This is a genomic window from Flavobacterium erigeronis, from assembly GCF_054075165.1.
This window is the reverse complement of sequence record NZ_JBSKGP010000011.1, coordinates 57,672-173,014: the sequence shown is the minus strand read 5'-3', so window position 1 is coordinate 173,014 and position 115,343 is coordinate 57,672. Positions and strand designations below refer to the sequence as shown.

98 protein-coding genes and 3 tRNA genes (2 of these 101 cut by a window edge) are annotated in these 115,343 nt (G+C 34.9%); 58 read left to right on the top strand and 43 right to left on the bottom strand.

Going from position 1 to position 115,343, the window contains the following annotated elements; all coding sequences use genetic code 11:
* The 7 genes from ACWA1F_RS20730 to ACWA1F_RS20700 form a co-directional block, all read right to left on the bottom strand.
* A protein-coding gene (locus tag ACWA1F_RS20730; protein WP_456896539.1) for a protease complex subunit PrcB family protein crosses the window boundary here: on the bottom strand, positions 1-69 show its start. It extends 354 nt beyond the left edge of the window; the window shows 69 of its 423 coding nt (coding positions 1-69); the start codon lies at positions 67-69; the stop codon falls past the left edge of the window.
* Positions 70-85: 16 nt separating this feature from the next.
* Positions 86-1,231, bottom strand: coding sequence for an N-acetyl-alpha-D-glucosaminyl L-malate synthase BshA (gene bshA, locus ACWA1F_RS20725; RefSeq protein WP_456896537.1), 1,146 nt, complete (start codon positions 1,229-1,231; stop codon positions 86-88).
* Between the two features lie 373 nt (positions 1,232-1,604).
* Positions 1,605-2,087 (bottom strand): ABC transporter ATPase, encoded by a 483-nt coding sequence (locus ACWA1F_RS20720; RefSeq protein ID WP_306160465.1) that lies wholly within the window; start codon positions 2,085-2,087, stop codon positions 1,605-1,607.
* Positions 2,088-2,182: 95 nt separating this feature from the next.
* Complete coding sequence (locus tag ACWA1F_RS20715; protein ID WP_306160467.1) at positions 2,183-2,974, bottom strand: (Fe-S)-binding protein; 792 nt, start codon at positions 2,972-2,974, stop codon at positions 2,183-2,185.
* 97 nt (positions 2,975-3,071) lie between these two features.
* A complete protein-coding gene (locus tag ACWA1F_RS20710) occupies positions 3,072-4,409 on the bottom strand; it encodes a 4Fe-4S dicluster domain-containing protein (protein ID WP_456896535.1) in 1,338 nt (445 codons plus the stop codon).
* A gap of 6 nt (positions 4,410-4,415) precedes the next feature.
* Entirely contained in the window at positions 4,416-5,381 is a 966-nt protein-coding gene (locus ACWA1F_RS20705) for an MlaD family protein (protein WP_306160471.1), read from the bottom strand.
* A 50-nt stretch (positions 5,382-5,431) separates the two neighbouring features.
* A complete protein-coding gene (locus ACWA1F_RS20700; RefSeq protein WP_456896533.1) occupies positions 5,432-6,553 on the bottom strand; it encodes an N-acetylmuramoyl-L-alanine amidase family protein in 1,122 nt (373 codons plus the stop codon).
* Positions 6,554-6,635: 82 nt separating this feature from the next.
* Here ACWA1F_RS20700 and ACWA1F_RS20695 point away from each other — a divergent pair, with 82 nt between their 5' ends.
* Positions 6,636-9,350 carry a putative LPS assembly protein LptD gene (locus ACWA1F_RS20695; RefSeq protein ID WP_456896531.1) on the top strand — a complete coding sequence of 905 codons (2,715 nt, stop codon included), beginning with the start codon at positions 6,636-6,638 and terminating at the stop codon, positions 9,348-9,350.
* A gap of 28 nt (positions 9,351-9,378) precedes the next feature.
* Entirely contained in the window at positions 9,379-9,759 is a 381-nt protein-coding gene (locus tag ACWA1F_RS20690) for a RidA family protein (protein WP_306160477.1), read from the top strand.
* Here ACWA1F_RS20690 and ACWA1F_RS20685 read toward each other — a convergent pair.
* The 5 genes from ACWA1F_RS20685 to ACWA1F_RS20665 form a co-directional block, all read right to left on the bottom strand.
* On the bottom strand, positions 9,740-10,114 hold the full coding sequence (locus ACWA1F_RS20685) for a methylglyoxal synthase (protein WP_306160575.1): 375 nt from the start codon (positions 10,112-10,114) through the stop codon (positions 9,740-9,742). The genes ACWA1F_RS20690 and ACWA1F_RS20685 overlap by 20 nt on opposite strands.
* A gap of 10 nt (positions 10,115-10,124) precedes the next feature.
* On the bottom strand, positions 10,125-10,976 hold the full coding sequence (locus ACWA1F_RS20680) for an N-acetylglucosamine kinase (protein ID WP_456896529.1): 852 nt from the start codon (positions 10,974-10,976) through the stop codon (positions 10,125-10,127).
* Between the two features lie 131 nt (positions 10,977-11,107).
* A complete protein-coding gene (gap, locus tag ACWA1F_RS20675; protein WP_125722828.1) occupies positions 11,108-12,112 on the bottom strand; it encodes a type I glyceraldehyde-3-phosphate dehydrogenase in 1,005 nt (334 codons plus the stop codon).
* Between the two features lie 92 nt (positions 12,113-12,204).
* Positions 12,205-13,191, bottom strand: coding sequence for a 6-phosphofructokinase (gene pfkA / locus ACWA1F_RS20670; protein ID WP_306160482.1), 987 nt, complete (start codon positions 13,189-13,191; stop codon positions 12,205-12,207).
* 309 nt (positions 13,192-13,500) lie between these two features.
* Positions 13,501-18,039, bottom strand: coding sequence for a translocation/assembly module TamB domain-containing protein (locus tag ACWA1F_RS20665; protein ID WP_456896526.1), 4,539 nt, complete (start codon positions 18,037-18,039; stop codon positions 13,501-13,503).
* 195 nt (positions 18,040-18,234) lie between these two features.
* Between ACWA1F_RS20665 and tsaD the strand changes: the two genes are divergently transcribed.
* The 8 genes from tsaD (at position 18,235) to ACWA1F_RS20625 (ending at position 25,486) form a co-directional block, all read left to right on the top strand.
* Complete coding sequence (tsaD, locus tag ACWA1F_RS20660) at positions 18,235-19,251, top strand: tRNA (adenosine(37)-N6)-threonylcarbamoyltransferase complex transferase subunit TsaD (RefSeq protein WP_456896524.1); 1,017 nt, start codon at positions 18,235-18,237, stop codon at positions 19,249-19,251.
* Positions 19,252-19,253: 2 nt separating this feature from the next.
* Positions 19,254-19,958: a 16S rRNA (uracil(1498)-N(3))-methyltransferase gene (locus ACWA1F_RS20655; RefSeq protein WP_456896522.1), complete on the top strand. Its 705-nt coding sequence runs from the start codon at positions 19,254-19,256 to the stop codon at positions 19,956-19,958.
* Between the two features lie 157 nt (positions 19,959-20,115).
* A complete protein-coding gene (locus ACWA1F_RS20650; protein WP_456896520.1) occupies positions 20,116-20,754 on the top strand; it encodes a DUF4159 domain-containing protein in 639 nt (212 codons plus the stop codon).
* A 10-nt stretch (positions 20,755-20,764) separates the two neighbouring features.
* On the top strand, positions 20,765-21,262 hold the full coding sequence (locus tag ACWA1F_RS20645; protein WP_456896518.1) for a TrmH family RNA methyltransferase: 498 nt from the start codon (positions 20,765-20,767) through the stop codon (positions 21,260-21,262).
* 310 nt (positions 21,263-21,572) lie between these two features.
* Complete coding sequence (locus tag ACWA1F_RS20640; RefSeq protein ID WP_306160493.1) at positions 21,573-22,532, top strand: zinc metalloprotease; 960 nt, start codon at positions 21,573-21,575, stop codon at positions 22,530-22,532.
* A 106-nt stretch (positions 22,533-22,638) separates the two neighbouring features.
* Positions 22,639-23,730, top strand: coding sequence for an AI-2E family transporter (locus ACWA1F_RS20635; RefSeq protein ID WP_456896516.1), 1,092 nt, complete (start codon positions 22,639-22,641; stop codon positions 23,728-23,730).
* Between the two features lie 3 nt (positions 23,731-23,733).
* Complete coding sequence (locus tag ACWA1F_RS20630) at positions 23,734-24,915, top strand: THUMP-like domain-containing protein (RefSeq protein ID WP_456896514.1); 1,182 nt, start codon at positions 23,734-23,736, stop codon at positions 24,913-24,915.
* 4 nt (positions 24,916-24,919) lie between these two features.
* Positions 24,920-25,486 (top strand): hypothetical protein, encoded by a 567-nt coding sequence (locus ACWA1F_RS20625; protein ID WP_456896512.1) that lies wholly within the window; start codon positions 24,920-24,922, stop codon positions 25,484-25,486.
* Here ACWA1F_RS20625 and ACWA1F_RS20620 read toward each other — a convergent pair whose 3' ends face one another.
* Complete coding sequence (locus tag ACWA1F_RS20620; protein ID WP_456896510.1) at positions 25,487-26,134, bottom strand: M15 family metallopeptidase; 648 nt, start codon at positions 26,132-26,134, stop codon at positions 25,487-25,489. It abuts the gene before it with no gap.
* 187 nt (positions 26,135-26,321) lie between these two features.
* Between ACWA1F_RS20620 and ACWA1F_RS20615 the strand changes: the two genes are divergently transcribed.
* Positions 26,322-26,843 (top strand): hypothetical protein, encoded by a 522-nt coding sequence (locus tag ACWA1F_RS20615; protein ID WP_456896508.1) that lies wholly within the window; start codon positions 26,322-26,324, stop codon positions 26,841-26,843.
* Positions 26,844-26,901: 58 nt separating this feature from the next.
* Here the strand turns inward: ACWA1F_RS20615 and ACWA1F_RS20610 are convergent, their stop codons facing one another.
* Together ACWA1F_RS20610 and ACWA1F_RS20605 are read right to left on the bottom strand one after the other, a co-directional pair.
* Positions 26,902-28,005 (bottom strand): fatty acid desaturase family protein, encoded by a 1,104-nt coding sequence (locus tag ACWA1F_RS20610; protein WP_306160504.1) that lies wholly within the window; start codon positions 28,003-28,005, stop codon positions 26,902-26,904.
* Positions 28,006-28,176: 171 nt separating this feature from the next.
* The gene (locus ACWA1F_RS20605; RefSeq protein ID WP_306160506.1) at positions 28,177-28,506 is read right to left on the bottom strand and encodes a helix-turn-helix domain-containing protein; all 330 of its coding nucleotides are present in this window, start codon (positions 28,504-28,506) and stop codon (positions 28,177-28,179) included.
* A 119-nt stretch (positions 28,507-28,625) separates the two neighbouring features.
* Here ACWA1F_RS20605 and ACWA1F_RS20600 point away from each other — a divergent pair, with 119 nt between their 5' ends.
* The 4 genes from ACWA1F_RS20600 (at position 28,626) to ACWA1F_RS20585 (ending at position 31,887) form a co-directional block, all read left to right on the top strand.
* Positions 28,626-28,895, top strand: a complete 270-nt coding sequence (locus tag ACWA1F_RS20600; RefSeq protein WP_456896506.1) for a hypothetical protein — start codon at positions 28,626-28,628, stop codon at positions 28,893-28,895.
* A gap of 46 nt (positions 28,896-28,941) precedes the next feature.
* Positions 28,942-29,145, top strand: a complete 204-nt coding sequence (locus ACWA1F_RS20595; protein ID WP_456896504.1) for a hypothetical protein — start codon at positions 28,942-28,944, stop codon at positions 29,143-29,145.
* Positions 29,146-29,324: 179 nt separating this feature from the next.
* Positions 29,325-31,094, top strand: a complete 1,770-nt coding sequence (locus tag ACWA1F_RS20590) for a glycoside hydrolase family 9 protein (protein WP_456896502.1) — start codon at positions 29,325-29,327, stop codon at positions 31,092-31,094.
* A 19-nt stretch (positions 31,095-31,113) separates the two neighbouring features.
* Entirely contained in the window at positions 31,114-31,887 is a 774-nt protein-coding gene (locus ACWA1F_RS20585; protein ID WP_456896500.1) for a ThuA domain-containing protein, read from the top strand.
* A 41-nt stretch (positions 31,888-31,928) separates the two neighbouring features.
* Here ACWA1F_RS20585 and ACWA1F_RS20580 read toward each other — a convergent pair whose 3' ends face one another.
* Entirely contained in the window at positions 31,929-32,447 is a 519-nt protein-coding gene (locus ACWA1F_RS20580; RefSeq protein WP_456896498.1) for an STM3941 family protein, read from the bottom strand.
* A gap of 460 nt (positions 32,448-32,907) precedes the next feature.
* On the opposite strand from ACWA1F_RS20580, the gene hmpA reads away from it, so the two are divergent.
* The 3 genes from hmpA (at position 32,908) to ACWA1F_RS20565 (ending at position 35,858) form a co-directional block, all read left to right on the top strand.
* Entirely contained in the window at positions 32,908-34,119 is a 1,212-nt protein-coding gene (gene hmpA, locus ACWA1F_RS20575) for an NO-inducible flavohemoprotein (RefSeq protein WP_456896496.1), read from the top strand.
* Position 34,120: 1 nt separating this feature from the next.
* A complete protein-coding gene (locus ACWA1F_RS20570; protein WP_371878226.1) occupies positions 34,121-34,324 on the top strand; it encodes a DUF2798 domain-containing protein in 204 nt (67 codons plus the stop codon).
* Between the two features lie 256 nt (positions 34,325-34,580).
* The gene (locus ACWA1F_RS20565; protein WP_456896493.1) at positions 34,581-35,858 is read left to right on the top strand and encodes an MFS transporter; all 1,278 of its coding nucleotides are present in this window, start codon (positions 34,581-34,583) and stop codon (positions 35,856-35,858) included.
* Positions 35,859-36,140: 282 nt separating this feature from the next.
* Here the strand turns inward: ACWA1F_RS20565 and ACWA1F_RS20560 are convergent, their stop codons facing one another.
* The 4 genes from ACWA1F_RS20560 to ACWA1F_RS20545 all read right to left on the bottom strand — a co-directional run bounded on the left by ACWA1F_RS20560 (position 36,141) and on the right by ACWA1F_RS20545 (position 37,365).
* Positions 36,141-36,932 carry a Fic family protein gene (locus ACWA1F_RS20560; protein ID WP_456896491.1) on the bottom strand — a complete coding sequence of 264 codons (792 nt, stop codon included), beginning with the start codon at positions 36,930-36,932 and terminating at the stop codon, positions 36,141-36,143.
* A gap of 155 nt (positions 36,933-37,087) precedes the next feature.
* Positions 37,088-37,161 (bottom strand) — tRNA-Arg (locus ACWA1F_RS20555).
* A gap of 31 nt (positions 37,162-37,192) precedes the next feature.
* A tRNA-Pro gene (locus ACWA1F_RS20550) sits at positions 37,193-37,267 on the bottom strand.
* A gap of 14 nt (positions 37,268-37,281) precedes the next feature.
* Positions 37,282-37,365, bottom strand: a tRNA-Ser gene (locus tag ACWA1F_RS20545).
* Between the two features lie 239 nt (positions 37,366-37,604).
* On the opposite strand from ACWA1F_RS20545, the gene ACWA1F_RS20540 reads away from it, so the two are divergent.
* The 3 genes from ACWA1F_RS20540 (at position 37,605) to ACWA1F_RS20530 (ending at position 40,697) form a co-directional block, all read left to right on the top strand.
* A complete protein-coding gene (locus tag ACWA1F_RS20540; RefSeq protein WP_456896489.1) occupies positions 37,605-38,783 on the top strand; it encodes an acetyl-CoA C-acyltransferase in 1,179 nt (392 codons plus the stop codon).
* A gap of 69 nt (positions 38,784-38,852) precedes the next feature.
* Positions 38,853-39,614 carry a C40 family peptidase gene (locus ACWA1F_RS20535; RefSeq protein ID WP_456896487.1) on the top strand — a complete coding sequence of 254 codons (762 nt, stop codon included), beginning with the start codon at positions 38,853-38,855 and terminating at the stop codon, positions 39,612-39,614.
* A 24-nt stretch (positions 39,615-39,638) separates the two neighbouring features.
* On the top strand, positions 39,639-40,697 hold the full coding sequence (locus ACWA1F_RS20530) for an SMI1/KNR4 family protein (protein WP_456896485.1): 1,059 nt from the start codon (positions 39,639-39,641) through the stop codon (positions 40,695-40,697).
* A gap of 232 nt (positions 40,698-40,929) precedes the next feature.
* Here ACWA1F_RS20530 and ACWA1F_RS20525 read toward each other — a convergent pair whose 3' ends face one another.
* Positions 40,930-41,775: an AraC family transcriptional regulator gene (locus tag ACWA1F_RS20525; protein WP_456896483.1), complete on the bottom strand. Its 846-nt coding sequence runs from the start codon at positions 41,773-41,775 to the stop codon at positions 40,930-40,932.
* A 116-nt stretch (positions 41,776-41,891) separates the two neighbouring features.
* Between ACWA1F_RS20525 and ACWA1F_RS20520 the strand changes: the two genes are divergently transcribed.
* The 3 genes from ACWA1F_RS20520 to ACWA1F_RS20510 all read left to right on the top strand — a co-directional run bounded on the left by ACWA1F_RS20520 (position 41,892) and on the right by ACWA1F_RS20510 (position 44,101).
* On the top strand, positions 41,892-42,878 hold the full coding sequence (locus tag ACWA1F_RS20520) for an aldo/keto reductase (protein WP_456896481.1): 987 nt from the start codon (positions 41,892-41,894) through the stop codon (positions 42,876-42,878).
* 336 nt (positions 42,879-43,214) lie between these two features.
* A complete protein-coding gene (locus ACWA1F_RS20515; protein ID WP_456896479.1) occupies positions 43,215-43,820 on the top strand; it encodes an NAD(P)H-dependent oxidoreductase in 606 nt (201 codons plus the stop codon).
* Positions 43,821-43,822: 2 nt separating this feature from the next.
* Positions 43,823-44,101: a putative quinol monooxygenase gene (locus tag ACWA1F_RS20510; RefSeq protein WP_456896477.1), complete on the top strand. Its 279-nt coding sequence runs from the start codon at positions 43,823-43,825 to the stop codon at positions 44,099-44,101.
* A 115-nt stretch (positions 44,102-44,216) separates the two neighbouring features.
* Here ACWA1F_RS20510 and ACWA1F_RS20505 read toward each other — a convergent pair whose 3' ends face one another.
* Positions 44,217-44,924 carry a class I SAM-dependent methyltransferase gene (locus ACWA1F_RS20505; RefSeq protein WP_456896475.1) on the bottom strand — a complete coding sequence of 236 codons (708 nt, stop codon included), beginning with the start codon at positions 44,922-44,924 and terminating at the stop codon, positions 44,217-44,219.
* Positions 44,925-45,239: 315 nt separating this feature from the next.
* Between ACWA1F_RS20505 and ACWA1F_RS20500 the strand changes: the two genes are divergently transcribed.
* Positions 45,240-46,118, top strand: a complete 879-nt coding sequence (locus tag ACWA1F_RS20500) for a LysR family transcriptional regulator (RefSeq protein ID WP_456896473.1) — start codon at positions 45,240-45,242, stop codon at positions 46,116-46,118.
* 176 nt (positions 46,119-46,294) lie between these two features.
* Positions 46,295-47,584 (top strand): DUF2130 domain-containing protein, encoded by a 1,290-nt coding sequence (locus ACWA1F_RS20495; protein WP_456896471.1) that lies wholly within the window; start codon positions 46,295-46,297, stop codon positions 47,582-47,584.
* Positions 47,585-47,845: 261 nt separating this feature from the next.
* Here ACWA1F_RS20495 and ACWA1F_RS20490 read toward each other — a convergent pair whose 3' ends face one another.
* Positions 47,846-48,628, bottom strand: coding sequence for an META domain-containing protein (locus ACWA1F_RS20490; RefSeq protein ID WP_456896469.1), 783 nt, complete (start codon positions 48,626-48,628; stop codon positions 47,846-47,848).
* 269 nt (positions 48,629-48,897) lie between these two features.
* On the opposite strand from ACWA1F_RS20490, the gene nirB reads away from it, so the two are divergent.
* The 11 genes from nirB (at position 48,898) to ACWA1F_RS20435 (ending at position 61,622) form a co-directional block, all read left to right on the top strand.
* The gene (nirB, locus tag ACWA1F_RS20485) at positions 48,898-51,411 is read left to right on the top strand and encodes a nitrite reductase large subunit NirB (RefSeq protein WP_456896467.1); all 2,514 of its coding nucleotides are present in this window, start codon (positions 48,898-48,900) and stop codon (positions 51,409-51,411) included.
* A 374-nt stretch (positions 51,412-51,785) separates the two neighbouring features.
* A complete protein-coding gene (gene nirD, locus ACWA1F_RS20480; RefSeq protein WP_306160548.1) occupies positions 51,786-52,163 on the top strand; it encodes a nitrite reductase small subunit NirD in 378 nt (125 codons plus the stop codon).
* A 222-nt stretch (positions 52,164-52,385) separates the two neighbouring features.
* On the top strand, positions 52,386-52,970 hold the full coding sequence (locus tag ACWA1F_RS20475; RefSeq protein ID WP_456896464.1) for a DUF4202 domain-containing protein: 585 nt from the start codon (positions 52,386-52,388) through the stop codon (positions 52,968-52,970).
* A 6-nt stretch (positions 52,971-52,976) separates the two neighbouring features.
* Positions 52,977-54,788 carry an ATP-binding protein gene (locus ACWA1F_RS20470; RefSeq protein WP_456896463.1) on the top strand — a complete coding sequence of 604 codons (1,812 nt, stop codon included), beginning with the start codon at positions 52,977-52,979 and terminating at the stop codon, positions 54,786-54,788.
* 713 nt (positions 54,789-55,501) lie between these two features.
* Positions 55,502-56,161 carry a response regulator transcription factor gene (locus tag ACWA1F_RS20465; RefSeq protein ID WP_306160553.1) on the top strand — a complete coding sequence of 220 codons (660 nt, stop codon included), beginning with the start codon at positions 55,502-55,504 and terminating at the stop codon, positions 56,159-56,161.
* Between the two features lie 98 nt (positions 56,162-56,259).
* Positions 56,260-57,744, top strand: coding sequence for an MFS transporter (locus tag ACWA1F_RS20460; protein ID WP_456896460.1), 1,485 nt, complete (start codon positions 56,260-56,262; stop codon positions 57,742-57,744).
* 97 nt (positions 57,745-57,841) lie between these two features.
* A complete protein-coding gene (locus tag ACWA1F_RS20455; RefSeq protein ID WP_456896458.1) occupies positions 57,842-59,101 on the top strand; it encodes an alginate export family protein in 1,260 nt (419 codons plus the stop codon).
* Positions 59,102-59,239: 138 nt separating this feature from the next.
* Positions 59,240-59,605 (top strand): hypothetical protein, encoded by a 366-nt coding sequence (locus ACWA1F_RS20450; protein ID WP_306160559.1) that lies wholly within the window; start codon positions 59,240-59,242, stop codon positions 59,603-59,605.
* A 156-nt stretch (positions 59,606-59,761) separates the two neighbouring features.
* Positions 59,762-60,475, top strand: coding sequence for an exonuclease/endonuclease/phosphatase family protein (locus ACWA1F_RS20445; protein ID WP_456896456.1), 714 nt, complete (start codon positions 59,762-59,764; stop codon positions 60,473-60,475).
* 4 nt (positions 60,476-60,479) lie between these two features.
* Entirely contained in the window at positions 60,480-61,103 is a 624-nt protein-coding gene (locus tag ACWA1F_RS20440; RefSeq protein WP_456896454.1) for a class I SAM-dependent methyltransferase, read from the top strand.
* Between the two features lie 9 nt (positions 61,104-61,112).
* A complete protein-coding gene (locus ACWA1F_RS20435; protein ID WP_456896452.1) occupies positions 61,113-61,622 on the top strand; it encodes a hypothetical protein in 510 nt (169 codons plus the stop codon).
* Between the two features lie 49 nt (positions 61,623-61,671).
* On the opposite strand, the gene ACWA1F_RS20430 is transcribed toward ACWA1F_RS20435, so the two are convergent.
* Positions 61,672-62,376 carry a Crp/Fnr family transcriptional regulator gene (locus ACWA1F_RS20430; protein ID WP_456896450.1) on the bottom strand — a complete coding sequence of 235 codons (705 nt, stop codon included), beginning with the start codon at positions 62,374-62,376 and terminating at the stop codon, positions 61,672-61,674.
* Positions 62,377-62,554: 178 nt separating this feature from the next.
* Here ACWA1F_RS20430 and ACWA1F_RS20425 point away from each other — a divergent pair, with 178 nt between their 5' ends.
* The 3 genes from ACWA1F_RS20425 (at position 62,555) to ACWA1F_RS20415 (ending at position 68,488) form a co-directional block, all read left to right on the top strand.
* A complete protein-coding gene (locus ACWA1F_RS20425; protein WP_456896448.1) occupies positions 62,555-66,073 on the top strand; it encodes a molybdopterin-dependent oxidoreductase in 3,519 nt (1,172 codons plus the stop codon).
* A 212-nt stretch (positions 66,074-66,285) separates the two neighbouring features.
* The gene (locus tag ACWA1F_RS20420) at positions 66,286-67,716 is read left to right on the top strand and encodes a rubredoxin (RefSeq protein ID WP_456896447.1); all 1,431 of its coding nucleotides are present in this window, start codon (positions 66,286-66,288) and stop codon (positions 67,714-67,716) included.
* A gap of 139 nt (positions 67,717-67,855) precedes the next feature.
* Entirely contained in the window at positions 67,856-68,488 is a 633-nt protein-coding gene (locus ACWA1F_RS20415) for a hypothetical protein (protein WP_456896445.1), read from the top strand.
* 78 nt (positions 68,489-68,566) lie between these two features.
* Here ACWA1F_RS20415 and moaA read toward each other — a convergent pair whose 3' ends face one another.
* The 16 genes from moaA to ACWA1F_RS20335 all read right to left on the bottom strand — a co-directional run bounded on the left by moaA (position 68,567) and on the right by ACWA1F_RS20335 (position 84,168).
* Positions 68,567-69,574 (bottom strand): GTP 3',8-cyclase MoaA, encoded by a 1,008-nt coding sequence (moaA, locus tag ACWA1F_RS20410; RefSeq protein ID WP_456896443.1) that lies wholly within the window; start codon positions 69,572-69,574, stop codon positions 68,567-68,569.
* Entirely contained in the window at positions 69,561-70,475 is a 915-nt protein-coding gene (gene moaCB, locus ACWA1F_RS20405) for a bifunctional molybdenum cofactor biosynthesis protein MoaC/MoaB (RefSeq protein ID WP_456896441.1), read from the bottom strand. The genes moaA and moaCB overlap by 14 nt, the downstream gene beginning before the upstream one ends.
* 9 nt (positions 70,476-70,484) lie before the next feature.
* Positions 70,485-70,916, bottom strand: coding sequence for a molybdenum cofactor biosynthesis protein MoaE (locus ACWA1F_RS20400; RefSeq protein ID WP_066034044.1), 432 nt, complete (start codon positions 70,914-70,916; stop codon positions 70,485-70,487).
* Between the two features lie 106 nt (positions 70,917-71,022).
* Complete coding sequence (locus tag ACWA1F_RS20395) at positions 71,023-72,117, bottom strand: ThiF family adenylyltransferase (protein WP_456896438.1); 1,095 nt, start codon at positions 72,115-72,117, stop codon at positions 71,023-71,025.
* Positions 72,118-72,127: 10 nt separating this feature from the next.
* Positions 72,128-72,367: a MoaD/ThiS family protein gene (locus ACWA1F_RS20390; protein WP_306159896.1), complete on the bottom strand. Its 240-nt coding sequence runs from the start codon at positions 72,365-72,367 to the stop codon at positions 72,128-72,130.
* Positions 72,368-72,369: 2 nt separating this feature from the next.
* Positions 72,370-73,158, bottom strand: a complete 789-nt coding sequence (cobA, locus tag ACWA1F_RS20385) for a uroporphyrinogen-III C-methyltransferase (RefSeq protein ID WP_456896436.1) — start codon at positions 73,156-73,158, stop codon at positions 72,370-72,372.
* A gap of 5 nt (positions 73,159-73,163) precedes the next feature.
* On the bottom strand, positions 73,164-73,736 hold the full coding sequence (locus ACWA1F_RS20380) for a molybdenum cofactor guanylyltransferase (protein ID WP_306159900.1): 573 nt from the start codon (positions 73,734-73,736) through the stop codon (positions 73,164-73,166).
* A 332-nt stretch (positions 73,737-74,068) separates the two neighbouring features.
* Positions 74,069-74,815, bottom strand: coding sequence for a sulfite exporter TauE/SafE family protein (locus ACWA1F_RS20375; RefSeq protein ID WP_456896434.1), 747 nt, complete (start codon positions 74,813-74,815; stop codon positions 74,069-74,071).
* Between the two features lie 175 nt (positions 74,816-74,990).
* Positions 74,991-76,163, bottom strand: a complete 1,173-nt coding sequence (locus tag ACWA1F_RS20370; RefSeq protein ID WP_456896432.1) for a molybdopterin molybdotransferase MoeA — start codon at positions 76,161-76,163, stop codon at positions 74,991-74,993.
* 165 nt (positions 76,164-76,328) lie between these two features.
* On the bottom strand, positions 76,329-76,577 hold the full coding sequence (locus ACWA1F_RS20365; RefSeq protein ID WP_306159906.1) for a DUF6755 family protein: 249 nt from the start codon (positions 76,575-76,577) through the stop codon (positions 76,329-76,331).
* A gap of 15 nt (positions 76,578-76,592) precedes the next feature.
* Positions 76,593-77,105, bottom strand: coding sequence for a QcrA and Rieske domain-containing protein (locus tag ACWA1F_RS20360; protein ID WP_456896429.1), 513 nt, complete (start codon positions 77,103-77,105; stop codon positions 76,593-76,595).
* A 10-nt stretch (positions 77,106-77,115) separates the two neighbouring features.
* The gene (locus ACWA1F_RS20355; RefSeq protein WP_306159910.1) at positions 77,116-77,685 is read right to left on the bottom strand and encodes a 4Fe-4S dicluster domain-containing protein; all 570 of its coding nucleotides are present in this window, start codon (positions 77,683-77,685) and stop codon (positions 77,116-77,118) included.
* A 17-nt stretch (positions 77,686-77,702) separates the two neighbouring features.
* A complete protein-coding gene (locus ACWA1F_RS20350) occupies positions 77,703-79,919 on the bottom strand; it encodes a molybdopterin oxidoreductase family protein (protein ID WP_456896427.1) in 2,217 nt (738 codons plus the stop codon).
* 85 nt (positions 79,920-80,004) lie between these two features.
* A complete protein-coding gene (locus ACWA1F_RS20345) occupies positions 80,005-81,054 on the bottom strand; it encodes an MFS transporter (protein WP_456896425.1) in 1,050 nt (349 codons plus the stop codon).
* Positions 81,055-81,081: 27 nt separating this feature from the next.
* Entirely contained in the window at positions 81,082-82,674 is a 1,593-nt protein-coding gene (locus ACWA1F_RS20340; RefSeq protein WP_456896423.1) for a magnesium transporter MgtE N-terminal domain-containing protein, read from the bottom strand.
* A gap of 15 nt (positions 82,675-82,689) precedes the next feature.
* Positions 82,690-84,168 (bottom strand): MFS transporter, encoded by a 1,479-nt coding sequence (locus ACWA1F_RS20335; protein WP_456896421.1) that lies wholly within the window; start codon positions 84,166-84,168, stop codon positions 82,690-82,692.
* 924 nt (positions 84,169-85,092) lie between these two features.
* Here ACWA1F_RS20335 and ACWA1F_RS20330 point away from each other — a divergent pair.
* From ACWA1F_RS20330 to ACWA1F_RS20290, 9 genes are all read left to right on the top strand, one after another.
* Positions 85,093-88,224 (top strand): SusC/RagA family TonB-linked outer membrane protein, encoded by a 3,132-nt coding sequence (locus ACWA1F_RS20330; protein ID WP_456896419.1) that lies wholly within the window; start codon positions 85,093-85,095, stop codon positions 88,222-88,224.
* Positions 88,225-88,234: 10 nt separating this feature from the next.
* Positions 88,235-89,707, top strand: a complete 1,473-nt coding sequence (locus ACWA1F_RS20325; protein ID WP_456896417.1) for a RagB/SusD family nutrient uptake outer membrane protein — start codon at positions 88,235-88,237, stop codon at positions 89,705-89,707.
* A 282-nt stretch (positions 89,708-89,989) separates the two neighbouring features.
* Positions 89,990-91,906, top strand: coding sequence for an arylsulfatase (locus ACWA1F_RS20320; RefSeq protein WP_456896415.1), 1,917 nt, complete (start codon positions 89,990-89,992; stop codon positions 91,904-91,906).
* Between the two features lie 244 nt (positions 91,907-92,150).
* Positions 92,151-93,209 carry a sterol desaturase family protein gene (locus tag ACWA1F_RS20315; RefSeq protein WP_456896413.1) on the top strand — a complete coding sequence of 353 codons (1,059 nt, stop codon included), beginning with the start codon at positions 92,151-92,153 and terminating at the stop codon, positions 93,207-93,209.
* A 10-nt stretch (positions 93,210-93,219) separates the two neighbouring features.
* Entirely contained in the window at positions 93,220-93,936 is a 717-nt protein-coding gene (locus ACWA1F_RS20310; RefSeq protein ID WP_456896411.1) for a thioredoxin domain-containing protein, read from the top strand.
* Positions 93,937-94,141: 205 nt separating this feature from the next.
* Positions 94,142-95,761: a sulfatase-like hydrolase/transferase gene (locus tag ACWA1F_RS20305; protein WP_456896409.1), complete on the top strand. Its 1,620-nt coding sequence runs from the start codon at positions 94,142-94,144 to the stop codon at positions 95,759-95,761.
* Positions 95,762-96,638: 877 nt separating this feature from the next.
* Positions 96,639-99,686 (top strand): SusC/RagA family TonB-linked outer membrane protein, encoded by a 3,048-nt coding sequence (locus ACWA1F_RS20300; protein WP_456896407.1) that lies wholly within the window; start codon positions 96,639-96,641, stop codon positions 99,684-99,686.
* Between the two features lie 10 nt (positions 99,687-99,696).
* Positions 99,697-101,148, top strand: coding sequence for a RagB/SusD family nutrient uptake outer membrane protein (locus ACWA1F_RS20295; RefSeq protein ID WP_456896404.1), 1,452 nt, complete (start codon positions 99,697-99,699; stop codon positions 101,146-101,148).
* A gap of 372 nt (positions 101,149-101,520) precedes the next feature.
* Complete coding sequence (locus tag ACWA1F_RS20290) at positions 101,521-103,173, top strand: arylsulfatase (RefSeq protein WP_306159934.1); 1,653 nt, start codon at positions 101,521-101,523, stop codon at positions 103,171-103,173.
* Between the two features lie 137 nt (positions 103,174-103,310).
* Here ACWA1F_RS20290 and rocD read toward each other — a convergent pair whose 3' ends face one another.
* A complete protein-coding gene (rocD, locus tag ACWA1F_RS20285) occupies positions 103,311-104,564 on the bottom strand; it encodes an ornithine--oxo-acid transaminase (RefSeq protein ID WP_456896402.1) in 1,254 nt (417 codons plus the stop codon).
* Positions 104,565-104,787: 223 nt separating this feature from the next.
* Here rocD and ACWA1F_RS20280 point away from each other — a divergent pair, with 223 nt between their 5' ends.
* The 4 genes from ACWA1F_RS20280 (at position 104,788) to ACWA1F_RS20265 (ending at position 108,187) form a co-directional block, all read left to right on the top strand.
* Positions 104,788-105,240, top strand: coding sequence for an Lrp/AsnC family transcriptional regulator (locus ACWA1F_RS20280; protein WP_456896400.1), 453 nt, complete (start codon positions 104,788-104,790; stop codon positions 105,238-105,240).
* Between the two features lie 109 nt (positions 105,241-105,349).
* The gene (locus ACWA1F_RS20275; RefSeq protein ID WP_456896398.1) at positions 105,350-106,123 is read left to right on the top strand and encodes a dienelactone hydrolase family protein; all 774 of its coding nucleotides are present in this window, start codon (positions 105,350-105,352) and stop codon (positions 106,121-106,123) included.
* A 37-nt stretch (positions 106,124-106,160) separates the two neighbouring features.
* Positions 106,161-107,162 (top strand): DUF3667 domain-containing protein, encoded by a 1,002-nt coding sequence (locus tag ACWA1F_RS20270; RefSeq protein WP_456896396.1) that lies wholly within the window; start codon positions 106,161-106,163, stop codon positions 107,160-107,162.
* An 8-nt stretch (positions 107,163-107,170) separates the two neighbouring features.
* A complete protein-coding gene (locus tag ACWA1F_RS20265; RefSeq protein WP_456896394.1) occupies positions 107,171-108,187 on the top strand; it encodes a M28 family peptidase in 1,017 nt (338 codons plus the stop codon).
* A 159-nt stretch (positions 108,188-108,346) separates the two neighbouring features.
* On the opposite strand, the gene rho is transcribed toward ACWA1F_RS20265, so the two are convergent.
* Positions 108,347-110,191 carry a transcription termination factor Rho gene (gene rho / locus ACWA1F_RS20260; RefSeq protein WP_456896392.1) on the bottom strand — a complete coding sequence of 615 codons (1,845 nt, stop codon included), beginning with the start codon at positions 110,189-110,191 and terminating at the stop codon, positions 108,347-108,349.
* 181 nt (positions 110,192-110,372) lie between these two features.
* Here rho and ACWA1F_RS20255 point away from each other — a divergent pair, with 181 nt between their 5' ends.
* The 3 genes from ACWA1F_RS20255 to ACWA1F_RS20245 all read left to right on the top strand — a co-directional run bounded on the left by ACWA1F_RS20255 (position 110,373) and on the right by ACWA1F_RS20245 (position 112,517).
* Entirely contained in the window at positions 110,373-110,783 is a 411-nt protein-coding gene (locus ACWA1F_RS20255; protein WP_456896390.1) for a DUF4293 domain-containing protein, read from the top strand.
* A 148-nt stretch (positions 110,784-110,931) separates the two neighbouring features.
* The gene (locus ACWA1F_RS20250; RefSeq protein WP_456896388.1) at positions 110,932-111,591 is read left to right on the top strand and encodes a response regulator; all 660 of its coding nucleotides are present in this window, start codon (positions 110,932-110,934) and stop codon (positions 111,589-111,591) included.
* A gap of 11 nt (positions 111,592-111,602) precedes the next feature.
* Positions 111,603-112,517: a sensor histidine kinase gene (locus ACWA1F_RS20245; protein ID WP_456896386.1), complete on the top strand. Its 915-nt coding sequence runs from the start codon at positions 111,603-111,605 to the stop codon at positions 112,515-112,517.
* Here ACWA1F_RS20245 and ACWA1F_RS20240 read toward each other — a convergent pair whose 3' ends face one another.
* Positions 112,518-113,012: a metallophosphoesterase family protein gene (locus ACWA1F_RS20240; protein ID WP_111285481.1), complete on the bottom strand. Its 495-nt coding sequence runs from the start codon at positions 113,010-113,012 to the stop codon at positions 112,518-112,520.
* Between the two features lie 476 nt (positions 113,013-113,488).
* Here ACWA1F_RS20240 and truA point away from each other — a divergent pair, with 476 nt between their 5' ends.
* Both truA and ACWA1F_RS20230 read left to right on the top strand, forming a co-directional pair.
* On the top strand, positions 113,489-114,235 hold the full coding sequence (gene truA, locus ACWA1F_RS20235; protein WP_456896384.1) for a tRNA pseudouridine(38-40) synthase TruA: 747 nt from the start codon (positions 113,489-113,491) through the stop codon (positions 114,233-114,235).
* A 138-nt stretch (positions 114,236-114,373) separates the two neighbouring features.
* On the top strand, positions 114,374-115,343 hold the 5' portion of the coding sequence (locus ACWA1F_RS20230) for an ABC transporter ATP-binding protein (protein ID WP_456896382.1). Its footprint extends 785 nt past the window's final position; only the first 970 of its 1,755 coding nucleotides appear in the window; its start codon is at positions 114,374-114,376; its stop codon lies off the right edge, out of view.

Sequence of the window (115,343 nt, the reverse complement as noted above, 5' to 3'; positions counted from 1 at the left end):
AGCAGAAGCCTTCTTAGCTCCGCAGGAAATCAAAACAAAAACTGCTAAAATCGAAATTACTTTTTTCATTTACTTCTTTTTAAAATTATTGTTTTTCATATTTATAATCGTCAATTGCTTTTTGATATAAAGCCTCGTATTTCGGAAGAATGTTATGAATATCAAACTTCTTCGCCACTTCGAACGCATTAGCTTTAAACTGATTCAAAACGGCATCGTCTTTCAAAATTTTAATCGCATTCTCTGCCATTTCCTCTACATTTCCTACATTGCTTAAATAACCCGAAAATCCGTCAAAATTTACTTCTGGAAGACCGCCCGAATTACTCGAGATAACTGGAACTCCCAGAGCCATGGCTTCAAGCGCCGCCAAACCAAAACTTTCTGTTTCAGAAGGAAGCAGAAATAAATCGGTCATGCATAAAATTTTATCAATTTCATGACTGTTTCCGAAGAAAATCACTTTGTCTAAAATGCCTAATTCCTGACATAAAATTTCCGCTTTTTCTTTTTCAGGTCCGTCTCCAACCATCATCAGCTTAGCCGGAAGTTCTTTCTGAATATTATAGAAAATCTTAATAATATCTGGAATGCGTTTTACCTTTCTAAAGTTACTGATATGCGTTATAATGCGTTCATTTTCATTCGCCATCACATAACGATGGCAAGGCGCACCAGGATCTTTCTTTACTTTATTCAATTCGATAAAGTTCGGAATCACCTTGATTTTGTTTTTAATTTTAAACAATTTCAACGTATCATCTTTCAAACTCTGAGAAACCGAAGTCACATAATCTGACTTATTGATACTGAAAGTTACCGCAGGCTTATAAAACGGATGATTTCCAACTAATGTAATATCAGTCCCGTGAAGTGTTGTAATCATCGGCAGATTAATTCCTTCGTTTTTCAGCATTTGTTTTGCCATATAACCTGCATAAGCATGAGGAATAGCATAATGCACGTGCAGAAGCTCTATTTTGTACAATTTAACCATATCGACCAACTTGCTCGATAACGCTAATTCGTAAGGCTGATAATGAAATAAAGGATATTCAGGAACATTTACTTCGTGATAATGAACATTCGGATTTAAAAGTGCCAATCTAACCGGCTGGCTGTATGTGATAAAATGTATTTCGTGTCCTCTTCTGGCTAATTCGAGACCTAACTCTGTGGCTACTACACCACTACCTCCAAAAGTAGGATAACAAACAATTGCTATTTTCATGGATAAAATTTAATTCTACGAAAATACTCAAAAATAGCGTTTCATCAGGCTTTTAAATTGTTAGTTTTTTGACAAAATTAGATTAATCCGGTTGATAAATATTTTTAGAAGCAGAACTAAAAGTTTCAAAAGAACACCTGTCCCGCTGTCCGCTATATCTTTTTCTGTCTCGTTTTTTGAGAACGAGACCAGAAAAAGGATACCGCTCCCATCGGGGCTAATTTAGAAGTTTTGTTTTTCAATAGAAATCACATCACCTAAAAACAACTTTGTCAAAGTTTGAAATTTTGACAAAGTTTAATGTTGACGTTACTAAACCTGAAACAAAAAAAAGCGAAACACAAGTTTCGCTTTTTTTTATCTCTTATATATTTTAGAAAAATCTGCTATGCCAGCTGTCTGCTGCGGGAACTTCCCAAGCATCATTAAATTCTTCAATATTATTAACCAGATTATTAAATACAATTGTATTTGCCGTTACTGCTTTGTCTTTAACCATTTTCTTAAAGTCAATTAATGGTTTGTGCGCAATATGATCTCCAAGCTTAAAAGTAACGTTCATTTTGTCTAGTAAATCAACGTTATATTTCTTTTCTAATCCTTGAATAAATTCAACAGAACTATCAATAGAACAGCCTGTAGCAGCTTGCACATCTTGGTTAACTGCCAATATAATAAAACGGTTATATTTCAATAAAAACGAAGCTTCAAGACTTGTGCCGTGTGCAGCCCATTGTTCCACAAAAGCTTTTAAATCTGTTTCGATTTCAGAAAACTCTTCCTCAGAAAATTTTCTGTTCGATTGGTAAATCCAGACTCTAGATTCACCTGGTAAATTTTCAAAAGGTATATACATTTTTTAATTTTAAATTTTGTTTTTTCTTGTTTCAGGTTTCAAGTTTAAAGTCCAAAAACTTAGCAGCTCAAAAGCTTAGCAACTTAGAACCTCTTTTACAAATCCTGTGCATTAGCAATTAATTCTGCGATATCCAGAACTTTTACCTGGCCTTCTTTTTCTTTATTTTTAATTCCGTCTGTTAACATCGTATTACAGAAAGGACAACCTGCTGCGATAATATCTGGCTGCGTTTCCAAAGCATCTTCTGTACGAAGAACGTTCACTTCTTTATTTCCAGGTTCAGCATCTTTAAACATTTGAGCTCCTCCTGCTCCACAGCATAATCCGTTTGCTTTAGAACGCTTCATTTCAACTAATTCAACATCTAGCTTCTGAATCAAATCTCTTGGCGCTTCATAAACTTGATTTGCTCTTCCTAAATAGCAAGGATCGTGGAAAGTGATTTTTTTACCTTTAAATTGTCCGCCCTCAACAGTCAATCTTCCATCATCAATTAATGATTTTAAAAACTGTGTATGATGAATAACTTCGTAATTACCTCCTAATTCTGGATATTCATTTTTCAGCGTATTAAAACAGTGAGGACAAGCTGTAACAATTTTTTTAGCTTCATAAGCATTCAAAACCTCGATATTCATCATGGCCTGCATTTGAAACAAAAATTCATTTCCAGCCCTTTTTGCAGGATCACCCGTACAACTCTCTTCTGTACCTAAAACTGCAAAAGAAACATTGGTACGATTTAAAATTCGTACAAACGCTTTAGTAATTTTTTTTGCTCTATCATCAAAACTTCCTGCGCAACCTACCCAAAACAAGACCTCTGGCTGTTTTCCTTCGGCAAGCATTTCTGCCATTGTTGGCACTACTAAACTTTCTGACATCTCTCTTTTTTTTGTTAAATCGGTTTCCTCACAGTAAACCTCAATATATTTTAAAATCGAATAAACAGTTAAAGACTAACCGATTAAACAATAAATTTTAATTCTCGTTTTTCCAATTTAAACGGTCTTGTTGGCTATACTGCCAAGGCGCGCCGTTGTTTTCAATATTAGTCATCATTGCGTTTAATGACATTGGCGCAGCACTTTGCTCCATTACCAAAAAGCGTCGCATATCCATAATAATAGACAGCGGACTGATATTTACAGGACATTCTTCAACGCATGCATTACAAGAGGTACAAGCCCATAATTCTTCTGGCGTGATATAATCGTTTAGTAATGTTTTATTATCTGGCACAAAAGTCCCTTTGTTTGCATCAATATTTTTACCTACTTCTGTCAAACGGTCTCTCGTATCCATCATAATTTTACGCGGAGACAATTTTTTTCCGGTTTGATTCGCTGGACAAGAAGAAGTACAACGTCCACATTCCGTACAGGTATAAGCATTTAATAGCTGAACCCAGTTTAAATCCTGAACATCACTTGCTCCAAACTTAGCCGGATGCGCATTTTCATCAGCTGGAGCCGCCGCAAATGGATCTGCATTTGGATCCATCATTAATTTTACTTCTTTTGTAACCGAAGCTAAATTATCAAACTTCCCTTCTGGTTCAAGATTTGCAAAATAGGTATTTGGGAATGCCAAAAGAATGTGCAAATGTTTTGAGAAGTATAAATAGTTCATGAAAACTAAAATACCTGCAATGTGCAGCCACCAGAAAACTTCGAAAAGCAATCCTACAGTTTCATTTGACACACCATTAAAAATTGGTGCGATAAACTGGCTAATCGGATAACTTCCTGCTTTATGAAAATGAGAATATCCTCCTGGCACATTTTGTAAATGCAAATCGGAAGCATTCATCAATAAAAACAGAATCATCAAAACGGTTTCAAAATACAAAATGTAATTGGCATCACTTTTTGGAAATCCAGCTAAATCAGAATGGATAAAACGTTTTAATCGGATAAAATTTCTTCTAATCCAAAAAGTAACTACGGCAATAATCACCAATATTGCCAATATTTCAAATGAAGCAATTAGAACATCATACACTACACCTAAATACGGCGCAAAAATTCTATGCGTTCCAAAAAGTCCATCAATAATGATTTCTAATAATTCGATATTAATTATTATGAACCCTACATACACAAAAATATGAAGGATTCCGGCAACAGGGCGTCTCACCATTTTTGACTGCCCAAGAGCAATCAAAGCCATGTTTTTCCAACGAGCTTTAGGATTATCTTTTCGATCTACATCAACTCCAAGATTAATGTTTCGGTAGATTTTTTTTACGCTCGCTGCAAAAAAGCCGAAACCTACTATAAGAAGTATGGCAAATAAAATATTATCTAAATAACTCATTTATAATTATTTTTTATCAGTTGAGTTTGTTTCTTCTGTTGGTGCTACATACGGTTTATTTTTCTTTCCGAAAAGAGAAACGTTTACGTAACGGGTTGGATAAAGACGAACATCTTGCAATAACAATTCAAGCTCTTTTGAAGTTTTTGCCAGATTATTGTACAATGCATCATCGTTCAATAATTTTCCTGCTGTTCCTTTTCCTGAATTCAAGTTCGCCATTAAACCATCAACTTTAGCTAAAGTCTGGTTTAGGTTTCGAACCGTTTTTCCTAAATCTGCTTTGTTTAATGAATCAGAAATTTTGTTAAAGTTGCTAGATACTTTATTAAAATTAGAAACCATTCCATTAATCTGTCCTTTATTGGTATCTAGGATATTGTTTAAACTACCTGAAGCTTTATGAAATTGTGTCATTGTTTGGCTCAACTCAGCAATTGTTTTCTTTAGATTTTCTTGAGTATTCTTATCTAAAGTATTATTCAATCCTGAAACCAGAACGTCAATATTGACAAGCATTTTTTCTAGCTTTTGCTGAATTGGCTCCAGTTTTCCGCCTAAAGATTCTGTCAATCCCAATTCGACAGTAGAAGTTAATTTCTGTCCGTCTTCTACCAATTCTTTACTAGTAAAATCTGGAATGATTTTAATTTGTTTCCCAGCAATTAATCCAGGAGAATAAATTGCAGCTGTACTGCTTTTTGTAATTGGAAAATCTGTTTTAAGCTGAAGTTCTACTAGTAATTTACCAGTCACTTCATTAATTGTAATTTTATTTACTTTACCAATCGCAAGTCCGTTTAGCGTTACTGGCGCTGATGGTGATAAATCTTCAACATTATCATATTCAGCATATAAAATGGTATAATTAGTAAAAAGATCTCTGCCTTTTAAAAAACTATATCCCCAGATAAATAATAAAATAGACGCGATGACTAAAATAGCCGTTTTAATTTCTCTTGTTAGTTTCAAAATTCTAAGTGTTTGTACAAAATTAATATAAATATTCGAACTTGCGCTGATTATTTAATCGCGTCCTGAATACTGATTTTTTCTCCATCTTTAGTTGCCACTAAAAATGCAGCACCATATCCTTTACTTTTAGCTTCTTGCAGGTATTTTTGAGCTGTTTCGTAACTTGGAGTTTCTTCGTAGAAATATTTATAAATATTATTTTCGTATACCATCGATACATTTTTAAGCCCTTTAAAGTTTTTAGGTTCTAAAGGTGTTTTTTTAATACTTGCAATAAGCTGCACTTTAAAGAAAGTTCCTTTTGGAGCATTTTTTGCTACTGCAACTGGAGTGGCTGTTTTTGGTTTTGCAGGCGTAGTATCTCTTACGGGCCGACTTTCAGTAGCTTCCGCTCCTGTCCCAAAATATTCGCGTTTGTAACTTAAGATTGCTTCTGCGATTGCTCTTGCGATATCATCTTGGCCTTCTTCAGAATTCAGAATGTTTCCTTCTGTCGGATTCGATACAAATCCTGTTTCAACCAAAACCCTAGGCATATAAGCTTTATGAAGTACCATGAAAGGCGCTTGCTTTACACCTCCCTGACGAAGTTTTTTTCCTAATTTTTCAAAGTTATCTTCAATTTTAGTAGCAAGCGAAATACTGTTATCTAAATATTCTTCCTGCATTAAAGTCATACCAATCATCGATTCTGGAGAATTCGGATCGTATCCTTCGTATTTACGTTTATAATCTTTCTCAAGTGTAATTACAGAGTTCTCCTTTTTTGCCGCTTCAAGGTTCGATGCTACCTTACTCAAACCCATTACATATGTTTCGGTTCCGTCGGCTGCTGTATTTTTGTTGGCATTACAGTGAATAGAGACAAAAATATTCGAATTGGCTCTGTTGGCAATGTTAGCCCTTTCAACCAAATCTATAAAAACGTCTGTTTTTCGAGTATAAATAACATTAACATTCGGATTAAGCTCTAAAATCTTCCCTACTTTCAAAACAATAGCTAAAGCAATATTCTTTTCGATCCGTCCGCTATAAACAGCTCCAAAGTCATGATCTCCGTGTCCGGCGTCAAGTGTCACCTTAAATACATTTGACTGACTATGAGCACAAAAGGATGAAATTATTAGAAATAAAGTAAATATTACCTTAAATTTGTTAATTCTATTCATAAATCTAAAAGTTAATTTTAATAAAATGCAGCTGTTATAATTTTTAGAATTGATTATTTTTGCCAAAAAATTATATGTAAGTTTGACATGTCAAAAAACAAGCCATAATTTTACAAAAATAGCATTTAAACCTTTGCACACAAACTTATTTAATATCGTTTTAATATCATTTTTCCTAACTATAGGTTGTGGTAATTTATATTCGCAAGAGATAAAAAACAAAAAAAAGTCTTTACCTGCTGGAAAACAAATAGATAAAACTACTTCTGTAGAAAAACCAGCTATAATTCCAACAGACACTATAAAATTAGATACTGTTAGACCTAAAAAAACTTTTTTGGATGGAAAAGTAAGATACGTAGCGAAAGATTATGCTAAAATCGACCAGAAAAACAAACTGATCACTTTATATAATGAAGCAGAATTATACTATAAAGATGTTGAATTAAAATCGGGTATAATTGTTCTTAATTATGAAAAAGATGAAGTTTATGCCGGAAGAATTAAAGATTCTGCTGGGGTTTTAACGCAATATCCTAACTTTAAACAAGGATCAAGCGAAGTCCAGCCAGATTCTATCCGATTTAATTTTAAAACTAAAAAAGCCTTAATCTACAATTCTAGAACAGAACAAGGCGAATTTAAAATTAAAGCTGCCGTTACTAAAAAAGAAAACGATTCTGTTTACTTTTTAAAAGGTGCACGATTTACCACTTCAACAGATGTCGATCATCCTGAATACTATTTCCAAACGAGTAAAGTTAAATTTATACCTGGAAAAAAAGTAATTACAGGTTTAACGAATATGGTAATTGCTGATGTTCCTACTCCTTTGGCATTGCCTTTTGCGTATTTCCCAATGAGTCAGGAGAAAAGCGTTTCGGGTATTATCATTCCAAGTTATAACGATTCTAACACAAGAGGTTTTTCATTACAGAATGGAGGTTATTACTTTGCACTGAGCGACAATTATGACTTAACCGTCCTCGGAGATTATTATACCAACGGAAGTTACGCCATGCGATTCGAATCGGCGTATGCAACGCGATATAAATACAGAGGAAACGTGAATATCCGTTTTGAGAATTTAATTAGTAGCGAACGCGGTTATCCTGATTACTCTAAACAAAGCATTTACAACATTCAGTGGTCGCATTCTAAAGACACAAAATCGAATCCGAATTCTACTTTCTCAGCTTCTGTTAACATGGGTAGTAGTAAATACTTCAAACAATCGATCAACCAAGCCAATATTGGATCGAACTTGAACAATACTTTAAGTTCTTCTATTTCATACAACAGAACCTTTAATACCATTCCTGGTTCACGTATTTCGTTATCTGCAACTCATAGCCAGAATACGCAGACAGAAGATATTATTATGACGCTTCCGTCTTTGCAAGGTAGTATTGACCGTATTTATCCTTTTGTTGGAAAGAATGGCGTAAAGAAAGGATTGATTAAAAACATCAACTTACAGTACAATGTAAGCGGTAAAAACTATTTCAAAACAAAAGATTCATTGTTCTTCAAACCTCAGATGTTTAATGATGCGCAGTTAGGATTACAGCAAACTATTCCGTTGAGCACCAACTTCAAAATTTTTAAATACTTCAGTGCTGGAGCTTCTACAACTTATCAGGAAACATGGGTAAACAAAACCATCAAAAAAGTTTACGATCCTGCCGAAGGAGAAACAGTCAACCAAACGGTTAATGGTTTTGATGCTTTTAGAACATACAATTTCAGCACCAATTTAGGTACGACGATTTACGGAACTTTTAATTTCGGAGAAGACAAAAAAATTCAATCTATTAGACACGTAATGCGTCCGAGTATTACGTACGCTTACACGCCTAGTTTTGAAAAATATTACGATACCTATGCTGTAGATGCCTCTGGAAGAATCACATCTGAATATACCCGATTTGAAAACGGATTGTACGGAGCGCCAGGAAAAGACAACTCTAATATTGTTGGTTTTGCTTTGAGCAATACTTTTGAAGCTAAAGTAAGAGACCGAGACAGCACAAAAACAGAGCCTAAGAAGATAATGCTGTTAAACAACTTAAACTTCAGTACAAGTTACAATTTCAATGCTGACGGTAAATCAACATTTGGATGGCAGCCTGTTTTAGTTAGTGGTGGAACGCAGTTTTTTGATAATAAAATGAATATGAACTTTGGTGCCACATTAGATCCGTATGCTATTGATAATGGCGGTAACAAAATTGATAAATTCAACATTGATAATGGCGGAAGTTTATTTAGAATGACCAGTGCCAATGTAACCGTAAACTACTCGTTCTCGAATAAAGGAACTGGGAAAGAAAAAAATACGCAGAGTCAGCGGAATGGTGGACGAAGCGATGACTTGTTTGGTACTAATACCGACTTAAATGACAGCCGTAACAGTCAGTTTGCAAATGAACCTGAGAAAGAAGATGTCATTACAGAATTCTTTAATTCTAAAGTTCCGTGGGATATGACGCTTGCCTATTCATTAACGTATTCAAACATTAAACGAGAAAGCACGATTTCTGGAAACTCTATCATGGTTTCTATCAATACCGACCTTACTCCTAAGTGGAAAGCTGGGGTTTCTACGGGTTACGATTTTGTACAAAAAGGAGTTACCTTTACGCAATTCCGTTTTGAAAGAGATTTATTAAGCTGGAGAATGGCTTTTAACTGGCAACCATTAGGAACAAACTCTAACTGGAATTTCTTTATCGGAATTAAATCTGGTATGCTTAGCGATATCAAATGGAACAAACGAAGCGTTTCAAATAGATAAACTACTTTCGAATCCAAATACTTTCATTATGAAAAAAATAATTTTTACCGAGAAAGCTCCAGCTCCAATCGGACCTTATAATCAAGCCGTATTATCTGGAAACACACTTTATGCTTCTGGGCAAATTGCAATCAATCCTACATCTGGAGAATTGATTACAGAGAACATTAATGACGAAACACACCAAGTAATGCAAAACATTGCTGCAATCTTAGAAGCTGCAGGAATGACTTTTGAAAATGTTGTAAAGTCAACTATTTTCATCATGGACATGAACAACTTTGGAGCAATAAACACGGTTTACGGATCTTATTTTAACGAAAAAACCGCTCCAGCTCGTGAAACGGTTCAAGTGGCTTGTTTGCCAAAAAATGTTAATGTAGAGATTTCTATAATCGCTGTGCAATAGCATCTAATAATAATTGTGCCGTTGCTTCATTGGTTGCCAGCGGCACATTATGCACATCGCAAACACGAATCAGCATATTAATATCTGCTTCATGTGGATGGCTCGAAAGAGGATCTTTAAAAAAGAAAACCATCTGCGTAATTCCTTCCGCAACTCTTCCTGCAATTTGCGCATCGCCTCCAAGCGGTCCAGAAAGCATTCTCTGCGTTTTAAATCCAGCAGCTTCTGCTTTTCCTCCCGTAGTACCAGTCCCAATAAGCCTTATTTTTTCATTATGCAAAATAGCTTCATTTTTGATTAAGAAATCAATTAAATCCGCTTTTTTACCATCATGAGCAATAATGGCAATTTCCATAAAACCAGAACTATTGATTAGCGACATGGTAAGCAATTAATCCATCAATAGGTCTTCTTAAAACATTCCCTAATTGAAGTTCATATTTATCGAATGTCTCTTGCAATTCGTCTTTTAAATAAAAAGCGATCGAACCAACAAAATGTACTGGCACTTCTTTGCAGTTATCAAACTGTTTAATGTAGTTTTTAACGAAAGACTTCATTCCTTTGAAAATAATTTTTCTGCAGAATTCTGTGTCTTTATGTTTAATTAAAAACTTAGCAAACGTTGCCAAATAAGCATTTGGGTTTGGTTCTTTGTATAATTTATTTTTAATAAAATCAGGATCAACGTCGTATTCTTTTTCAAATTCAACCGCCAATTCTTTAGGCATTTTATTAAAATAGTATTTTCTAATTAATTCTTTTCCAAAAACATTACCACTGCAATCATCCATTACAATATATCCTAGTGACTGAACTTTTTGGTGCAATACTTTTCCATCAAAGTAACTGCAGTTAGACCCTGTTCCTAAGATAGAAACAATTGCTTCCTGCCCTTTTGGAGTTGTAGCATAAACAGCAGCATAAGTATCTTCCTGAACGTCAACAATGGCGTTAGAAAAGTACTCTTGAAAAACCTGTTTTAAATACTCTTTCATTCTATCTGTACCACATCCGGCACCGTAAAAGAACAAATGAGTTGCTTCTTTTTTATTTTGTAAAATATCAAAACGGTCGTTTAATCTGGTGATGATTTCTGGCCCGTCTAGAATTTCAGGATTTAATCCTAAAGTTTGTGTTGTGAATAATACTTTTCCATTATCATCTATCGCAATCCAATCGGCTTTAGTAGATCCACTGTCAACTATTAATTTCATTTGTTTAGTTTTTGGAATTAGGTTTTTCTATTTTTAATTTAAAAGTGTATTTTTTACATTAATTATAGAAGTAACAAAATAAGAAAATCCCGTTATTTTAAAGTAACGGGATTTTGCAAAAATATATATTATTATTTTAAACCTGCAATATGTACAGATAAATCGATTAATTTGCTTGAGTATCCGTACTCATTATCATACCAAGAAACTAATTTGAAGAAAGTTGAATTCAAACCGATTCCAGCACCAGCATCAACGATAGAAGTTCTTTTATCTGAGATAAAGTCTTGAGAAACTACTGCATCTTCAGTATATCCTAAGATACCTTTTAATTCGTTTTCAGAAGCTTTTTTCAAAACAGCCATAATTTCTTCGTATGAAGTTTCTTTAGCTACTTTTACAGTTAAATCTACTGTAGAAACGTCAGCAGTAGGAACACGGAAAGCCATACCAGTTAATTTTCCGTTCAATTCTGGAATAACTTTTCCAACCGCTTTAGCAGCTCCAGTTGAAGAAGGAATGATGTTGATTGCAGCAGCACGTCCACCTCTCCAGTCTTTTCTAGAAGGTCCGTCAGCTGTCATTTGAGTTGAAGTAGTTGCGTGAACAGTTGTCATTAAACCTTCAACAATTCCGAAATTATCATTGATAACTTTAGCTAATGGAGCTAAACAGTTTGTAGTACAAGAAGCGTTAGAAACAACTAAATCTGAAGCTTTTGCAGATTCGTGGTTAACACCCATTACAAACATTGGAGCATCTGCAGATGGAGCAGAAATGATTACTTTTTTAGCACCACCTTTTAAGTGCTCACTTGCAGTTTCGATAGTTGTGAAGATACCAGTACATTCAGCTACTACATCTACATCAACTTCGTTCCATTTTAAGTCAGCAGGATTTCTTTCTGCAGTAATACGGATATTTCTTCCGTTTACATATAATTTTCCTTCTTTAACTTCTACAGTTCCGTCGAAACGACCGTGAACTGAATCATATTTTAATAAATAAGCTAAGTGATCTACGTCTAACAAGTCGTTGATTGCAACAACTTCTACATTATCTCTATTGAAAGACTCTCTAAAAACGATTCTTCCGATACGTCCAAATCCGTTTATTCCTAATTTTACTTTTGACATTTTACTAAATTTTTGCTTTTGTTTTTATTACACTATTTCAAAGTCTAATTTCCTCACAATAAACTTCTCTTCTTTTTAAACTTTTATATGAATTATGTTGACATGATGTCAGCCACTTTTAATAATTCTCTATCAATTTCTGATTTTCCTTTAATGGCTTGCTCTAAAGGCGTCAAAATCACTTTGTCTTCGCGAAGTCCAACCATATAATTAGATTTTCCTTCAATTAAAGACTCAACTGCTTTTACTCCTAAACGGCTTGCTAAAACACGGTCAAAACAAGATGGAGAACCACCACGCTGCATATGTCCTAAAACAGAAACGCGTACATCGTACTCAGGTAAATTAGCCTCAACATAATCTTTTAATTCGAATACGTTTTTACCAATTTTATCTCCCTCAGCAATTACCACAATACTTGATGATTTTCCTGACGCTTTACTTTTTTGAAGTGAATCTAAAAGACGGTCTAAACCTAAATCTTCTTCAGGAATAAGGATTTCTTCTGCTCCTGCACCAATACCTGCATTAAGAGCAATATGACCTGCATCTCTACCCATAACCTCTACAAAGAAAAGACGGTTATGCGAACTTGCTGTGTCTCTAATTTTATCGATACAGTCTACAACAGTATTTAAAGCTGTGTCGTACCCAAGAGTAAAACTTGTACCATAAATATCATTATCGATTGTACCTGGTATTCCCATAACTGGGAAACCAAATTCTGAATTAAAAATTAATCCTCCAGTAAAACTACCGTCACCGCCAATAACAACCAAAGCATCTACACCAGCCTTAACAAGGTTTTCGTGTGCTTTTTTTCTACCTTCAGGGGTTCTAAACTCAACTGAACGAGCCGATTTTAAGATCGTTCCACCTTTGTTTACAATATTATTTACGCTTCGTGGTCCCATTTCTTTGAAGTCTCCTTCAATCATTCCTTGATACCCTCTATAAATTCCGATGCATTCTATATTATGGTATGCGCAAGTTCGAACAACTGATCGTATTGCAGCATTCATTCCAGGTGAATCTCCTCCTGAGGTAAGAACACCTACTTTTTTTATTGTTTTTGGCATTATTTAAGTATTAAAGTGTAAAATTAGCAAACATTCAGCACTTTTCAGGTTACGATTATCATAAATTAATAAAATCTGTTAAATTCAAACGTTTTCGTTAATAAGTTTTTTCTAGGAAAAAATTTCATTAAAAATAATAAATCGCTATTTTTTTAATTAAATCGTCAAAATTAACAATACCCTGATGAAGTGTTATAAAAATCAGAATTTCCCGCTCACATGGAAAATTTTATTAAAGGGCTTAAATTTAGCACAAAAAAAACCATTATGAGAATAATGGTTTTATAAATGTATATTTTTAACAAAGTGTTAATAATCGTTATCTGGAATTAGTCCTTGATTATTGTTTGGAGACTGCTCTTCTTTCTTTTTCTTCTTTTCTTCTTCTTTTTTCCTTTTTTCTTCGTCTTCTTTTGCCTTTTTCTTATTTTTCTCCGATTCCTTTTTAGTTGTAAAATTCATGTAATCTGGATTTAAAGAAGAATCCTGCAGCTCATCTGACGAAGAACCTTTTACTGCCTTTTCTATTTTATGGCTTTTAAACAACTTATTGACAAGCTCGCTAAAAGTATCAAAATCCACTTCATACGAAATACCGACTCCTTGCGTATATCCAATTCCTTGTCCTATATAATTAATGTCGTTTTCTTTATTAAACAGACGAAGGTTCATTGTACCGTCTTCGTTTACACGATATAAGATTTCAATATCTCCCACAATTGCCGATTCGTTTACACCGCCAACAGGAACTCCCAATTTACCATTAATCGTAATACGTTCATTGACCTGAGACGAAATATTAGCGACAAACTGACCATCAACCTCCTGGCCTGTTCTTCTGTCAGCCGCAATATAATTTAAGTCGATATTTACTTTATCATTATCCGACTTAATAATTCCGCCCAACAAACTTGAAGCCGTTTCTGATAAAGTTCCAGAGAAATCTCCCTGACTAAATCCGTCGGTACTCATAAACGAACCTGTAGACAATAAATACAGCGCCTGTGTCTGGCGAATATCTTTATCATCTAACTTATATTGTATCTCCGATTTTAAAACATTACTAACAGACGGGAACTGAATATCAAAATTAGGCTCAGGATTTGATAAATCTCCTCGCAAACCAATTACTACTTCTACAGGAACTTTTTTATTGAATGACGAAGTATTATCTAAAAGGACTGCCGGATTTGCCTGCGTTTTATAAACCGCTTCTAAATTCAGCTGAGCACGCATCGGGTTTCCTTCCCAAATAATAGAACCTCCTTTTTTAACCGAGAATTTTTTATCGATAAGTCCGCCGTATTTAAAATTATAAGTTCCCTCGTATGCCTGGAAATCTCCCCACATATTAAATTTACCCAAAGTATTAATTTTAAATAAAAGCGATCCATACCCTTTTCCTTTCATACCGTGACCAGAATTTCGATCTAGAATCACTTCAACTTCGGCATCAGGTGTAATATCAAAATCAAATTCTAGTTCAAGACCGTTGTAGTCTCTAGTTTTTTCTACAATTCCATTGGCTAGATTATATTTTTCTTGCGGTGTTACAAAATGAATCCAACTGCTTTCTCCAACACTTTGCACGTTATTAATCGGAATCTTAACTTCTGTACCTTTTTCCGATTTCGCATCTACCTTAATAAAAAGACTTTCTACCGGACCTCGTATACTTGCCGTTCCGTTTATAAATGCGGTTCCAAAATAAGCGGCATCATCACTGTCTTTTGTATCCAGCGCAACTAATCGTTTAGACGTAATATTTAAATCTAACTTCCAGTCGCCAAAATTTTTATGCTCGATACTTCCATTCAACAAACCTTTTGTACCATATTTAGTATCCGTTAACTGATTATTTCTAAACAAGAATTTTTCATTTGTCAAATCAATTACCGTTCGATCACTCAATTCATAATCGGTATTTAGGTACGGAATTGTCATTCCTGCTTTTTCTACATACAGACGTCCGTTGATTTCTGGTTTTTTCAAATTCCCGACAACAGCTGCATTTCCAGAAACAGAACCACGAACATTAGAAAGAACATCACCGCCAATAGTTCCTAAAGTAGCCAGATTGAAACCTTCCAGTTTCAAGCTCATATCCATAATGGTTTCCTTATTTTCTACAGCAAAAGTTCCATTTGCTCTAAACGATTCGGTAAAACCATTTTGAATCGATGAATTAACCGTGAATTTCCTAAAACTTTCGTCTCCCGAAATATCAAAATTAAGCGTACCTAATTCTGTTTTATTCATTACAAGGTGATCGATTTTAATGGATGCCGTGGGCTGATAAACATTTTTATTCTGCTTATAATTGACACTTCCATTCAAATTACCATCGAACACAAATTTGGAATTGGTAGGCGTAATTTTATTGATATCAACATCTTCAAATGTCAGCACCAGATCTTTGTAATCTTTTCCTTTTATGACTCCATTCAAATCAATTTTCTGATTTTCATGAGATAAAACAATATTGTCAAAATTGAAATTTCTAAAATACTGGTCAACTATAATCTGATTGTCTTTTTCAGCATCTTCATTTAAGTACCAGATATAGTCCTTAAATTTCATTTCCGACTTCTTGATTCCGATAATATTATTTTTGCTCTTGTCAATCGTATGATACAAATCTAGATTAAAATAATCTTCTCCCTGATTTCCACCTTTAAACTCCGAACGGACAAACAAAGTATCTTTTGCCGTAACGTTAATCAAATTAAAATCACGTATTTTATAATACGGAGTTTTTATACTGTCTAACTCGACATAAGCATTATAAAGTGTATTCTTATTGTCAATATTAATACGGATATTATCAAACGTATTTTTATCTGCTGTAATTTTTTTCGATCTAAAACGAAATTTAAACTCTTGTAAATCAGAATCTATTTTTCCTCTTACAACCGTAGAAGAATCTATATTGATTTGCGGATAAAGCATTTCGACCACTTTATCGTAAACACGGAAATTAAAACGCAGAAACTGTCCTTTTCTAACTTTGTAAGGTTTGTAATTCGTATATAAACTACCCACAGAATTCATCACCAATTTATCCAGCTGATCGAATCTAAATTTACCCACAATTTTTCCGTCAACCACATCATTCGAACTAATTGTAATAGTTCTCAAACGATCTGCATCAAAAGTTGAATTCAAGTTTACCTGATCAAAAATATAAGTTGATTTTGGATTTTGATATTCGGCATCGTTTATAAAAATATCTCCCTGCAGGTTTTCAATAGAATTTCCAGTTAACTGAACGACAACATCTCCTTTAAAATGAGAAATAGAATCACCGACAAACTTCAATTTTCTTAAATCTGAATTTTCGACGTTGATATGGAAATCATAACGGTTTTCTCTTTTGCTCAAATCGAGCAAACCGTCAAAACTTAAATTTAAATTCGGGTCATTGATGGCAATTTGCCCTTTATAATAAGGCAATTTAAAGTTTCCGTTTACTACTATATTATTATACGTGTATTTATTATAATCGAGTTTCGAAATATCACCTTTAATAACGGTATTCAAATATTTTTCAGTAAAACCAACTCCGTCCACATCTAAATTCAAAGTCGTTTTGCCAATATCTTTTCTATTTAAAGCGGCGCCTATATCAAAATTATTTAAAACAATATTTCCTGCATACGAAGCCTTGTCTATAAAATCCATGTTATTCAGATGAAGATCGACTTCTCCATTTCCTAAATCTGTGGCAATTTTAAAAACGGTTTCTAAAGCTGTGGTTGATACTTTTGCTTTTCCAACAATATTGAATTTCCCAATTCGCTTCATTTCTTTCGGAAGTCTTTTACCTAAAACTCCTGGAAGCAGAATAACCAAATCATCGTAGCTAGAAAGCAGTTTATCAAATTTTCCATCCATAGAAAACTTCTGTTCTTTACTGCCAAGAAGATTCCTAAAATTGATGGTTCCGTTAATTTTTGATCCATTTGTATCGCTTAATCGCAGCTTGGTCAGCGTCATATTATTAAGCGGGCCGTCTAATTTTGTTTTCAGTTTAAAATGCTGATTTTTACCTAAACCATCATAAAAATGGCGAATATCGTTTGTTGCAATCGAAGACGAATCTATCTTTACATCAAATCGAACTTTGTCGGTAAAATCAAGAAAATCTGATGGTTTATAATTTAAAATGGCTAAACCGTAAATAGAAGATCTTTTGGTTGTAATAGCCAGGTTTTCAACTTTAATCTGTTTTTTGGTATAACTGAATTTCCCAGCAAAATTAGACACATACAAACCGCGGTGATCCATAAACGAAAACCTGTGAATGTTGGTATTTACATCTGGACCATACAATTTAAACTCGCTGATATAAGCATTTAGTTTGGTAAAATCCAGAAATTTAGGTGTAGTTTTATTTTCATCAACAACAGAAAATCTTCCTTTTTCGATGTAAGCATTTTTCGCCGTAAGCAAAAAGTGTTTGGTCGATTTTTTCTTTGGCGTATTTTCAACTTCAAAAGCTTGTATAAACTTATTGATATTGTTCTCATCTTCGCCTTTGTAGGTTTTCAGATTAAAAATCAGACCTGTTAGACGTAAATCTCCAAAAATTAAATCCCCATCTAATAATCTAGAGAAACTCGCAATATCAGTTGTAATGATATCCGAATAAATCATCGTTTTTTTATGATGATCTAAAATCGTTACTTTCTTCAATTTTACGCCTCCAAAAATATTGATCGCCGTTTTTTCAACATTAATATTAACCTTAAAATCTTCGTTTAAAGAATTGGTGACATAATTGGCGATCTGTGTCTGAACCGCAGGAAGAGAGAGTATGATAGCAAGAGCTAACAAAAGTAAAATCAACCCAATTAGGGTTCTGGATATTATTTTTTTTACTTTTTTGATAGCTTCTTTAATTTTAGTTTTCTTTTAATTTATTTTGAACAGACAAAGAACCGCTGTTTTTGATAAAAATTCTTTAATTTTGGGCACTGCTTCTATCAAAGATATTTCTAAAGATTTGACTTGTCAAATATAATTCAAAATTTGTGCCTTTATATGCAAAATCCAGAGGTTTTTATCCTAGCCATCGAAAGTTCATGCGATGATACTGCTGCCGCGGTTTTACATAACGACAAAGTATTGTCAAATGTTGTAGCCAATCAATTAATTCATAATCAATACGGAGGTGTTGTTCCTGAATTGGCCTCACGCGCACACCAGCAGAATATTGTCCCTGTGATAGATGCTGCACTTCGTAAAGCAAATGTACAAAAAGAACAGTTAAGCGCAATCGCATTTACGCAAGGTCCAGGATTAATGGGCTCTTTATTGGTGGGGACTTCCTTCAGTAAATCGCTATCATTGGCTTTAGATATTCCGTTAATTGCTGTGAATCACATGCATGCTCATATTTTAGCCCATTTTATTGACGAAGAAGGCTATGATAAACCAGAATTTCCTTTTTTAGCTTTAACGATAAGTGGCGGACATACGCAAATCGTAAAAGTGAATAGCTTTTTTGATATGGAGATTATCGGCGAAACTACAGATGATGCTGTAGGTGAAGCATTTGACAAGAGCGCCAAAATTCTTGGACTTCCTTATCCAGGTGGGCCTTTGATTGATAAATATGCAAAAGAAGGAAATCCGAAAGCGTTTCCTTTTACCAAACCGAAAGTTCCAGGATTAGATTTCAGTTTCTCTGGACTAAAAACGGCTATTTTGTACTTCATTCAAAAAAACAAACAGGAAAATCCGAATTTTATTGAAGAAAACCTTAATGATATTTGTGCTTCAATCCAGCATACGATTATCGAAATTCTGATGGATAAACTAAAAATGGCAGTAAAAGAAACCGGAATTACACAAATTGCAATCGGCGGCGGAGTTTCTGCAAATTCTGGAATCAGAACCCGTTTACAAGAGAATTCATACGGTTGGAAAACTTTCATCCCGAAATTTGAATACACAACAGACAATGCTGCAATGATTGGGATTGTGGGCTACCAAAAATACTTATCTAATCGTTTTGAAACTTCTGCTGTGGTTTCTAAAGCAAGAATCGAATTTTAATCATGCAGTTATTTTTTAATCCGAATATTGACGAAACAACCCAAAGTTTTTCTTTTGATAAAGAAGAAAGTCGTCACATTATAAAAGTTCTCCGAAAAAAAGATTCAGACATTCTTCAAGTTACCAATGGTTCTGGATTATTGTTTGAAACTCAGATCACTTTAGCTTCTGATAACAAATGTACGGTTGAAGTGCTTTCTATCAAAAATGCCGAAAAACCAAAGTTTCACTTGCATTTGGCGGTTGCTCCAACCAAAATGAACGATCGTTTTGAATGGTTTCTGGAAAAAGCAACCGAAATTGGCATTCAGGAAATTACGCCTATTTTTTGTGATCGTTCGGAACGAAAAGTAATCAATCGTGACCGTTTTGAAAAAATTATTTTATCAGCAATGAAACAATGCAACGAAACGTTTCTTCCCAAATTGAATGAAGCGATTTCGTTTAAAGATTTTATCAAACAACAGCAAAATGGCCTGCAATTGATTGCACATTGCGAGGAAACCGATAAAAAATCATTGAAAGAAGTTTTAAAGCCAAATGAAGGTGTTACAATCTTGATTGGTCCGGAAGGTGATTTTTCTGAAAAGGAAATTACATTGGCATTAGAAAACAATTACAAACCTGTAACTTTAGGAAATACGCGTTTAAGAACAGAAACCGCAGCTGTTGTGGCTTGTCATAGTGTGGTTTTCTTTAATGAATAAAAAAATACAACGTTAGGTCTGTCATCCTGAGGAACGAAGGATCACACTCGTAAATAGACAAAGATTGGCAAATTCTGTACGGAGTTTCTTGTGTGATCCTTCGTTCCTCAGGATGACAAAAGCATCTCAAGGAAAATGAAGCAAAAAATATAATTAAATGAAAAAAATATTTTACTTATTATTACTTTTTTCAACTGTCTCTTTCTCACAAGAAATTGCTTTGCTTAAATACAGCGGCGGCGGCGACTGGTATTCCAATCCGACTTCTTTGCCTAATTTGATTAATTTTTGCAATGCCAATATTAATACTCGAATTAAAAACAAACCTTCAACTGTAGAGCCAAGCAATCCAGATTTGCTTTCGTATCCGTTTGTGCACATGACGGGGCACGGAAATGTCGTTTTTAGCGATGCTGATGTAACCAATTTGAGAAATTATCTTACTGCTGGCGGTTTTCTGCATATTGATGATAATTACGGAATGGATCAATTTATTCGAAAAGAAATCAAAAAGATATTTCCCAATAATAATTTAACTGAAATTCCTGCCAATCATCCTATTTTTCAGAAACCGTTTCCTTTTCCAAACGGATTGCCAAAAATTCATGAGCACGACGGAACTCGTCCGCAAGCATTTGGAATTTTTATCGATAATAAACTCGTTTTATTATATACTTACGAATGTGATTTAGGCGACGGCTGGGAAGATGCCGAAGTGCACAACGATCCAGCAAACGTAAGAGACAAAGCGCTGAAAATGGGCGCAAACATCATCAATTATATTTTTACCAATTAAATTTTAGAAAGTGCAGTTAACTCACGAAGAAAACCAATTTGAAAGAAAAACATTTCCCATTACTTTAGTATGCGATCATATTTACTTTCAGCAGAATATTGGTTCTTTATTTCGAATTTCTGAAGCTTTCGGAGTTGAAAATATTATCTTTTTCGGAAAAGACATTCCGCTGACACCTCGTAAAATTAATAAAACTTCACGCAGTACGCATCTTCATGTACAGCATTCAGTGATTGAAGATTATAACGAACTTCGCTCTTATTTGATTGAGAATCATTTTGAGATTATTTCTTTAGAAATAGCTTCCAACAGTAAACCTTTAAAAGAAGTTATAATTCCTGAAAATAAAAAAATCGCTCTTTTGATAGGAAGCGAGATTAACGGAATTTCAGACGAACTTTTGAAACTTTCGCATCAAATTGTGCATATCAATATGTTTGGCAAAAACAGCAGCATGAATGTCGTTCAAGCGGCAAGTATCGCGCTGTATGAGATCACTTCTGCTTAGTTTTATCGTAAGAATTCTTTCGTTTTTTACATAGAAAAAAACAACTTTCTATTTTTCCTGACCACATCTATCTGATTATTAATCCGATAAAACGCAAATTTTGCCGTCAAAATGCTTTCAAAAAATTACAAAATAAGAAAATACATCATAATATTTTTTAGTCAATTTTTGTAGGAATCAATGTTCGTAAGGGATTGTAAAATTTCTCACAAATTATTCTTTGTAATATTTTTCTACAATACTTTTTTGTTATAAAATTGCATCAATATTCAACTAATCAACATTTTTATAACAAAAAACCCAAATTATTATGAAAAAAGTTATTATTACCACATTTGCAGCATTAATGCTGTTTGCTTGTCAAAATGAATCATCAGAATCTGCTAATGCAGATGCAACTGTTGCTTCTAGAAGAGGCTGTGCAACACAAGAAGTTTTAGAAGCTCAATTGAAAGCCGACCCTTCATTGGCTATTAGAATGAACGAAATCGAAACTTTTACGGTACAACATGCTGGTTCTACTTTTACAGGCCGTTTGGTAAATGGAAAAATCGAAATTCCAGTTGTAGTTAATGTTCTTTACAGAACCGCTGCACAAAACATTTCGGACACACAAATTCAATCGCAGATTGATGTTTTAAACAAAGATTTTAATGCCCTGAACTCTGATTACAATAATGTGCCAGCATTATTCTCAGGAGTTAAAGCGAACATCGGAATCTCATTTGTTTTGGATCAGGTTATTAGAAAATCGACAACCAAAACTTCTTGGGGAACAAACGATGCGATGAAAAAAACTGCTCAAGGCGGAATTGCACCAACTTCTCCAACTACAAAATTAAACATGTGGTCTTGCAACATTGGAGGCGGAATTTTAGGATACGCGCAATTTCCTGGAGGTGCTTCTTCAACTGATGGAGTGGTAATCGATTCTCGCTATTTCGGTTTATCTGGTGCTGCAAACGCTCCATTTAACTTAGGAAGAACGGCAACTCACGAAGTGGGACACTGGATGAATTTACGTCACATCTGGGGAGATGCAACTTGCGGAAGCGATTTAGTTTCAGACACTCCAACGCACAATACTGCAAACTATGGCGTTCCTGCTTACCCACATTACAGCACTTGTTCTGGCACACCTGTAGAAATGACAATGAACTACATGGATTATGTTGACGATGCAGCAATGTATATGTTTTCGACAGGACAGAAAAACAGAATATCAGCAATTTTTACAACTGGAGGAGCTAGAGCCTCATTTGCACAATAATTGTTAACAAAACACAATTTAAAGCGAGATGTTTTCATCTCGCTTTTTTTGTTTAACCCTAAATTTTAAAATGCTTTTTCCTATATTTATAGTCTAAATTTTAAACATGATCACGTCAAAAACTATTTCGAACGGAATTTTAAGAGCTTTAGCTACAATCTTAATAATTGGCATCGTTTTATATTTTTTATATGAAATTCAAACTGTAATTGTTTACTTGTGCATTTCTTTAATATTGTGTTTAATTGCAAACCCGCTGGTTTTATTTTTAAAAAACAAACTTAAATTCAGCAATTCTCTGGCAGCCACCACTACCATTATCTTTTTCATTTTTCTGATAGTTGGCTTCATTCTATTGTTTGTCCCATTAATTATTTCTCAAGCCAATAATTTAGCACTTTTGGATACGGCGCATTTACAGGAAAAATTTATAGAAACCGAAACCCATTTGGAAGAATATTTTAATATCCAGCATATCGATTTAAATAAAGTTATAAAAGACTCTAAACTAACCTCAATATTAGATTTTAGCTATTTTACAGGATTCATAAATTCCATAATCAATTTTATGGCTAATATGGGAATGGGCTTGGTATCGGTATTTTTTATTACTTTCTTTTTTATTAAAGATCAAGATATTTTTAAAAATCAGGCGAGAAGAATACTTCCTGATTCAAATGAAGATAAAATCCTGAATTCTATCACTAAAATTAACCATTTACTGACCCGATATTTTATTGGATTGCTATTACAGCTAATTGTTGTATTTATTCTGTACCTAATTGTATTATTGATTTTTGGAAATAAAAATGCTTTTGTAATTGCGTTTTTATGTGCTATTTTAAATGTGATTCCCTATTTAGGGCCAATTATCGGAACAACTTTGGCAGGAATTTTAACCATGATCAGTATGATTGGGCAAGATTTTCAATCGGAAATTTTACCTAAAACAATTTATGTAATTATAGGCTTTTTAGTCGTTCAAGCCATTGACAATAATGTCAGTCAGCCGATAATTTCATCAAAAAGCGTAAATTCGCATCCGTTAGAAATATTCTTAATTATTTTGATCAGCGGTATTACATTTGGAATTGTCGGTATGATTATCGCGGTTCCAGCTTTTACAATGATTAAAGTAATTTTAAAAGAATTTTTTCCAAACAATAAAATTGTCTCCGTATTAACCGAAAGAATCTAAAAATTGAATACTTCTATTTTGCATCAAAACATACAGGAATTTATTAAAAAAAATACTGATGCAGATATAACAAAGTTGGCGCTCCAAAAAAATCCGTTTCCAGAAGTGGATTGGATTTTAATTTTAAATCAAATTGAAGCTCGAACAAAAGCTAAGGAAAAACTTCCGACTTGGTTTGCTGCCGAAAACATTATTTACCCGAGTAAAATCTCTGTAGAACAGACTTCTTCAGAAAAGACTGCGGCTTACAAAGCGTCATTAATTTCCGGAGAAACTTTAATTGATTTAACCGGAGGTTTTGGAGTTGACGATTATTATTTTTCGAAGCAATTCAAATCGATAACACATTGTGAAATAAACGAAGATTTATCAGCAATTGTGTCGCACAATTTCAAACAGCTAAAAGTTCAAAATTCCACTTTTTATGCTGGCGATTCTATTCATGTATTAGAAAAAGAAAATCAGAAGTCTGATTGGATTTATATTGATCCTTCGCGAAGAAATGACAGTAAAGGCAAAGTTTTTATGCTGAAAGACTGTCTGCCAAATGTTCCTGAATTGCTTGATTTCTATTTCGAAAAATCAGATCATATTTTAATTAAAACTGCGCCATTATTGGATATTTCGGCAGGATTATCAGAATTAAAAAATGTAAAGAACATTCATATCATAGCGCTCGAAAACGAAGTTAAAGAACTGCTTTTTGAAATTCATAAAGATTATTCTGGCGAAATAACTTTAAAAACGGCTAATATTTTAAAAGAAAAAACAGAAACTTTTGAGTTTGTTTTAGGTGGAGAAACCTCATCTTTATCTTATGGATTTCCGAAGAAATATCTTTACGAGCCAAATGCCGCTATCATGAAATCGGGCGGTTTTGATGAAGTAAGCAGTATTTTTACAATTGACAAACTGCACAAACATTCACATCTGTATACTTCAGATAATTTAATTGATTTTCCTGGAAGAAAATTTGAAGTTCAAAAAGTCATTTCATACAATAAAAATGAAATGAAACACGAATTGGCGAATAAGCAGGCAAATATTACGACGCGCAATTTCCCGGAAACGGTTGAAAACATTCGAAAAAAATGGAAAATAAAAAATGGAGGTAATTTGTATTGTTTTTTTACAACTGATGTAAAAGATAACAAAATAGTTTTAATTTGCACCAAAATAAACTAATACAATGAAACAACTAATTACACTAACTCTTTTTTTATTGACTTTTACCGCATTTGCACAAAAACCATGTGAATACAGTGTAAATGTAAATGACTCAATCGGGAGCTACAAAGTGACCAATGAGTACCTAATGAGCGAAAAACATTTTGGAGGAAACTCTAATTATATTTTCTTCTCATTAGCTCAAACTGACGGATTGCCTACTTTAAATTTACAAGGAATTCAAAAAAGTAAAGATTTTATTAAAGCCAATTGTTTTGACAAGAATTCTAAAATCTTTTTACAGTTAGAAAACGGAAAAATTGTAACCTTAATGCATATCGATCAAGAAAATTGCGGAACCTTAATTCGTGATGAAAAAGGGTATAATAATCGTGTAAATACAGGTATTTTCATGTTTATGAAAGACAATTACGAAGAACTGAAAAAGTCTCCGATTTCGATTATGCGAGTAAAATACCTTACCAATATTGAAGATTACATTGTAAAAAGAGAACTTACGTCTGAGTTAACCGGAAAAGTTACGAATCCGAATACTTATTTTATGGAAAATATTAGGTGCGTTGAATAATTAATCGCATTTCCATTTTTGGTTGGAAACTTTATCTTTTAAACCGGTTTTTAAATTATAATGCCACCACTCCGAATCAAATGAATTAAAGCCATTTTTAATCATTGTCTTTTTTAAATATGCTCTTTGCGAAAGAATCTCTTTTGAAAGCTGTTTAAAATTATGACTGGCCATGATTCCGAAAAAGTCAAAAGGAGTTCCCATATCCACTTCTTTTCCTGTTATATCAACCAAAGAAATATCAACGGCTCCTCCTCTATTATGGATGGAGCCTTTTTTTGGATCGGCAACATAGATCGGATTCGATACAATCTCCCACATTTTTTTCTGGATATCTAAAGGTCTGTAACAGTCAAATATTTTGATTCTGTAACCTTTCTTCAAAAAATCTTGATTGGCCGCAATTAAAGCTTTTACAGTTTTTAAACGAAGCATGCATTCTGCACAATTGTATACTTTGGTTTTTAGAAAATTATCTTCGGTTGCATATTTCATGTCATATACAAAATCATTGCTGTAATCTCTCAGATTTACAAATGTCGTATCTGAAATTGTAACTTCTACTGGAGATGTATAAACTTCATTCTGAGCCTGTAAAGAACTAATTCCGAAAAGAGCAAAAACTAAGATTTTGAAAATGTGATTCATTGCCTGATAATTTTAAAAAATTGAAGTTAAACAAAAAAACTTAAAATCGATTAATCAGATTTCCATTTTAAAATTTACAATCTGCTCTAAATTACTTCTAAAGCAACATTATTTTTAATATCTTTATGAAAATAAGATCATTACGACTTTGTAAATTAAAATTATTAATTCTAAAACCAGTTATATTATGAATTACAGAGCCACATACTTTTCAACGGTTATTTTAAGCAGTTTTATGTTTCTTTCGTGCAAAAAACAAACAATAGAAAGTATTCCTAAAACAGATTCTACTTCTATAAAAACAGAAGCTTTAAAAGAAGACAGTATTGTTATAAACCCAAATGATTCTTTATACAATTTAAATTCTACCAGCGTCATCGGAACGCAGTTTTTAACCAAAAGCAGTTTAGCTCCAAGATTAAAAAAACTACTAGGTTCTGATTACGATCAAATGGTAAAAAACTGGAATACCGAAACTCCTTTTGAAAAGCAAGATAATATCCTGCACGCTTGGGGATGCAAACAGCATGACTGCACCACTTATTCGTATGACTTGTTTATTGATGTTAAAAACAATAAAATCAATGTCTATAAATTTGCGGAGTCTAAATTGACGGTTTTTAAAGAAGATAATTTTGATATTGAAATTACAGGTCCGTTTTTAAAAGATCTGAACACCAAAAAGCAAAATGCTGAAATTAAAGAATAATACAAGCATAAAAAAAGCGGTTTTCTAAAACCGCTTTTTTTATATGTACCTTTTACAGCTATATCTCACCTGTAGCTAAAATATTTTCCTTTACACCTTTGTTTTTCAGCATTCTAAAATGAGAACGAACAGCGTGATAAAATGGATAAGAAGTATAAGGAAGATTATATTCTTCTGCATAACGTCTTATAATTGGCGTTATATACGGATAATACGTATGTCCAACAGCTGGAAAAAGATGATGTGCAACGTGATGGGTGAATCCACCGTATAAAAAATTAGCCAATTTACTTTCTGTGCTAAAATCTTTTGTTACAATCATTTGATGCACAACCCAAGTGTCCGAAAGATTTCCGTCTTCATCTGTGCCTGGAAAATGGGCATCTTCGTCAACGTGAGTCGAAACCAAAGCCACCACACCAATTGCACTGCCACACATGTGCATACACAGCCAAGCCAACAAAACCATGTGCCAAGGCTGGCTCAAAAGCATCATCGGAATAAATAGCAAATAAATAAGATTGATAATCTTAGCCGCAAAAAGCCTGTAGATTTCCTGCTTTGGAATTTTGTCTACTACTTTCTTAACGTAATTATTTTTTTTGCCAAAAAAGTCTTTAAAATCTCTTATATAAAGCCAATTTAGACTGTAAAGCGGATAAATAAACCACATGTAAATATGCTGGTATTTATGATAATTAAATAGTGGACTGTTTGGGAATATTCGAATAATATCACTTTGTTTAATGTCAATATCCCAATCTGGCACGTTTGGATACGCATGATGCAGACCTATATGCCGCCGCATCCAAAGCCAATGGTTACTGCCAAAAAGTTCTAAAACATATAAAAACCATTCATTATGCTTTGGCTTTTTGAACAAAGCTCCGTGTGCAGCATCATGAAAAGCATTTATAAATAAAACGATCATTGTAATACCAGACAAAATATAAAAAAGAAACAATAAGGGGGTCTGGTTCCCGAAAATTAAAATACAGGCGTAGAACAAAAAAAATACTGCCAGAAGCCCTAAAGACTTCACAACATTTAATACATACAAGGACGAGTTTTTTAAGACCGTTTCATTCACTTCTAAACGCATCTTTTTAAAAAAATCATCCGCTCCTGGTTTAACATAAACCGGTCGTTTTAATTTTTCCATATTGGTTACTGCTAGAAATTGTTAACCAAATTTAATAAAAAAAAGCTTAACCCTTTAGCATTTATTTAGTTAAAAGTCAGCTATTTTAAAAGAAAAAACCACTCTAATGGAGTGGTTTAATTAATACTGAAAAATTTAGAATTGTTAGCTGTTTTTGGAATTCATTATGTATTATTCCTCGAACTTTGTGTCTGCCAAGCGCAACCTTATATCATGAATACGGCCTTCTATTTCTTGCAGATCATTCAAAATAGTTTGCTTTTCATAAATTGCTCCAGCTTCATTAACCATATTCTGCTCATCATGAGCAAAAAGATCATTCAAATCCACATCCGGAAAATTTTTACTTAAGCTAATAATAAATTCAGAACCAATACTAGCCGTTCCATGTAAATATCTTCCAATCATAGCTGGGCTAAATCCTAAGATTGCCCCAACTTCTTTCTGCTTTAATCCTTTATCCTTAAAGAATTTACTTAGTTTCTCGTGATACATCATCATTAAAATTCATAGAAATATATAGCCAAAATATATTTTTTAACATTAAAAAGAATAATAAATATAATAATATTCTTACATTTACATAAACCATTACCATGTAAATAATAATTAGCAAATATATGTCAAAATTAATCAATAATAGCAATTTTAAAGAAGATAATTCTCACAATAAAAAAGCTTACGAATTTATAGATAAGCATTTACCTGTAACTTATGTAGATCTTACCATTGCTTGTATGGTCAAAAAAGGGCAGCCAGCACCAAGCAAAGCCTTAATTAGAAACGTTAGAAACAAAACAATATTTAGAAATGATGTTTTACTTGCCTTAGTAGAAGTCGCTCATGAAAACAAACAAGCAATCGAAAAAATAAAACTTTTAACCTCGTAAGCAATTAAAATACTATAAACCATTTTTCCATTTAAGTTTTAATTTTATGACAAACCAAAACACCAATAAAAAAGATAACAGACAGTCAGATTCCATTCAACATCAATTTGAAATTTCCTCTTATAATAAAATTGATTTAGAAAATACACCTTATTTGTACGGAATGAGTGCAGAGCAGTACAGAGAAGGACTAGAAATTCACTCTAAATGTTTCAGTCAGATGAAAAACGTGAAAGGGATAATGAATTAAAACTGTTTGCCAGCAAAAAATCACATCAAATACACATCAGCATTTTTTAAATTTTAGCATAAACGATACTAAAATTAATCTGTTTTGCAGGTTTTTGATTTTTAGAACAAAACAATTTGATTTAGGTAAAATTTCTCTTTTTTGTAATTTGCCTTTTCTACTAGCTAAAAAACTAAACCATGATAAAATTCAGAAAACAATTAAGTTGTGCATTACTAGTTTTGTTCTTTTCTGTTTCGGCTTATAGCAAAACGGTCATTTTTGTCAATCAAGTCGGGTTTGATCCAAAGAGCCCAAAAATTGCCATTATTGAATATTATAGCAATCTTTTAAATTCAACTTTTGACCTTATAGATGCCGATTCTGGAAAAACAGTTTTTACTTCTAAAATTGGAAAAGCAGAAAGTGTAGCCGATTGGAAACTTGGCATTTTTTATTATAAAGCCGATTTTTCCTCTTTTCAAAAACCGGGAAATTATAAAGTTACATTCAAAATTGCAGATCAAATTTATACTTCTGCCCGTTTTTCTATAGAAGAAAATATATTGGCTAAAAGAACCATTTCTTCAATTGTTCATTATTATAACAAGCAAAGAGCCAATACTCCTGAAGAACTAAAAGCGGACAAGAACATGCTATTATTTGGAAGCACAAAAAAAGTAGACGTTCACGGCGGATGGTGCGATGCATCTGGAGATGTAAGCAAATATTTTTCTCATTTAGCCTACGCCAATTTTGTATCGCCTCAGCAGACGCCTTTGGTGACTTGGTCGTTAATCAATACTTCTGAAAAAATCTCAAAACAGCTTCGACAATGGAAAATAAAAGATTCTCTTGATAACGAAGCTATTTGGGGTGCCGATTATATGATGCGCTGTCTCTCTGATGAAGATTATTTCTATATGATTGTTTTCAGTTATTTTGATAAAAATCCAGCAGCGAGAAGAATTGTTGGACTCAAAGCCAATAGTGTTACGACAGATGAATACCAATCTGCTTTTCGCGAAGGCGCAGGAATGGCAATAGCATCACTTGCGAGAATTTCAAAATGGAATAAGAACGGCGATTTTACTTCAAAACAATATTTAGACGGTGCCAAACGAGCTTATTCGCATCTTTTAACTAACAATACCAAATATGACGACGACGGAAAAGAAAACATTATAGACGATTATTGTGCTTTGATGGCGGCGACAGAATTATGGATTGTGACCAATGATCATTTCTATAAAGATGAAGCTAGAAAATGGGCTCATAAACTTGAAAACCGAATGACGGATAAAGGATGGTTTAGAAGCAACGACGGAAATCGTCCGTTTTGGCACGCCGCCGATGCAGGTTTGCCAATCGTTGCGCTTACAAGATATCTGGAAAAGGAAACTGACAATAAAGAAAGGAATGCTGCCCAAAATGTCATTAAAAAAGCTTTAGACTATAATTTGTCTGTTACAAACAATGTGGCAAATCCGTTTGGGTACGCTAGACAAAGTTTTTTATATAATAATAAAATTCAAGACGGATTTTTTATTCCGCATGAAAATGAGACTGGCTGGTGGTGGCAAGGTGAAAATGCCCGATTAGCTTCATTGGCAACTGCAGCAATAGAAGGCGGAAAAAGTATTTCGATTCCAAAGAACAGCAGCACAAAAAAAGAACTCGATTTATTCGCATCACAGCAATTGTCTTGGATTTTAGGCTGTAATCCCTATTCAATGTGTTTCTTGTATCAATTTGGAGAAAGCAACGTTCCTTATATGCATTCTAATTACGGACACGGTTCAGAAAAAGGTGGAATCTCTAACGGAATTACGGGCAAAGATGGGAACGGAGATGGTTCTGGAATTGATTTTAAAACAGAAGACAAAGGCAACGAATGGCGCTGGACCGAGCAATGGATTCCACATTCAGCATGGTTTTTACAAGCCATAACCGCAATGGTTGAACCTTAATTAGATAAAAAATGCACTCATGAAAAATTCAATATTTTTTATTTTACTTATTTTAAGCTGTTTTGTAGAGCAGAATTGTTTAGCCCAAAAACAAAAAAAGTCTCGTTTTAAAGCTTTGGTTTTATATGAAAATGGCGGGCATCACCTCGATTTTACAAAAGCGGCAAAACCTTGGCTCAACAAACTCGCCATTGACAGCAGTTTTACAATTGATTATATTGAAAACACGAAAACAATCAATGAAAAACTTTTAAAACAATATAAAGTCTTTATCCAATTAGATTATCCTCCGTATACTTGGAGCGAAGAATCAATGCAGGCCTTTCAAAAATATATGAACAGCGGAAAAGGCGGCTGGGTTGGCTTGCATCATGCGACTCTACTCGGAGAATTTGACGGATACCCAATGTGGAAATGGTTTTCTGATTTTATGGGCGGAATCACATTTAAGAATTACATACCCGATTTTGCAAGTGGTAAAGTTACTATCGAAGACAAATCTCATCCCGTAACGAAAGGAGTTCCATCTGATTTTATCATCAAAAAAGAAGAATGGTATACTTATGATAAAAGTCCGCGGCCAAATGTTCATGTTCTGGCTTCTGTCGACGAATCTACTTACCAGCCCGATTCAAAAATAAAAATGGGAGATCATCCTGTGGTATGGACAAACGATCATTTTGCTTCCCGAAATGTCTATATTTTTATGGGACACGCGCCAGAATTATTTCAAAATGAAGCTTACACTACGCTGCTTCGAAATTCTATTTTTTGGGCAGCCGGAAGAAATTAATTATAAACGAAAACGCCACTGAGTTGAGTGGCGTTTTTATTTTATTTTTTCCAATAGCTTAAAAATAAATCGTATAAAGCTTTTGCATCAATATCAACTTCAGATGCAGAGTACATTATATTCAGTTTAGAATTTTGCTCATCATGAGCCATTTTCCAAAGAAACTTAGAAACACGGCCTTCGTACTTCGTAATATTGTCAATTGTAACCGCAACCAAAGTGTCACCTCCTACTTTGTTTAATTGCACATCGGTAACATCTTGCCATTCTATTCTTCCAAAGGCTTTTGCAACTGGAGTTGTTCTTCCAGAAAACCCATTTGAATCTATTTGAATCAACTGAGACTTATCTTTTACGCTTGCAAGCATTTTAAATATCAAAACAAGCATTATTAAAAAAATAGCGCCAGAGGCAATCGATAACTTTACCTTAAATATTCCATCAAAAGTTCCGATGCCATATAAAAATGCAATGGCTAACAAAACACTGATTCCGCTAGCATACAAAAGTAAGTTTCTGGTTTTCTTGGTATTTCTATACAGATTTGTTTCTTCGTTCATGGGGCGTAGTAAAAATTTTTATTTGTTATTAGAATTAAAATGAAGATGCAATTTACTTCAAAATATTTTTAAAAGCCAGAAACACCTGTAAACATTGAGTTTTTTTAATTGTTAAAACAAAAAAACTCAATTAAAAACTTATGAGGCTAATTCTTTTTTCAACGACCGATTTTGCCTATTTACGAAAATCAGATTTTTTTTATCTGTGTTATAAAGACCTTTATACTAAACAATGAAATCACCTTCCGATATTGAATTATTTTTATAAGAGAACCATAAGTGCTTATAAATGAATTAAAACTTTTTGAAGTCAATAGCTGTGTCACCTCACTAATTAATTCTCTTTATGATTGAAATCATAAAAAGCAGCATATCTCCCAGATTAAATTTGTGGATGCAGAATTCAATGCAATTTGAATTACTGAATTCCAAATATTTATAAAATCTAAAAGAACACAAAATGACTGCAAATCAGAAAGAGCTTATCGCCGCAACAGTACCTATCCTCCGCGAAAGCGGTGAAGTGCTTACCAATTATTTTTATGAAAGAATGTTTAGGCATCATCCTGAACTTAAAAACATGTTCAACATGGGTAATCAGGCCAACGGAAAACAGAAATCGGCTTTAGCCAATGCCGTACTAGCTTACGCTGAAAATATCGAGAACCCAAGCGTACTGATTGGCGTGCTAAAAGGCATAGGATCAAAACATGTCAGCCTAAACATACAGCCCGAGCATTACAAAATAGTCGGAAATCATCTGATTGCTTCAATTAAGGAAGTAATTGGTGAGCCAGCCACAGATGAAATTCTAGAAGCGTGGACAGTTGCTTATTACCAGCTGGCAGACATCATGATAAACCTTGAAAAAGAGCGTTACGCTGAAAATTTATCAAAAAACGGAGGATGGAATGGCTGGCGAGAATTTATTATAAAAAAAATCGAACAGGAATCATCAGAGATTAAATCATTCTACCTCTATCCGAAGGACGGAAAAGAAATAGCCGATTTTCATCCTGGCCAGTTCATAAGTGTCCAAGTTTTTATTAAGGAACTAAATCTGCTTCAGCCAAGACAATACAGTCTGTCAAGCTCTTATAATAAAGAATACTATAGAATTTCTGTTAAAAAAGAAACTGGCATGAATTCAAATCCGTCAGGCAGAGTGTCCAATGCCTTGCATTCCAAGTCCGAAGGAGATATCATTTCAATTTCTGCTCCTGCCGGTCTTTTCCACTTAGAAAAAGATTCAAGAGACCCTTTGGTGCTTATAAGCGGAGGTGTTGGACTTACTCCAATGTTAAGTATGCTGGAAACGAACATCAATTCTCTACAGAATAAAAAAACAGTCTGGATCCATGGATGCAGAAATGAAACTGTACATGCCTTTAAAAAACAGATTGAGCATTTTAACCAAAATTCAGAATGGCTCGAGACTTATACCTTTTATGAAACAATTGAAAATGATACAGAACTGCCATCAAATACTTTACTCGGACGAGTAGATCTTGAAAAATGTCGTACCTCAATTAAGCTCAGCGGGGCAAGATTTTATATCTGCGGTCCAGAAATTTTTATCAGAACACAATATCAGAGCCTGCTCAATTTAAATATAAGTGAAGAAAATATTTTTTACGAAGAATTTGGTCCTCAACTGATAAATTTAAACTAAGATGCAAGTAAAAGAAGTCATCATAAAGAAATCATTTAGAAAAATTTTAAAAAATTTGATAACTACCTTCTTTATAACCCTAACATTAGCATATACAAATTATGGTGAAAGCAACAATTTTATATTCCTCTGGATGCGCTCCTGGGTGATTGCAGCTCTGATTTCAAATTTATTTTCCATTTTTATTTTTTCAAATAAAAATTAACAACCAGGCCTTCATTTATGAAGGCTTTTGCTTTATATTCAGCACATAACGATCATTTAATGAAGCATTTAAATATGTAAATAGCAGAAGAAATAGGATAAGTATTCTAAGAACCTCTACTTTTAATAAATTTAAAGATTCTAATTTGTCTTAAATAGTTTAGTGCAGGCAAAAATTATAACAAGCAACCTGGAAAGCTAATTCTTTGCTGTTGCGTTTGAATTCGTATATTCGGCCTTTATTTTGAAAAAAGAGAATGATTGCGAAATTGAATGAAAAAAAATCCTATCCATGGATTGTTGTTGCCCTATTATGGTTTGTTGCTTTATTGAATTATTTAGACCGACAAATGCTATCCACTATGAAATCAGCGATGATGGATGACATTCCTGAATTGGCTAAAGCTGAAAATTTCGGTCTTTTGATGGCTATTTTCCTTTGGATATATGCGCTCATGAGTCCTGTATCAGGAATTATAGCGGATCGGTTTAACAGAAAAAGAATAATTATAGGAAGTCTTTTTATCTGGTCAGGGGTGACTATGGCGATGGGTTATGCCACGACTTTCAATCAGATTTATATTTTGCGTGGCATTATGGGTTTTAGCGAAGCCTTTTATATTCCAGCTGCACTATCCTTGATTGCAGATTACCATCAGGAAAAAACACGCTCTTTTGCAATTGCGATTCATACTACTGGAATTTATTTAGGGCAGGCACTCGGTGGTTTTGGAGCCACTATTTCTAAGCATTTTTCTTGGCATTTCAGCTTTCACTCTGTAGGTTTACTCGGTGTGCTTTATAGTTTAGTACTGCTGTTTTTTTTACAGGAAAAGAAAGTCTACTTTTTTGATCCTTCAAAAAAATCATCTGTCAATTATGAATTTAGGCAAATGTTTAAAGGATTGGGAATATTATTTGGAAATATCTCCTTTTGGGTTTTACTCTTTTATTTTGCTGCACCAAGTTTACCAGGCTGGGCCGCCAAAAACTGGTTGCCCACCTTATTTACCGAAACTTTACATTTAGACATGTCTTTAGCGGGACCAATGGCAACCGTCACCATTTCCATGTCTTCTTTTTTTGGCGTTTTAATTGGTGGTGCCATTTCAGACAGATGGGTGATGAAACATCTTAAAGGACGAATTTACACCAGTGTTATTGGGTTATTTCTTACCATCCCGGCATTATTTCTATTTGGTTACTGCTTTAATATAGAGGCTATTATTTTTGGAGCTATACTTTTTGGGCTTGGATTTGGAATATACGACACGAACAATATGCCGATTCTTTGCCAGTTTGTTGCACCTCGCTACAGAGCTACTGGATATGGAATTATGAATTTTGTAGGTATTTCGGCTGGAGCCGTTATCACTGAGTTTTTAGGAAAAGCAGCTGATAATGGAGGAATGAGAAACGTTTTTATAATGCTCTTATTTGTTGTTGTCACTGCCATCGTTTTACAGCTGGTGACCCTACATCCAAAAACTATAGATATGACTGAAGGGGAAGATTCTAAAGACTATGAACATTAAAAAATCTAAAAAAAAAAAAAATGGTACTTGTATGGAATTCAAAAGATTGTCCCTAATTTTTTAAACCAGTAAAACATCATAAATTCCGCTATCGGCAAAAATGAACTATTCGAGCAGGATATTTTATTGCATATTTGCCGATAACGGAATTTTATATATTATCATAAAATATCTTTCAGTCGTCGAATTTGCAAAAAAAAAGTGGAATTATCAAAAAGGACCGTACGCAACTAGTTTCTTCCGATAAAATAAAAAGGGCGTTCTTAACTGGTAAAACATAGTCTAAAAAAGAAAGCCAAACCCTTTTCCTGATTTTGAAGAAAACCCATCTTCAAACTTTTTAATTTCATTTAAAAGATATTCTTCATATTGCTTTTTCATAAACTCTCTAAAAATCCCAATATCCTCTTTTTCTCTTGTATCAATCAGAGCCTGAATATATTCTTGCTTATCTTCGCTATTAACAATGGCAAGTGGAACATCATAAAATGCCTGGATATAATTCATCAGCAATCTTGAAGTTCTGCCATTTCCATCATAAAACGGATGAATACTAACAAGATTAAAATGAGCATCAAACGATAAATTCAACTTTTCATCAACTGATAAATTTGTTTTCATTTTTTCATTAATAAATCCAATCAGATCATTAGTCAATCTTTCCACTTTATCATAATTAGGAAAATAGGAAACCCCAGCAGTTACGTTTCCTTTTCTAAACATTCCTTTACTAGCATCCACTTCGCCAAAAACAGTATTATAAATGCCTCCTGTATTTTTCATTACATAAGAATTAATTTCTTTAATCAATTCTATTGTTATTGGCGTTTTATTTCTTGCTTTCTCAATGATAAAATGTAGTGCATTAAAGTGATCTGTAACCATAAATGTATCATTTACAGGTTTTCCTTTAGGTGTTAAACCGTTATCTAAGAGAATTTGAGTTTCTAATTCAGTTAACGTTGATCCTTCAATTTTTGTAGAATGATGGCTAATAGAAATCAAATTAAATTTCTCATAATGCAATACATCAGTTATTCCTAAACTTTTATATTTTATTATAAGAGATTCCATTTATTTAAGATTTTAAAGTTGTAGTATAAAAATACAATTCTAAAATCAATAATATAAAGAAGTTACAAAAAAACTTCAAAGCTATTATTGTGTATGGATGGACTTAGATTGTATATAAAAACAAAAAAGCCACTCAAACTGAGTGGCTTTTGTTGTGATCCCAGAAGGATTCGAACCTTCGACCTACGCATTAGAAGTGCGTTGCTCTATCCAGCTGAGCTATGGAACCATTACTTTTAAAACTTATGGCAAAGTTTCTGTCGGGGTGGCAGGATTCGAACCTGCGGCCTCCTGCTCCCAAAGCAGGCGCGATAACCGGGCTACGCTACACCCCGAGGCAAAATTTAAGCGGAGAGACAGGGACTCGAACCCTGGCGACGGTTACCCGTCGACAGATTAGCAATCTGCTCCATTACCGCTCTGGCACCTCTCCTTGCTCAAGGAATTGCTTCCGTTTTGCGAGTGCAAATGTATAACAACATTCCATTTCTCACAAGCTTTTTTTTGAGTTTTTTTAGTTTTTTTTCATCTTTTTTCAAAACCACTTCACAATCAAACGAATAGAATTAACAAAAATTTCACCTTAAATTTAAAATTCACCCGATTCAATACAAAATTTGAATTTATTCAAATAAACAGTAAATTTGCTAGATAACTATTATTAAACAGAACATGAACAAAAGAGTTGTTATCGTTTCTGCCGTTAGAACACCTATCGGAAGTTTCATGGGCGGGTTATCTACTGTACCTGCACCAAAATTAGGCGCTGCTGCCATAAAAGGAGCCCTTTCAAAAATCAATCTTGACCCAAAACTTGTGGATGAAGTTTTTATGGGCAATGTAATTCAGGCGGGTGTTGGACAAGCTCCAGCGCGTCAGGCAGCATTATTCGCTGGTTTGTCTGAAGAAGTTGCTGCTACAACTGTAAACAAAGTTTGTGCTTCTGGAATGAAAGCTGTAATGTTCGCCGCTCAGGCAATTGCGTGCGGAGATGCTGAAATTGTAGTTGCAGGCGGAATGGAAAGCATGAGTTTGATTCCACACTACGTGCAAATGCGTGCTGGAAACAAATTTGGTCCAGCTACAATGTTGGACGGAATGCAGAAAGATGGTTTGACAGATGCTTACGATAACAACGCAATGGGAGTTTGCGCTGATTTATGTGCAACTGAATATAACATTAGCCGTGAAGAACAAGATGCTTTCGCAATTCAATCTTACGAAAGAAGTGCAAAAGCTTGGGACGCTGGAAAGTTCGATAACGAGGTGGTTCCAGTTGAAGTTCCTCAAAGACGCGGTGAACCAGTTATCTTCTCAAAAGACGAAGAATATACTAATGTGAAATTAGATAAAATTCCTTCTTTAGCTCCAGTTTTCACTAAAGACGGAACTGTTACTGCTGCTAACGCTTCTACAATCAACGACGGAGCTGCAGCTTTAGTTTTAATGTCTGAAGAAAAAGCAAATGCTTTAGGATTAAAACCTTTAGCGTACATAAAAGGCTATGCAGACGCTGCGCAAGAACCAAAATGGTTTACTACAAGTCCTGCAAAAGCATTGCCAAAAGCTTTGAATAAAGCTGGAATTTCAATTTCAGATGTGGATTATTTCGAATTCAACGAAGCATTTTCTGTTGTAGGATTAGCTAATGCAAAAATCTTAAATTTGGATAACGACAAAGTAAACGTAAACGGCGGTGCTGTTTCTCTTGGACATCCTCTTGGAGCTTCTGGAGCGCGTATCATTGTAACTTTGCTAAACGTTTTAGAACAAAACAATGCAAAAACTGGAGCTGCTGCAATTTGCAACGGTGGCGGCGGAGCATCAGCAATTGTTATCGAAAGAGCTTAAAACAATATCAATAAAAATCAGGAGTTATCAATAAATGACTCCTGATTTTCAACTTATAAATTTCCATACATGTTCGGAATCTGCAATCTTGCCATAGTACCCGTTCGAGCTGAAGCTAGTGACAGAAGTGAAATCGTTACACAGCTTTTGTTTGGCGAACACATCGAAATTTTAGAACGCCATAATCAATGGGCTAAAATTCGGATTCAGTTTGACGACTACGAAGGCTGGGTCGATTCTAAGCAATATCAGGTCATTTCAAAAGAGCAGTTTGATCAGTTGAGCAAAGAGGCCATAATCTTAAATGCCGACTTAATTGATTACATCACCGCTCCAAATAATCTTTTGCTTCCAATTCCGTTGGGGGCTTCGTTATCTTTTCTAAACAATAACGAAATCAACACTTCTAATTTTGATTTTGAAGGAACTAAAACCAGTGGCATAAAACCTAAAAGTGCGCTTATCAAAACTGCCTTTATGTACCTAAACGCACCCTATTTGTGGGGCGGAAAAACGCCTTTCGGAATTGATTGTTCTGGTTTTACTCAAATGGTTTACAAATTAAATGGCTATAAAATTCATAGAGACGCATCGCAACAAGCACTTGAAGGCGAACCGTTAAGTTTTATCGAAGAATGTGAACCAGGCGATTTAGCTTTTTTTGATAATGCCGAAGGAAACATCATTCACGTCGGGATCATTATGGAAAACAACTACATTATCCATGCAAGCGGAAAGGTCCGTATTGACCGTTTGGATCACTCTGGCATTTATAATCCTGAACTGAATAAACACACACATAATCTACGTGTAATTAAGAAAATCATCTAGTTTAAACTCCTCAAAAAAGCAGCAATGACAAAAATTGAATTATCCAAAACCGGCTTTCAGATTAACAGCATAAACATCGAATTCCCAATTGATATAACAGTTTTAAAACAAGCTTTAGGAGATTCTAGACACATTCAAAAAAAGTATAATCACGTTTACACTTGGGACAATCAAGGTATAATGGCATTTTCTAAAGAAGGAAACCACGTAGAAAGTCTTGCAATTGAGTTTGAAGTTAGAGAATATGATTATTGTGCTAAAAGCATTTTTTCTGGAGAATTTATTTTCGACGGAGAAGAATTGTTTCGGTATTACGAAAACAATAAAAATCAGCTTATCAAACTCTTTAAAGGCGACAGAAGCGGTGCTTTTATCCTAAATGGAATCAGCGTTTGGTTTGACAAAGAAGATGGAAAAATAACCAGCTTAAGTATTTCTGCCCGCGAAGAAGAAGAAAAAATCCAAAAGGCAAAAGCAAATCTTGATCCGGAATTTAAACTATTCGAACCTTTATGGCAGGAATGGATTGCAGAAATCAATAAAATTGTTTCTACAAACAACGACTACTACAATCTTACAGAAGGAATTTCAGAAGAAGACATAAAAAATCATTCTGTTATAGAAGACGAAATAACCATCCCTCCTGCTCTATTAAATTTTTATAAAGTTCAAAATGTCGATTACGATGCTGTAACCGCCGTTTTTCAATTTGGAGTAAACAATTGGAGTTATGATTTAATTCCGTTTGAAGATATTCAAGAAGAATGGAATTCAATACAAGATTTACAATTTGACGAAGACGATTTGCCAGAACAAGAAATAGACTTCGAAAAAATCAACACAGACAACTACGCCAATCCAAAATGGATTCCGTTTGCTACTGGCAGAAATGGCGATTATTTGGTTTTTGATACCGATCCCGCCTCAAAAGGAAAATTTGGCCAAATAATAGAACTACAAAATGAATCTTGGTCACGAGATATTGTCGCCGATTCTCTAGAAGAATTAATTCAAAACGAAATCAACAATCTCAAAACCGGCAAAACCGAACACTTTGATTTTATTGTTGGGAAAGAAAATTAAAATACGTAGATAAAACGGATTCGCTTTCGCGAAAACGCAGATTTACACGGATTTTATTTTTTATTTCTCTCGCAGATTTAGCAGATTGCGCGGATTTATTCTAAAAAAATCTGTTTAATCTGCTAAATCTGCGAGAGCAAAAATTATCAAGTCACAAAAAATCCTGTATAATCCTTTTAATCAGTGGCAAAAAAAATTAGTGAAATTCGTGCAATTCGTGGCCAACAAAAAACTAAGCACTCAATCGAATCGTTTTTCTAAACTCAGATGGACTATACCCCTTTTGTTTTCTAAAGAATTTATTAAAATGACTTTCATCCGTAAAACCAAATTCATACGCAATTTCATTAATGCGCTTATCACTGAATTGCAATCTGTGCTCAATCAGTTTTGTTTTATAATTACTGATATACTGCTGCATCGTTTCGCTCGCATGTTTCTTAAAATAACGACCTAAATATGTATTCGAAATTCCGAAATAATCACTAATCGACTCCGCTTTAATCTTTTCAGGATAATAAATATTGTTCTGAATATACTGAAGAATATCCATCGCTTTAGCTTCCGTACTAATAGAAACCTGCTCCGGAAGATATTTCGCAATATTTCGCGCCACAATAATAATCAGCGTATTCACCAACTGCTGAATCAATTCCTGATTGTAAACATCTTTATCCTGATGTTCACGGCAAATCGCTTCAATCATCACTTTTACCAGACATTTATCAGGATCATTTTTTAAAATACACCCAGGCTGATGATTCGCATTTTGAAGAATATATTCCAATCGCTGAATATTTTCATTCTGCAGACTCGAGTTTTTCAAATAAATATCATTGAATCGTAAAAAGAAAAATTTCGTTTTCGTTTCAATCGTAAAATTATGGCAATCTTCAGGCGTCAATAAAAACAAATGACCTGGATCATATGTAAAAATATTTTTATTGATACATTGAGAACCAGTGCCTTCCAAAATATAAACCAGTTCAAAGAAATTATGACGATCTCCCACATCTGGATATTCATCCAGCGTTTCAAACGAAACCGTAAAAGGCTCATATAAATTTTCTTTTTTCATTGTCAAAATTATTTGAAGATGCAAATATACCTAAAAAAGACAAATATATACCAAATACAACTCGTAAAAACAGTATAATTTTGCCTCATCAATTTTAAACAGAAAAAATCACAATCATGGAATATAGAAAATTAGGCAACTCAGAACTAGAATTATCAGCAATCACATACGGCGCATTTGCCATTGGCGGCACCATGTGGGGCGGAACAGAAAAGAAAGATTCAATCGACTCGATTCAAGCTTCAATTGATAATGGCGTTACTACAATTGATACTGCTCCTTTTTACGGATTTGGTTTAAGCGAAGAAATGATTGGCGAAGCCATAAAAAGTGTAGATCGTTCTAAAGTGCAGCTATTGACTAAATTCGGTTTAGTTTGGGACGGAAGCAACAACGGAAAAGGCGATTTCTTTTTCGACGCTGACGACAACGGTAAAAAAGTGCCGATTTACAAATATTCATCAAAAGAAAACGTAATCAAAGAAATCGAAGACAGCTTAAAACGCCTTCAAACCGATTATATTGACTTATTGCAAATTCACTGGCCAGACGTTACAACGCCAATTTCTGAAACTATGGAAGCTGTTGAAAAACTAATTCAGCAAGGAAAAATCAAAGCTTTTGGAGTAAGCAATTACAATATCCATCAAATTAAAGAAGCACAAAAAACAGTTCAGATTGCTTCAAACCAAGTAGCATACAGCATGTTAAACCGCTCAATCGAAGCCGATTTAATTCCGTTTACAGTTGCAGAAAACATCGGAATCATTGCTTACAGTCCGATGGAAAGAGGTTTATTAACAGGGAAATATTTCACCGACAGCAAACTAAAAGAAAACGACCACCGAAACGGCTATTTCGGAAAATTCGATTTACAACAAGTAAAAACTTTAATCGAAGAATTAAGCTCTTTAGCAAACGATAAACACATTTCAATTTCGCAATTGGTCCTTCGCTGGACGACTTTGCAAAAAGGAATTTCAATTGTTTTAGCCGGAGCTAGAAATGCAGAACAAGCCATTTCAAACGCAGGCGCCATGAATTTTGATCTTTCTGCTTCAGAATTAGATTTCATCAATCAGGCAATTTCTAAAGTTAAATAATACTTTATACATAATATTTTAAACACATAGAAACATAGTTTTGCTTTGCGCTTAAGGCGTTTCACTTGCATCAATTCACATAGTTATGCCTATGTGTTAGAAACTAGTTTCTTTCTACTTCCTTTTCCAGAAAGAAAAAAATCTATGTTTCTATGTGTTAAAAACAAATCTAAACAATTAAAATAATTTGGGTGTGTCCCGCAGAAAAAGCGGGTCGGGCTATCCGTTGCATTCCCGATAACAAAAACTACGGCTAAAAAGCCTTGTTTTTCTAAATCGGGAGATTTCCACTTCTATCCCTCACACATCCGTTTTCAAAACAAGTAACAGTTAAAAATGAAAAAGATATTTATAATAAACGGCGGGCAGAAATTTGCCCATTCAGGAGGAAAATTCAATAAAACCGTTCAGGATTGGACAGTAGAATTCCTTTCAAAAAACAACAATTACGAAATAAAAACAACACACGTTGAAGACGAAATCGATCTTCAAAAAGAGGTAGAAAAATTCGTTTGGGCAGATTTAATTATCTACCATACACCTGTTTGGTGGTTTCAGATTCCAAATCTTTTCAAAAAATACATCGATGACGTTTTCACACAAGGCCACAACAACGGAATCTACAAAAGCGACGGAAGAAGCCGCGTAAATCCAGACATCAATTACGGAACCGGCGGACTTTTACACGGACGCAAATACATGTTGACTACAAGCTGGAATGCGCCTGCAACAGCTTTTACACTTCCAGGAGAATTCTTCAACGAAACTTCTGTAGACGATGGCGTAATGTTTGGTTTTCATAAAATGAACAAATTCACTGGAATGGAGCGCATAAACGGATTTCATTTTCATGATGTCGAAAAAGGCGCTACACCAGAAAATATCGTTATCTTTAAAGAGAATTATACCAAACATCTAGAAGAAACCTTTAAAAACTTATAATTATGATTTCAATTACTGCCATCTTAAAAAGCAAACCTGAGAACTTAATTGAAGTTCAAAATCTGTTAAACCATTTGGTTACCGAAACCAGAAAAGAAGCGGCTTGTATTCGTTACGATTTGCATACTTCCGAAAATGTTTTTATTCTTTGGGAAGAATGGAGAGATCAGCCTGGTTTGGATTTACATAACGAGCAATCCTATTTAAAGGAATTCATTCAAAAAACAGAAAACTTAGTTTCAAGCCCAATTCAGGTTTACAAAACGGCACAGATTTTATAAGTTTTTCCGCCACGACCCGAGCGATAGCGAACAGGCGAAGCAATTCACGAATTTTATTTTTTAAAATCTGTGCGCAAAGCATTTAAAATAATTCGTGAATTCGTGGCGAATAAAACTACTTAATTCCGCCAAAAGCACCGAAACACATATTCTTGTGTAAAATTTCGACTTTAGAAAAACCAACTTTTTTCATCAAATCCAATTGGTAATTCATCGATCTTGGTGAATCTTCTTTTTCAATATAATCCAACACTTTTTGACGATATTCGGCTCCGCCGATTCCTTCTAAATAATCGCCATAACGCTGCCAAGTATATTCATTCAATAAATCGGTGTCTTGCGTAATCAAATCCGAAATCATTAAGCAACCTCCTGGTTTCAATAATTTAAACAATTTTTCAAAAGTGGTTTCCCAATCGTTATCATCTCTCAAATGATGCAAAACCGCACCCGCCAAAATAAAATCGAAATGATTTTCCGGCAAATCAACTTCACGAATATCACCCTGCTTCACTTCTACCTTTCCCGAAGTTTCAGCCGAAACTCTTTCTAAAGCTTTATCCAACATCGGCTTACTTAAATCTACCAAAACACAATTCAAATTCGGGACTTTCGAAAGCATTTTTAAAGTATAATTCCCAGCGCCACAGCCAATATCCAAAACATTTTCAGCCTTTGGAACAATTCTTTTGCAGGCTTCCGTTATTAATTCTAAAGAAACTGTCGCGTCGATTGTCGCAACCTGTCCCGTTTCCAAATTTGCAAAACGTTCGACATCATTGTCAAAACGCTCTCTGATTTCTTCAATAGTTGATTTTTTCATATGATTTGTTTTTAATATTTGCCACAGATTAAAGAATTAAAAAGATTAAAAATCTGTGTAAATCTGTGTAAGCTGTGGCTAAAATTTTTTCTCCCGCAGTCCCGATAGCTATCGGGAGCAGATCGAGCGAATCTTTGTGCTATTATAGATTGGAAATTGTAGTTAAATGATTTTATCAAAACTAATAATCTGCTGTATCTACTCCCGATAGCTATCGGGACTGCGAGAGACTTATTTTTCTTTTTCCAAAACTAAAAATTCAATATATACTTTAAAAATACTATTTTTATCAATTAATAATACTTTTAAAGTATCATGGAATTACGTCATCTAAAATATTTTCTGGCTGTTGCCGAAGAACTGAACTTTACCAAAGCATCAGAAAAACTCTTTATTTCGCAACCACCACTAAGCCGTCAAATAGCCGAATTGGAAGACGAGCTTCAGGCAAAGCTTTTCATCAGAAACAATAAAAAAGTAGAACTCACCGAAGCTGGAAAATATTTCGAAAAAGAAGTAAAAGGGATCTTCCAAAACTTGGAACATATTGCTGCTAAAACCAAAAAGATTGCAGAAAACGTCTCAGGCGAATTTAGAATCGCTTATATCAGTTCGATTTATTCGTCTGTAATTTCAGATTTGATAAAACATTTGAAAGCACAATTTCCATACGTAAATTTCAAGCTTTTCGAGATTTCAACAACCAAACAAATTGACGCCCTCGAACAAGGCAAAATCGAAATGGGAATTATACGATCGCCCATTCATTCACCAAAAATAAAATCGCATTTATGGTTTAAGGATGGATTTTCTTTGGTCTACAATACGAATTCGGTTTCAATACAATCAGAAAATGAGATTTTAAAACTGAAAGACGAAACGTTCGTTTTTTTTAATAAAGATTACGCTCCGCATTATCACGAAGTTTTACTGGAACTTTGTGCATTTTATGGCTTTACGCCAAAGATTATTCACGAAGCCAATAATATTAATTCAATCGTACAATTGGTCAAAAATGGATTAGGAATTTCGATTGTCCCATCAAACATTGCCAATAACAATCCCGATTCAGAAATTGGATTTATCGAATTGAAAAAGGTTAATTTATTTACGAATGTTTCTCTAATAACTTCAAAAGACGATCATTCTGAAATTACGCAATCTGCGGTTGAGTTTTTATTAGTGAAAAAATAGCCACGAATTCACGAATTTATTTTTTAAAATCTATGCGCAAAGCATTTAAATAATTCGTGAATTCGTGGCTATACAAAAATTTCGTTACAATTTAGTACAGAAATCCACATCATAAAAACAGAACTTTTAAATACCTTAGCAAATTATAATGCTACAATAATACAATTTAATAAAAAATGGCTGAGCAATCTTCAATTCAGTGTCCAAACTGCGGAACTCCTATCGATGTTAATGATGTTTTAAAGCATCAGTTGGAAGACAGCATCCGTAAAGAATTTCAACAAAAGGCTAATGTTCAAAATAAGGAATTAGAACTTAAAAACGAACAATTGGAAAAAGCCAAACTGGAATTTGAAGCGAAGAAAAAGCAAGAAAACGAACTTTTTGCTGAACGTTTGGAGCGCGAAAAAAAGACAGCTGAAAAAGAAATTGGCGAAAAATTAAAAGCCAAACTTGAAGAAGAAAACAAAGACCGTCTGCTTTTGATGGAAAAAGAACTCTCTGAAAAATCGGAAAAAATTAGAGAATTGAATAAAATGGAAGGTGAAATCGCGAAATTACAACGCGAAAAACTGGAAATGAAAGAGGCGATTCAAGCCGAAGCCGAAAAACAATTGAATGCGCAATTGGCTTTGGAACGCGAAAAAATTAGAAAGCAGGAAGACGATAAAAACGAACTGAAATTTAAAGAACTTCAAAAACAGCTTGAAGAACAAAAAAAGCTGACCGAAGAAATGAAACGCAAACAGGAACAAGGTTCGATGCAATTGCAAGGCGAAGTAATGGAATTGGCAATCGAAGAATGGCTGGCAAACAACTTCCCGCTTGACAGTATAGATGAAATTAAAAAAGGTGCAAATGGTGCCGATTGTCTTCAAATTGTAAATACTCGCGAACACCAAAATTGCGGATCGATTTATTATGAAAGTAAAAGAACAAAAGCCTTTCAGCCTTCATGGATTGAGAAATTCAAAAATGATATTAGAACTAAAAGAGCCAATATCGGAGTTTTAGTGACCGAAGTTATGCCTTCTGGAATGGATCGAATGGGAATGCGCGACGGAATATGGATTTGTACTTATGAAGAATTTAAGGGCTTGAGCGCTGTTTTACGTCAATCACTTATTCAAATTAATCAGGCGGTTCAGGCGCAGGAAAACAAAGGCGATAAAATGTCGATGTTATATGATTTCTTAACCAGCAACGAATTCCGTTTGCAGATTGAAGGAATCGTAGAAGGTTTCACCCAAATGCAAAGCGATCTTGATTCTGAGAAAAGAGCGATGCAGCGAATCTGGAAACAGCGCGAAAAACAAATCGAAAAAGTGGTTCATAATACTTTAGGAATGTACGGTTCGATTCGCGGTATTGCCGGAAATGCGGTTCAAAGCGTAAAAGCTTTGGAATTGGATTTTATTGAAGGCGATGAAGAAGAAAATGACGAACCGAAGGAATTGTTTGAGTGATAGAAACAATGTTAGTCTAACGAATTTCACACAATATTGTCATTTCAACGAAGGAGAAATCTCCGCAAGTAGCTCCGCATCGAAAATACAATCTTTGTAGAGTTTCTCGCGAAGATTTCTCCTTCGTCGAAATTGACAAAACTACGCGAAAAATCTCTCGCAGATTTTGCAGATATAGCAGATAAAAATCCATTTAATCTGTGAAATCTGTGGCAGAAAAAAATCTCCAAAATCAGCTAAATCTGCGGGAGAAAAATAATTTTAATCCACTTTCTTAAAAACAGCCAATTTCGCAGAAGGATTGGACAAAGTCAATTGATTATTTCCAATAGAATAGGTTGTTGTGCTTTGCAAAGCTTTCAAAAACTCCCCTTCTTTATTTCCTTGTGGACACGCCATTAAGGTCGAAATCACTTTTGTAAATCGCAGTAAATCCTTTTCATAAAAGATTTGTCCACTAATCGCATTGCATCCGCCAAAACCAGAAAATCTATTTTCTGACGAATTAATTTCGATTCTTGGCATTTCTTTCTGAAAATCTGTTGCAAAAACTTTATAGCCATTCAATTCTTCTAAAACCCAAATATCATGTAAACGATAATCGGTAAGATATTTTCCGCAACCACTAAGTTTCTTCGTTTCTAATTCTGAATTATTCTTAATTTCAACTTTTACACTATAAGGAGAAATCGCGCCAGACATCGAGTCTTGACAATCCACCTGCTGAATTGTAATCGTTGCCGAAGTGTTTTCGTTACTTACTTTATACATTTTTACATTAGCATCCATTGCCCTAATTGCATCAACAGCAGGAAAAGTTATTTTTTCTTTACCAGGTATTAACGACGTAAAAACAATTTCCTCATTCCCTATTTTGACTCCCCAAAACGGTTCATTTCCAGTTCCTTTAAAATAATATTTTAAATCTTCTTCTGTAGAAATTGTTGAAGTGGTTCCGGCAGCTCCTGCAGCTTCTTTATTTGCTGTCGTTTTACAGCCTATCATTAAAAATGAAAACAACAATATTGAAAGTATTTTTTTCATGAGATCTCAGTTTAAAAATGTTCCTTTTTTCAAAACACCTATAAAATTCCTATGAATTTACGACATTTTTTTGAAATGCTTATTTAGAATGTTTTCAAATTTAAAAAAACTAAGTAACTGCAAAATCACTCAAAACCCGCACTACGTAAAAGATTAAGCCAAAATACGTAGTAATCAAAATATATACTGTACTTAAAAAATAAAATATTTACGTATTTTTATAAGTATAAATACTTATATTTGCGTAGTAATACTTAATTAAAGAAATCATGATTAGAGTAATAGTAGTTGGAAACGGCATGGTTGGTTATAAATTTTGCGAAAAGTTTGTTGCAAAATCAGGACAAGAAAAGTATCAAGTGACAGTATTTGGAGAAGAACCTAGACGCGCTTACGATCGTGTACACTTAAGCGAATACTTTGGAGGAAAAACAGCTGATGATTTATCACTATCAACAACTGAATGGTACTTAGAAAATAATATTACTCTCAATACATCTGAATTAATTACAGATATTAATCGTGATGCAAAAACAATTCATACGCATCTAGGAAAAACACATACGTACGACTACTTAGTTTTAGCAACAGGTTCTTCTGCTTTTGTACCGCCAATTGATGGTGTAGAAAAAGAAGGTGTTTTTGTATACAGAACCATCGAAGATCTGGATGCAATTATGGCTTACGCCAAAAAGATAAAACAAAAAGGCGCTACAGAAGCGGCAGTTTTAGGAGGCGGCCTATTAGGTTTAGAAGCAGCAAAAGCTGTTAGAGATTTAGGATTGAATCCGCATGTGGTGGAATTTGCTCCGCGTTTGATGCCAAGACAACTGGATCAAGGTGCAAGTGATATGCTTCAATCAAAAATAGAAGAATTAAACATTGGAATTCATCTTAATAAAGCAACGCAATATATCGACGGGAAAGAATGCATAACCGGAATGATGTTCGCTAACGACGAATTGTTAAAAGTCGATATGCTAGTAATTTCTGCTGGAATTAAACCTCGCGACGAACTAGCAAGAGTTTCAGGATTGGAAGTTGGCGTAAGAGGCGGAATTGTGGTTAACAATCAAATGCAGACTTCAGATCCAGCGATTTTTGCAATTGGTGAAGCGGCTCTTTATAATCATAATATTTACGGACTGGTTGCTCCTGGTTACGAAATGGCTGATGTCGCCGCAGAGCAAATCTTAAATGGTGATAAAACCATGAGAGAAACCATTGATATGTCTACACAATTAAAATTAATTGGTGTTGAAGTGGCAAGTTTTGGTGATCCTTTCATTGAAAATAACGACGTTACTGCTATTATTTATGAAAATAAATTAAGTGGTGTTTACAAAAGAATCAATGTTACCAAAGATTCTAAAAAATTGTTGGGCGGAATTTTAGTCGGAGATTCTAGCGATTACAATTCATTATTTCAGATTTACATTAACGAAATGGCATTGCCTAAAAATCCAGAAGATTTGATTTTAGGTTCACGCGACGGTTCTGAAGGTTCTTCAATGGGAAGTGTAATGGATTTGCCAGATACAGCTGTAATCTGTTCTTGCGAAAATGTTACTAAAGGCTCAATTTGCTGTAAAATTTTAGACGAAAGCTGTGCCACTTTTTCAGATGTTGTAAAAGCTACAAAAGCAACTTCAGGATGTGGAGGCTGTAAACCAATGGTTTCAGACTTGGTGAAAGCAGCTCAGAAATCATTAGGAAAAGAAGTAAAAGAAGTTATTTGCGAGCATTTCAGCTACACACGTCAGGAATTATTCGATTTGGTTAAAATCAACAAATACGAGAATTTCTACGATGTTCTAGATCATCACGGAAAAGGCGATGGTTGCGAAATCTGCAAACCAGTTGTTGCTTCTATTTTCTCTAGTATTTATAATGATACAGCCAACAAACACGTAACGACTCAAGATACAAACGACAGATTTTTAGCCAATATTCAACGAAACGGAACCTATTCTGTTGTTCCAAGAGTTGCCGGAGGAGAAATTACTGCCGAAAAATTAATCGTAATTGGTGAAGTGGCTAAACAATTTGATTTATACACTAAAATCACTGGAGCACAAAGAGTCGATTTATTCGGAGCGCATTTAAGTGACTTGCCAAAAATCTGGAAAATATTAATCGAAAATGGTTTTGAAAGCGGTCACGCTTACGGAAAATCACTTCGCGCCGTAAAAAGCTGTGTTGGAAATGCATGGTGCCGCTACGGAATGGACGACAGCGCCGGATTTGCCATCGAACTAGAAAATCGTTACAAAGGAATCCGTTCTCCACATAAATTAAAAGGTGGCGTTTCTGCCTGCATTCGCGAATGCGCCGAAGCCCGAGGAAAAGATTTCGGGTTAATCGCTGTTGAAGGCGGATGGAATTTATACATCTGCGGAAATGGCGGAGCCAATCCAAAACACGCTGTTTTATTAGCCGAAAAAATTGACAAAGAAACTGTAATCAAATATATGGACCGTTTCTTAATGTATTACATCCGCACGGCTGGTCCGCTGATTCGTACTTCAACTTGGTTAGAAAAACTAGACGGCGGTTTAGAGTATTTAAAACAAGTAATTATCGAAGACAGTTTAGGAATCTGTGAAACATTAGAAGCTGAAATGGAGACTTTGGTAAATACTTTCGAATGCGAATGGAAACAAGTGTTAGAAAAACCAAGATTATTGAAACGTTTCAATCATTTTGTGAACTCAGACGAAAAAGACGACAACATTGCTTTTGTTCCATTAAGAGATCAAAAGGCGCCAAAAGCTTGGTCATAAATAAAATAATAACCACAAAGAGACATAGATTTTGCGAACCCAAAAAGACATTTCACTTTCCATTTAAATGATTTTCTTTTGACAATTCTTTTTTCAAACTAGTTAAATCTATGTCTATGTGTTTAAAAAATCAGCTCCAAAAAAAGAAAAAAAAACTTTGCGACTTTGCGACTTTGCGCGACTAAAAAATAAAGAATAGAAATAAAAAACTTAGCGCCTTAGCGTCTTTGTGGCAAAATATCAGCTCAAAAAAAAAAAGAAAAAAAATAAATTAAACGTTTGCTGTCCTTCTTACCCTCTTTTTTACTGCGCCATCATAACTCTCATGATTGTAAAAAGAGGGCTAAGAAACAGGAAATAAAACAAAAAGCATCATGGAAGAAATCTTAAATCAATACGAAACTGTACACGCGAGCGATGCGACAATTTGGTTCAAAGCGGGCAAAATTGAAGATTTTCCAACCAATCGCGGCGGATGTATCAAATACAAAAACAAGCAAATCGCAATTTTCAATTTCGCGCGTCGCAACGCTTGGTATGCTTGCCAAAATGCATGTCCGCACAAAATGGAAATGGTACTTTCCAGAGGAATGACTGGCTCAACAGACGATATTCCGAAAATTGCCTGCCCAATGCATAAAAAGACTTTTTCTCTTGTTGACGGTTCCAACCTAAACGGCGACGATTATCGAATTGCAACATATCCTGTAAAAATTGTAGAAGACGAAGTTTTCGTAGGCTTTGTGGATTAATTTATATGCCACAGATTATACAGATTGAAAGGATTTTTTTTCGCCACGAATTCACGAATCTTTGTGTTTAATTTGTGTCATTAATTTCACTAATCTAATTCGTATTAATTCGTGAATTGGTGGCGAAAAAATTTAATCTCTGGCAAAAAAAATCATTCGTGAATTCGTGGCAGAAAAAAAATCATAATTCCGTATCTTTGAAATCTATTACTAAACCAAAAAATGACAACACCTTTCCAAAAAGCAAGCGAATGGATTGATGCTGAAAACGCTCAAGATCCGAACATCGAAATTGATCAAAATCAGGAATATCCTAAAGAATTGCTATATTCCAACAGGATGTACGAAAAACTGATGCAGTTTGAACCCAATGCCTCAGAAGAAGTTCAGATTGCTTCAAAAGCGCAGCACATTTGCAGATGGAAAGTGGCGCGCGAATCCTACCCGATGGATCGTGTTGGTTATTTAAAATGGAGAGAAGAACTGAAAAAATTCCATGCCAAAACTACAGCCGAAATTTTAGAAAAAGCAGGTTACGATCAGACCTTTATAGATCGCGTTTCTTTTTTAATCGAAAAAAAACTACTTAAAAAAGACGCCGAAACCCAATTGCTTGAAGATGTAATATGTCTCGTGTTTTTAGATTATTACTTAGAACCTTTCGTTCAAAAACATGATGAAGAAAAACTAAAAAACATCATCAAGAAAACTTGGGATAAAATGTCGGACAAAGGACATGCCGAAGCCCTTAAAATCAATTATTCTGAAGAGAATTTAAACCTTATAAAAGCTTCTTTAGGATTGTAAAAAGATATGAAGAAAAGCAATCAGGAAGCTGCAGAAAAAATCACTTTCAAAAATTTACGACGACTGTATTTTTTTGCGCTTCTTACTATTGCCTTAACTATAATTATCAGTCAGTTTCTGGTTCAGTACAACTTGAATCAACAATTAAGCGATTCTAAAATCATTAACTTTTCTGGAAAGCAAAGAATGCTCAGCCAGAAAATTGTCAAAGAAGTTCTCATTTTACATTACGTTTCCGATTCGGCTACAGCCAAAAAAGCTTCCCATTTAAAAGAGGTTTTAGAACTGTGGAAAAAGAATCAAAATGCATTGGAAAATGGAAATGACAGCCTTGCTTTTCCGAAAGAAAAAAGCGAAACCCTCAACAAACTCTATCTGGAAATCAATCCTATTTTCAATAAAATAGCACAAACAACGGATTCTTTTCTACTGAATTTACAACAGAAAAAATCAGTTGCTGAAAATCAAAAATTGGTTCAGACCATTTTAGAAAACGAAGGCCTTTTTCTTTCTAAAATGAACCAGATCGTAACGCAATACGATCTCGAAGCACACGAAAAAGTAACCGAACAGCGCCGAATCGAATATTGGATTTTCGGATTTACATTGCTGGTTCTGCTTTTAGAATTCTTCTTCATATTCAAACCAACCAACAAAAAAATCGAAAGATTAATTGCCCAGCTTTTATCTTCTGAAAAGAAAGCTTTAAAACTGGCATACGACACCGAAATCATCAGCGAAATCAAAGAAAACTCGGTAAAAGAGCTGAAATCGCTCAATTATGCGATGGAAAATACGTTGCTGTATTGCCGAATTTCGCCAGACGGTTCCATCATTCATATTGGAGAAAAATTTGCAAAACTGCTTAATTACACCAAGTTTTCATCCAACAAAAAATTCTCAGAAGTCTTAACCGAAGACGAAAAAGAGCAGGTGAATTTTGATCGCTTAATTTTCGAAAAACAAAGAAGCGGCTGGCAAGGCGAAGTTAAAATTATCAACAAAGACGAAAAGGAAATCTGGCTCGATTTATCGATGGTTCCCGTTATGATCAAAAAAGACGAACTGGAACTTTTAATTGTTTGTTTCAACATCACCGAACGTAAAAAAGCACAGCGCGAAGTCGAGCGTTTGAATCTTGAAAATACAACAGAAAAAATCAATCAGCAAAAGATCATTTCCAGTAAAATTGTTGAAAATCAGGAAAACGAACAAAACCGAATCGCTAAAGAAATTCATGACGGAATCGGACAGATGTTAACGGGTTTAAAATTCAGTTTGGAAAGCATCAATCTCGACGACAGAGAAAAATCAGAACAAAAAATTGAGTATTTGAAGAAACTTTCTTTGGATATTATCAAGGGCGTCCGAACGGCAACTTTCAACCTGATGCCTCCAGAATTGAGCGATCACGGAATCGTTTCGTCTTTATCAAAACTAACACAAGAACTTTCAAAACTTACAGGAAAAGAAATCCTTTTCTACAACAAAACCGATTTTGACCAGCGTTTAGATTCGTTAATCGAAATCAACATTTACCGCCTTACACAAGAAGCGATTAACAACGCCATAAAATATGCCGAATCGTCGCATATTATTGTACAGCTTTCGCACAGTGAAACATTGTTAAGTATTATAGTAGACGACAATGGCAAAGGTTTCGACGTTAATTCTGTCGACAAAAAACGAAACAGCGAATCCGGAATGGGACTTTTATTTATGAAAGAAAGAATCCAATACATCAACGGCCGCGTTTTCATGAACTCCATTCCTGGCGAAGGTACGAGGATTACATTCAACATTCCGATTTTAAAATGAGATAATTGAGATAATTTGACAATTAGAAAATTATTTGAGCAACCGATAATAATTATCTAATTATCAAATTGGCACATTGTCTAATTAAAATAAGGGCGAGCCACCATCCCGATAAAAAGGGTAATTTTCTTTGCGTATACCCCTTTTTATCGGGTTGCTGTCGGGCTATCCGCTCCGCCGCGGCGGATTGCTCCTATCCCTCTCGCGGGCAGTCGTTTTCAGAAGATGTTTTTATTTATTCAGATATCATAAAAATCAATTGCCTACAGCTTTAGCTGGAGGAACATAAATAAGTCCTGAAAAGGCTTTAGCCAAACTTACACATTTGGCTAAAGCCTTCTACTTTATCTCTAAAAACCTCCAGCTAAAGCTGGAGGCAATTGAACGCAATATTATAATAAATAACACCATTTTTATCATTCTGAGGAACGAAGACACAAGCGACAGCGAATTGGCGAAGCAATCTTCGCGAGAAACTCCAAAATCTAAATCGACAATCTTTGTAGAGCTACTTACGAAGATTCTTCGTGCCTCAGAATGACAAACTGGAAGGAACTAACTTCGACAAAGTTGAGTCCATCAGCAATTGGAATTTGGAATTTTCAACATTAGAAATTTTAATATTGGAATTTACTTTTAAAAAAAGTACGTATATTAGCATCTTCTTTTTAGATGAATATACGTAAAAATCGAGAATCAAAATTAAGTAAACTATGAGTAATAACATTCGTGTAGTACTGGCAGATGACCATGTTTTTGTTAGAGACGGAATCAAATCTTTACTGGAAAACGAAGCAAACATTGAGGTTGTAGGTGAAGCAATAGATGGTGCAGATGCGCTAGAAGTAGTTGCTGCGACAAAGCCTGACTTACTTATAGTAGATATTCGTATGCCTAACTTAACGGGCATTGAGGTAGTAGAAAAACTTAGAAGCGAGAATAACAACGTAAAAATCATTATGCTTTCGATGCACGAATCCGAAGAATATGTGTTGAAATCTATAAAAGCGGGAGCCGACGGCTATTTACTAAAAGGCTCAAGCAAAGAAGAATTCTTAAAAGCACTTCATAGTGTTTCTGGCGGTGGAAAATATTTCAGCGGTGACATTTCTTCTATTTTAATTGGTCAATTAACTAGTTCTTCGGCATCATTAGAACCTAAACAAACTTTAGGCGAAGAAATGATGATTACCAAAAGAGAAAAAGAAATACTTACTCTTTTATTATCTGGAAAAGGAAACAAAGAAATCGCCGAAGCTTTAGACATCAGCAAACGAACTGCCGAGGTACACCGTTTCAACTTAATGAAAAAACTGAAAGTGAAAAACTTAATGGAACTTTCAAATAAAGCAGCTGAGTATTCATTGATTTAAAAAAATACGTATAAATACGTAATTATTTTTCAAAAACTGCGTTTTAGCAGGTTTTAACTAAGTTATAGTACTTATTTTTACATAAAAATATAAGTACTATGAAAAATTCAAACTCACTATCGCAATCACACAAAATTTTATTTTTGAACACATTGGCATTTACAGTGTGTTTTGCCTGCTGGACATTAAATGGTGTTCTAGTAACTTTTTTAGTTGATAATGGAATTTTCCATTGGGATGTTATTCAAGTAGGATGGCTTTTAGGTATTCCAATTTTAACTGGCTCTATCATGCGCCTTCCAATCGGAATCTTGACGGATAAATTTGGCGGAAAATATGTTTTTTCACTTTTATTACTGCTTTGTTCGATTCCACTTTTCCTTCTTCCCTATGCTGACAGTTTTGCAATGTTTGCTTTATTAAGCTTTCTATTCGGAATGGTTGGAACTAGTTTTGCAGTCGGAATTGGCTACACTTCAATCTGGTACCCAAAAGAATGGCAAGGTCGCGCACTCGGAATCTTCGGAATGGGAAATGCAGGCGCAGCTATCACTACTTTTTTAGCTCCATCTTTACTCAACCATTTTTCTATAGGTGATCCGCAAAATGGATGGAAAACGCTTCCTATTATTTATGCTGTTTCATTAGTCGTAATTGGTATTGCTTTTTTAATTTTCGCAAAAAATAAAAAAATAGAAAGCAACGGAAAAACTATTTCTCAAATGCTAACTCCATTAAAATCACAAAGAGTTTGGCGTTTTGGAGCCTATTATTTCTTAGTTTTTGGGTGTTTTGTAGCCTATTCACAATGGTTATTGCCAAACTTCATGAACGTTTACCAAACGAGCTTGGTTATGGGAGGTTTATTTGCTACTATGTTTAGTTTGCCTTCTGGCGTAATTAGAGCTTTTGGCGGTTACTTGTCTGATAAATTCGGAGCAAGAAAAGTAATGTATTGGGTTTTGGGTTCTTCAGTAATTTTAAGCGCTTTATTATCGATTCCTAAAATGGAAATCACCACTTCTGGTCCAGGAATACTAGCCGCTAAGAAAGGCGTTGTTAATGAAATTAATGATAAAACGGTAAAAATTGGAGATAAAGAATATCCGATTGCACAAAAAACCGCTAACACGGCTGAAAATACCATTTTTCCAACTTCGTCGAGCTGGCAGGATGTCGTTGTATCACACAATCAAAGTGTTGCAAAAAAAGAACTGATTGCTAAAGGTGTAACAGTCATTAAATTTGATGCCAACATGTGGGTATTTCTAGTTTTAGTAATTCTGATCGGAATTTCTTGGGGAATCGGAAAAGCGGCAGTTTACAAACATATTCCAGAATATTTCCCTAGTGAAGTTGGTGTTGTGGGCGGCATGGTGGGAATGATTGGCGGGTTAGGCGGATTTTTTGGTCCAATTATCTTTGGGTATTTATTAACCGCAACTGGAATCTGGTCAAGTTCATGGATTTTCATTTTAATATTCTCTACTATTTGTCTTGTTTGGATGCATTTCACTATTGCACAACTATCTAAAGAAAAACAAATTAAAGTAAGTAAAGCAAAATTAGAGCCTGCTTATTAGACTTAAATTAAAAAGAAATTAGAAATATGATTTAAATCATATTTAAATGACGGCTTTTTCTTATAAATTTACACTAAGAAAATAAACATGACAATTTATGAAAAAACTTAAACTAGTTTTAATACTTATAATAGGATTAAGTATTGATCTTCAGGCTCAGGAATTGGATGCAAATCTGCAGATCAGACCGCGTTTTGAATATAGAAATGGATACAAAACACTTTTGCCAGAAGGACAAAAAGGAACTTCGCAAATTTCGCAGCGTTCTCGCTTGAATCTAAATTTCAAACAAGACGATTTAACGGTGAGACTGACTTTTCAAAATACCAGGACTTGGGGAGATGTTGCCCCTGCAACTACTGCCGATAAAAATGGCGTAGCTGTATTTGAAGCTTGGGCACAATATAATTTTACCGAAAAGTGGAGTGCAAAAATGGGACGTCAAGTGCTTTCTTACGATAATCAGCGTATTCTTGGAGAAATGGACTGGGCGCAACAAGGACAAAGTCACGACGCGTTAACGATTACTTATAAAACCGAAAAACAAAAGTTAGATTTTGGAGGTGCCTATAATTCAACAGCAGAAAATGTATTTCAGACGCCTTATACTGTTGCTAACTATAAAGCAATGCAATATGCTTGGTATCACAATCAATTTAGCAGTGATTTAGGTTTAAGTTTTTTAGTATTGAATACAGGTTACGAATATGCTAATGCGGACGCTAAATTACTAGTGGATTACAAACAGACTTTCGGACCTTATTTAACTTATAAAAACAGTAAAATAGACAGTAATTTTTGGTTTTACGGACAAACTGGAAAAAGTACAGATTTAGAAGTTAGTGCATGGAATGCTGCCGCTAATTTCAACTATGCTATAACTCCTTCCTTTAAAGCTGGTTTAGGTTATGAGTTTTTATCTGGAAAAGATTCAAACGACGGAAGTACAGTGATTAAATCGTTTAATCCAATATTCGGAACCAACCACGGATTCAACGGTTACATGGATTATTTTTATGTTGGAAATCACTTAAACAATGTTGGGTTGCAAGATGCTTTCGTTAAATTGGGTTATAATGTAAACAAATGGCAATTTGCTTTAATGCCACATGTATTCTTATCTGCTGCTGATGTGGTTGTTGCAAACAACAAAATGGATTCGTATTTAGGAACGGAGATTGATGCAACTTTTGGATATAATTTCAAAAAAGATATTACGGTAACTGGAGGTTATTCTCAAATGTTTGGCTCTAAAACATTAGAAGTTTTAAAGTCTCCTGGTTATGCAGGCCATACTAACAACTGGGCTTGGTTAATGATTTCTGTGAATCCAAGAATTTTTAGTTGGAAAAAATAATTTTTCTATAAAATTAGCTTCTATATTTTACCCTTTTCCTATTTCGGAAAAGGGTATTTTTTTTTAATGTAATAAACACACATTATATGATTTAATTATTTATATTTGAGCCGATTAAGAACCCCAAATTCTATCCTAATGAAACCATTTCTAAAATTATCTATGTTAACCTTTTTGGTTACCCAAACTGGTATTGCCCAAAAATTTAATGATGCCTTGATTTCAAAAGGCTCAGAAATAAATTTTGCAAAAACGCAAAAAAGAGGCATTAAGAAAAACAACATTGTTTACTATGTTGAAAATGATTTACAAACCATTTCTGCTTACAAAAGAAAGAAATTGAAATGGCAAACCAATGTGATTTCTATTTGCGGAAAGCCGAAAAAAGGAACTCCTGAAATAAGATATGTTGGTTATAATTCAGACAGGCTACTTATCGTGATGGGAAAACATCATTTTGCAGAAATTGACATCAATTGCGGCACAACAAGACTTGTTGGTTAAGATTACAGAACTACTATAAATTAATTTCACAAATAATATAATGTCCTTTTTCAGATCTTGAAAAAGGACATTTTTTTGCTGTAAAAAGAAACATTTAAATATTAATAATTAGGTATATTTGATTTCACTTTTTAATTATTTTTTTAATTAATATGTATGAAAATCATTGCTTGGAATTGCAATATGGCATTCAGGAAAAAAGCTAAATATATTCTAGCTTTCAATCCTGATATTGCCGTAATTTCTGAATGTGAAAATCCTGAAAGGTTGAAATTTCCAGAAGACACAAAATCTCCTTCAGATATTCTTTGGTATGGAACAAACCCGCATAAGGGAATTGGTGTTTTTTCATACGGAGAATACAAATTTCAATTAATGGAATGCCATAATCCAAATTTCAAAAATATTCTCCCAATTACTGTTACAGGCGGAAAAATCGATTTTACTATGTTTGCTATTTGGGCAAATAATCCAACAGATAAAGATGGTGCTTACGTCACGCAGGTTTGGAAAGCGATTAATTATTATAAAGATTTGATAAAAGAAACCAAAACAATTTTGATTGGAGATTTTAACAGCAACACGATTTGGGACAAACCAAGACGAGAAGGAAATCACACTACAGTCGTAAATAAATTAGCAGAAAAGAATATTTTCAGCACGTATCATAAATACTTCAATCAAATTCAAGGTAAAGAAGCGCACCCAACCTGGTATCTCTATCGTCATGAAAACAAACCATATCATCTTGATTATTGTTTTGCTTCAAATGATTTTATCGAAGCTTTAGAAAATGTTGAAATCGGACGTTATCAAGACTGGACAATGCATAGCGATCATAAACCTTTAATAATCAAATTCAATATATAACACAATGAGCAACACTTGGACAAAAAGATGGGATGACCGTTACAAAAGCGAAGAATTTGCATACGGCGAAGAACCCAACAATTACCTTAAAGAACAAATTGAAGAACTAGAAACTGGAACTATTCTTTTTCCTGCTGAAGGCGAAGGACGAAATGCCATTTTTGCAGCAAAATTAGGCTGGCAAGTTTCGGCTTTTGATATTAGCGAAGAAGGCAGAAACAAAGCGCTTCTTCTCGCTAAAAATAATAATGTTTCGATTGATTATCAGGTTGGCGAATTAGAAACTTTGGATTTCGAAGAACAACAATTTGATGCGATTGCTTTAATTTATGCTCATTTTCCTGCTGTTATAAAATCTAAAATCCACAAACAGTTGGATAAACTTTTAAAGAAAGACGGAATAATTATTTTTGAAGCTTTCAGTAAAAAACATTTAGAATACGTAACCAAAAATGAAAAAGTCGGCGGACCAAAAGACATTGAATCTTTATTTTCTATTGAAGAAATAAAAGTTGATTTTCCTAATTATGAAATCATTGAATTAGAAGAAAAAGAAATTGAACTCAACGAAGGGTTATTTCATAATGGAACTGGTTCTGTGATTCGATTTGTTGGAAGAAAAAAATAAGAAATAATCATGCATCAAAAAATAGTAATTATATTTTTATTCCTATTTGTTCAAGCTTTTGGGCAAGAAAACACATCTCTAACATCTCAAGATTTATACACTAAAGATGGACTTGTTTACAAAGTCAGTAATGACTCTATTTTTTCAGGATTCATAGAAAATCGTCGATCAAATGATGTTTTATTATCAAAAACTGATTTTAAAGAAGGCCGAATAATGCTTTATTCTGAATATTATAACAAAAGCAAAAAGGGTATTCCATGTAGAAAAATATATTATCATGAAAATCTTGTTTTAAAAAAGAAAAAAGAAGACAAATTAGATTTTGATGGAAAGATATATCTCTCGACTTATTTTGATGAAAATGAAAACAAAATTCTAGAGGAATCTTTTTCAGAAGGTAAATTAGTTTACAGTTGCGAGTATAAAAACGGGAAGAAAAATGGAAAACAATTTTGTTTATCTAAAAATGGAGAAGAATTAAATTTCATCTACGAAAATGGTAAAAAAGTAAAATAAAAACTAAGAGCGAAGTCTTAGCATTTCAGAATCTTAGTAGCTTAGAACCTTAAAAATACTTATGCTCCATAATTTCTGAGCGAAGTTTTTCGGTATGAATAATCCCAACACGTTTTCCTTCGGTTTTAATCAAAGCTTCTTTTTTTAGGCTGGATAAAATACGAATCGCCTGTTCTTCTGTAGTTCCAGCAAAGTCGGCCATTTCCTTTCGCGAAAGCTCAATATCAATTAAACCATTAGTTTGTCCGAATTTGCGATGAATGTACAATAGCAAATCAATCACGCGCTCGCGGACATTCATATGTGCAATTTTGCGGATATTATTTTCACTTTTGTTTAATTCTTCGGCATAAAACAACATCAAAGTATAAGTAAATTCAGGAACGTTCTGTAAAATTTCCAACATCGTTTCGTTGCTAAAATTACACAAAACCGTATCTTCCAAGGCATAAGCGCCAATCAGATAACGTTTGCTTGTCCCGAATCCGCGGAAACCGATAATGTCGCCGTTTTTAGTTAAACGCACAATTTGTTCACGGCCGTTAATTCCGGTTTTGACGGTTTTAGCTTTTCCTTTGCAAATAAAATAAAGCCCTTGCAAAGGCTCACCCTCCGTAATAAACCGATCCGATTTTTTGCAGATTATATTTTGCTTTTTAGAAATATAATTGGTCATCTGCTCTAAATGCAGATGCTTCTTTATAAAACAATTCTCATTTGTACAGGAATAACATACCGCTTGCTCTTCTTTCATGAGTTCTAATATTTAGCAGATTAAAAACTAATGTGTTGTTCCTCATTTATTTTCATCAAAAATAAAAAAATAAATTCAAAAATTAAGTATTAATACGTAAAAAGTACTTATTTTTGCATAAGTACTTATCTAAAGTCAGACTATTCAATAAAAGTAGTATCTCTAAATAGAACACCAAATGCAAACTACGAAGATCAAAACTACCTGTTCCTACTGCGGCGTTGGCTGCGGCATAATCGTGACCAACGATGCTAAAAATGGTGTAATGGTCGAAGGCGATAAAGATCATCCTGTAAACAAAGGAATGCTGTGTTCTAAAGGAATGAACCTGCATTACGTAGTTAATGATACTTCAGATCGAATTTTATATCCTGAAATGCGAGGCAGTAAATCTTATCCGCTGGAACGCGTAAGCTGGGATACTGCACTTGACCGAGCTGCTGCCGTTTTTTCTTCTATTATAAAAAAACACGGTCCAGATAGTGTTGGATTTTATATTTCGGGACAATGCTTAACAGAAGAATATTACTTAGTCAATAAACTGGTGAAAGGTTTTTTGAAAACCAATAATATCGATACCAATTCCAGACTTTGCATGAGTTCTGCAGTTGTAGGATATAAGAAGACTTTTGGCGAAGATTCGGTTCCCATCGCTTACGATGATATCGAATTGGCCGATACGTTTTTAATCACAGGAGCCAATCCTGCTTGGTGCCACCCTATTCTATTCAGAAGACTTGAAAAACATAAAGAGAAAAATCCGAAAACAAAAATAATCTGTATCGATCCGAGGAGAACCGATACTGCTGTTTTCTCCGATTTACATTTGCAGATTATTCCTGGATCGGATATTATTTTATATCATGCCATCGCTAAACGCATTATCGAAAAAGGATATGTAGATCATGATTTTGTAAAAAATAATGCCGAAAACTTTAAACAATACAAAGACTTAGTTTTAGGCACTTCGCTTGAAAAAGCTTCTAAACTTTGCGGTATTTCGGTGCCGGACATTAAACTTGCCGCCGATATTATCGGAAAAGCAAAAGGATTTATTTCGCTTTGGGCAATGGGTTTAAACCAAAGCGCTGTTGGAGTTGATAAAAATACGGCATTACTGAATTTGTCTTTATTAACGGGACAAGTTGGAAAACCAGGTTCTGGACCATTTTCATTAACAGGTCAGCCGAATGCTATGGGAGGACGAGAAGTTGGCGGCATGGCAACACTTTTGGCGGCGCATAAAGACATTGCCAATCCGACACACCGAAAAGAAGTTGCTGATTTTTGGGGTGTAGACGAGATCTCAGACAAACCAGGTTTAACCGCCACAGAAATGTTTGAAGCTTTAGAATCTGGAAAAATGAAAGCGGTGTGGATTATCTGCACCAATCCATTAGTGAGTTTACCAGATTCGAGAAGAGCCGAAAAAGCGCTTAAAAATGCCAAATTTGTTGTAGTTCAAGATATTTCGCATAATGCTGATACAGCCAAATTTGCCGATTTATTATTGCCTGCTGCTGGATGGCTGGAAAAAGAAGGAACGATGACCAACTCGGAACGTCGTATTTCGTATCTGCCAAAAGGAATCAATGCGCCTGGAGAAGCGCTTCCAGATATTGAAATCTTAATTCGTTTTGCTAAAAAAATGAATTTCAACGGATTCAATTTCAACAGCGCCGAAGAGATTTACAAAGAACATTGCGCGCTTACCAAAAATACTAATATTGATATTTCGTTTTTAAACTACAATCGTTTAAAAAACGAAGGCACTTTCCAATGGCCAGTTCCAGATTACGGGCATCCGGGAACTCCAAGATTATTTACCGATAAAAAATTCTATACGCCTTCGGGAAAAGCCATTTTTAATTTGCCGGTTTCTATAGAAAACACATCAGTTCAGCCTAATGCAGAATTTCCATTTATCCTGACAACAGGACGAATCCGAGATCAATGGCATACGATGACCAAAACGGGAAAAGTGTCTCGATTGTTAACACATATTCCGAGTCCAGTATTAGAAATCAATCCAATTGATGCTTTTAAAAATGATATTAAAAATGGCGATATAGTTGTGGTTTCAAGCCAAAATGGAGAAGTTCGCGTAAAAGCAAAAGTAACTGATTCGATCAAAGAAAAAGTCGTTTTCTTGCCGATGCATTGGGGAAAACAGCTTGAAAATGATTTAAACAGAACGAATAATTTAACGAATACGGTTGTAGACCCAGTTTCAAAAGAACCTGATTTTAAATTCACAACGGTTTCGATAAAAAAATACGTAAAACCATTTCAGAAAATTGCCATTGTAGGTGCTGGAGCGGCTTCTTTCCGATTTATTCAAAATTACCGTGAATTCAATTCAACCGACGAAATTATTGTTTTTTCGAATGAAGTAAATCCGTTTTACAACCGTGTTTTGCTTCCAGAATATATGACGGGAGAATTTACTTGGGAACAGCTTTTGAAAGTAAAAGACGGCGAAGCTTTCAATAAACTAAAAATTACCATGAAAGCTGGGGTTGCAATTGAAAAATTAGATGCAAAACAAAAAACAATCTTAGACAGTACGGGAGAAATCCACAGTTTTGATTCTTTGATTATCGCTACAGGAAGCCGTCCTTTTATTCCAGAAAATGCACAGCTTCATTTACCTGGACGTTTTACCGTTAGACGAAAAGAAGATGCCGATCGTTTGAAAAAACATTTAGACAGCACCAATCTTCCACCAGAAGAACAGCATGTCGTCATTATTGGTGGCGGTTTATTAGGTTTGGAACTGGCAGCTGCTTTAAAACATAAAAAAGTAAAAACCACTATAATTCAGCGTGCTTCGCGATTAATGGAGCGTCAATTGGATTTAATTTCAAGCAAATTACTGGCAGAAGAAGTGCAGCTTCGTGACATTCAGATTTATTTTGATAATGAAGTCAGTACTGTTTTTGAAACTGATAATCCGAATGAAATTGAGATTGCCTTAAAAAGTGGTAAAATCATCACCGCCAATGCGATTGTATATACGATTGGAACGATTCCGAATATTGAAATAGCACGCGAAAGCGGTTTGGCCTGCGGACGTGGCGTTAAGGTAAATCAATATCTTCAGACTTCAAATCCAGATATTTTCGCCATTGGAGAAATTGCCGAATTCGATAATAAGTTATTCGGAATTACTTCTGCGGCAGAAGAACAGGCAGATATTTTAGCCAACTTTTTAGCGGGCGATATCAGCAGTTATTACAAAGGTTCAATTTTAATGAATATTCTTAAACTAGAAGACATAAACCTTTGCAGTATTGGTGATATTAATATTCCAGAAAATGACGATTCGTACGAAGAAATTGTTTTTGCCGATTTGAAAAAACGTTATTACAAAAAATGTATTGTAAAAGACGATCTTTTGGTTGGTGCAATTTTAATGGGCGATAAAAACGAGTTTGCCGAATTTAAAACGATGATTGAAAGCAAAATCGAATTATCAGACAAACGAAATACGCTTTTAAGAGGAAGTTCGAACGCAAAACCAGTTTTGGGCAAATTAGTCTGCTCGTGCAGTCAAGTCGGAGCCGGAAACATTGAAGAGACCATAAAAAGTGGTGTCTGCGATTTTACCGATTTATGTAAAAACACAGGCGCAGGATTAGGCTGCGGAAGCTGTAAAACAGAGGTTAAAGAGATATTGGCAAAATGTAAAGTTTAAATTTTGTTTCAAGTTTTCTTTGTTTGCTTCGCCTGTTCGGCTTTCAGCCTCGGGTCAAGTTTCAAGTTATTGGAACGTGAAACTTGAAACTAAAAACAACGAAATGTCACCCTGAGCGGAGTCGAAGGGCGTTCCAATTGGAATCGGGCTTCGACTCCGCTCAGCCTGACAAACGTGAAACAAAGAAAACCTGAAACCTGAAACAAAAAACTATGGAACTAACAAGATTAATAGTAAAAGGAGGCGTTATTTCGCCAGGAGAATTGCGAGAAGTCGTTAATATCGCTTTGGAAGAAGGACTGGATTCAATTTCTTTTGGCTCCAGACAGGATATTATTTTTCCGAAAGGGTTTAAGTCTTTAGATAAAACCACTTTAGGTAAACATCATTTTGTGTATCCAGATCAAAAAAGCGGTAACAATATTGTTTCTTCTTACGTTTCGACAGATATTTTTAGAAATACCAATTGGCTTACAGGAAATCGTTTTTTATACGTTCTAGAAGAATTTAAAGAACAGCCAAAACTAAAAGTCAATATAACCGATCCGAAGCAACAACTGGTTCCTTTGTTTACCGGACATTTGAATTTTATCGCTTCAGAACATGAAGATTATTGGTATTTATATATTCGTCTTCCGAAATGGGAAAAAATGGAAGTATATCCCGTTTTGATTTACAGCTGGGATTTGGCTAAAATTTATTACGAAATCGAGAAAATCTCTGAAGAAGATTCTATTGATGTTGAAATGCTTTTTACCTTAGTTAGCGAAGCTTTGGATACCAACAACAGAACAATTGACAAACCATTGAATATTCCGTTTTATCCATTTCCGTATTACGAAGGCATGAACCGAATGGGAATCGATCAGTATTGGTTGGGATTGTATTGGAGAAATAATCTTTACGATCTCGATTTTCTGAAAGAAATGTGCGATTTATGTTTTGAATGCAAAATTGGTAAAATCTGCATTACACCTTGGAAATCTTTCATTATAAAAGGAATTCCAAAAGACAGAAAATTAGAATGGGAAAAGTTTTTAGGTAAAAGAGGAATCAACGTTCGTCATTCCCTTTTAGAATTAAATTGGCATTTGCCAGTTGCAATGGAATGGGCTTTAAACTTGAAAACATTTCTAGTTCGTACACTCGATCAATTTGACATCAGCACGTACGGATTGAATTTCGGAATTTCGGAATACAATCGCGACGGTCATTATTTTACTTCGATTGTCATCGAAAAAAATGAACTTCCCGCTGCTTTAGAATCTATTAAAATCAGAGATACTTACAATGTTTTGTTTGCTAAGAATTTCGACCCAAATACGCGCGAATACATTGTTCATTCACAAGATATTGATAAACTCGAGCTTCCTACTATTTTAATTGAATTAAGCCGAAAATATTTTGAAGGCCTTGGAAATGTAGCAGCTGAAACAGCTGAGAATCCGCAGAAAAAAGAAAAACCGCAATTGGATGTTTATCAATGCCAAGAATGCCTGAGCCTTTATAATTCTGAATACGGAGATCAAACCCAAGGAGTTCCCAAAGGTATTTTATTTGAAAATCTGCCTGAAACGTATTGCTGTTCTTTATGCGAAGCACCAAAAAGTAATTTTAGAATTCTAGAAGCAGTTGAAAATTAATGACTTCGATAAAAGCACAGCATTTCGTATTCAAAAATTGCGTATATTTAGCTTAACTAAGAATTTATATTAAAGCTCTATACTTCAAAAGCTTTAAAATTACTTGGTTACTATCTATTATTCAATAAAAAATACAGTTATGATAAAACGAAATCCAAGTACTCCTGCTGTAAACAACACTGATATTCCAGCAGAAACAACTGTAGAAAAGACTACAGAAATACAGCCAGAAACCAAGACAACGGTAAAAAGAACAACAAGAACTGCTGCAAAACCAACAGCAACAAAGGCGCCAGCTTCAAGAACAACCGCTGCAAAAGCACCTGCTGCGACTGTTAAACCTGCCGCAAAAACGCCAGTTAGAGCTGCGTCTAAAACAACGCCGAGAGCGACTGTAAAAAAAGCAGCAACAGCGCCTGCAAAAGCAGAACCTATCGTTTCTGAAATTGTGGAAATTAAAACCGAAGATATTCCAGTGCCTTTTGAAGAAAACAAACCTGTTGTAACTGTGGAGAAAATTGGCAAAGAAAAAAACGATATAAAATCAAAGCTTAAAGCTAAACTTAAAGCCAAAAAAGAGAAAGAAAAGAAAAGAGAAAAAGCGATTAAGGCGGTTATCAAAAAATTAGAAAAAGCTAAAAAAGCAAAATTAAAAGTTGCAGAGAAGAAAAAAGAAAAAGCTAAAAAGGCAAAGGATAAAGCCAAAGCTAAAAAAGCTGCTGAAAAGAAAGCAAAAGCACAGAAAAAAGCTAAAGCTAAAAAGAAAAAATAGGAGTTGAAAATTCCAATATTTTAAATTCGAAATTCCAATTTGGAAGACTTAAAAAGAATCCTTTGGGTTCTTTTTTTATTACCCCCCTATCGAAATCATGCTGCGATTATCAGAGTGAAGCGTAGGGTCATTTATCTTAGCAATTGTAGTCATTCCTGCCCTTACTTTCTTTTTATTTTGAATGGATTCCGAAATCAAATCGGTGATAGATTCTCCATTTCTAAAAGCAGTCAACAAATCGGTTTCTGAATTGGAGAAAAGGCAGTTTTTTATTTTTCCGTCTGCCGTCAAGCGGATGCGGTTGCAGCTGTCACAAAACGGATTGGTAATCGAACTGATGATTCCAAAATCACCTTGAAAGCCTTTTACTTTATAGGTTCTTGCTGTGAAGTTTTTTTCGTCTTCTAGTTTCTCCACCTGATTTTCATCAAAATGAGTATTTACAAAAGACAATACTTCTTTCTGAGACACCATTTTACTTCTATCCCACTCGTTTCCTGCAAAAGGCATAAATTCAATAAATCGTACAGAAATAGGCAGAAACTGAGTCAGTTTTACAAAATCAACAATTTCGTTATCATTAAAACCTTTCATTAAAACGACATTAACTTTTACTTTAAAATCATTATTCAAAAGTAAATGCAAATTATCAATTACTTTCTCAAACTGATTTCTAAGCGTTATCGAATGAAATTTTGATGCAATTAAAGTATCTAAACTCAAATTGATTTTTTTGACTTTAAACTGCTTTAAAACCTCAATATGACGGTCAATTAAAATTCCGTTTGTTGTGATGGAAAGCGAAATATTAAGCGCTGCTAATTTCGAAACAATTTCAGGAAAATCTTTTCTCAACAGAGGTTCTCCTCCTGTTAATCTTATTTTGTCAACACCATTATTTACGAAAGTCTGGGCAATGGCAAAAATTTCCTCAGCCGTCATTAAACTTGCTTTTGGAGAAAGTGCGATTCCGTCAGCTGGCATGCAGTATGTACAACGCAGGTTGCATTTTTCCAGCAGCGAAATGCGCAGATAATTGTGCTTGCGCCCAAAACCATCCGTCAAAATAGTGTTAGAGGCTGTCATGATTTTTTCCTTTTAAAATATGAAAAACGTGCAAAAGATGTGGAAAAACTGCATCCATTGACTCTCTCGCTCCATTTGTAGAACCTGGTAAAGCCAAAATTACAGTTTTACCTAAAGTTCCCGCAACTGTTCTAGACAACATCGCATACGGCATTCTTTGCTGGCCGTAACTGCGAATAGCTTCTTCAATTCCTGGAATTCTGCTATCTAATAATGGTTCTAGAGCTTCGGGCGTTACATCTCTGGGAGATAATCCCGTTCCTCCAGTAAAAATAACGAGCTGGTTTTCTTTAGCGAAAGCCTTAGTTTTTTCCTGAATAATATCCAATTCGTCTGGAATAATTTCATAATGAGAAGTTTCAACTCCGCATGAATCCAATTTCTCTACAATAACTTTTCCAGATCGGTCTTCTTTATCTCCTGCGAAAATCGAATCGGAACAAACGAAAACCGCTGCTTTAATTGCATTCGAAAATTTATTTTTAAACGAAGATTTTCCGCCTTCTTTATTTATTAATTTGATGGTCGAAATCTCGATTTCTTTATCAATCGGTTTCAACATATCGTACATGGTCAAAGCAACAATAGACGCTCCGTGCATCGCCTCAACCTCAACTCCCGTTTTGTAAACGGTTTTTACATTGAAAATAATATGAATCTCCAAGCCTTCAATATTGTATTCTACAGAAGTAAATTCAATTGGAAGCGGATGACAATCTGGAATGGATAAATGCGTGTTTTTTACTGCAAATAATCCCGCCGTTTTGGCCATTTCGAACACATTTCCCTTTGGCACCAAGTTATTGACAACAGCATCAATCGTTTCTTGTTTGCTGACTTTTACGATTGCAGTCGCAGTTGCTTTCCTTAAAGTGTTTATTTTATGCGTAATATCTACCATTATAGTTTCTTAGGTATTTTGTTTCCAAGTGAATGTATCGTTTTCAAACATTTCTTTACCAAAAATCGGCACATCGGTTTTAATCCAGTTTACAATGGCTTCTGTGGCCTCATAAACTTGTTTGCGTCGTGTAGCCGAAACAAAAACGAACAGACAGATTTCGCCCGCTTTTACAACGCCTAAACTGTGATAAATGTGCATGCAGGTTAAATCAAACTTAGCGAAGGCTTTTTCTCGAATTGCATATAACGCTTCATTTGCCATGTCTTTATATGCCGAATAATCGATAGCAACAACTGTATTGTCGTGAATCACGTCCGCGCGAACTTGCCCCAAGAAAATATTATGCGCTCCAATCGTATGTTTAGATTGGTGTTTAGCGATCGATTCTGCTATAAACTCAGGCGAGATTGGTCCTTCTACAAATACATTTTTACTCATTTTTATATTTTTATTCGCCACGAATTCACGAATTATTTCGTAATAAATTGGTGTAATTGATATTTCACTAATTTTATTTTTTAAAATCGATACGTAAAGTATTAGATTAATTCGTGAATTCGTGGCTATTCTTTTTTTCTTCTTTTAATAAATTTTTCATTGCCAAAGCTCCGCCAATAACACTTTTTACCTTTTGAAATTGATTTTTCTGAAGCGTTTCAGCCGCGATTTTACTTCGAATTCCAGATTGACAGAAAACGTAAATGATCTGATTTGAATTCAATTTTTCAATTTCATTCTCTAAATTCATTAACGGAATCTGAATACTATTTTTCAATTTTATTTTTGGCAGTTCGTCTTCATTTCGAACGTCTAAAAAAAGAACTTCCTCATTTTCTATTTCATTCAAAAGAAGCTCAAATTTAATTTCTTCTATTTGATTTTCAGCTGAATTATATTTTCTTTCAAACTCTACTTTAGTTATTTCTAAAGTAGAGCTTTTCTCAAAATCATACTTTTGCTGGTCATTTTTCAACATATTATAAACCAATATTTTTCCGCTTAAAATTTCTCCATTTCCGAGAATTATTTTTAGGACTTCATTAGCTTGAAACATTCCGATAATTCCAACCGAAACACCTATTACTCCTGCATCTTCACAATTTAGCGCATTTGCTTTTTCATCTGGATATAAACATCTGTATGTTGGCCCATTTTGATAATTAAAAACCGAAACTTGTCCCTGAAATCTAAAAATAGATCCGTACACCATCGGTTTATTGGTCACAAGACAAGCATCATTTATCAGATATTTAATTGCAATATTGTCTGTTGCATCAACAATAATGTCGTATTTTTCAAATAAGAAAATGGCATTTTTTCCAGACAATTTCTCTGCAAAAACATTCACTTGAATAAGCGGATTTAATTCTGCAATCATGGCTTTGGCTTCTGCAGCTTTTCCTTTTCCAACCGCCGAAGTTTTGTAAATAACTTGTCTGTGCAGATTAGAAACTTCGATAACGTCATCATCTACTATTCCAATTTCGCCCACTCCAGCACCTGCCAGATAGGGCAAAATTGAAGCGCCCAAACCTCCAGCGCCAATTACCAAAACTTTAGATTTCAGCAATTTGTACTGGCCGACATCTCCTATCTCAGGAAGTATGATTTGTCTGTTATATCGTGCCGTTCCACTCATAAATTTATTTTTAACCTCCAGCAAATGGTGGCAACAAAGCAATAACATCGCTGGTTTGTAATGTATAATCGCTTGCTTTTGAAACTATTTTTTGATTTACCGCAACGCTGAAAGTAAGCGATTCCAATTGATATTTTTCGTCTAAATCCTGCAATAATTTTTGCAGTGATAATTCTTCTGAAAAAGACAATTTTTCGAATTCGCATCTTGTTTTTTCAGCTACAGCTCCAAAATATTTAACTTCAATCATTTTTATAAATTTAAATTCTGAAAAATGAATTCATCATCAAAATGTTCCTGAAAATATTCCGTCAATTTTGATGTGTTTTTCACCACCTCACCAATCACAATAATAGCTGGAGATGAAATGTTTTTATCGGATACCAATTTAGTAATTGTACTAATAGTTCCGATTACTTTTTGTTCTGAATTTTTTGTTCCGTTTTGAATAATCGCAATCGGTAAATCATCATTTCTATTTTCTTGATAGATTGAAATTATCTCTTCTAATTTATGCATTCCCATCAAAATAACTACAGTTGCAGCTGATTTTGAGGCCAAATGAATGTCTTTTGATAATTCGTGATTCGAAGTTGTTCCTGTTATAACCCAAAAACTTTCTGCAATTTTACGCTGTGTTAAACTGATTCCTGCAGTAGCCGGAACGCCCAATGCAGAAGAAATTCCCGGTACAACAGCCGTTTCCAAACCAAATTTCACCGCATAATCAATTTCTTCACTTCCTCTTCCAAAAACAAAAGAATCTCCTCCTTTTAAACGCACCACATGACCGTAACGATTTGCCATTGAAACAATCAATTCGTTAATCTGATCTTGCGTGTAAGCGTGACATCCTAATCGTTTTCCAACAAAAACAATTTCTGCATTTGATGCATAATCCAGTAATTCTTCGTTTACTAAAGCATCGTACAAAACTACATCGGCACTTTTTAAAGCTTTAATTGCTTTTAGCGTAATCAATTCAACATCGCCTGGACCTGCGCCTACAATCGTCAATTTTGGTGTTTTTAAATTTCGCATAGTCTTTAAGTTAAATTGATATTCAGGTCGTTTAATTCGTCTGCCGAATTAATATTGGTTAAAGGAAAGTTTTCACTTTCTTCTATATTGATTATCTGATGAGGCAGTTTTGCCAACAAATCCATCATCTTTAGTTCATTAGAATCAATCGCTTCTTTTATAACTGGAAGAATATTTTTAGAATAAATTCCAATTAATGGATGTGTTTTGCTTTCCGAAGCAAAAACTGTGATTCCAGCTTCTTTGGTATGTTTTGAAATTAATTCTTGTAATAATTTTGTTGAAATTAACGGAATATCACAGCTTAAAATCAGATTAAACTTAGTTTCAGAATGTGATAATGCAGTGTAAATTCCGCCCAGCGGGCCTTTATCTTCAATAAGATCCGGTATTTTTTCATACTGCAAATAATCGTATTCTTTTGATGCCGTAATCAATTTAATTTGATCTGTAATTGGTAAAATCGCCTGAATGATATGTTCAATGAATGGCTTATCTTGAAACAAAACCAATCCTTTCTCTGATTGCATTCTGGTGCTTTTTCCGCCGCAAAGAATAAATACTGATAGTGTTTTCATAGTTTTTTGTTTCAGGTTTTCTTTTGTTTCAAGTTTCAAGTTTCAAGTTTCAAGTTTTCCCAATCTTTGTCATTCCTTCTCTTTTTTACCTTAGCCCGCGGTTTCAACCGTGGGAACACAATGATTCGCAGAGGTGATTTACAATGCGTTCCCACGGTTGAAACCGTAGGCAATGTTCATTATGTTGTAATAAATTTTTATTCAAATTAGCAAAGCTAAATCAACACAAAGCTTTGCGAACTTTACTATCTTCAATAGAATCATTTCAGATAAAGAACTTTGCGTACTTTGCGGTTAATTTTTATTTTAGATTTTCCACAACATTTCATTATTTAAGGAAAAATCAATTTAACGCTTGCCATTAAAATCACAGTTCCTAAAACCATTTTTAATGTTCTGTTTGAGAAAGAGCCACTTCCGTAAAATCCACCTAGCATTCCTCCTACAATTGCAATTGGAACCAAATAAAAACTTTCCATTGGCACTGTTTTTCCTCCTAAAAAGAACCCTAACATTCCTGCGAAAGAATTCACAAAAATGAATAAACTTGAAATCGCCGCCGATTCTTTAACCGAAGCCCATCCTAAAAACAATAGAATCGGACTCAAAATAATTCCGCCGCCAATTCCCAGCATTCCAGACAATAATCCGATGCAAAAACCAATTGCCAAAGCAAACGGAAGATTGATTTTTACCTCTTTTTTTTCTTTAAAATTAAATACTCCAAACAGTCTCAATGCTGCAAAAACCAATACAATTCCTAAAATTATTTTATAAATCGTATTATCTAAAGTTATAAAGCCACCAATAAATGCTGCTGGAATCGAAGCAATTGCAAATGGATAAAACAGTTTGGGTTTGAAATAATTATTCTTGTAATAAAACCAAAATGAAATACTCGAAACAAACAAATTCAACAACAAAGCCGATGGTTTCATAATCGAAATCGGAAATGCAAAAATGCTCATCAATGCCAAATATCCCGAAGCTCCGCCATGTCCTACACTTGAATATAAAAATGCAATTACAATTAAAGCAAAACTAAATAGGACTATATTTTCTGAGCTTAATAAGTTCATTTATTGTTTTTTGTTTTTTTGTGTTTTGTTTCAAGTTTCAGGTTTCAAGTTTTCCCAATCGATATGGAAATTACTGGCTATATGTTTTTATTTATACAGCGCTTTTTATCATCCACCATAAAATCTATTCTCTTTGTTCTATATTCTCTTTTCTTTATTCTATTCTCTAAAAAATCTAATCAATTGGCAATAAAACGACCTCTTGACCTTTTTTATACTCTTCAATATTCTCGGGAACAATTAATAAACTGTTCGCTACAGCAAATGTATTCAGCATTGCAGAACTTTGACCTTCTAAAACCGTCACATTGGTTTCGTCATATTTTGCTTTTAAAAACAAGGTTTTTCCAGTATTGTTTTTAATATCAGAATTTAGTTTTCGAACTACTTTTGGTCTATGAATTGCTGCAAAACCCATTCTATACTTAACCGCCGGCGCTACATAAATATAAAAATTTGTAAGCGATGAAGCAGGATTTCCTGGAAGCGCAAATACCAGAGTTTCATTTTTTGAACCAAAAAACATTGGTTTTCCTGGTTTTTGATTGATTTTATAGAAAAGCTCTTTTACATCATTTTGCAACAAAGCTTCCTTTACAAAATCATAATCTCCAACTGAAATTCCGCCGGAAATCAAAACAATATCATTTTTTTTCAAGATCTCTTTTAAAGCTTTTTTCGTTGCTTTCAAATTATCTTTTACTCTGTACACTTTCGTTTTTTCAATTCCAATAGTTTGAAGCGCAGCCTGAAGCATAATCGAGTTACTTTCGAATATCTTTCCTTTTGTAAGTTTCTCACCTGGAGCAACCAATTCATTTCCAGTAACCAAAATGGCTACTTTCGGCTTTTTATAAACCTCAACTTCAGTAATTCCTAAACAAGCTAAAAATCCAACTGCTGCTGGAGTGACTAAAGTATTAGCTTCAAAAACTACATCATTCTTAGCAATTTGCTCCCCTTTAGGACGCACATTTGCTAATTTATCTGGCATTGTGGCAATCAAAATTGAATTTTCATTTGCCATTACATGCTCTTGCATTACAACTGTATCTGCATTGTCAGGAACATAAGCGCCAGTAAAAATTCGGATCGCTTCGCTTGCTTTTAATTTTATATTCGAATGATCTCCAGCTTGCGAAGTCCCAACTATATCGTATTGATGTCGAATACTGTGTGTAAAAGCGTATCCATCCATCGCTGATTGACGAAATGGTGGCATATTTATTGGCGAGATTACTTTATCTGCCAATATATATCCCAGCGCTTTACTAACAGCAATCTGTTTTGTTGGCATTTTCGTGCTATTTGCCTCAATAATAGCGATGGCTTCTTCAACTTTAATCATTATGCTATCTTATTAAAAGCAAAAAATACTTATACAAATATAAGTACTTTTACTTATTTAAAATCTATTTAGTTCTAATTTTATTTTAGAATTATAAATTTAATGCATTTATTTTCAAAACTTTTATAAAAACACAAAATAGCTATTTTAAATTAAGAATTCGTTCTATTTCCTTTTAAAATTTCCCTTAGGAAGATAATATAGCCACGAGAAACCAATAAAAAATAAAATTGCAGAAGCTATAAAAGCAGGAATTAAAATTTCTTTATTATTATCTAATGCATTATTCAAAGAGGCGTACAAAAGCCAAATCTGAATGCTGACATTAAGAATTAAAATAAAAATTAATGTCGAAAGTATATTGTTCAGTTTATTTGGGTTGGCGCTATTCTGACTTCTTCTAAACGTACTCATAATTCAAAAATTAAATTAACTGTCTTTCTTTTCAATTAATGATTTAACAAAAACAGCGTTTTCTTTAAAAAACACTTCTAATTGAGGCAAGGCACGAGGCGGCGGTCCAGCAAGTACATCTCCGGTCATTGCATCAAAAGATCCTTCGTGGCAAGGGCAATGTATAATTCCTGTTCCAGGTTTGTAGAATACGGAGCAAGAAAGATGTGTACATTTTTGTTCATAAGCTCTAAAATCTCCGCTTTCTAAATGAATCAAAATATACGGAATCGTACTGCCTTCTAAAACAAAACCTCTTGTTCCGCCAACAGGAATATCTTCTTTATTACAAATAAAATGCTCCCCTTCCACTTCTTCTTTAGGCATTAAAAAAGCTTTGGCGGTAACAAAACCGCTTCCAACCATTAATCCTCCTGAAACAAAAGTTAAGAATTTAGCAAAATCGCGTCGGCTGACTTGAGTTGATTCTTGTTTTTTTATCGGAAAATCTTTTTTCCAGTTCTGATTTAAATTATCTTCTTTAGACATGACTCCATTTTTAATAAATTCTTAATTCTGTACTGCCTTTTGGCATCATGATATTGACTTTAGTTTTTACTTTTTCTTTTCCAAAAATGAAATTATTGATCGGTGTACTATTCGGCCTCATTTCTTCTATCTGTTCTCTAGTACCATAGAATAAAGCACCACTAGGGCAAACTGTTGCGCACATTGGCTTTTTACCTACGCTTGTTCTGTCGTAACACATTGTACATTTCATCATCAAATCGTATTCTTCGACTTTTTTCGGAACTCCAAACGGACAGGCCATAACACAGTTAGAACAGCCAATGCATCTTTCTGTATTTGCAGTGTGAACCACACCAAATTCGTCCTGAGAAATAGCATCCGCAGGACATACATTAGCGCAAACTGGATCTTCGCAATGCATGCAAACCTGAACCGTGGTTTGAATGGTTGATGCACGATCTACATAATTTACACTAATAAGAGTCTGCTGACCATTTGTTTCACATTCAGCACAAGCCATTTCACAGGCTTTACAGCCAATACAGCGCTGCATATCTACAAAAAATTCTTCGCTTGTATTAAAATTGGTTAAATTCATAAAGTTCTTTTTATAGATTAAATACTTGCGTAAGCTTCAGATTCTTTAGCTGGTGGCGCAATTGTTCCTTGTGGCTCCAATTTGCACGCACATACTTTAAACTCAGGAATTTTAGAAATTGGATCTAATGTTCCAGGCGTTAATTGATTGGCCGATTTTTTCCCTGGCCAGTGGTATGGAATAAAAACGGTATCTTTTCGAATGGTTTCTACAATATTGGCAGGAAAAATTCCTTCTCCTCTTCGGGTTGAAACTTTCACCAGTTCTCTCTGCTGAATATTGTATTTCTGAGCCATTTCTGGGTGAATTTCCAACATCGGTTCTGGAAACTGATCTACCAATTTTCCAATTCTTCGTGTTTGTGTTCCGCTTAAATATTGCGAAACTACGCGTCCGGTTGTTAATGTTACAGGATATTCTTCATCGGTAACTTCGCCAGGAAGTTTGTATGGTGCGGGATTGAAATGCGCTTTTCCATCTGGAGTTTTAAATTTCCTGTCTTCCCACAATCTAGGAGTTCCAGGATGATCCTCGGTTGGGCAAGGCCAGAAAACACCCATATTGTCTTCTACTTTTTTATAGGTAATTCCGAAATAATCTGCTGTCCCTCCTTTTGAAGCCACACGAAGTTCATTGAAAATTTCTTCGCTGTTTTGATAATTGAATTTGTCTTTTTCTCCCAATCTTTCAGCGATTTCCAATAATATAGAAGTATCGGTTCGAGCTTCTCCCGGAGGCGTGACCGCTTGTCTGATTCTAATTACGCGTCCTTCTGCAGAAGTTGTGGTTCCTTCTTCTTCTTCCTGTAAGGATCCTGCCAAAACAATATCGGCGTGGCGCGCGGTTTCATTCAAAAAGAAATCTATGCAGACGTAAAACTCTAATTTTTCAAGAGCAGAGCGCACATAATTATTATTGGGAAGCGAAACCAGCGGATTGAAACAGATTGAAATCAACCCTTTTATTTCATCTCTGTGAATGGCTTCAATAATTTCATAAGCTGTAAGTCCTGTACGCGGTAAATCTTCTTCTCTGATTCCCCAAACATCCGCAATATATTGTCGATGCACAGGATTTTCAATGTCTCTGTTTCCAGGCAATTGATCGCATTTATGACCGTGCTCTCTTCCTCCCTGACCATTACCTTGTCCTGTAATGGTTGCGTAGCCACAATATGGCTTTCCGATTCTGCCTGTCGCCAAAACCAGATTTATGCATCCCACCACATTATCAACACCTTTTGAGTGATGCTCAATTCCTCTTGCATGCAATAAAAAGCTTGTTTTTGCTTTACCCCATAATTCGGCCGCAGCTTTTATTTTTTCTTTATCAATTCCTGTAATTTCTTCTGTCCATTCTAAAGTATAGTCTTTTACGGCATCAATCGTTTCCTGAAACCCAGAAGTATGATTATCAATAAAATCATGATCGAGCATGTCGTGATCCACTAGATATTTCAGCATGGCGCCATATAAAGCAGAATCTGTTCCTGGTTTTACATCGAGATGGATATCGGCTGTTCTTGCCAAAGGAATCATTCTTGGGTCAATTACAATTAATTTTGCTCCGCGATCTCTGGCCTTCCATATCCAATGGGTTAAAGTTGGAAAAGTCTCACTGATATTGGCTCCTGTCACAATAATTACCTCGGCATATTCTAAATCTGAATAATTGTTGGATGCACGATCCAAGCCAAAAGCCTTTTTATTTCCCGCGCCAGCACTTACCATACAAAGGCGTCCGTTGTAATCCAGATTTCTTGTTTTTAAAGCTACTCTGGCAAATTTTCCAACCAAGTAGCTTTTTTCATTAGTTAACGAAACTCCAGAAAGCATCGAAAAAGCATGTTTGCCGTATTTCTCTTGAATTCTTTTAATTTCAGAAACGGTTTTATCCATCGCATTATCCCATGAAATTTTTTCAAAGCCTTTCCCTTCCACTCTTTGAAGCGGATGTAAAAGTCTGTCGGGATGGTTGTTTTGAAGATAGCGCTGCACTCCTTTTGGACACAGACGGCCTTCATTGAAAGGAAATTCCATCCAAGGTTCAAAACCCACCACTTTATTGTCTTTTACAGATAATTGTATGCCGCATTGCATACCGCAGAAACAGCAGTGTGTTTTTACAATATCATCAGGTTCGTCTCTTCCATCATAGCCATCAACTGGAGCATAGTTTAAATGCGGTCCAAAATCTTCAATTATTTTTTCTATTTGTACTGGTAGTTTTGCCATGTCTAATTTTAGTTTTTTTTGTTTCAAGTTTCAAGTTTCAAGTTCTGTGTGGAACTTGAAACCTTAAACTTGAAACTTTTTTTTACTATCCAAATAAATTTCCGCCTTCTCGTCTGGCTTTTAAGTGTGCTTGTGCTAATCGTGATCTTTTTCCTTCTGGGCTTAAATCGAGATGAGAAGTTCCATCTTCGTGGGTAAAATCGAATCCTAATTGTTTAGTTACAATTTTCAAATCATCGATATGAAGTTTTGTTGCAAATTCTTCTCCTGTATGCGGACAAACAGCCATTCCTTTTTTAATTCCTTCTTGCTTGTAAATGTGTGCTCCAATCTGAGCCGGACGTTGAATAATATGGAAGAATTTACCAAACGGAATCCAGATCAGAAACATAATAACCGTCACAGCATGAATCACGGCTAGGAAATCAAATGCAAATCCTTTCATGAACTGATAGGAATATGTCAGGCACAAACCTGTTACTGAAATTGCAATCAATAAAATCAGTGGTAGTAAATCGCCTTCAAAGGTCTGCGTAGCAATTAAACCTGGATTGGTTAAGCGGCGTCTCAAATAATAAACAGATCCAATTATAACCAAATAAGAGGACCAGTTTAAGGCATGAAAAGTCAAAAATGCCATTATGGAACCCAATTCAAAATCCATTACTTTAAAACCAAAAAAATGGGCTTCGTAAACTGAAATGGAATTCGGTGCCAGTGTAAAGTGAATCCATCCAAATGTCAGCGGAAAAGTAATGGCAAAAGCAGATAAACAGCCGATTGCAATACAAAAATGCGCTATCCAGCGGTATTTCCCTCTTGGATAAATGAATTTCTGAATAGCTATATTTTGAACCGATTCTTTTCCTAAAAACCATAAATGAGAAAACACTTTTCCTGTAAAAAGAAATTTAAGACTTCTTTTGAAATACATCCAAGTCGGAGGGCGCTGCAGCCAAACTGTATATCGATAAACAATTCCGAAGAATGCAAAGATGGTTCCGAACAGATAAGTTACTAATGCCGCATCAAAATTCTGAAGCTGTCTTGATCCTAAAAACACGAATACGATCATAAGCACAGATACTAGAGTTGCTACTAGTAACGCTTTGGTATTAAATGTTTTATTTTTCATCTCTACTAAAATTTTATGATTATTTAATTAACTTGGCTTCTCACAATTTTTACGATTGTAAAACCACCAATTAATAGCTGTCGCTAGTATTGCAAAAAAAGCAAGACCAATAAAAAACTGATTTACTGAGCCATTTGCAGAAATATTATTTCCTATTAATTTAGAAAAAATAAAAGGTCCAAAAGCTGCAATTGCTGCAGTCCAACCAATAACACCTGCTGCCTGACGAGGATTTTCTTTAAAAATAATTGGATATTGTCTAAAAGTTCCCGCATTTCCAATTCCTGTAAAAAAGAACATGGCTAAAATCACGGCTACAAAAAGTGGAAATTGATCTATACTTGTTGGAGCAACCAACCCTTGAGTTATTAAAATTATAGCTCCTACCAAAATTCCTAAGCCAGTTACAGTGGTTAAAATAGCTCCTCCAACCTTATCTGCTACAAATCCGAAAGCAATTCGGCTGGCTGAACCAATTAATGGGCCGTAGAATGCATAAACTAAAGGGTCTGGTGCGTTTGGAAAATCTCCGTACAAGAATTTAATCATTAGCGGAAAAGCAGCAGATAACCCTGCAAAAGTTCCAAATGTCATTACATAAGTTATAGTACAATACCAAGTGTGTTTATTAGAAAAAATATCCAACTGCTCTTTTACAGAAGCTTTCATTGGAATACTTCTTAAATAAAACCAGCTAACCAGTGCCATGATAATTAAAAACGGTGCATACCAAAATGCAGCTGACTGCATATAAATTGGTTTGTTTTTTACTGCCGTGTTTTCACTTTGAATGTTATTTAAAATTTTCTCAGCTAGTTTCGGATTTGCATTTGCAATGGCTTTTGCTTTTGTCTTAACTGGAAGCGAAGTAAATACAATTACATTATCTTTTGAGTTTACTGCTGTTTGTACAGAATCAATAACATTTTTCTTTACATTCAAAAGTATTTTAGTTTGCACTTCAGAATCAAGAGTTGCAAAAACTTCCTTTTGTTTTTCGATTGGGGCATTTTGAAAGACTGCTACTGTCTCTTTAGGATCAATACTTGTAAACACCGTCGAAGCTCCAAAAATACCAACACTAATAACTAAAGGCGTTACGAATTGGGCAAGTGAAACTCCAAAATTTCCAATTCCAGCCTGAATTCCTAATGCTGTCCCTTTTAATCTCTGTGGAAAAAACAGACTCGTACTTGGCATGTAGGAAGAGAAATCTCCTCCGCCAAAACCTGTTGTAAAAGCTAAAACTGCAAAAACCCAAAAAGGTGTATTTACATTCATAATTGCAAATCCAATTCCGATTACGGGAATTAATTTTATCGCTGTAGCGAAAGATATAATGTGGCGCGTGCCAAAAATCGGTAATAAAAAAGTATGAATGATTCTTAAAAAACCTGCTGCCAATCCAGGTATTGCAGTTAACCAAAAGAGCTGATCTTTTGAGAAATTAAACCCAAGGCCTGGTAATTTCACAGCAATTACACTCATCATAAACCAAGAGGCAAAAGACAATACAAGTGTAATCGTTGTTATTGTTAAAGTTCTCCAAGCAATTTTACTTCCGTCAGCATTCCAATACGCTTCATCTTCAGGATTCCATTTGTCTAACCAAGTTTTCATTTATTTCAATTTAATTTATTGTTTATCTTCTATTTGTTTTGTGAAATTTGGCGATTTACTATGCATCGCCTTTATAATTGTTCTGTGCATCCAGATTAAACATGCTACAGAAACGAAGCAGATAAATATCCACGAACTCGTCCAAAGTCCCGTATAATTAAGGAGGTATCCGAAAATTATCGGACCTAAAAATCCTCCTAAACCACCAATTAATCCGACCATTCCGCCGACAACTCCAACTTCATTTGGAAAATATTCTGGAATGTGTTTGTAAACTGCGGCTTTTCCAATTCCCCACGAAATTCCAATCAGTATTACCAAAATCACATATACCCAAAGATTGGCACTGAAGTTAATCTGCGTTATTCCGTGCGCTAATAATTCTTTCTTTTTAACTTCTTGATTCTGTTCCACAACAACTTCCTGCCATGATTTTTTTACTGGAAAAATTGCGGATTCATTGCTTGTTTCTACCTCTCTTTTATTGCTGATCTGGTGTATTTTTCCGTTTACAACTATTTTATTATCTGTAATTTCAGTTACTTTTCCATTTGTAAGGGACATTACACCTGGACCAGCTGTGATGATTTCCATTTTTGGAAACATCAATAAAAAACTGATTACAACTGAAGAACCTAAAACCCAATACATGACTTTTCTGGCTCCGAATTTATCTGAGAGATAACCGCCAAAAGCTCTAATGACGCCTGAAGGCAGACTGAACATTGTGGCAAACATTCCACCCATCACTAATGTTGTGTTATAAACATTCATAAAGTTGGGAAGAAGCCATTGCGAATAGGCAACAAAAAAACCGAAAACTAAAAAGTAGTAAGCTCCAAAACGCCAAACTCTGGTTTTCTTTAATGGAGATAGCAATTCGCCCATGGTTTTTGAAACGCCTTGATTGGTTTTGTTTTTAGCGAAAGCGATAAAAAGCATTCCGATTATGACTAAAGACGCGGCATATATAATAGGAAGTGTTTTCCAGCCATTTATCGGGTCATTTGCAGATAAATTATTTAATAATGTAGGCGCCACAAAAGTCGTAATTGCTGCTCCGGCATTTCCCATTCCGAAAATTCCCAGCGCTCGACCCTGCCATTCTTTTGGGTACCAGACAGAAGTATAGCCAATTCCTACAGCAAAACTAGTTCCTACTAACCCGAAGAAAAAACTTAGCACTGCGAAACTCCAAAAAGAATCTGCGAAAGGGAGTAAAAAAAGCGGTATTGAACACGCTATTAATAAAGCAGAAAATACAATTTTGCCTCCATATTTGTCTGTTAAAATTCCTATTGGAAGTCTAAAAATAGAACCTGAAAGAATAGGAATTCCAAGAAGCCAGCCCATTTCTACAACAGAAAAACTGAATATTCCTTTGTCTGCAAGAAAAGTAATTAAGACACCGTTTAATGTCCAACAAGCAAAACAGATGGTAAAGGCAAGTGTATTAAGAAATAAGATTTTGTGAGATTGCGATAGATTGCTCATAGCTTTAATTTTGATTCTAACTGAGTAACTATTCCCTCAATTATCGAATCAAAATTACCTTCATACATTCTTACAAAAAATGACAAATATCATATAAAGGATAATTTTGTCTTTATTTGATATAAATATGCAAGAATCATATAGAACTTAAAAAAATACCTAAAGCTAAGATCAAAAAAAGGCTTTTAAAGATGTTTTTCACATCTCATCTTTAATTATTTAGAGTTTTAAACTCATTAAACCAAAAGAATAATACTACATTTCTATAGTTTATTAAAGAATAAATTTAACATTCTTATTTTTTTACTGTCTATTGAAAAGCCTTTAAAATTAAGGCTTCTAAAAGAAAAAATTTTCTAAGTTGCTCCTATTCAGCAAAGTTTTTCAAAAATAATTCAAGAAACTTTTGGTTTTTATTATATAAAATTTAACTTTGTCTATAGGATTAGTAGAGTTTAAAATAATATTTCAAACCATAAAAATTATTATTGTGAAAACAACAGAAAGCATATCGCGTTACATTCTTCCTAAAAAAAACACTTATAGCACTATTTGTTATATGTGTTTCTGTTGTTAAAAATCTTCTTACCTTAATTTGCCTTTAGAATTTAATCTAAGCAAATCTAAAAACACCACTAAAAATTTTACTGAATTTATAACTAAAGGTCTTTCCAATGCATTCAATTGTGTGGGTCAGATTCTTGAAACTATACCTGTTTTTCAACAAATTAAATAACTAACAACTAAAAAAACTAAAATGAAAACAATGCAAACTTGTTGCTGTAAATAAAAAAAGCCATTTCTGCGGCAACAGAAATGGCAAGGCTTAAAGAACATTTATCACTAAATCAAGAACACTTTTTAGAGTGCTGTATAAACAGTGCTCAGGGCGTCTTGTTAATTACTTAAAACCAATACAAAGAAATGAAAAAAAAGTTAAACATACACATACTGCTGTTTCTACTCTTGATAACGGCGGGAATACAAGCCCAGAATACCAGACCTCTTATACAATCAAAACTAGACGGAACTGTTGTAGATGATATTACAAATCAGCCTATTATCGGTGCTTCTGTTACCATTAAAGGAACTACTCACGGTGTTGTGACAGATGCCGAAGGAAAATTTTATTTTCAGACAGGACAAAAATTCCCTTATACTTTGATTATAAGTTACATCGGATATAAAAAACTGGAAATAATTGTGGAGAAAAATCCAGTAATCATAAATCTTAAAGAAGAGCGTCAAGAACTGGAAGAATTGGTTGTTGTGGGATACGGAACTCAGAAAAGAAAAGACATTACAGGTTCTGTCGCTTCGGTTCCAAAAGCCAATTTGTCTCAGGTGACTTCTTCTGCAGACAACCTATTAAGAGGTGCTGTTGCTGGAGTTGTAGTTACACAAAGTTCTGGCCGTCCTGGTGCTTCTTCAAGTGTTCGCATTCGCGGAGGAAATTCCATTACGGCTGGTAATGAACCACTTTATGTTGTAGACGGCATTTTAATTTACAATGATAACAGCAACAGTTCGGCTGGAGTAGCTTTTGCGGGAGCTACTGTAAATGTTCTCTCTACTATTAATCCTGCTGATATCGAATCGATGGAAGTTCTGAAAGATGCTTCTGCAACAGCTATTTACGGTTCTCGAGGCGCTAATGGAGTTGTGATTATTACGACTAAAAAAGGAACAAAAGGACAGGATAATATTTCGTATCAAGGCTATTTCGGATTCCAAAATATTTCGAAAAAACTAAGATTAATGAATGCCAGCGAATGGGCAAGTTTAAGAAATGATGTTCAGGCAAGTATTGGTCAAGCTTCTTCTTTTTCTGCTGCACAAATCGAGGCTTTAAAAACTTCTGGAAATTACGATTGGCAATCTGCGGCATTTATTACCGCAGCTCCAGTTCAAAATCATAATTTATCTTTTTCTGGCGGAGACGAAAAATCTAGATACGCAGTCTCTGCAGGATATTTCGATCAAGATGGAATTGTTTTAGGATCTGATTTTAAACGTATTTCTCTTCGAGTAAATTATGAAAGAAACTATTCTCAGAAATTCAAATTTGGTGTGAACGCTAATTATACCAACTCCATTTCAAACGGTGTGGGTACAAATGGAGGCGCGGGAGCCGGAAGAAATCCGAACCCGTTGGTTAGTGTTGTTTTGACAGCGCCAGTGGTTCCTATTAAAAATGCAGACGGGAGCTACAATGTAACCAACAATCCGTATGCAACGTCTGTAAACGGTTATGTTCCGAATCCTATTAATGATTTGGATAATACGACAAACGAAACCAAGTTGAATAGAATTCTAACCAGTTTATTTGGCGAGTATAAATTCAATAAAGAATTAACGGCTAAGGTTGCAGTAAGCGGTGATGTATTGAATACGAAACAGAATTACTACGCTCCGTCTAACACCACTACAGGTGCAGGTACAAAAGGATTAGCTTCTATTGGGGAAAGATTAGTAAGTTCTGTTTTAAATGAAAACACACTTAATTACAATACTCATTTTGGCGAAAACCATAAATTTTCAGCTTTAGGAGGTTATACGCTTCAATATACAAAAGGTGAAGTTTCAAATGCTGGAGCCCAAACTTTTGTAAACGATGCCAATACTTACAATGCTATTCAAGATGGTGTTCCTGTAAAACCTTACAGCGACGCTTATGAAAGTGTATTAAAATCTTGGTTGGCTAGGGTAAATTATTCTTATAAAGGAAAATATAACTTCACTTTATCTGGACGTGCCGACGGTTCTTCTCGATTTGGTTCTGAATCTCTTTGGGGTTACTTCCCTTCTGCTGGGTTTTCTTGGAATATTACAGACGAAGAATTTGCAAACAATATTAAAGGCGTAACTGAAGCCAAATTGAGAATTACGGCAGGTACAACCGGAAACCAAGAAATTGGAAACTATCTTCCGCTTGCTTCAATGGGTTCTGTAAACTATTCTTTCGGAGGGACTTTATACACTGGCCTCGCTCCTACCCGATTGGCAAATCCAGATTTGAAATGGGAAAAAACAAATCAATATAATGTTGGATTAGATTTATCCTTATTAGACCGAAAAATCAATTTTGTTTTTGATGTGTATTACAAAAAAACAAAGGATTTATTAATCAATGTTCCGGTTCCGTTGAGTTCTGGTTATGCTACAGTTCTTCAAAATATTGGTGGAGTTGAAAATAAAGGTCTCGAAATTGGTTTAACAACTGAAAACGTAAAAACAAAAAACTTTGCTTGGAATTCGAATATCGTGTTTTCTCTTAACCGAAATAAAGTTACCGAGATTGGAAATGGTGTTAATGAATTTTTTCCAGTCGTTCCAAACGGTTCTTTACTGCAGCAACAGCCTGTTATTGTAAAAGTTGGTCTGCCTTTGGGATCTTTCTGGGGATACAAAACCAATGGAATTTTTCAAACTCAGGAAGAAGTGAATACGCAGCCAAAAATCAACAGTTTAGCCAATACAAAAGTGGGAGACAGAAAATATGTTGACAGTAATGGCGATGGCGTAATTACGGCTTTGGACAAAGGAAATTTAGGCACTTCTCAACCCAAATTTGTTGGAAGTTTCAGCAACACGGTTTCCTACAATGATTTTGACTTGAATTTCTCTTTTCAAGGAGCTTACGGAGGAAAAATCTTCAATGCTTTAAATCAGCAATTAGAAATCTCTACACTTGGAACCAATGCTGCCGCAACTTTAAATGACCGTTGGACACCAACGAATCCGAGTAACGAAATTCCGAGAGCTTCGAGTTCTCCGTTGGGAATCGTTTCGGAACGCTACGTCGAAGACGCTTCTTTCTTACGATTGAAATTAATCACTTTGGGCTACACTTTACCTAAAAGCGTTTCGAAAAAACTGGGAACAAAAAGTGTAAAAATCTACGTCTCAGCAGAAAACCTAATTACCTGGACGAAATATACTGGTTATGATCCAGAGGTAAGTTCATACGAGCAAAACAACTTATATCCGGGAATTGATTTTGGTTCTTATCCGAATTCTAAAACTTTTATTTCTGGCCTTAACGTAACATTCTAAGCAAAATACAATGAAAAAGATAATCCTAACAATTATACTAAGCGCGGGAATTTTGACATCGTGCGCAGATCTTGAGGTAACGCCTACCTCTTTTGTAACTGAAGACAATTATTTTGTCACTCAAGATGATGCTGTGGCGAGCGTTACGGCTGTTTATGCTTCTTTAAGTCTTGATCCAGGCGAACAGAGTCTGTTTGGAAGAAACCTTTATTTCTTGACCGACATGGCTTCAGATTATGCGGCAGCGGGAGTTTCTGCTACCAATCCGCAAGTGCGAGCGTTGAGCAGTTTAACGCATGATGCGACTTCAGACCGTGTTCAAGTCGCTTGGAGACAAATTTATGCGGGAATCAACAGAGCCAATGTTTCTATAGATAATATTCAGAAAGTTTCTGGTTCTGAAGTGGTTAAAACCAGATTAATCAATGAAGCGAAATTCATTAGAGGCTTACTTTACTTTCAGGCAGTTCGTCTTTGGGGCGGTGTTCCGATTGTTTTGCATGAAGCAACTTCTATCAATTTAGGTGATCTAAAAACTAATCGTTCTACGGTGGATGAAGTTTACAATCAAATCATTAAAGATTTGACAGATGCTGAAGCTTTACCCAAAACGTATACAGCAGCAGATGCAGGACGTGCTACTTCCGGTGCTGCAAAAGCAATCTTAGCAAAAGTTTATCTGACTAGAAAAGATTGGCCAAATGCGATTGCAAAATCAAGAGAAGTTATTGATGGCGGTTACGGATATGCTTTGTTTGAAGATTTTCAGGACATTTTTACTAAAACTAAAAAGAACGGAAAAGAGCATATTTTCTCTGTACAATTTGAGCCAAATCAGGCTGGAAATGGTTCTAGCGGAAGCACTTTTCAAGCAACCGCTTTTACCGGATTCACTGCTACAGAACCGGCAGATATTATCTCAGACGTTGCTTTGTTTTATGACATTTATGCAGCCGGAGACAAAAGAAGAGATGTTAGTTACGCCAAACAGCTGCTTAATCCTGCAACGGGAACGCTTTACACATTTCCGAAACCCATCTTCAAAAAGTATCTTGATTTAACCAATTTGGCAACTCCTGGAAACGTAGCGATCAACTTTCCAGTTATTCGTTATGCCGACATCCTTTTGTCTTTAGCGGAAGCGATAAATGAACAAAGCGGACCAACTGCAGAAGCTTACGAATTAATCAATCAGGTACGAAGAAGAGCTTTCGGAAAAGCAATCACAACGCCAGATGCAACCGTAGATTTAATCGGATTAGACCAAACTTCTTTTAGAGCCGCGATTCAGGAAGAGCGCAAAAAAGAATTTGTTCAGGAAGGGCAAAGATGGTTTGACTTAGTGCGATGGGGAACTTTGGTTACCGAAGTAAAAAAAGTAACGGCCAAAAACTCTGTTTCAGAAAGAAATAATCTTTATCCAATTCCGCAAAGTGAGAGAAATATTAATCCAGAAGGATTGCCGCAAAATCCTGGGTATTAAAATATTTAAACATACGATTTTGTCATTTCGAGGAACGAGAAATCGCACTAATTTGTCAAGAAAGATTGGCGATTATTATTGCGTGGGCTTCGACTTCGCTCAGCCTGACAAATTGAACAAAAATCTTTTTATGAAAATGATTTTCTAGCCCCGATAGAAGTGGAAATCCTTTTGTGGTCTCGTTTCTTTAACGAGAGCACAAAAGATTGTAACGGATAGCGGGATTAGCTCCTAAAAAAACAGACTATTATTTAAAACCATATAACTAAAAAACTATAAAAAATGAAAAATTTTAAAAATAGCATTGCAATCAAAAGTTCTAAAAAAGGACTTTTGGTTACTGCTTTCCTAGTTGCTCAATTAGGATTTGCACAGGAAAAAGAAGAATTTAAAGGCACAATCGGTAAAACGTTAGCCGATTCTAAAGAATATTGGCCAGATCCTGTAAAGGCTCCAAAAGGCGCGCCGAACGTGGTTTGGATTTTATTGGATGATGTCGGATTTGGAGCTGCAAGTGTTTTTGGAGGTTTGATCAATACACCGACTTTTGATAATTTGGCAAACAACGGACTTCGCTACACCAACTTTCACACAACAGCAATTTGCGCCCCTACCCGAGCAGCTTTGTTGACTGGAAGAAATTCTGGAAGAGTTCACGTTAGCGGTTTCTCTCACACTATTCTTTCTGCCGGTTTCCCAGGTTGGGACGGAAGAGTTCCATCTGATAAAGGAACTATTGCAGAAATTTTACGTGACAACGGCTACAACACTTTTGCGGTTGGAAAATACGGCGTTACGCCCGATGAAGAAGCCTCAGATGCGGGTCCGTTTGATCGTTGGCCGACTGGAAAAGGTTTCGATCATTTTTATGGATTCTTAGGTTCTCAAACCGATCAATACAATCCTGATTTGGTTGAAGATCAAGTTCATATTAAACCAGACGGCCGTCATTTGAATGAATTGATTACAGACAAAGCCATCAGTTATATTCAGAAACAGCAGAAAGCAGCGCCAGGAAAACCTTTCTTCTTGTACTACGCGCCAGGAGCGGTTCATGCACCTCATCAGGTTGCGGAAAAATGGGTTGAACCGTATAAAGGAAAATTTGATGAAGGTTGGGATGTTTACCGTGAAAAGGTATTGGCGAACCAAAAGAAATTGGGCGTAATTCCGCAAAATGCTGTACTTCCTGATCGTAATGCGCTTATTACAGAATGGAAAAAATTAACTCCAGACCAAAAGAAAGTGTATGCAAGATTTATGGAAGTTTACGCTGGATTCCTGACGTATACGGATTATGAAATTGGTAGAGTTGTCGATTATTTGAAACAAAGCGGACAACTTGATAATACATTGATTTTTGTTGCTATTGGAGATAATGGAGCGAGTAAAGAAGGAACTTTACAGGGAACTATCAATCAAAGTTTATTTTCTCAAGGAAAAACAGACGAAGAAAATTTTGAAAGTAATTTAAAAAACATTGGAGAAATTGGAACGGCAAAAGGCTTAAATACCAATTATCCGTTGGGATGGGCTCAAGCAACCAATGCTCCTTTCAAAAACTGGAAACAAGATGCACAGTCTGAGGGCGGAACGCGTAATCCGTTGATCGTTTTTTATCCGAACGGAATTAAAGACAAAGGCGGCATCAGAAACCAATACAGCCACGTAACCGATCTATTGCCGACGACTTTGGATATTGCTGGAATTAAGGCTCCAGAATATATTAAAAATATAAAACAAGATATTATTCAGGGTTCGACTTTCAAGGCTTCATTAGACAATCCGAAAGCAGAATCTTTACACAAAGTGCAGTATTACTACATCTTCGGAAATAGAGCGATTTATAAAGACGGATGGAAAGCTTCTGCCGCGCACTTACCAGATTCTTTTGCAGTGAAAAAATCTTTAGGAAGTAGTGAAAAACCTGCGCCAAGCAATTTTGACACTGATGTTTGGGAATTATACAATCTAAACGAAGATTTTAACGAACGTAATAATTTGGCAAAAAAATATCCTGAAAAACTGGCTGAACTTCAAAAACTGTTTGACGAACAAGCTAAAGAAAACAATGTATACCCGCTGATTGACTGGCAGGATGTTTACAACAGACGAATCCACAACACTGGAGCTGACAAAGGAAAAACAGTTTCTGATTTAATCAAACAAGCTACAAAACCTGGAGGAACTACAAATTAATACATCACAACCTGCAAGGTTTCCAAAACCTTGTAGGTTTAACTAAGTCTTAAAAATTATACCTACAAGGTTTTGTCCCGAAACTTCGGGATGCAGGAAACTCTAAAAACAAAACAATATGAAACGAGTAGATTATGAAATTATAGGAAAAAAGATTGTCGTTGGGATAATCTTGTTTTTAGTCCCGCTGGCGATTTTGGCCGGAGGATTAACCATTATTAATCAATTTTTAAAATAAGAAATCATGGCAGCAGTTCAAAATTCAAAATTGACAAGAGACTTGACCATTAGTCTTTTTATTTATTCATTGCCTGTGTTGGCAATTTACCTTTATTTCCAATTGGGTGGCGCTTCAGTAAGTGAATCTCATTTGACAGTACCACCATTTTTACAATTTCTACAGCCTGCTTTTGCTAACATTAGATCGTGGGGATTAATCGTATTTATGATTGTACTAGGAATTATCGAATTTGCGGCAGGTTTATATGACGATGAATGGACAGGAGAAGAACGCAAAATTGACATTGTTTCTTTTCTTGCCCCAAAATTGCTTTTACCTCCAATAATTGCTTTTTTCAGTTTAACAGCTTTGCCTTATTTAATACCGAATTTGGCAAATTCATTATCATGGGTTCCGTTTTGGGGAGGCTTTTTCCTAATCGCAATTGCCGATGATTTAACGCAGTATTGGTACCATCGTTTGCATCATCAAGTGCCTTTTTTATGGCGTTTTCATAGAACACATCATTCTGCTCCATACATGGGAATGGCGATGGCTTCTCGACAAAACTTTATTTACACGGTTTTCTTTTCTCAAATTTATTTGACTGCAACACTAACGTATTTAGGTTTAGGATTGCCCGCTTTGTTTGTTTTGGTTATTAAAAGTTTCATCACATTAGGCGCGCATTCAAGTATTAAATGGGATAAGCCATTTTACAAATACAAAGTTTTACATCCGATTGCTTGGGTTTTAGAAAGACTGATTTCTACTCCTGCAACGCATCATGCACATCATGCCGATACAAGCGGAGACGGTGTAGGACATTTTAAAGGAAACTTCGGAAATATGTTTTTTATCTGGGATATGATTTTCGGGACTGGATTAATTACTCGTAAATATCCAGAATCTTACGGAATGAAATCATACAAACAAGAAGAATGGTACGCACAGTTTCTTTGGCCGATTTTTAAATCTAAAAAGGAAGGAAGTGCTTTGGCTGAAGGCGTATTAGCAGTTCCGCAAAAGCCAAAAGCAGTTATTGCCGAAGAAACTCCTGCGCCAGTTTTAGAACAGGTTTAATATTTGGGATATGAAAAATCAAATTTTAAAAACCAGTTTAACAGCAATTGCCTTTTTGTGGGCAGTTGCTGCTTTTTCGCAAAATGAAATTCATAGTTCTTTATCGTTAGATTCTTTTTATTCGAAAATAAAAAACCAGACAAATCCACAGATTGTTGACGCTAGAACTCCCGAAGAATTTGCTTTGAACCATATTGAGGGCGCTGTAAATTTCAATCTTCAATCTGAAAACTATTCGCAACAAATTGCCAAACTAGATAAATCTAAACCCGTTTTTATTTATTCGATCGGAGCAGGAAGAAGTGTACAGTTAGAAAAGGAACTTCTAAAAATCGGATTTAGCGAAGCATATAGTTTAGAAGGCGGAATCGCGAATTGGATTGGAAATGGCAAACCGTTTTATTCTAATTTAAAAAGCAAATTATCGCTGGCCGAATTCAATAAAATCATTGTCGAAAATAAAAACGTTTTAGTTGATATTGGTTCAAAATACTGCGGTCCTTGCAAAAAAGTCAAACCTATTCTCGAAAACATTCGATCTGAATATGGCAACAATTTGAAAATCGTAGAAATTGAGTTAGAAGACAGTCCGCAAGTTATCGCCGATTTAAAAACGGTAAAAGTTTTTCCGACTTTAATTTTATATGAAAACGGAAAAATTGTTTTTAAGAAAGAAGGAATCAATGATTTGAAAAATGAAGTTGATGTTGCTTTAGCTTCAAAATAAATTTATCATTCAGATTCAGCTTTGTCGAAGTTTTGAACTTTGACAAAGCTATTTCCCGCAATATTGTCATCCTGAGCGAAGTCGAAGGACACGCAAGTAGCTCTACAAAGATTGTACTTCACATTTGAGCAACATGAAGTTTTGTCGAAGTTTTGAACTTTGACAAAGCTTCTTATAACATTAAAAAAAATTAACCAAAACCATTATGCCAAACTATAAAAAAATAACCAAAATTATAATCCCCATTTTAATAATACTGCTCCTTCTCTTCGCTTTTTTATTCTGGCCCATTAACACTGACGGCACTTTAATAAAAGAAGATCAAAAATTGGCAGAAGGAAAAAAAGAATTTCTGGCTTCAAAACCCACCGATTCTATTTCTGGAAAAAAGACCAACATTATCATTCTTCTTGCCGATGATTTAGGAAAATATGATATTTCGCTCTACGGCGGAAAATCGACTCCTACTCCGCAGATAGATTCTCTGGCAGCTTCGGGCGCAACCTTTACTGATGGTTATGCCTCGGCATCCATTTGCTCGCCTTCAAGAGCAGGACTACTTACAGGAAGATATCAGGAACGTTTTGGGCACGAATATCAGCCTGGAGACCGATATCCGAAAAACAATTTGGAATATTATGCCTTTAAATACTTAATCAACACGAATAGCTGGAGATTAAATGACAAAATCACATATCCAAATGATGCTTCAATTGCAACGCAAGGTCTTCCAAAATCGGAGATTACTTTTGCTGATTTGGCCAAAAGACAAGGTTACAGCACCGGAATAATTGGAAAATGGCATTTGGGGCATAACAAAGGATTTTTTCCTTTAGACCGTGGTTTCGATTATCATTACGGATTTTATCAGGCGTTTTCGCTTTTTGCTCCCGAAGACGATAATCCAGATATCATAAATCATCACCATAAAGATTTTACCGATAAAATGATTTGGGGTAAAGGCCGTGTCGGAATCGGACAAATTCGCCGAGACACTACCATTATTGATGAAAAGGAATATTTAACTGAAAAATTTGCTGAAGAAGCAGAAGCTTTTATTGACAAAAATAAAAATAAACCTTTTCTACTTTACATTCCGTTTAATGCGCCACATACGCCATTTCAGGTTCGCAAAAAATATTACGATCGTTTTCCGAATGTAAAAGACGAAAACAAACGTGTTTATTTTGCCATGATCAGCGCTTTGGATGATGCGATTGGCAGAATTCGAGAAAAAGTAAAAAAGGAAGGTTTGGAAGAAAATACGCTGATCATTTTTGCCAGCGATAATGGCGGTGCCGATTATACTTTTGCAACTACAAATGCTCCTTTGAAAGGCGGAAAATTTTCTCATTTTGAAGGCGGAATCAATATTCCTTTTGCACTTTCGTGGAAGGGAAAAATTAAACCTCATACGGTTTACAAGACGCCTGTTAGTACCTTGGATATTTTTACAACAATTGCAACCGCGATCGGTTCAGATTTACCAAAAGACAGGATTTATGATGGCGTTGATTTGGTTAAAACGGTAAATGAAAACAAAATAGCGCACAAAGATTTATTCTGGCGCTCGGGCGATGCAAAAGGTGTTCGAAGCGGCGACTGGAAATTAGTCATTAGCGGAAAAACACATGAAAAATGGCTTTATAACCTTAATAAAGATAAATCGGAAACGAAAGACCTCTCACAGCTCAATCCAGAAAAAGTAAAAGAATTAGAAACGGCTTTACAAAATTGGGAAAAAGGACTAATTAAACCGCTTTGGCCAAATTTAACTTATTATGAATTTAACTTTGGAAAACAAAAGTATTATGTTGATTTGTAAAACATAATCGGTTTAGAACCAAATCTAACAGGTTTAAAACGCAATAAATAATTCTCAAAACCCTTTAAACTAAGATCAATCAATTGCCTCCAGCTTTAGCTGGAGGTTTTAATTTCGAAAAGGGGTACCGGCTTTAGCCAAACTCATATTTGGCTAAAGCCTTTTTTATATTCAAATTTTTTACCTCCAGCTAAAGCTGGAGGCAATTCAAATAAATCTCCACTCATTTATAACGAAACCTGACAGGTTTTAAAAACCTGTCAGGTTTAAAACGCAATAAAAGCAAGTAAAAACTGTATAAACCATACTAGTTTCACTTGCTTTCTTATTTCTACAAACAAACCACAAAGTATTAATTACCAGCAATTTAAATACAATCAAAAGTACTTCCTCTTATATTCTCATTTTATAACTTCAAAAAAATTAAATAATCTTTTGGTTTTTATTACAATAAAATTAACTTTGTCTATAGGATTAGTAGAGTTTAAATATTAAAAAACTACATTTTGAAAACAACAGTTTACACATCGCATTACATTCTTCCTAAAAAATTCACATACAACATCTTTGGTTATATGTGCATGTGCTGTTAAAATCCCTTTCTTTCATTTTCAATTCATAAAATGAAAATCAAACTAAAATTCTTATTGACTGTTATCTTAAGCATAATTATGTCAAAACTCCATAACTAAAAAAAATAATAACTAAATCAAAATTCTAAAATGACAATGATGCACTGCCCTATTCTTTCATAAAAAAGGCATTTCTGCGGCAACAGAAATGGCAAGACTTAAAGAACATTTATCACTAAAGAAAGCCCTCGGGAATTGAAAACTCAATTTCTCGTAACGCTTTATTATTTAAAATCAAAAAAGTAATGAACAAGCAATTACATGCCTTTTTGTGGCTTTTTGTATTCTTGATTTCGATCGGAATCAAAGCCCAAAATACAAAACCCTTAATCAATTCGACTCTGAATGGTACCGTTGTAGATCAAGTCACCAATCAGCCAATTCCAGGAGTTACCGTTCAAATTAAAGGAACTACGCACGCAGCGGTAACCGATTTAGACGGAAAATTCTATTTTCAAACTGGACAAATATTCCCTTACACTTTAGTTGTAAGCTATATGGGGTATATCACTGCAGAACATATCGCAACCAAAGATTTCGTGCAGATTTCATTAAAAGAAGATGTAAAAGAATTAAATGAAATCGTAATCATAGGTTACGGAAGTACTTCTAAAAAAGACTATACAGGAGCAGCTGAAACAGTCGCTCAAATGTCCTTAAAAGCAACACAAAAAACACTGGAAAGTTCGCTACAAGGTTCTGTAGCGGGAGTTAATGTAACACAAACTTCTGGGCAGCCAGGCGCAGGAATGAGCATTCGTATTCGTGGCGGAAGTTCAATTCAAGGCGGAAACGAGCCTTTGTACGTTATCGATGGTTTCCCATTATACAACTCAGAAGTTACTTCTGGTGTTTTGAGTGGTACGCCAACCAATCCGCTTTCTACTATAAATCCGTCAGATATTGAATCGATTACGGTTTTAAAAGACGCTTCTTCAACGGCAATTTATGGTTCAAGAGGTGCAAACGGAGTGGTTATCATTAACACCAAAAAAGGTTCAAACACGGCAACTACAGTAAATTACGATTTTACAATTGGCCAACAATCTGTTCGCAAAAAAGTAGATGTCTTAGATGCTCAAGGTTTTTCTAGATTGAGAAATGCGGCTTTGTACGATTCAAATCCTGCGGGAGGAACAAATCAATATTTGACTGACGCGCAAATTGCGCAACTAGGAAAAGGAACCGATTGGCAAGATGCGGCTTTTCAAAAAGGCTTAACACAAAATCACCAGCTGAGTGTTTCGGGCGGAAATAATCAGACCAAATATGCGGTTTCTGGAAACTATTACAATCAGGAAGGAATTATAAAAAATACAGGCTTTGAGCGTTTTAGCGGACGAGTGAATTTAAATTCAAAAATAAGCAGTAAAGCAAGATTTGGTTTAAACTTGACTATTGCAGAAACGAAATCGAAAGTTGCTCCAACGGGTTTAATAACTTCACTATTGGTTATGCCTCCAACGGCAACGATTTATGAACCAGATGGAAGCTATACGTTGAGAAATCCGTTTGAGAATATTTTTGCCAATCCGATTGCGACTTTAAACGAGCGTCAAAATCAATCGATTACCGATCGTATTTTAGGTACAATTTATGGTGAATATGACATTTTGAAAAGCCTTGTTTTGAAAGTTTCTTTTGGAACCGATATGATTTTCAATAAAGAAAAAAGCTATTTGCCGTCCAGCATTTACGAAGGTTCGATTACAAATGGAGAAGGAAAAATTGGAACTGCCGATTCTAGAAGCTGGCTAAACGAAAATACCCTGACGTATACAACTGTATTTGGCGAAAAACACCGTTTAAACGCTTTGGCGGGTTATACACAGCAAAGTTCTACAAGAGAATATGTTACATCTGGATCGCAACAATATGTAAATGATATAACGGGTTATTACAGCTTACAAAGCGGAAATATTGCTTTAATGCCAGCTTCTGGAGAAAGCACTTGGGCATTAAACTCTTATTTAACAAGAGTAAATTACAATTATGACTCGAAGTATTTCTTAACGGGAAGTTTAAGAGCCGATGGTTCTTCGCGTTTTGGAAAAGACAACAAATGGGGTTACTTTCCTTCTGTTGCAGCGGCGTGGCAAATTAGTTCAGAAAATTTCTTTGCTCCTGTAAAAGATGTCATTAACAGTTTAAAAATTAGAACAAGTTGGGGAGCAACAGGAAATCAGGAAATCGGAGAATATCAGTCTTTGTCTACTTTGACAAGTGTGAAATATCTTTTTGGCGATCAGATTTATACTGGTTTTACGCCTACTCGAATTGCAAACGACAATTTAGGTTGGGAATTAACCAATCAGTTTGATGCCGGAGTTGATGTTGGATTTTTTAATGATAAACTGAATTTAACGGTTGATGTCTATCGTAAAACGACTAAAGATTTATTGCTAGACGTTCAGCTGCCGTACACCACTGGATTTACTTCTTCTCTACAGAATTTTGGTTCTGTTCAGAATCAGGGAATTGAATTTGGTTTGAATGCTTCTCTTGGAAATACCGCTTTTTCTTGGACTTCAAACTTCAATATTGCTTTCAACCAAAACAAAATTATTGCTTTAGGAAATGGTGCTGAATTTTACACATTCGGCAACTATATTTTAAAAGTAGGTCAATCTCTTGGAACTTTTTACGGAGCAGTTACAGACGGAATTCTGCAAACTGATGAAGTGGCTACAAAAGGTGTTTATACTGGAAATGCAACTCCAAAAGCGGGTGATCGTTTGTATAAAGATATTAATGGTGACGGCGCTTTTACCACTGCGGCAGACAGAACAAGCATTGGCGACGCACAGCCAGATTTCGTTTTCGGTTTCTCTAATAATTTCACTTACAGAGGTTTTGAATTAGCGATTTTGGTAAATGGTTCTGTTGGAAATAAAATTCTTAACGGAAACTTGCAAGCGCTGGAATTGTACAACGGACAGCAAAATGCCTCGACTTCAGCTTTAGATGCTTGGACACCAACAAATCCGAGCAATACAACGCCGAGAGCAAAATTGGATCCTGCTCCTGTTTTCTCTAATCGATTCGTAGAAGACGGTTCATTTGTTCGTGTAAAAAACATCACTTTAAGCTATAACCTTCCGAAAAAAATATCTGAAAAATTAAGATTGACGGCAGTAAAATTCCGTGTTGTTGGAGAAAACTTATTGACATGGACAAAATACACAGGCTACGATCCTGAAGTTACTAACGGAACGACAATTTCGCCAGGAACAGATACTGGAATTTATCCGGCATCTAAAACAATTTCTGGCGGTTTAAGCGTAACATTCTAAAAGATTTATCATGAAAAAGACCCTTATATTCAGTTTCGCAGCGCTCTTTTTAATAAGTTCCTGCAATTCTTTAGACGAAGATCCAAAAGCTTTTATTTCGTCTACCAATTTTTATAAAACAACCGAAGATGCAGATGCTGCTGTTATTGCCATTCATAATGCGATCAACAGTTCCACGCACACTTTATACAATCGATTGATTCAGATTTCGACCGAAATGGCGACCGACGATTACGAAGCGGGACCGCGAGCGAGAAATGCACACGTTAGAGCTTTATCTAACTTGACTCACGATGCTTCCAACGATCGTATGATTGAGATATGGAGACAAAGTTATGATGGAATTAATAGAGCCAATGCTGCGATTGATAATATTGCTAAAAATCCAAATCTGAATTCGCAAAAAGACAAAGATTTGATTAATGAAGCGAAGTTTTTAAGAGCTCTTTTATATTTCAATTTGGTAAGATGGTTTGGAGACGTGCCGCTGGTTCTACATGAAACGACCGTTTTATCCTCTGAAGCCATCAACGTAAGCAACACACCAGAAGCAGAAGTTTACACGCAAATTGAAAACGATTTGATCGATGCTGAAACGCTTCCTGTAGTGCAGCAAAATAAAGGCCGTGTAACTGCTGGCGCTGCAAAAAGTATTTTAGCGAAAGTATATTTGACGGAAAAAAAATGGCAGAAAGCAGCCGAAAAAAGCAAAGAAATTATTGATAGTAAAGTGTATGATTTATTCGAAAATTATGCTGATGTTTTTAATGTAGCCACTAAAAACGGAAAAGAACATATTTTTTCTGCTCAGTTTAAAGGTTTAACCAACTGGAACGGAAATATGTTGGCCTCAACCGCCGCGCCAACTTCGGTTCCTGGAATTGCAGGCGATCAAGCCGATGCTTTACACAAAGAAGGCGGACTTTTTGAAGCTTTCGCTGAAATCGACAAAAGAAAGTATATCACTTTTGCCGTAGAATTTGTGAGTCCGACGGACGGTAAAACCTATAAAGTTACGCCGCATTTCAATAAATATTTTGATCCTGCAACGCCAACTTCGCCTGGACAATCTTCTAAAAATACACCAATTATCAGATTTGCAGAAGTACTATTGATTTATGCAGAAGCTTTGAACGAGCAAAACAGCGGACCAACTGCAGAAGCGTATGCAGCGGTTGATCGTGTAAGAACTAGAGCTGGGATTCCACTTTTAGCAGAAAATTCGCCAGCACTAAGTCAGGATGATTTTAGAGAAGCAGTTTTTGAAGAAAGAAGAAAAGAACTTACTTACGAATACCAACGCTGGTTTGATTTGGCGAGAAGAGGTCCAGATTATTTTGTAGCAAAATTAAAAGCAGCAGGAAAAACCAATGCGCAACCTAAACACGTTCATTTCCCGATTCCGCAGAGAGAATTGGATTTGAATCCGAATTTGAAGCAGGTTCCGGCTTGGAGGCAGTAATTTTTTTGCCACAGATTACACGGATTAAATGGATTAAAAAATCTGCTAAATCTGCGAGAGCAAATTTAAACACATAGAAACATAGATCATAATGCTGCGTAAAGGCGTTTCACTTGTTTGAATACACAGAGATTACAAAGAATAGATAGATTAAAAAATCTGTAAAATCTGCTAAATCTGCGAGAGCAAATTAAACACATAGAAACATAGATCATAATGCTGCGTAAAGGCGTTTCACTTGTTTGAATAAACATAGACTATGTGTGGAGAAATGAATTTCTCTTTTGTATTCTTTTCAAAAGCAAAAAAAATCTATGTCTCTATGTGTTTCAAAAAACGAATTAAAATATACTAACAGTAAATTATAATAAAATGAATAAAAAAATAAACATTTTATTCTCAGTCTTGCTGACGGGAATAATAGGTGCTGCTGAAATCGATGCCCAAAACGCATCTTCAAAACCAAACGTAATTTTAATCATGGTTGATGATATGGGCTATTCGGATTTAGGAAACTATGGATCTGAAATTAAGACTCCAAATCTAGACCGTTTGGCTAAAGAAGGAACACGTCTTCGTGAATTTTACAACAACTCAATTTGTGCACCTACAAGAGCTTCTTTATTAACGGGGCAATATCAGCACAAAGCGGGAGTGGGATATTTTGATGTGAATTTAGGTTTGCCTGCATATCAAGGATATTTAAACAAAGAATCGCTGACTTTAGGAGAAGTTTTCCGTTCGGGAGGTTACAGCACTTTAATGTCTGGAAAATGGCACGTTGGTTCTGAAGATCAAGCGCAATGGCCGAATCAGAGAGGTTTTGATAAGTTTTACGGAATCTTAAAAGGCGCGGCAAATTATTTTGATACCAAACCGCTTCCATTCGGAAAAACGGCTTATCCTGTAAAAATGATTCGCAACAATGAAGAATTGCATCCAAAAGATGATTCGTATTACTTTACAGATGAAATCGGAAACAATGCGGTTACTTTCTTAGACGAACAAAACAAAGAAAACAAACCTTTCTTCTTGTATTTGGCTTTTACAGCACCGCACTGGCCATTGCAGGCAAAACAAGTTGATATTGCCAAATACAGAGGCAAATTTGATGAAGGCTGGGATGTTTTGAGAGAAAAAAGAATTAAAAAATTAAGAGAAAACGGAATTTTGCTTCCTAACCAAACGATTGCTCCACGCGATCCAGAAGTACCAGAATGGGATAAATTAACGTATGATGAAAAACAATTCTGGAAAGCTAAAATGGAAGTTTACGCTGCAATGGTCGATAATATGGACCAAAACGTGGGTAAAGTTCTAGACAAGTTAAAAGCGCTGAAAAAAGACAAAAACACGTTGATTGTTTTCATTGCTGATAATGGCGCTCAAGGCGGATTTAATACTTACAATCCGTTAAAAAGAGGTTTAGTTCGTAACGATGGGCCAATTGGTTCTTCTGGATCTTTTGATTATCAGGAACAAAACTGGGCTTATTTATCGAATACTCCGTTACAGGATTATAAAAATAATATGCACGAAGGCGGATTCAGTTCTCCTTTTATTGCTTGGTATCCTTCAAAAATTAAAGCAGGAAGAATCGATAAAGGAACGGGACATATTATTGACCTTGCTCCTACTTTTTACGAATTGGCTGGAATTGAATATCCAAAAACACTTAATGGCGTAAATTCTAATCCTTTAGCAGGAAAAAGTTTATTGCCAGTTTTATTTGACAACGCTTCTGAAGTAAATAGAGGCGCTCCAATATTCTGGGAAAGAGCTGGAAATAGAGCTGTGAGAGAAGGAAAATGGAAATTGGTTTCTATCTATCCTTCTTACCAATGGGAACTTTACGATCTTGAAGCAGACCGAGGCGAAACAACAAACGTTGCGGCTCAGAACGCAGGAATTGTAAACGATCTTTCGGCAAAATATTTTGATTGGGCAGATAAAACCGGTGTTGTAGAATACAGCAAATTCAAGCAAAAAGGAGAATTAATTCCTGGAGCTGCTGCAAAAAAATAATTGCTTTTTTTGATATTTTTAGCAATTATGAAAAAAGCGGTTACCGAATAAGTAACCGCTTTTAAAAAAATGGTGTCTACAAAAAAAGCAGCAATTGAATTTGCTGCTTTTCTATTTTAAATCTCAAAAGAGAACTTTTAGTTTTTAAATTCGTTCAAAGATTTTTCGATAATCTCCAAACATTCTTGAATTTGCGCTTCGGTCATTACCAATGGCGGCGCGAATCTAATTTTGTTTCCGTGCGTTGGTTTTGCTAATAGTCCATTATCTCTGAATTTCAAGCAAATTTCCCAAGCTAAATCTGAATCTTCTCCACTATTAATCACAATCGCATTCAACAAACCTTTACCACGAACTAAAGTGATTAAGTTATTTCTTTCTGCAATTTCGTTTAATCCTTTTCTTAAAATAATTCCTAAACGTTCCGCATTTTCAGCCAGTTTTTCGTCTTTTACCACTTCTAAAGCCGCAATTGCAACAGCCGCCGCAACAGGATTTCCTCCAAAAGTAGAACCATGCTGTCCTGGCTTAATAACATTCATTATTTCGTTATTACATAAAACTGCAGAAACTGGATAAACTCCGCCAGAAATTGCTTTTCCTAAAATTAAAACATCTGGCTGCACATTTTCGTGATGAACAGCTAACAATTTTCCTGTTCTTGCAATTCCGGTCTGAACCTCATCAGCAATAAAAAGTACATTATGCTTTTCGCAAAGTGCTTTCGCTTTCGCTAAATAACCTTCAGAAGGCACATAAACTCCAGCTTCACCCTGAATTGGCTCAACCAAAAATCCTGCAATATTTTTAGATGAATTTAAAGCGTTTTCTAGCGCTTCCGAATTATCATATTCAATTTTAATAAATCCGTCAGTAAAAGGTCCGAAGTTTTTACGAGCCGTTTCATCATTTGAAAAAGAGATAATTGTCGTTGTTCTTCCGTGAAAATTATTCTCGCACACAATAATCTGCGCTTGATTTTCTGGAATTCCTTTTACTTCATAAGCCCATTTTCTACAAATCTTTAAAGCTGTTTCAACCGCTTCTGCTCCCGTATTCATTGGCAGCACTTTATCGAAACCAAAATATTTCGTTACGTATTCTTCGTAGTTTCCTAATTTATCATTGTAAAAAGCACGAGAAGTCAAAGTCAGTTTTTGCGCTTGTTCCACCATTGCATTAACAATTTTAGGATGGCAATGTCCCTGATTCACTGCAGAATAAGCAGACAAAAAATCATAATATTTCTTTCCGTCAACATCCCAAACATATACGCCTTCTCCGCGTTCTAAAACGACAGGAAGCGGATGATAATTATGAGCTCCATATTTGTTTTCTTTTTCAATCAAAACTTCAGATTTTGACGAAAGTGTTTTTTCTGTACTTATCATAATATGCTTTTTATTTCTGCAAAAATATCAAAATTAAATTAAAAAAAGGCTTTAGAATTAAATTTTGACTTATAAACAATAAATTACAAGTCAAAACATATATTTTTTAACTATAAAAAAGATAATTCCCTTTAACAGAAATATACTTTTATGAATGTTTATTAAAAAAAATAATTACTTTTATGAATCACAAAACGCAATTTTTAAAACGATTTTTTACTGCATGGAATTATTAGACGAATTTGATATTAGCATTATTAAGGAATTGGAAAAAGACGGAAGGATGGCTTTTTCTGCCATCGCTGCTAATTTAAAAATATCAAATACGATGGTGCATCAGCGTATTAACAGAATGATTGAACAAGGTGTAATTGGCGGCATCAAACCCATTATTCAAGAAAAAAAAATAGGCTACGATTGGGCTTCGTTCACAGGAATTACACTGAACAAAGATTCAGATTCAGATCGTATTATTGAAGCGCTTAAGGATATCCCAGAAATAACAGAGTGTTATTATGTAACGGGTTCGTTTACGCTTTATATCAAAATCATTGCAAAAAATCACGAACACATGCGCCGAATTCTTTACGAAAAAATCGACGGAATTCCAGGCATTGCCAAAACCGATTCTATTGTAGAACTGGGCTGCGCCTTTAAGCGAAATATATCGTTATAAAGAAGAAAAACAGTCTTTTAAAATATTCGTTACAAACCTCACAAGAATTTAGTTGTGAGGTTTTTTTGTAACATAATATTTCTGATATTTGTTAAAAATTGAAGAAATCATGAAAAACAGCATAATCATTTTATTCAGTGCAATCTTATTTTCCAATCTTATGAATGCGCAATTAAAACCAGTAAAATACACCGAAGGAAGCCAACAGTTGAATGGCTTATTTATAAAATCTGCTAAAAAAAGCACCAATAATCCTGGAATTTTATTGTTGCCAGCCTGGCTCGGAATTGACAATGCTTCTAAAGGAATTGCTGAAGAATTATCTAAATTAGGTTATCACGTTTTTATCGCTGATATCTATGGTGAAGGAAATTATCCTAAAAATACTGGAGAAGCTGGAAAACAAGCTGGGTTTTACAAAACAAATTACGAAGCTTATCAAAAGCGCATCGACGCTGCCTTAAAAGAATTGGTAAAAGCAGGAGCAAATGCCGATAACATTGTTGCCATTGGCTATTGTTTTGGCGGAACTGGAGTTTTAGAAGCTGCCCGTGGACATTTGAATGTAAAAGGAATAGCTTCATTTCATGGCGGTTTAGGAAAAGATGCCAGCAGAAAAACAGAAACCATCAATACAAAAGTTTTAATCTGTCATGGGGCTGATGATCCGTTTGTTTCTAAAGACGAGATTGCTTCATTCCAACAAGAAATGCGCGATTCTAAAGCCGATTGGCAAATGATTTATTATGCAAACTCTGTGCACTCTTTTACAAATCCTGAAGCTGGAAATGATAATTCTAAAGGTGCGGCCTACAATCCTGTTGCTGCCAAAAGATCGTTTGATCATTTACAGCTCTTTTTAAATGAAGTCCTGAAAAAATAAACCAAAAACTACCTAGAAAACAAACCAAAATAAACCAATGTCACACAGTAAAATTAGAGAAGATAAAACCTGTCTGAATTGCAGGCACGTTGTTGAACAAAAATTCTGTCCAAATTGCGGTCAGGAAAACAGCGATTCGAGAAAGACTTTTCATCATTTATTTGTACACTTTTTTGAAGATTTAACGCACTATGAAAATGCATTTTGGAAAACCATCAAAAATCTACTTTTTAAGCCTTCAACACTAACTAAAGAATATCTTTCAGGAAAGCGTTTGTCTTATCTGGCTCCGGTTCGTCTTTATATCTTTATCAGTTTTATTACTTTTCTTTTAATTGCTTTATTTCCAAATAATCTAACGGATGAGCTAACAAAAAATGAGAAGGAAATTACAACCAGTTTTGAAAAAGAAGCTGCAAAAGAAAAGAAGAGCTGGAAAGAAAAATCATATTTGAAATCGAAAGTAGTGGACAAGTCCTATTTTCAATTGAAAACAATGAAAGAAATCGATTCAATTCAGAAATATGGAAAGGAAAGCGAAAAATTAAATGCAACCTCGTATTGGTTCTATGAAAAAGCCGTTCATGTGACTGAAAAATATACCAAAAAAGAAATAATTATAAAATTTATAGAATCCTTCTTTCATAATCTACCCAAAATTCTATTTATAATTATGCCTTTTTTCGCATTCTTTTTATGGCTGTTTCATAGTAAGAAAAAATGGTATTACTTTGATCATGGCATATTTACGCTTCATTATTTTTCGTTTCTGCTTCTTATTTTTCTTATTATGTTTATAATTGACAGAGGTATTGGTCTTTTTGGAAAAGATAGTCCGTTGTTATATATCTCTGCCATCACCAATTTTGCAGGAACCATCTGGATGTGCTATTATTTTTATCCTGCACATCACCGTTTTTATGGCGAATCTAGAATAGTGTCATTTGTTAAAAGTGTATTGCTTTTTATAATAAACTCACTATTTATCCTATTTTTACTCACTTTATACGTTCTTTACACATTTATTAATTTACACTAACTATAGGAATGAAAAAATTACTCCTTTTATTATTAGTTGTTTCTGCGTATTCTTGTAAAACCGCGCAGTCAACAGCATCTAAAGACAATTCGGATCCAACGAAATATGTTAAAGCTATCAGCGAAAAAGACTTAAAGAAAATGCTTTATACTATCGCTTCTGATGAAATGGAAGGCCGCGAAACGGGTTCTCAAGGACAAAAAAAAGCTGGTCTTTATATGATTGAGCAATACAAAAAAAGTGGCGTGTCTTTTCCAAAAGGAGCTTCAAATTACTACCAGCCTGTTCCTGCAACATTTATGAATGCAAAACGCAATCAAAACCTTCCAGATTCAGAAAACATTTGGGCATATATTGAAGGTACAGAAAAACCAAATGAAGTTTTAGTAATTTCTGCGCACTACGATCACGTGGGTATCAAAGATGGCGAAGTTTACAACGGAGCTGATGACGATGGTTCTGGAACTGTAGCCGTTATGGAAATGGCTAAAGCTTTCGCTAAAGCAAAAAAACAAGGACGTGGACCAAAACGTTCTATCTTATTTCTTCACGTAACTGGTGAAGAGCACGGTTTACACGGATCTCGTTTTTATTCTGAAAATCCATTGTTTCCAATCGCAAATACCATTGCAGATATCAATATTGACATGATCGGACGTCGTGATGTGGAGCATTCAAACACAAACAATTATGTATATGTAATTGGTGCAGATAGATTATCTTCTGACTTGCACAATGCTGTTGTTTCTCAAAATGATAAATACATCAAAATGGACTTAGATTTTAAGTTTAATGATCCAAAAGATCCAAACCATTTCTACGAGCGTTCTGACCACTATAACTTTGCAAAACACGGTATTCCATCTGTTTTCTTCTTCAACGGAGTTCACGAAGATTACCACGGAAAAGACGATACTCCAGAAAAAATCGAATACGACGCCTTAACCAAAAGAACAAAATTGGCTTTTGTACTAGCTTGGGATTTGGCTAATAGAGCAGAGAGACCGGTAGTTGATAAAAAATAGTGACAAAGTGACAAAGGTTCAAAGTGACAGAAGCTTCTAATCTTTGCCAATAAAAAAAGGATGAGTTAAAAACTCATCCTTTTTTTATTGCATTTTATATTTTAAACTCAAAGACAAAAACTTTGCCCCTTTGTTACTTTGAATCTTTGTCCCTTTCAATTAATCATTCATCGAAATCAAAAACTCTTCATTATTCTTCGTTTTCTTGAAACGGTCGTTTACAAAGTCCATAGATTCTACTGGATTCATATCTGATAGATATTTACGCATAATCCACATTCTTTGTAATGTCTTTTCGTCTAATAATAAATCGTCGCGACGTGTACTAGACGATGTAAGATCGATTGCTGGGAAAATACGTTTATTGGCTATCTTACGGTCTAATTGTAATTCCATGTTACCCGTTCCTTTAAATTCTTCGAAGATAACTTCGTCCATTTTAGAGCCTGTTTCTGTCAATGCAGTTGCGATGATACTTAAAGATCCGCCGTTTTCTACATTTCTAGCCGCTCCAAAGAAACGTTTTGGTTTTTGTAATGCATTCGCATCAACACCTCCACTTAATACTTTTCCAGATGCTGGCTGAACAGTGTTGTAAGCTCTTGCTAAACGAGTAATAGAATCTAATAAAATCACTACATCGTGACCGCATTCTACCAAACGTTTTGCTTTTTCTAATACAATGTTGGCAATTTTTACGTGTTCTTGCGGCTCTCTGTCAAAAGTTGAAGCGATAACTTCACCGCGAACGCTTCTTTGCATATCTGTAACTTCCTCTGGACGCTCGTCGATAAGAAGAACAATCAAATAAACTTCAGGATGATTAGCTGCAATTGCATTTGCAATATCTTTAAGTAGCATTGTTTTACCTGTTTTAGGCTGTGCAACGATCATACCACGCTGACCTTTACCTATTGGTGAAAACAAATCTATAATTCTTGTTGAAATAGAACTGCCTTTTTCGGCTAGTTTAAATTTTTCTGAAGGGAAAACTGGTGTCAAGTGTTCGAAAGAAACTCTATCACGAACGACTTGCGGATCGTGTCCGTTAATTTTTAAAACACGAACCAATGGAAAAAACTTCTCGCCTTCTTTAGGCGGACGAACCACTCCTTTTACAGTATCTCCGGTTTTTAAACCAAATAATCTGATTTGTGAAGTTGATAAATAAATATCATCTGGAGAAGCTAAATAATTATAATCTGATGAACGTAAAAATCCGTAACCGTCTGGCATCATTTCTAAAACACCTTCACTTTCAATAATTCCGTCAAATTCAAAATCTGAATCTCTGAAGTTATTATTGTTCTTTTTATTCTTGTGGTTAGGGTTTTGATTGTTATGATTTCCGTTTCCATTGCCATTCCCGCTCTGATTTTGGTTCTGATTCGGGTTTTGATTTTGGTTCTGGTTCTGATTTTTATTCTGATTCGGATTGATCTTTTTTGCAGGAGCAATTTGTGGAGTTTTTTCAGCTGTTTCGGCTGTTGGCTCAGAAACTATTGATTCTGACGGAGCTGCTTCTGCAACTTCTTCATTAGCAACCACTTCTTTTACAATTTCTTTCTCCTTTTTTAGCGCTACTTTCTTTTCGTATGCCTGTTTGTTAAATTTTACAACTTTAGGCTCTTTTTTTGCAGCTGTTTTATTTTCCTGTACTGCTTCAGTTGCCATTTCTGCAATTGGCTGAACTGTTTCAGCAGTATCGTTATTTTGAACAGTTTCCTCTACTTTATCAAATTCTAAAACAGGAGTATTTTTGGTATTTGCTGCTTTTGGTTTTGCTGGCGCAATTCTAGCGCGTTTCGGTTTTTCTTCTTTGGCTTCAGAAACTGCTGTTGTTTGAGGAGCTTCAGCTGGTGCATTAGATGCTTCTTGGTGTGCTAAAATCTGACTAATTAAAGTCTCTTTTTTGACACCAGTAATCTTTATTGTTTTAGCTAACTTAGCTATTTCTTGAAGCTCAGCAAGCTTCATTTCTTTTAATGCAGAAATATCAAACATGAATGTTCTATGAATTTAATTATTTTAAGGAATACTGTAAAAAGAATAGGTAGATAATTAATTTGAATTGACCGCAGTATGAAGTGCTTACGGTATTATGATGCAATAATACGAATAAAATTTTATCATACAATAGTATTTTAAAAAAAGAAAATATATTTTTGTAAAACATTTTTAGGCCATGATACAAAGAATTCAAACTGTATATTTATTTCTAGCTTTTGCTGCAACTGGCATTTTAATGCTTTTTGTTCCGCTTTGGACAACTAGTGCAGGAAAGCCATTCTTTTTTATGCAGGATCAGCTTTATACTTTTATATTAGGTTTAACAACTATGCTTAGTATTATCAGTATAATTTCATTTAAAAAGAGACAAAATCAGTTTGTGCTAAACAGACTGAATATAATATTAAATTTAATTTTATTAGGATTATTTGTATATCGATCACTAAATTTATCTGGAGAGGCAGAAGTCTCTGAGAAAGGTATTGGGATGTTCATGCCGATTGTTGCTATCGTGTTATTAGTTTTAGCTAATAAGGCCATCAAAAAGGACGAAGATCTTGTAAAATCTGTTGATCGTTTGAGGTAAACCTATAAACTTAGTTTATTTTGTGCGAAGAAAAACCCGAATCTATATTCGGGTTTTTTTTATGCCCTATTGTATTATAAATCAAACCTAAAGAGCATAATAAAAATCTGTTTACGCCATAAATTTGCATTTTCAAATTCAAATAATCATGGCACCAAAAATAAGGATCCATCTTGCAGATGACCATCAGGTACTCATTGATGGTCTTTCAAACCTACTGCAAACCGTTTCAAACTTTGAGGTGGCAGGAACTTCATTAGACGGAACTACTGTTTATGACGATGTTGTAAATGACAAAGCCGATGTTTTGATTTTAGACATCAGCATGCCCAAAAAAGACGGCATTGAAACCCTTAAGGAATTTAACGAAAAACAACTGCCTTGCAATGTCATTATTTTATCCAGCTACGATGATCTCAAAATCATTAAAGAGGTAATGAAATTAGGCGCAAAAGGCTATTTGACCAAAAATTGTGCTGGCGAAAACATTATTGAAGCTGTCGAAGCTGTTTATCAAGGACAAGAATACTTTAGCGATGCCGTAAGACAAAAAATCTTCAACACCTTCAAAGACAACCCTAAACTCAATCCTAATGCCATTATAGAGAATCCGCTTTTGAGTCCGCGAGAGCTTGAAATCATTGTTTTGATTGCCTTAGAATACAGCGGAAAAGAAATTAGCGAAAAACTCTTTATCAGCGCGCATACTGTTGAAACACATCGCAAAAACATTATGAAGAAACTGAATATTAAAAGCACAATAGGTTTGGTAAAATATGCGCTCAAAAACAATTTGATTAATCCTTAAAAATTCCTGTAATGTTTCGTTTCAACTTTCTTATCTCTTTGCTATTGCTTTTTACCGTTAAAAGCACCAGCATAGCACAGCCAAATGATAGAATAAACGCAAGGGCGGCACAGACAGAGATAAACAGTGTAAGCAAACCAAATCACATTAGCAAAACAGAACAGCTTCGAAATAAAAAAGTCGTTAGCTTATCTATAATACTTATCGTTATTATTTTTCTTTTGTTTTACTTTTTGTACCAAAACAATAAACTAAAACAAAAAATAAAAAGAAAGGATACGAAACAAAAAATCCTTCTCAACATTATCAATTCTAGCATTGATTCTCAAGAAATAGAGCGTAAAAAAATTGCTTCTTTTCTGCATGACAACATCAATTCGCTATTATCTTCTGCGGGATTACATTTAAATACTTTTACAGCGCAGCAAGATATAAAATCAAACGAAATACAGAAAGCAAAAACCATTCTGTCTGAAGCGCATGAGCTTTTACGAGACATGTCTCACGATCTTGTTCCATCGCTTTTGGTTCGTTTTGGATTGATTTATGCGTTAGAAGATTTATGCGAAAAGAACTCCAATTCAGCAATCGAATTTGCGTTTTCAAGTGCTATTCCAACCAGTAGAAGATATATTGAAAAATTCGAAATGAAAATCTATTTTATTGTCAGCGAATTGTTCAGCAACATTACCAAACATAGCAATGCAAAAAAGGCAAAACTTTCTTTGACCGAAAAAGAAAATCAGTTAATCCTGCGCATTCATGATGACGGAATTGGTTTTAAAACCCAAAAATTAAACGATGCAGAAGGTTTCGGCTTAAACAGAATTAGAGCCCGAATTAAAAAATATAAAGGAACTTTAGCTATCGTTTCCAAAGAAAATCTGGGAACTAAAATAAAAATCCAGATTCCGCTGCCACACTAATTACTTCGCTCCTATTTCGACAATTTCTAAATCTTTGATTTTATCATCGTCAATTACAAAGCGAAGCATGGTTCTTACCTTATGAAAACCGCTTTTTCCCGCCGCGCCTGGATTCATGTGCAATAGATTGTTCTTTTTATCAAACATGACTTTCAAAATATGCGAATGTCCGCAAATAAATAATTTAGGCGGATTCAGAGCCAATTCTTCCCTAACATTTTGATTGTATTTTCCTGGATAACCTCCAATATGCGTAATCCAAACGGAAACATTCTCGCATGAAAAACGATTGTTTAACGGAAATTCTAATCTCGCTTTTGCATCATCAATATTTCCGTAAACCGCTCTGAGAGGTTTTAGTTTTTTAATGGTATCGGTAACCGTCAGATCTCCAATATCTCCCGCATGCCAGACTTCATCTGCCTGAGCAACATATTTTAAAATGGTATCGTCGATATGACTGTGAGTATCGGAAAGTAGTAGGATTTTGGTCATTTTTTAAAGGTTCTAAGTTGCTAAGATACTAAGATTCTAAGTTTTTTTGCCGCGAAGGCACAAAGGCGCGAAGTTTTTTTTGCCACGAAGGCACGAAGTCGCAAAGTTTTTTTATAGAGACGCACCGCAGTAAGTCTAACATTTGGATTGGAAACGATTAATGTAAATATTTTTTTTTCTTTGCGCCTTTGTGGCAAAACCATTCTGAGCGTTAGACACAATGCAGCGTACCTCTACAATGAAAAATAAAAAACTTTGTGCCTTCGCGACTTTGTGGCAAAACCAATCTAGCGTGAGACGCACTGCGGTGCGCCTCTACAATCCAAAACACAAAAAAACCTTTGTTACTTTGTCACTTTGAACCTTTGCCACCTAAAAGAAAAACCTTAGAACCTTAGCATCTCAGAATCTTAGTATCTTTAAAAAAACCTTTGTACTTTTGTACCTTTGTACCTTTGAACCTTTGAACCTCAATTGTGAGATATTTTATTCAATTCGCTTATAACGGAACCCATTATCATGGCTGGCAAATACAGCCAAACGCTTCTTCAGTTCAGGAAACTTTAAATAAGGCTTTTTCGGTTTTACTAAATGAAACTATCAGCATTATGGGTGCTGGAAGAACTGACAGTGGTGTTCATGCAAGCGAAATGTACGGGCATTTTGATACAGAAAAAACCTTAGATATTCCGGTTTTAATTCATAAACTGAATTCGTATTTACCAAAAGACATTGCGATTTTTGACATTATACTCGTTCACGATGATGCGCATTGCCGATTTGATGCGACAAAGCGAACGTATGAATATCATATCAATACTGTTAAAAATCCGTTTTTACAGGAATTGAGCTGGTATGTTACCCAAAAATTGGATGTTGAATTAATGAATGAAGCGGCTCAGCTCTTATTAAAACATACTGATTTCGAATGTTTTTCGAAAGTTCATACCGATGTCAATACATTTGATTGCACGATTTTTGAGGCATACTGGAAACAAGAAAATGGAAAACTGATTTTTACCATTTCAGCAAATCGTTTTTTAAGGAATATGGTTCGCGCTATTGTTGGCACTTTGATTAATATCGGTTTAAAGAAAATTTCTTTAATAGATTTTGAAAATATCATTGCCAGCAAAAGCAGAGAAAAAGCTGGATTTTCGGTTCCGGCACATGGTTTATATTTAACCAAAATAAAGTACGATTACATAAATAGCCCTGATTGAAGTGAAAAGCTTTTTTGAAAAAAATATAGTTTTTGTGTTTTGATAAAGCGACCAACGGAAGCTCTTAACAAAACAGTACAAAAACATATTTTTGAAAAAAACTTGTAACGGAAAGCAGGAAACAGCTCCTAAAAATAAATGAAAGCAAAAGCATTCGATACTGGATTATTCAAACGAATATTAAAATATACCCGTCCTTACAAATGGCGTTATTATGGCGTAATCCTATTTGCCATTTCGCTGTCTATTTTTGCAGCACTTCGTCCTTATTTATTAAAAGAAACGGTCGATGGTTACATCAAAACTCATGATAAAATGGGATTGCTGATGTATATCATTTTGATGGGAGTAGTTTTGCTAATGGAGGTTTTTTCGCAATTCTATTTTGTTTATTGGGCAAACTGGCTTGGGCAGGATATTGTGAAAGATATTAGAACGAAACTTTTTAAGCATATTTTGAGTTTCAGAATGAAATATTTTGATTTGGTTCCAGTTGGACAACTTGTTACGCGTGCTGTTTCGGATATCGAGTCGATTGCGCGAATTTTCAGCCAAGGTTTGTTTATGATTATAAGCGATTTGATGAAAATGGTTGTGGTTTTGATTTTTATGTTTTACATGAACTGGAAACTGACATGGATTGTTATCGTTGCAATGCCGATTTTGGTTTATATTACTAGAATTTTTCAGCGTAAAATGCAGGTTGCTTTTGAAGAAGTACGAACACAGATTGCTAATATGAACTCGTTTGTGCAGGAACGTGTTACGGGAATGAAAATCGTACAGCTTTTTAACCGCGAAAAAATAGAAGCCGAAAACTTTAAAGAAATCAATAACAAACACAGAGTCGCTTGGATTAAAACCATTTTATACAACTCGATCTTCTTCCCGATTGCCGATATTATTTCGTCTATTACTTTAGGTTTGGTTGTGGTTTATGGCGGATTCCGAATATTAAACGGTGATCATTTTACGACTTTTGGAGATTTGTTTTCATACACGATGTTTATCGGAATGTTGTTTAATCCGCTTCGTCAAATTGCGGATAAATTTAATGAGATGCAATTGGGAATGATTGCGGCCAATCGTGTTTTTGACATTATCGATA

Coding starts and splice junctions, on each gene's coding strand:
- ACWA1F_RS20580 (WP_456896498.1), bottom strand. CDS start 32,447: ATGAACGAAGAAACAAATCTGTATAGAAATACCAAGAAAACCAGAAAC.
- moaA (WP_456896443.1), bottom strand. CDS start 69,574: ATGACAGCCTCTAACACTATTTTGACGGATGGTTTTGGGCGCAAGCAC.
- ACWA1F_RS20680 (WP_456896529.1), bottom strand. CDS start 10,976: ATGAAATTAATAGTTGACAGTGGATCTACTAAAGCCGATTGGATTGCG.
- ACWA1F_RS20290 (WP_306159934.1), top strand. CDS start 101,521: ATGAATAAAAAAATAAACATTTTATTCTCAGTCTTGCTGACGGGAATA.
- ACWA1F_RS20460 (WP_456896460.1), top strand. CDS start 56,260: ATGAAAAATTCAAACTCACTATCGCAATCACACAAAATTTTATTTTTG.
- hmpA (WP_456896496.1), top strand. CDS start 32,908: ATGACTGCAAATCAGAAAGAGCTTATCGCCGCAACAGTACCTATCCTC.
- ACWA1F_RS20345 (WP_456896425.1), bottom strand. CDS start 81,054: ATGAAAAATAAAACATTTAATACCAAAGCGTTACTAGTAGCAACTCTA.
- ACWA1F_RS20375 (WP_456896434.1), bottom strand. CDS start 74,815: ATGAACTTATTAAGCTCAGAAAATATAGTCCTATTTAGTTTTGCTTTA.
- ACWA1F_RS20240 (WP_111285481.1), bottom strand. CDS start 113,012: ATGACCAAAATCCTACTACTTTCCGATACTCACAGTCATATCGACGAT.
- ACWA1F_RS20295 (WP_456896404.1), top strand. CDS start 99,697: ATGAAAAAGACCCTTATATTCAGTTTCGCAGCGCTCTTTTTAATAAGT.
- ACWA1F_RS20685 (WP_306160575.1), bottom strand. CDS start 10,114: ATGGAAATTGCCATTATTGCTCATGATGGTAAAAAAGCGGATTTAATT.
- ACWA1F_RS20710 (WP_456896535.1), bottom strand. CDS start 4,409: ATGAGTTATTTAGATAATATTTTATTTGCCATACTTCTTATAGTAGGT.
- gap (WP_125722828.1), bottom strand. CDS start 12,112: ATGTCAAAAGTAAAATTAGGAATAAACGGATTTGGACGTATCGGAAGA.
- ACWA1F_RS20265 (WP_456896394.1), top strand. CDS start 107,171: ATGAAAAAATTACTCCTTTTATTATTAGTTGTTTCTGCGTATTCTTGT.
- ACWA1F_RS20415 (WP_456896445.1), top strand. CDS start 67,856: ATGATAAAACGAAATCCAAGTACTCCTGCTGTAAACAACACTGATATT.
- ACWA1F_RS20530 (WP_456896485.1), top strand. CDS start 39,639: ATGACAAAAATTGAATTATCCAAAACCGGCTTTCAGATTAACAGCATA.
- ACWA1F_RS20515 (WP_456896479.1), top strand. CDS start 43,215: ATGAAAAAGATATTTATAATAAACGGCGGGCAGAAATTTGCCCATTCA.
- ACWA1F_RS20510 (WP_456896477.1), top strand. CDS start 43,823: ATGATTTCAATTACTGCCATCTTAAAAAGCAAACCTGAGAACTTAATT.
- ACWA1F_RS20520 (WP_456896481.1), top strand. CDS start 41,892: ATGGAATATAGAAAATTAGGCAACTCAGAACTAGAATTATCAGCAATC.
- ACWA1F_RS20430 (WP_456896450.1), bottom strand. CDS start 62,376: ATGAAAGAAGAGCAAGCGGTATGTTATTCCTGTACAAATGAGAATTGT.
- ACWA1F_RS20470 (WP_456896463.1), top strand. CDS start 52,977: ATGAAGAAAAGCAATCAGGAAGCTGCAGAAAAAATCACTTTCAAAAAT.
- ACWA1F_RS20350 (WP_456896427.1), bottom strand. CDS start 79,919: ATGGCAAAACTACCAGTACAAATAGAAAAAATAATTGAAGATTTTGGA.
- rho (WP_456896392.1), bottom strand. CDS start 110,191: ATGTTTGATATTTCTGCATTAAAAGAAATGAAGCTTGCTGAGCTTCAA.
- ACWA1F_RS20465 (WP_306160553.1), top strand. CDS start 55,502: ATGAGTAATAACATTCGTGTAGTACTGGCAGATGACCATGTTTTTGTT.
- ACWA1F_RS20585 (WP_456896500.1), top strand. CDS start 31,114: ATGAAAAATTCAATATTTTTTATTTTACTTATTTTAAGCTGTTTTGTA.
- ACWA1F_RS20440 (WP_456896454.1), top strand. CDS start 60,480: ATGAGCAACACTTGGACAAAAAGATGGGATGACCGTTACAAAAGCGAA.
- ACWA1F_RS20605 (WP_306160506.1), bottom strand. CDS start 28,506: ATGATGATGTATCACGAGAAACTAAGTAAATTCTTTAAGGATAAAGGA.
- ACWA1F_RS20565 (WP_456896493.1), top strand. CDS start 34,581: ATGATTGCGAAATTGAATGAAAAAAAATCCTATCCATGGATTGTTGTT.
- ACWA1F_RS20650 (WP_456896520.1), top strand. CDS start 20,116: ATGAAAAAAATATTTTACTTATTATTACTTTTTTCAACTGTCTCTTTC.
- cobA (WP_456896436.1), bottom strand. CDS start 73,158: ATGCGAAATTTAAAAACACCAAAATTGACGATTGTAGGCGCAGGTCCA.
- ACWA1F_RS20320 (WP_456896415.1), top strand. CDS start 89,990: ATGAAAAATTTTAAAAATAGCATTGCAATCAAAAGTTCTAAAAAAGGA.
- ACWA1F_RS20270 (WP_456896396.1), top strand. CDS start 106,161: ATGTCACACAGTAAAATTAGAGAAGATAAAACCTGTCTGAATTGCAGG.
- ACWA1F_RS20325 (WP_456896417.1), top strand. CDS start 88,235: ATGAAAAAGATAATCCTAACAATTATACTAAGCGCGGGAATTTTGACA.
- ACWA1F_RS20625 (WP_456896512.1), top strand. CDS start 24,920: ATGAAACAACTAATTACACTAACTCTTTTTTTATTGACTTTTACCGCA.
- ACWA1F_RS20380 (WP_306159900.1), bottom strand. CDS start 73,736: ATGAAAACACTATCAGTATTTATTCTTTGCGGCGGAAAAAGCACCAGA.
- ACWA1F_RS20335 (WP_456896421.1), bottom strand. CDS start 84,168: ATGAGCAATCTATCGCAATCTCACAAAATCTTATTTCTTAATACACTT.
- ACWA1F_RS20300 (WP_456896407.1), top strand. CDS start 96,639: ATGAACAAGCAATTACATGCCTTTTTGTGGCTTTTTGTATTCTTGATT.
- ACWA1F_RS20655 (WP_456896522.1), top strand. CDS start 19,254: ATGCAGTTATTTTTTAATCCGAATATTGACGAAACAACCCAAAGTTTT.
- bshA (WP_456896537.1), bottom strand. CDS start 1,231: ATGAAAATAGCAATTGTTTGTTATCCTACTTTTGGAGGTAGTGGTGTA.
- ACWA1F_RS20370 (WP_456896432.1), bottom strand. CDS start 76,163: ATGATTAAAGTTGAAGAAGCCATCGCTATTATTGAGGCAAATAGCACG.
- rocD (WP_456896402.1), bottom strand. CDS start 104,564: ATGATAAGTACAGAAAAAACACTTTCGTCAAAATCTGAAGTTTTGATT.
- moaCB (WP_456896441.1), bottom strand. CDS start 70,475: ATGGTAGATATTACGCATAAAATAAACACTTTAAGGAAAGCAACTGCG.
- ACWA1F_RS20365 (WP_306159906.1), bottom strand. CDS start 76,577: ATGAGTACGTTTAGAAGAAGTCAGAATAGCGCCAACCCAAATAAACTG.
- ACWA1F_RS20425 (WP_456896448.1), top strand. CDS start 62,555: ATGCAAACTACGAAGATCAAAACTACCTGTTCCTACTGCGGCGTTGGC.
- ACWA1F_RS20525 (WP_456896483.1), bottom strand. CDS start 41,775: ATGAAAAAAGAAAATTTATATGAGCCTTTTACGGTTTCGTTTGAAACG.
- ACWA1F_RS20590 (WP_456896502.1), top strand. CDS start 29,325: ATGATAAAATTCAGAAAACAATTAAGTTGTGCATTACTAGTTTTGTTC.
- nirB (WP_456896467.1), top strand. CDS start 48,898: ATGATTAGAGTAATAGTAGTTGGAAACGGCATGGTTGGTTATAAATTT.
- ACWA1F_RS20620 (WP_456896510.1), bottom strand. CDS start 26,134: ATGAATCACATTTTCAAAATCTTAGTTTTTGCTCTTTTCGGAATTAGT.
- ACWA1F_RS20560 (WP_456896491.1), bottom strand. CDS start 36,932: ATGGAATCTCTTATAATAAAATATAAAAGTTTAGGAATAACTGATGTA.
- ACWA1F_RS20400 (WP_066034044.1), bottom strand. CDS start 70,916: ATGAGTAAAAATGTATTTGTAGAAGGACCAATCTCGCCTGAGTTTATA.
- ACWA1F_RS20435 (WP_456896452.1), top strand. CDS start 61,113: ATGCATCAAAAAATAGTAATTATATTTTTATTCCTATTTGTTCAAGCT.
- pfkA (WP_306160482.1), bottom strand. CDS start 13,191: ATGCCAAAAACAATAAAAAAAGTAGGTGTTCTTACCTCAGGAGGAGAT.
- ACWA1F_RS20635 (WP_456896516.1), top strand. CDS start 22,639: ATGATCACGTCAAAAACTATTTCGAACGGAATTTTAAGAGCTTTAGCT.
- ACWA1F_RS20700 (WP_456896533.1), bottom strand. CDS start 6,553: ATGAATAGAATTAACAAATTTAAGGTAATATTTACTTTATTTCTAATA.
- ACWA1F_RS20275 (WP_456896398.1), top strand. CDS start 105,350: ATGAAAAACAGCATAATCATTTTATTCAGTGCAATCTTATTTTCCAAT.
- ACWA1F_RS20475 (WP_456896464.1), top strand. CDS start 52,386: ATGACAACACCTTTCCAAAAAGCAAGCGAATGGATTGATGCTGAAAAC.
- ACWA1F_RS20360 (WP_456896429.1), bottom strand. CDS start 77,105: ATGTCTAAAGAAGATAATTTAAATCAGAACTGGAAAAAAGATTTTCCG.
- ACWA1F_RS20535 (WP_456896487.1), top strand. CDS start 38,853: ATGTTCGGAATCTGCAATCTTGCCATAGTACCCGTTCGAGCTGAAGCT.
- ACWA1F_RS20600 (WP_456896506.1), top strand. CDS start 28,626: ATGTCAAAATTAATCAATAATAGCAATTTTAAAGAAGATAATTCTCAC.
- ACWA1F_RS20490 (WP_456896469.1), bottom strand. CDS start 48,628: ATGAAAAAAATACTTTCAATATTGTTGTTTTCATTTTTAATGATAGGC.
- tsaD (WP_456896524.1), top strand. CDS start 18,235: ATGCAAAATCCAGAGGTTTTTATCCTAGCCATCGAAAGTTCATGCGAT.
- ACWA1F_RS20445 (WP_456896456.1), top strand. CDS start 59,762: ATGAAAATCATTGCTTGGAATTGCAATATGGCATTCAGGAAAAAAGCT.
- ACWA1F_RS20505 (WP_456896475.1), bottom strand. CDS start 44,924: ATGAAAAAATCAACTATTGAAGAAATCAGAGAGCGTTTTGACAATGAT.
- ACWA1F_RS20540 (WP_456896489.1), top strand. CDS start 37,605: ATGAACAAAAGAGTTGTTATCGTTTCTGCCGTTAGAACACCTATCGGA.
- ACWA1F_RS20720 (WP_306160465.1), bottom strand. CDS start 2,087: ATGTATATACCTTTTGAAAATTTACCAGGTGAATCTAGAGTCTGGATT.
- ACWA1F_RS20715 (WP_306160467.1), bottom strand. CDS start 2,974: ATGTCAGAAAGTTTAGTAGTGCCAACAATGGCAGAAATGCTTGCCGAA.
- ACWA1F_RS20245 (WP_456896386.1), top strand. CDS start 111,603: ATGTTTCGTTTCAACTTTCTTATCTCTTTGCTATTGCTTTTTACCGTT.
- ACWA1F_RS20390 (WP_306159896.1), bottom strand. CDS start 72,367: ATGATTGAAGTTAAATATTTTGGAGCTGTAGCTGAAAAAACAAGATGC.
- ACWA1F_RS20315 (WP_456896413.1), top strand. CDS start 92,151: ATGGCAGCAGTTCAAAATTCAAAATTGACAAGAGACTTGACCATTAGT.
- ACWA1F_RS20280 (WP_456896400.1), top strand. CDS start 104,788: ATGGAATTATTAGACGAATTTGATATTAGCATTATTAAGGAATTGGAA.
- ACWA1F_RS20355 (WP_306159910.1), bottom strand. CDS start 77,685: ATGAATTTAACCAATTTTAATACAAGCGAAGAATTTTTTGTAGATATG.
- ACWA1F_RS20570 (WP_371878226.1), top strand. CDS start 34,121: ATGCAAGTAAAAGAAGTCATCATAAAGAAATCATTTAGAAAAATTTTA.
- ACWA1F_RS20310 (WP_456896411.1), top strand. CDS start 93,220: ATGAAAAATCAAATTTTAAAAACCAGTTTAACAGCAATTGCCTTTTTG.
- ACWA1F_RS20595 (WP_456896504.1), top strand. CDS start 28,942: ATGACAAACCAAAACACCAATAAAAAAGATAACAGACAGTCAGATTCC.
- ACWA1F_RS20250 (WP_456896388.1), top strand. CDS start 110,932: ATGGCACCAAAAATAAGGATCCATCTTGCAGATGACCATCAGGTACTC.
- ACWA1F_RS20255 (WP_456896390.1), top strand. CDS start 110,373: ATGATACAAAGAATTCAAACTGTATATTTATTTCTAGCTTTTGCTGCA.
- ACWA1F_RS20690 (WP_306160477.1), top strand. CDS start 9,379: ATGAAAAAAATAATTTTTACCGAGAAAGCTCCAGCTCCAATCGGACCT.
- ACWA1F_RS20610 (WP_306160504.1), bottom strand. CDS start 28,005: ATGGAAAAATTAAAACGACCGGTTTATGTTAAACCAGGAGCGGATGAT.
- ACWA1F_RS20305 (WP_456896409.1), top strand. CDS start 94,142: ATGCCAAACTATAAAAAAATAACCAAAATTATAATCCCCATTTTAATA.
- ACWA1F_RS20615 (WP_456896508.1), top strand. CDS start 26,322: ATGAATTACAGAGCCACATACTTTTCAACGGTTATTTTAAGCAGTTTT.
- ACWA1F_RS20395 (WP_456896438.1), bottom strand. CDS start 72,117: ATGAGTGGAACGGCACGATATAACAGACAAATCATACTTCCTGAGATA.
- ACWA1F_RS20640 (WP_306160493.1), top strand. CDS start 21,573: ATGAAAAAAGTTATTATTACCACATTTGCAGCATTAATGCTGTTTGCT.
- ACWA1F_RS20340 (WP_456896423.1), bottom strand. CDS start 82,674: ATGAAAACTTGGTTAGACAAATGGAATCCTGAAGATGAAGCGTATTGG.
- ACWA1F_RS20495 (WP_456896471.1), top strand. CDS start 46,295: ATGGCTGAGCAATCTTCAATTCAGTGTCCAAACTGCGGAACTCCTATC.
- ACWA1F_RS20450 (WP_306160559.1), top strand. CDS start 59,240: ATGAAACCATTTCTAAAATTATCTATGTTAACCTTTTTGGTTACCCAA.
- ACWA1F_RS20420 (WP_456896447.1), top strand. CDS start 66,286: ATGGAACTAACAAGATTAATAGTAAAAGGAGGCGTTATTTCGCCAGGA.
- ACWA1F_RS20455 (WP_456896458.1), top strand. CDS start 57,842: ATGAAAAAACTTAAACTAGTTTTAATACTTATAATAGGATTAAGTATT.
- ACWA1F_RS20500 (WP_456896473.1), top strand. CDS start 45,240: ATGGAATTACGTCATCTAAAATATTTTCTGGCTGTTGCCGAAGAACTG.
- nirD (WP_306160548.1), top strand. CDS start 51,786: ATGGAAGAAATCTTAAATCAATACGAAACTGTACACGCGAGCGATGCG.
- ACWA1F_RS20330 (WP_456896419.1), top strand. CDS start 85,093: ATGAAAAAAAAGTTAAACATACACATACTGCTGTTTCTACTCTTGATA.